Here is a 115,343-nt window from a genome sequence, read left to right on the forward strand (position 1 = left end):
CCACCTCGACCCTTCAGCAGGAGGCGTCACGCAAACTGCATTGGAATGCCTCATCAACGATGCGCACAGCCCAATCGTTGTACGAATCGGGCTATATCACCTATATGCGTACTGACTCCACGGCCCTGTCATCCCAGGCAGTTGCTGCAGCACGCCAACAGGCCAGCGAACTCTACGGCGCGCAGGCAGTGGCGGAGCAGCCTCGCGTCTACGGGAAGGTTGCCAAAGGTGCGCAGGAAGCTCACGAGGCGATCCGCCCTGCTGGGGATCATTTCCGCACTCCATCTCAGGTGGCGGGGCAGCTTTCAGCTCAGCAACTTGCGTTGTATGACTTGATTTGGAAGCGAACTATTGCTTCACAAATGGCTGACGCTGTGGGTTTCACCGCCACAATCCGCGTGCTGACTGGCGTATCAGATGAGCAGGGGCGCCACGATGTCCTCAGTTCGGCATCGGGTACTGTCATCACTGAACCAGGGTTCCGCTTGGCATACCAGGAAGGCCGCGACAAAGGCCGCTACGACTCAGAAAAAAGCGAGTCAGAGAAGGTACTGCCGAATGTGGCCAAAGGGGAACGTGCCGATATTGTCGAGGCCACTGCGGGCGGACACCGTACCCAGCCCCCTGGGCGATACACGGAAGCGACGCTGGTGAAAATGATGGAGGAACTCGGTATCGGGCGGCCCTCCACCTACGCGGCAACGATTCAAACCATTGGGGAGCGCGGCTATGTTGTGCACCGCGGTCAATACCTCGTGCCCACATGGCTGGCTTTTTCAGTGACCCGATTGCTGGAAGAAAACCTTGCCAGCCTGGTCGACTACGACTTCACGGCGTCAATGGAAACAGATTTGGACCGTATTGCCGCAGGCCAGGAGGATGGTCGCGCCTTCCTCACCCAGTTTTACTTAGGCGCAGACGGCAAGGGTGATGCGGACGGATTACGATTCCAAGTTGCCTCATTGGGTGATGACGTTGATGCGCGCGCAGTGAACTCCATTGATGTGGCTAACGGCGTCACTCTACGTGTGGGGCGCTACGGCCCTTACCTTGAGAAAGAGGATGGGAGCCGCGCCAACGTCCCGGAAAGCTTAGCGCCTGATGAAATTAACGACGACAAGATCGCGGAACTTTTCGCGTTGGCTGCAGATGACGGACGAGAACTGGGGGTAGACCCGGTGAGTGGACATACAGTGGTGGCCAAGAATGGTCGTTTCGGCCCGTATGTCACCGAGGTCCTGCCCGAATCTGATACCGACCAAACCAAAGGCCGAGGAAAAGCTAAACCTCGTACCGCATCCCTGTTCCAGACAATGAGTCTGTCCGATGTCACTTTGGAACAGGCACTTCAACTGTTGTCACTGCCACGTGAACTGGGCGCCGACCCTGCCACAGGAGAGGTGATTACGGCGCAAAATGGTCGTTATGGCCCCTATTTGAAGAAGGGGAGTGACTCGCGGACGCTGCCTAGCGAAGAACAGCTGCTCACCATCACACTGGATGAGGCCTTAGCGATCTACGCCCAGCCTAAGACCCGTGGCCGAGGTGTCGCGAAACCGCCACTTCGAGAATTTGGTGACGACCCGGTGTCAGGCAAAAAAGTGACTGTGAAAGATGGGCGTTTTGGCCCCTACGTCACTGATGGGGTGACGAATGTAACGGTGCCACGCGCTGAAACGGTGGAAGATTTGACCGAGGCGCGCGCATTTGAGCTGCTGGCTGATAAGCGTGCCAAGGGACCTGCTCCCAAGCGTAGTGCGAAACGCTCGGGTGCCTCGTCAAAGACTGCGGCGACGAAGGCCACCTCTCGACGGGCGACGCGGACAAAGAAAGCGTGATGGTGCTGCGCTGGACGCAGATGTGACAACCTCGTGGGAGGATAGGCGTATGCAGCCTGATGACACCGTGATGCCGGGGATCTTTGTCACCTTCGAAGGGGGTGACGGGGCGGGTAAATCCACCCAAATTCAACAGGTGAAAACCTGGTTTGAAGACAGGGGATTTACTGTGCTAGTTACTCGCGAGCCTGGGGGTACAGACCTGGGATTGCAGCTGCGTCACCTCGTTCAAAATGGTCCTGATGACGTGGATCCTCGGACAGAAGCATTGCTGTACGCAGCTGACCGTGCCTACCATGTTGCCACTGTGATACGTCCTGCTTTAGAAGCAGGCTACGTTGTCCTTGGTGACCGGTACGTGGATTCCTCCGTTGCCTACCAGGGGGCGGCACGCAACCTCGGTGTTGAGGAAATTCGGACCTTGTCGACATGGGCGACGCGCGCCTTGATGCCAACGTTGACCTTCCTCCTTGATTTGCCGCCCGAGGTGGGGGCCAGACGCCGCAATGGTGTCCCCGACCGTCTTGAGCGGGAATCTACGGATTTTCATGAACGAGTACGGCATGAGTATCTTCGACTTGCCGACGAACAAGCCGACCGTATAGTGGTGATTGACGCTGTTGGGACGCCAGCGGAAGTCTATAGTGAAATCCGCGGTGTCTTAGAGGAACGTTTCGCTAACCTCAGCCGTCCCGAACCTGTCACAGCAAAAGTGTGTGAGGAAGAAGCGACCCTCTTTTCTAGCCTTGGGGGAGTTATCTTGTGACCGTCTGGGCAGAGCTTGTCGGGCAGGAAGCGGTGGTCGCCCAGTTACGTGAGGCCGCCTCAGCTGCACGTTTGCTCCTCGCTGTGGACGCTGTACCCACTGCAGGGGAGCTTAGGGCAGGCTCAGGTATGGGAGGCTTTGGGGCTGAACCGGTGACCTCCGGCACCCACGTCGATGCTGCTGTGCCTGGCTTCGGCATGGCCTCGGCACGCTCTATGACGCACTCATGGCTCCTCACCGGTCCACCTGGATCAGGACGCTCCATCGCCGCATTAGCTTTCGCCGCGGCGCTACAGTGCACCGGCGACGTTATTGGATGCGGCCAATGTGCAGGATGCCGCACGGCAATGCTGCGCTCTCACGCAGATATTCGCCTTGTCTCAACCGAGGCCACCCAAATACGTGTCGCTGAGGTGCGTGACCTCATTGGGCGAGCGCAACTGGCGCCCACGCAGGGCAGATGGCGTGTCATCATCATTGAAGACGCCGACCGTATGAGTGAACACACCGCCAATGTGCTCCTTAAAGCCATTGAAGAACCCCCCGAACGGACTGTATGGATCTTGTGTGCGCCCAGCAGCGAAGACATGCTGCCCACCATCCGGTCGCGCTGCCGCCACGTCGCGCTGAGAATACCTGCCGCGCAGGCGGTGGCGGACCTTCTTGTGGCGCGGGACGGTGTTGACCCCGAGGTGGCACTGGCCTCGGCACGTGCAGCGCAGTCACATATTGGCTTGGCCCGCGCTTTGGCGCGTGATCCGAAAGCGCGGCAGCGTCGTCGTGACATTATTACCGCCCCGGTGCGAGTGCGTTCCGTGGGGGAAGCCGTTTTCGCGGCCGAAAAACTTCTGGAGGTTGCACAGGAGGAAACCGCGGCGCGTCTGGAAGCACGTCACGCTGAAGAAAAAGCAACCTTGCTGCGTCAGCTGGGTATGGACGAGGCCGATACCAGGAACCGGCAAGGGCGCGCTCGTCTGAAGGAACTCGAAGATGAACAGAAACGGCGAGCTAAGCGTGCGATTCACGACACCTTGGACCGTGCCCTGGTTGATCTCCTTGCCATATACCGTGACGTGCTGATGATCCAATTGAACACAGGTGCGGCACTTGTCAACGTCGATTTGGCGGACGTGGTCGCTGAAATTGCTGAAGACTCATCTCCGCAGCAAACATTGGCACGTACGCGTGCCATTGAGGTTGCACGGCAGCGACTCGTCAGCAATGTCGCCCCACAGTTGGCGCTCGAAGCGATGGCTGTGTCGTTGCGTCCGCAAATGTGAGCGTTGTGTCGTAGGGTGGTGATATGCAGTCACCTCCTATTTGGCCTCGTGTCGTTACCGTTATCGCTATTTCTTGGGGTATTTTCCAATTTGCAGTTCTGTCGTTCGTCCTCCTGACATGGGTGGGTGTATTCGCTTTTGCTTTACCCACGATTGTTTCGGCGAATAGGCAATTAGATACGGAAACGACGGTTGAAACGCCTGCGCCGCCAACAGGTGGCACCGTGGAAAGTTATTACCAGCAAGATCTGGTGTGGTCGCAGTGCAGCACCGAACAGGTATCAACTGACAGCAGCGGTGCGCCCAGCGATATTGAGAACTACCAGTGCACAACTTTCTACGTGCCACTGGATTGGAATGCTCCCGACGGGGAGACGATCACGCTGACCATGGCCAAGCACGTTGGTGACCAGTCTGGCGGAAACGCGCTGTTTTTTAACCTTGGTGGTCCGGGTGCTTCCTCGGTTGATTCCCTTACGTGGATGGTAAATGATCAATTCGGTGCCGACGTGGTTGATGCCTACGACATCGTCGCATTGGATCCTCGTGGCGTGGGGGCATCAACACCACTGAAATGTATGACCGACGCTGAGCGCGACGAGTGGAACAACGACGTGACCACTGCCGAAGAAGCTGCGATGTCCTATGAAGAGAAGGCAGAAAAGGCGCGTCAAGAAGCGGTTGATTATGCTGCGGGCTGTCAGACACACAGTGGTGACCTCTACAAATACGTTGACACTGTGTCGGTTGCGCGCGACTTTGATGTTGCGCGTGCACTCATGGGTCAAAATACGCTGAACTACGTGGGGTACTCTTACGGCACTTTCCTAGGTGCTACCTACGCTGAGCAATTCCCTGACATGGTTGGCCGCTTCATTTTGGACAGTGCGGTGGACCCTGCGGTGGATATCAATACTTTGTCGGAGCTGCAGATGCGTGGCTTTGAAGCGTCGTTGCGCCACTGGGTGGAAGTATGTCAGCAGACATCGACCTGCCCATTTGATGGCACTGTTGACGAAGCGATGCAACAGATCGCTGATTTCTTTAGCCGCATCGAAAAGCAGCCACTGCCCACCAGTGATCCTGATCGTCCGTTAACGATCGGATTGGCAAGCACGGCGGTCATTGGCACGTTGTACTCCACCGATACCTACGAAATGTTGCAACAAGGCTTGTCGCAAGCATTCCTTGACGGAGACGGGTCCACCCTGTTGTTTATTGCAGACATCCTTAACGAGCGTAACGTTGACGGTACATACGATGGTTCCGGTTCAGATGCGCTGGTGGCTGTGAATAGCTTGGATATGGAACCTGTTGGCACCGTAGAAGAATGGGTGGCGCAGGTGAAGAAAGTTGAAGAAGAACTGACCGTGATGGGGCGTTTCATGGGGTGGTCATCTGCTTCCCTAGAAGGCTGGCCGACACAACACGCATCACGTGGGCCTATCACGGCGGCGGGTGCGGCGCCGATTGTAGTGATTGGGGTGACCAATGACCCGGCGACACCATATGTGATGGCTCAGTCGCTTGCCGAGCAGCTGGAATCAGGTGTGTTAGTGACATGGGAAGGATGGTCCCACGGCGCCTATTCCAAGGACGGTTCGTCGTGCGTATCCGACGCTGTTGAAGGATACCTTCTTGATGGCACTGTCCCCAACGACGGGTTGGTGTGCACTGACTGAGTGCACCACTTGTGATGGGGCGCAGTATCCAAAGGGTGCTGCGCCCCATATGTCGTTGCCGAGGCGAAGCGGGGGTATTGAGATCAGCATGGGGAGTTGCGGGAAATGGTGAGACCTCGCGGTTATCGAAGGAGAGCGCAAAATAATCAGGGGTCACGTGGAAAGCCAGAGAGCTTCACGGCGACCATAAGTTCGCACAACCACCGTAGGTATGATGTGAGGCGGTGCATGGTGTTTTTTTGGTTCAGAGTTTGCTTGAAAGGCCCCGATGGAACTAGAGTAGGCCCGTTGCCTGTAAGCCTACGTTTCGTGGGAACTGCAAGCGCCGCCGCCTTAGCTCAGTCGGCAGAGCGAATCACTCGTAATGATTAGGTCGTGGGTTCGATTCCCACAGGCGGCTCAAAGAAAATTGGCTCGGCACCTGCAAAAACGCAGCGCCGAGCCAGTTTGTTTTCTTCCGTGTCACAGAATACGTATTTGACGCAGAATGCGAGAGTGGGCTGTGTTAAACGCAGGGCTATACGCCGTGAGGTGTTGGTGTCTCGGGAGATTGTTCTGGTGGTCTTGGGGCTCATTGTTGAGCTTGTTGGCCGTATGGTGTCGCATTCAGCGTGAACACGTAGCTTCGCGTACGGACCTTTCTAGGTAGTTGTTTAGGGGTGTTTATCGCCTACGTGTCTGCTGGTCAATCGCGTCCGATTTTGACTGGCGACATCAAGCAGCTGTGTCTTTAGCCCGGCCATGTGTCCACCTCGCTGTGTCGACGAAAGACCTTAATCGTGGCGGAGCTTTCGACTTTTCCTTCGCACACAAAAGACCGTGTTCGGGCCAGTAACAGCCGTAATAGGCGCTTCATGAACCAATGGGATGAGGGGCCTGCGCAGAGATAGAGGATGACAGGCATAGGGGGTGCCGTTGAGAGCCTTGCAAATTACAGAGAATCCCCTGTAATCTACTGAAAGAACTTACATTGTGTTTCATTCTTCTTTTTGCTGGAACAAAGAAACACTGTGGTCAAGCTCGATTCGATGGTGAATTGGAGGAATGAAAACGATGAAAACACAATTGAGTGCCCGACGCCTGTGGGCCATACTGCTATGCACTTTCCTTGTGCTGACGGGGATAACAACACTCCACACTCACAGCGCGCAGGCTGCAGGTGAAAAAGACGTCAGCGTTGTCTTTACTCCACTGCCAGGCACCCCTCAATCCGAATATGCCAGCTACTCCATCTGGCACTGGCAAACAGGTAGCGCAGGACAAAGCCTTGCGCTGACCGACGCAGGCAATGGCACACTCACTGCTACGCTCAGCCTTCCTTCGACTGCCACTGAGGTGAACCTCCTCGTGCGCAAAGCGCAGCACGACAACCCGTGGGCAGCACAATCCCAAGACGTCGCCGTTCCCCTTGACCAGGGCAGCCGCCTCGTCACTATTACCCAGACCGCAGAAAACAAAAACTGGACGGTCAGCGTCAGTGACGCACCTGCTGCCCTGACACAGGCCAATATCACCGTCCACTACGTGCGCCGCGACGGCAACTACGACGGGTGGAATATCTGGACATGGCTGCCCGGAAAAGAAGGGCAGCGTATTGATTTTGATCCCACAACACACACCGCGCGGTGGACAATGAATGACCCGGCGGGTATCTCCTCGGTCGGATTTATCGTCAGGAAATCGACTGCTGACAACGAATGGGCACAAAAGAACACTAACGACGACCTATTTCTCACTAGTTTCCCGGGAGGCGCCACCGAAGTGTGGATCGTCCAAGGCGATGCCACTATTTACACTGATCCTGCGCATATACCGCCAGCCCCAGACCTCAGCTGCCATACGCTCCACACCCAAGAGTTCAACACCACCTACTACTACGACGGGCAGCTTGGCGCTATCTATACACCAGCGTCAACGACGTTCCGACTCTGGGCGCCTACCGCACAATCAGTGAATTTCCTCGACTACACCACGTCGCAGACACCCACACGCACCCCGATGACAGCTGGGGAGAAGGGAACGTGGGAACACGTGATCACTGGCGATGCCCTTGGTACCGTCTACACCTACGAACTCACCTTCCCGGATGGAACCGTCACTGAGAGCGTTGATCCCTACGCGCGTGCTACCCGCGCTAACTCTGATAAGACCGTAGTTGTGAATCCTGAAGCGATTGTGCCGCAAGGGTGGAGTGGCGCACGCATGCCCGCATTCGCCTCTATCCAGGACGCCACGATCTACGAGGCTCATATTCGTGACCTCACCATTAGTGCGGACAATGGAATCGCCAACAAAGGCAAATTCCTTGGGCTGACCGAGGCGGGGACTACTACTACCAGCGGTAACCCTTCGGGTTTGGACTACATTGATTCCCTCGGCGTTACGCACGTGCAGTTGCTGCCTGTCTACGACTTTGGGTCCGTCAACGAAACGGGTGATCTGAGCTACGGCGCCCAGTATAACTGGGGCTACGACCCAATGAACTACAACGTTCCCGAAGGGTCATATTCGACAAATCCGAACGATCCGCAGGCCCGCATTAGTGAAATGAAGGCAATGGTGCAAGCCATCCATGATCGAGGTATGCGCGTCATTATGGATGTTGTCTACAACCACGTATATGACCCTGCAACATCACCACTACAAAAAACCGTGCCGAATTACTACTTCCGTATGGATGAGAACTGCCATTTTCACAATGGCACCGGCGTTGGGAACGAAACAGCCTCCGAGCAGCTGATGATGCGCAAATACATGGTGGATTCGGTGACCTACTGGGCGAAGGTATATAACCTCGACGGTTTCCGTTTCGACCTGATGGGTATCCACGACGTGGAGACTATGAATCAGATTCGCGCCGCCCTCGATGCAATCGACCCTTCGATTGTGGTCTTAGGCGAGGGGTGGACCATGGGGAATCATCCCAGTGGCGTAGCTGGCGCGAACCAGGCGAATGCCGCACAAATGCCGGGTATTTCCTTCTTTAATGACTCCTTCCGAGATGTCATGAAGGGCGACAATTTTGAGCTTGCTAATAGAGGCTTTGTGTCGGGGGGTTCGAGCTCGCCGTGGGATGTGTGGAATAACATTATTGGTGCGCAATATGTCCGCAAGTACCTCACACCGTCTCAATCGGTGGCCTACAACGAGGCTCATGACAATTACACGATGTACGACAAACTGAAAGGGTCACTCCCCGCAGCACCTGAATCGGAAATTGTGCGTCGGCATGCGCTGGCAACGTCCATACAATTCCTTGCCAATGGCACGAATTTCGTTCACGCAGGCCAGGAGTTCCTTCGCACGAAAAACGGTGAGCATAATTCCTATAATCTGCCGGATACGATTAATGCCTTTGACTACGATCGCGCTGCAGACACCGCTTACTCGCCTGCGGTCACCTATTTCAAGGGTTTGGCCGACTTCCGGCAGGCGCATGAGTGGCTGCGCCTGAAGAGCTACGAGGATATTAACCGGGCTTATACCGAGCCATTCGCTGATGGGCGCCACGTCTCTTACCGGGTCGCCAAGCAGCCTCTGGGTCTTGCCGAAGAAGATCACCTTGTCTTTATTAATGCTGATACGGCAGCGTGGAATGCGCGTCTGCCGCAGGGTACCTACGATGTGTGGATCAAAGATATGCAGGTGTACCAAGAGCCGCAGCGTATCCACACGACTGGCACCATCGAGGTGCCTCCCTTGTCGGTGCTGGTCGTTCAGCATGTCAACACCAAGGTGATTGTACGAGGCAGTGCCTCCTGGGTTGATGAGCTTGGAAACCCGCTTGCACCGAGCCTGACCCCAGAAATGGTGCGCCTCGACATCACCAATGATGCCGGCGAGCCCTTATTAGTCCAGACCCTCCAAAAAGCAGGCCGGTGGAGCGCTCCATCAAGCCCCACAGTGGGCATTAACCCCGCGAACGGGCAGCCCATTACCTTCACATTTATTCCCGAGGCGGTGCCTGGTTTTGTGCACGAAGGAGACCAGACGCATACGGCAGTGGATGGCCAGGTGCACGGTCGGGTGACGTACACGAAGGTGGACTCTGCTGTAACTGCGACGCTCGTACTTGAGGCACTTGATGAGAGCGGCGCACCCATGCCGCTTACGCAACTGCCCGCAGGCGTGGGGGCCGAGGTCATTGCTACCAATGGGACTGTGGTGGATACCCTCAGCGTTGCTCAGCTCACGTCAAAGAAGCTCCGTCGTTACGCGGACGATGGCCACGAGCTGGTCTATCAAATATCGCCAAGTGCACTACCGGGCTTTGATATACGTCCATCGGCAGTTGAGCGAGACGCTCGTGGCAATCTATTGATGCGTGTGACCTATGTGAAACAGGCGCAGGATGTGCCACCGGTAAATCCGAGCGACCCTGCTGGGCCGAGCGATCCTGCTGGGCCGACTGACCCTGCAATGCCCAATAACCCGGACACACCAACTATTCCCGGTACTCCCAATGCGCCGTCGTCTCCACAGGGCGCGACCCCGGCAGCGACCTCACCTCAAGCAAGCGCAGGGCAGGTGGCGAGCGGAACGAAGCACGTGATTACCCAGGTGACTTTGGCTCAAACCGGCGCGAGCCTCGTACCACTTGTAGGCGCGGCAGCTCTTGCTGCACTTGGTGCACTGCCGCTTGTTGCCCTGCGCCGCCGTATGCGGCGGTGATGGCGGGCGCATGTGCCGGAGCGTTTCGTGTGTCGAGGCTGCCAACGGGTGCCAGTCTCCGGCACCGAGGCAGCCTAGCGCAACGGCGGTCCGGTTCGGAGGCGGCCCGGCGCAAAGAGTGCTCGGCCCTGAGGCTGCACATTGCCTGTCAAAGTGAGGGCATGTGCCTGCTAAGACGTGTTTGAAAGGTCACCTTTTACTGCACTACCTGTGAAGTAATGCGGCGATACAGGTGTTGTCGAGTACAGTCGTATTATGACAGACCGTGACACAGTGTCAGATAAAGCTGCTAGACCCGTCGTTCTCCTCGTCAACCTTGGCACACCCGAAGCACCAACTGCGCCAGCAGTTCGTCGGTTTTTGCGTGAGTTTCTTGGTGACCAGCGGGTCGTTGAAATGCATCCGACGCTGTGGAAAATCATCCTAGAGACGTTCGTGCTGCCGTTACGCCCACGTATGGTCGCGCCCCAGTACGCCAAGATATGGACCGAACATGGCTCTCCGCTGGCGCATTGGACACATATGCAGGGGCAGATACTGCGCGAACGGCTGAAGGACTGTGCCGACGTGCGCGTGGCGATGCGCTACGGTGAACCCTCTATTGGCACAGTACTTGACGAGCTTCATTGCGCTGGACATCGGCGTATCCTCGTTCTCCCCGCCTATCCTCAGTACAGCGCTTCGACTGTCGGTACGGTAATGGACGAGGTGGCGCGTCATCTTCTGCGCACGCGGGACCAGTTGGAAATCCGCACAATCCGTAGTTTCGAGGTGGCAAAGGAGTATATCGAGGCGCTTGCCCACGCGCTCGAAACGCACTGGCAGACTGTTGGACATCCGCAATTCGACAAAAGAGACCGCGTATTGTTGTCCTTCCACTCCATACCTGTGGCGATGCGCGAGGCGGGTGACCCCTACCAACAGCATTGCGAGGCTACTGTGAAGCATGTGGCGAGGCGGCTCAACCTTCCCGATGATGCACTCATGGTGACCTACCAGTCAGTTTTCGGACGTGCAGAGTGGATCGGTCCGGCGACAATCGACACTGTTGGGCATCTTGGGCGTAGTGGAACACGCCGTGTCGATATCATCTGTCCGGGATTCATGGCGGACTGCCTTGAAACCTTGGAAGAGATCAATCAGCTCAATAGGGAAACCTTCATTGAAGCAGGGGGTGAAAGCTTCCACTACATTCCCTGGGGCAACGACAGCAAGGGTGCGATGAGCACCCTTGAAGCGCAGGCACGCCGACACCTCGGTGGATGGATCTAACGCGCGGGCGAAAGTGGCTGTCCACCTGATGTGGTGGTACGAGGTTGTCTGCTGTGGCAGTGGAGGGACTCGGTGTTCTGCAGCAGGCGCCCTTTTAGGCAGGTATGCGCGATTCGTAGGCAGTGCACGACACCAACGGTCCGTCGGAGGAATACAGTACTTTGCAGGCAGCACACACAACGCAGGCGGGTGAGTCGCCTCCGTGTGGCACCTTTCGCGTGTTAGCGGACTGTGTCGCTCAAACGCGTGGCCACGCGTGTGTAGAAGGACTGCAACGCCTCTGCTTCGTTGGGCGTCATTCCATCAATTGCCAAACGTCGCACGAGATCACGGTGAACCTCAGCGGCGGCGTCAAATAACGTTGCGCCAGCCTCGGTAAGAACGATCAATCCGCCTCGTGCATCATTGGGGCAAGGCAACCGTTCGATAAGACCTCGATCTGACAGGCGTTTGAGGGTGTGGGTGAGACGAGATGGGCTAAATACCACTTCATGTGCGAGTGAGCCCAAGCGAATGCCGCCCGAACCTGCGCGTTGTGCCTGCAGTAGGACATTGTATTCAGGTAGTGACAGTTGAAATTTTGCCTTCAACGACGCTTCAATAGTCGCCGTCAATCGTGTTGTAGTCGTGAGATACGCTTCCCATGCTTTCCCACGAGCATCGCGTTTCATTGAGAACCTCCCATGAGCGTTTCAAAGTCGGTGAAACCGGGCCAGGTTTCCGAAACAGACTCCGCTCCACTGTCTAGTGTGGCAGACAAGGGGGCGGAAAAACCAGATGTAACGCCAAGAATGTTACCTTGGTTACTTAACAAATGCGAATTGGCGCGCATCAGCAATTGACGTGCTGCCCGCCGCACGCGACGAATCAGTGCTTCGCCTCCGTCACCTGCAGAATCAGTGGCGTGCGCACCCCAGTCTTCAGTTGCTGCGTAGATCGCGGTCGGTACGGTGTCGGCATGGAGGTAGGAAAATAGCGGGCGGAGTGCAGATTCAGTGACCTGCGCATGGCGAGGAGTCCCACCTGTGGCCCCGATGAGTACGGGCTTATTTTCGAGGCTGTTTTCAGGTAGCACGTCAAAGAAAGATTTGAACAGTCCTGAGTAGGATGCCTGATATGTGGGCGACAATGCTACGATGGCGTCCGCTTTAGCGACCGACTCTTGTGCGACTGCCAGATCCGCTGGAGGGAAGCCGGTGAGTATGTGGTCAGTGATTTGATGCGCCAAAGGGCGCATTGCGATCCATTCGATACTCAGAGGCGTCGCAGATACTTCGGATGCGATTGTGACGAGTTCGTCAGCGATAAGTGTTCCGAGTTGTACTGTGGAAGCGTGTTCAGACATTCCCGCGTGAATGACAACAATATTCATTGCAGCCCACCTTGTGACGGATTCTCTGTTGCGGCAAGCAAGCGGTCAGCGTGAGCCAGCGCCGCCTCGTCACTTTCTTGCAGCGGGTAGAACGAAGCGCCAGTAACTGAGTCCTGGCCGCTTGCAATTCGGGTACCGAAGGCGTCAGTAGAACCGAAGACTTCAGTCTGCGGCGCCGCATTGGTGGATATATTTTCGGATTGCGATGCGGTAGCTGAGGGTGCGTGAGCTGCGTCTGCCTGAGCAACCTTCGCTTGTACAGTGTTTGCCTGAGTAGTGCCTGTTTGCATGGGCGCGCTATCGGCGCGTCCAAGATGCACATTCACACGAGTAGCACGCGCTTCTTCCATTGCTATAGTAAATTCATCTCGCGCCTCTTTTCCTGCGCGGGCCGCCAGCATTGACTGATGGGTAGGCGGGTCTGATGGGACACCTTCAGTGCGCATAGCTTCAAACGCTGGGCGGAGCTGTGCCACCACCTCGCCAAGTAAATCGAGTTGCTCAAGGACAGTTTTGAGTGGAAGGCCCGCATGGTCCACCAGGAAGAGCTGGCGCTGGTAGTCGCCGACCATATCGCGGAACGTCAGGGTGCGGTCGACCACCTGAGCGGGCGAGCCGACGGTGAGCGGTGTTGCCGACATAAACTCTTCCAACGAGGGGCCGTGCCCATAGACCGGAGCGTTGTCGAAATAGGGGCGGAACTCGGAGATGGCGTCCTGGGAGTTTTTGCGCATAAATACCTGACCGCCTAGGCCAACGATGGCTCGATCTGCACTGCCGTGTCCATAGTGTTCAAAGCGTTCGCGATACAGGGCAACCATACGTGCCGTATGTTCTGCTGGCCAAAAAATATTGTTGTGGAAGAATCCGTCGCCATAGTATGCGGCTTGTTCAGCAATTTCTGGGCTGCGGATCGATCCGTGCCACACGAAGGGGGCGATGCCGTCAAGCGGTCTTGGGGTGGAGGTGAATCGGCGGAGGGGTGTGCGGAATTTTCCTTCCCAGGTGACGTTTTCTTCGCTCCATAGGCGACGTAGAAGCGCGTAATTTTCGATGGCGAGGGGTATGCCATTGCGAATGTCTTGACCGAACCATGGGTAGACCGGGCCGGTATTGCCGCGCCCCATCATCAGGTCGACGCGCCCACCGCTGAGGTGTTGGAGCATGGCGTAGTCTTCTGCGATTTTAACCGGGTCGTTGGTGGTGATCAGTGTGGTTGCTGTGGATAGGCGCAACGTAGTGGTTTGTGCAGCGATGGACGCCAGTGTGGTGGTGGGTGAGGAGGAGAAGAAGGGCGGGTTGTGATGTTCTCCGAGTGCGAAGACGTCTAGGCCGACCTCTTCGGCGTGCTTGGCAATGGTGATTGTCGAGGCGATGCGTTCGGCTTCGCTGGGTGTCTTTCCTGTTGTGGGGTCTGTCGTGAGGTCAGAAACAGTGAATATTCCAAATTGCATGATGTATTTCCTGAGTGAATCGTGAACTAAGCTGGCACTTAATTTAGTACAACATTCAACTAAGAGGAAGTGGGTAACCGGTGATCCTGCTCTCATACACGTGTGTTCATTTGCCTTGAGGCACGTGACAAGTGGCATACGACAATGGAACAATAGTGCCCATGGCTTACACACTTGTGCTGCTCCGCCATGGCGAGAGCGAATGGAATGCAAAAAACCTCTTCACTGGCTGGGTTGACGTGCCGCTGTCTGACAAAGGCCGCGCCGAAGCTGCGCATGGCGGCGAATTGCTGAAGGAAGCGGGTGTTCTGCCCGACATTCTCTTCACGTCAATGCTGCGTCGCGCAATTATGACCGCCAACCTCGCTTTGGATGCCGCAGATCGCCACTGGATTCCAGTTGAGCGCCACTGGCGTCTCAATGAACGTCACTACGGCGCGCTTCAAGGGAAGAATAAGAAAGAAATCCGCGACGAATACGGCGACGACCAGTTCATGCTATGGCGCCGTTCCTACGATGTGCCACCACCAGCAATCGAGCTTGGTTCTGAATTCTCTCAGGACACGGATCCACGCTACGCGGGCGAACCCATCCCCGCCACCGAATGCCTCAAAGATGTATTGGAACGCCTGCTGCCCTACTGGGATGAAACGATCGTTCCAGTCATCCGCTCAGGTAAGACCGTGATGATTGCCGCACACGGTAACTCGCTGCGCGCCATCGTCAAGCACCTCGATCAGATCTCTGACGACGATATCGCTGGCGTTAACATTCCCACCGGAATCCCACTGGTTTACGAACTCGACGAGGAAACCCTTCAACCGCTGAAGAAGGGTGGCCGCTACCTCGATCCCGAAGCAGAGGCAAAGATCGCCGCTGTGGCAAACCAAGGGAAATGACCCCCGTAAAGAGGCTTGCCATGTGCGTTGTTTGAGGTAGATGGCTACTTCAACCTTAAGGGTGGGGCAAGATCGCTTGCTGCGATCTTGCCCCACCCTTTGTTGCAATATTTTCGTTGACTCGTCGCTGTGAGATAGGAGGTTAAAGGGAAAAACGTGTTGGTTTTGTCCTTTAACCAGAGATAGGAACATGGTTGCGGCTAAAGAGTTGGATATTGCTGTTGGCAATGCGCCGCTTGGCTGAACGTGGTGGAGGAAATACGGGTACTTTGCTGGAATATGCGATGTGGAACAACGATGTGACTGGTGGGTGGCTCACGCTGGTGGTGAACCGATCCGTCAGAGCGTCCCGACGTTCTAGCCCGGAGCGCCCCAACACCTCGCCTTTAGTGATCTGAGGTTGTGAAGTCTGCGCGCGCACCATTGACGATATAGGACACGCGACGTCCTACAGAAACCGCATGATCACCAAAACGCTCAAGGAAGCGTGCTGCTAACGTCAAATCAATGACCTGCTGGTGGGTCAGGTCGCTGTTTTCGTCGGCGCAGAAACGCCGAATTTCTGTTTGAAGGTCATCAAGCACATCGTCGGCATCGTGCAGTTGCGCCACCAGAGTAAGATCCTGTTCGGCAACCAACTGTTGCTGTATGCGCCCCATCGTCGCCGCCGCCTCGCACATCCGGTTAATCAAGGATGTGGCCGGTTCAGCGATGCTGCGTGTGGGGTAGGTTTTGCGGGCAATAGCGGCAATATGGCGTGCCAAATCACCTTGGCGTTCCATCGTTTGGGAAAGACGAAGCCCACCAAGGATAAGACGCAAATCTGAGGCAACGGGGCCTTGAAGTGCCAGAAGATGAACGCACATCTCGTCAATCTCTCTGGCAGCATCGTCCAGACGCTCATCGGCGTCAATCGTCTGCTCAGCTAATGCCAAATCCCCGTCACGTAAGGCTGTAGTGGCCCGCTCAATGGCACGAGCAACTCCACGGCTCATACGCTCAATTTCAGATCCAAGTTGAGCGAGCTCTTGACGGTACAGTTCGCGCACGACGAACGCCTTTCTGCAGACAATATCTTCTGTTGGACGTGATCATCCAACAATCCCACTAGTTCACCACAGTAGAGCCACCATCGCGTGCCTACAAGGTGAACGTCTGGTGAACATTGGGCATCACTTTGGTGGCAAAGCTGCCAGAACGACCAATTTGAGCGCTATGGGCACGATGAGACCGATAGGCTGGCATCGTGCCGGAGATCCTCACACTCGTTATTGTCGCACTGCTGTCCTTGGCAGTGGGCGCAGGAGGCGTTGCCGCATTCTTAATGTCAGAACGCCAACAAGAACGTGAAGATACTGTCGAAGTCGACCCAGACGCTCTGAACGCCGACGCTCTCGCAATCCTGACATCACTGCCGGGGATTTCCATTGTTGTCGACAAAAATAACCGCGTCATGCAAGCGTGTGCCGCCGCCTACGCGAAAGGCTTGGTCAGAGGTAGTGACCTTACGCATCCACGCATCGTTAACCTTGTTGAAACAGTGCGAAAAAACGGTCGAGGTGTCACCGAAAACCTGGAACTTCCACGTTCATCCATCACTAGTTCTGCGACGCTGACCTTCCGTACGCGAGTGAGTCCACTTCCTGGGCACCGGGTAATTATCCTTGCCGAGGACCTCACGCAGGAGCGACGTAACGAGGCAACTCGCCGTGATTTCACCGCCAATGTGTCCCATGAATTAAAAACGCCGGTAGGGGCCATCCGACTGTTAGCGGAAACGATTTCGAAAGACCCGGCAGATGCCGCAGCGGTGCAGCATTTCGCTCCGCGACTGATGAAAGAATCCGAACGTCTGTCGAATCTGGTGCAAGACATCATTGATCTGTCTCGCTTAGAGGCCCCCGATTCTTTGTCGGAACCAGAACTTGTTGATATTGACGAGGTCGTCACCGCAGCAGCGGATGCGCTATCTGTTACCGCGCAAAGTGCGGGTATCACCGTGGTGACACCGACTGACGCTAGCGGCGCGAAAGTCTGGGGTAATGCCAATAAACTCGCTACCGCTGTGCGTAACCTTTTGGACAACGCGGTGCGTTACTCCGATTCGGGGTCGCGGGTCAGTATTGGGGTCAGTATTGACGAGGCGTTGGTACGTATTGCAGTCGTCGACGCTGGCATTGGTATCGGAGAAGAAGAACAGCAACGCATATTTGAACGCTTCTACCGTGTGGACCCTGCACGCTCCCGTGCCACCGGAGGTACCGGCCTTGGCCTGTCGATTGTCAAACATGTGGCCTCCGACCACGGTGGAACCGTGACGCTATGGTCGAAGCCTGGGAGAGGCTCGACATTTACGCTTGTGCTGCCGCAAGCAGATGAAGGTGGCCCGGATACGTGGGAAGATGAAGAGGTATGAGCATATGGCGCGCATATTGATTATTGAAGACGAAGATACCTACCGTGAATCTCTTGCCTTCAACCTTCGGCGAGATGGTTTTGAAGTGGGTGAAGCTGCGGACGGCGAAAATGGGTTGATCAGTGCCAGAGACGGACACTGGGATCTTGTCCTTCTGGACCTCATGCTTCCAGGGATGTCCGGTGAAGAGGTATGCCGGAAACTTCGTCAACACCGTGCAGTCCCAGTCATTATGGTGTCAGCAAAAGACGAGGTCGTTGATCGTATTGTTGGTCTTGAAATCGGTGCAGACGACTATGTCACCAAACCGTATTCTTACCGTGAACTACTCGCGCGCATTCGCGCCGTATTGCGACGGGGAGAAGCCCGTGACGACACCGCTGAGGACGAAACAGAAGAAATACTTGAAGTGGGTGCGCTCGCACTGTGGGTTGACCGCCACGAGGTTCGCCTCGATGGGGAAGTTATTCCGATGCCACTGCGCGAATTTGAACTCTTAGAGTATCTTGCCCGTAACCCCGATAGGGTTCTCACGCGTATGCAACTGATGGACCGAGTGTGGGGTGCCGGTTATATTGGCGACACCAAAACCCTTGACGTCCATGTCAAACGCCTGCGAACAAAGATTGAGGTCAATCCTGCCGCTCCCACGCGCTTAGTGACCGTGCGCGGCCTGGGATATAAACTGCTTTCGGACCCCTCCCATGCCTAGTGTGACCACTCTCGTTCTCATGGGAAAGGGGCGGAGATGATAGTATTGGAGTGCTGTTGTCCACGTGCAGGGAGCTCTCATGTCGTTCGAAATCGGTCAGACCGTCGTGTATCCGCACCACGGTGCGGCCACGATTGAAGAGATCTCAATTCGAAAAATCCGTGGTGAAGAACGCACCTACCTCACCCTTCGAGTCAGTCAAGGGGACTTAACCATTCAGGTGCCCGCTGAAAATGTGGACCTCGTGGGTGTGCGCGATGTCGTTGATGAAGATGGACTGGAAAAAGTGCTGTCTGTCTTGCGTGCCCCCTATATTGAGGAGCCTACGAACTGGTCACGCCGTTACAAAGCAAACCAGGAAAAGATCGCTACGGGCGACATTGTGAAAGTCTCTGAGGTTGTCAGGGACCTTACGCGCCGCGATGACCAGAAGAAGCTGTCGACAGGCGAAAAGCGGATGCTGACCAAGGCTAAGCAAATCCTCGCCTCAGAACTTGCGTTGGCTCGCAACATTGATAAAGCAAGTGCCGCAGTGCGGTTAGAAGAAATCCTTGCCGAAGGCCGTATTGACGAGCCTGAAAGCGATACGACTGACGAGGCCTGATGAGTCGCGCTTACGCGGTCCTTACGGCCGCCGGAGCTGGCACCCGCCTCGGTTCGCACGGACCTAAGGCGCTTGTGCCCCTCGTAGGTGAACCCCTAGTTCTTCGCGCCGCGCGGGGGCTTGCTGAGGCAGGGGTGGATGTCCTTGTGATCACCGTACCCGAGACGCATATGGCAGAATTCGTCAGCCTATTTCCGCTAGAAAAAGTCCCCGGTTTTCACACCGTGTTGCGTGTCGTCGCAGGGTCGAATGTCTCCCGGCAAGCGTCGGTGGCCAAGGGTCTTGCTGCCCTTGAGACTTTCGCCCGCGATATTGGCTTGCCGCTACATGATGATTCCGTGGTCCTTGTCCATGATGCTGCGCGTTGTCTGACTCCGCCAGAACTCATTACACGCGTGATTGACGCCGTTAATGATGGCTACCCAGCGGTAATCCCTGGTTTGCCGCTAGCAGATACAGTGAAAACGATTGCGCGCGGCGGAGGCGACGCGGCGCCTCGGCCCGTTACCGGCACACCGAATCGGGCTGACATGGTGGCAGTCCAAACCCCTCAAGGTTTTACCTGGGAGGTACTGCGTACCGCCCACGAGGCTGGTGCTGACCTTGCTGACAGTGAGCGGCGCTCCGCCACCGACGACGCAGGTCTGGTGGAAGCTAACGGCGGAACTGTCCACGTAGTGGCAGGTGACTCGTTGGCCCTAAAAATCACCACTCCGCTGGACGTAGCACTAGCGAAAATCTTGCTGTGTCGCTGAGAGGGTGCTACACGTGCTAAGTTCAGCGCGGACACATTGCGTGTAACAACGGAGTAAATATCCGAGGAGGACATATGTCCAGCATCGACGCGGGCCGCACCCGCCTCCTATCCCGTCCCGTCGTTGAATGGGCGCTGTGGGACTGGGGGTCGGCAGCCTTCAACGCGGTAGCCACCACCTTCGTATTCAGCACCTACCTCACCGCCGACAAAAACTTCACCGACTCAGGTACCGCCTCACAATACCTGTCAATCGGCCTGATGATTGCAGGTATTATCATCGCCCTCCTTGCCCCTATCACAGGGCAGCGCGCGGATCGACGAGGAAAAGGCGCGCTATGGCTTGGGTGGTTCACAGCGTTGGTGTGTCTGACGTTGCTGGCGATGTTCTTCGTCTACCCCGAAAGTCCACTCGGCGCCATGAATGCCCTATGGCTAGGGATTGCACTGCTAGGTCTGGGCAATATTTTCTTCGAATTTGCCTCTGTGAACTACAACGCGATGCTGAACCACATTGCCCATAAGGACGACATGGGTAGAGTCTCAGGATTCGGTTGGGGCGCAGGCTACGTCGGCGGCATCGTGTTGTTGCTCATCGTCTACGTGGGCCTCATTGAACCAGAAGTAGGTTGGTTCGGGGTCACCAGCAACAATGGAATGAATGTGCGTGTCACGATGATTGTCGCCGCCGCATGGTTCTTCATTTTTGCATTGCCAGTGATTTTGCGGCCACCTCTGCCCCAACATCTGCGCGATCAATCCGTCACAGGTAGCCGCGATCTTGACGACACAGCGCCGCGAGAAAGCATCGGGCAGTCCTATCGTTTACTGTGGGCTACCGTCAAGAGCCTGAAAAAGGCGGCTCCACATACGCTGTTCTTCCTCATTGCTTCAGCTATCTTCCGTGACGGTATGGCAGGTGTATTCACCTATGGTGCAATCGTCGCGAAAACCACCTTCCATTTTGAAGCTGGCGACATCATGCTCTTTGGTATTGCTGCCAACGTGGTGGCTGGCCTGGCGACCATGCTTTTCGGTGTACTTGATGACAAAATCGGCCCCAAAGCGGTCATCATTATTTCCCTGGTGTCAATGGTGATTTCTGGTTTGGGCATTTTCTTCTTCTACCAAAAAGGTGCGATGGTGTTCTGGGTGCTGGGCTTGATCCTGTCCCTCTTTGTGGGACCGGTCCAGTCGGCATCACGGTCCCTTCTTGCTCGCATGATTCCAGAAGGACGCGAAGGCGAAATCTTTGGCCTATATGCCACCACCGGCCGCGCAGTGTCATTCTTGGCACCTGCCATGTATTACCTTGCGTTGAAATTGGGTGAGGCTGTTAATCCAGGTACCGCGTCGGCGTACACGCACTGGGGCATTCTCGGGATCGTTGCCGTTCTTGCGGTCGGCTTGTTACTGACAATCCCGGTCAGGGTCGAAGAAGCCCACCTCGACGTTACTCACACCAAGTAGGCGCGCTTGGTTCGGCTGAATGTGTGGCCGACGCGCTCGTTGGGCCACCTCAAGCTGCATATCGTACCTGCGCTTGGGTGCCGCGAGCTGCATGGGTGAAACCAGCTACCCGCAGCGTTGGGCGCAGGCGGCGATACCTTAATAAGCGCGTTATCTACTGATGGGCACCATTAGGACCGAAGCAAGCGCCGCTAGGCCTTCGCCTCGTCCCGTAAACCCCAGGCCATCGGTCGTTGTCGCACTCACCGACACTGGTCCCTGCGCTAGGAGCGTCATGCGTTCGCAGGCCTGAGGGAGGCGGGCAGCCATACGCGGTTTATTCCCAATCACCTGCACGGTGGCATTGCCGAGCCTCCACCCGGCTGCGGCGGCCATATTCACCACCTCGACCAGGAATGCTTCGCCGCTTGCCCCTTGCCACTGTGGGCGATCGGTACCGAAAACGGTACCCATGTCACCTAAAGCGCAAGCTCCAAGGATGGCATCGCATAGTGCATGAGCCGCCACATCCCCATCAGAATGACCCTCCAGAGGCGTTTCGTCGGGCCACGGTAAGCAGGCAACCATCAAGGTTTTTCCACGAGCCTGCTCCGGGGTGGCAAAAGCATGGACATCAATGGCTTGTCCGACGCGAAAGGTAGCGGAGGCTGGCAATGCCGCGGAAGGAGCGGCAGCAAGGGGAGTTGCGGTGGGTGAAGGCTCAGTCATACCCCAAGCCTACGTGTCACAGTGGGACGCGATGAAACGGAACGCGGCGCCGCGTTAGGATCAAGCTATGCGGTACCTGTCAACGCGAGCAGCCGCGGATACGCTGCCATCGACCTTCAGCGACATTTTGCTCGGTGGTTTGGCCCCAGATGGTGGCCTCTACCTTCCCCAGACATACCCGCAGATTAACGCCGATACACTCGCTCAGTGGCGTCAACTTCTTGACGACGAAGGCTATCCGGCTTTAGCAGCGCGTGTTCTGTCGCTCTTCATTGACGATATTCCCGCTGGCGACCTTGCCGAGATATGTGAGCGTGCCTACCGAACACCTGCATTTGCTACCCCTGAAATCGTCCCTGTGACTGACCTAGGCAACGGATTGTGGCTTTCGCACCTGTCTGAGGGGCCAACGGCTGCCTTTAAAGATATGGCGATGCAGCTCCTGGGTGAACTTTTCGAATATGAGCTTCGCCGCAGGGATGACTGGTTGACCATCGTTGGGGCAACCTCAGGCGATACAGGATCGGCTGCCGAATACGCATTGCGTGGCCGACCAGGTGTGTCGGTTGTGATGCTGACACCGCGTGGTCGCATGACTCCGTTCCAGCGTGCGCAAATGTTCTCGCTCCTAGACGACAATATCGTCAATGTTGCTGTTGACGGCGTCTTTGACGACTGTCAGGACCTTGTTAAAGCACTCAACATGGATGCCGACTTTAAGGCAGCATGGCATATCGGTGCGGTGAACTCCATTAACTGGGCGCGTCTCCTTGCCCAAGTGGTGTACTACGTCGCCACATGGATACGTGTCTCAGCGCAATATGCGCGCACCTATGGCGGTAATGCTGCGGAGCAGCGCGTCAGTGTCTGCGTCCCGTCAGGGAACTTCGGAAATGTATGCGCGGCCCATATCGCTCGAAGTATGGGCGTGCCGCTCGATACGCTCATCGTGGCGACAAACGAAAATGACGTGTTGGACGAATTTTTTACCACTGGCGTCTACCGTGTGCGTAGTGCGGAAAACACCCTTGCGACATCGTCACCATCGATGGATATTTCTAAAGCATCTAATTTTGAGCGTTTTATTCATGACGTACTTGGTGGCGACAAGGCACGTGTTGCTGAGCTTTTCGGTGAACGCTTGGATGAGTATGGCACATTCGACCTTTCTGCCAGTCCGTTCTTTGCTCAGATGCGTACGCGCTGGGGAATGGTTTCAGGGCGCTCAACTCACGCCAACCGGCTTGCCGAGATACGACGCACCGCTACTGAAAACGGGTACGTTCTTGACCCTCATACTGCTGACGGTATGCACGTGGCACGACAGTGGCTCGATCACCTGGACGGGCCAATCGTTGTGATGGAAACGGCACTACCAGTGAAATTTGCCCAGACGGTGGTGGAAGCAACTGGACAGTTGCCACCCACCCCAGAGCGTTTTCAAGGTATTGAGGCCCTGCCGCAAAAAGTCGTTGACCTACCTAATGACCTTGCCGCCCTTCAAGCACTGATTCAGGACACGATTCGCCGCCCCTAGATTTCACGCATCCTTTACGTGCCGAGGTGAGCGTCCTTTACGTGCTGAGGCGACGGGGAAGTGGCCAGATAACGGGCGGAAGTGCTGCCTGGTCCAGGGTCATGCAGATCGCGCTGCAGCGCGCGGTTACGGAGATGGTATCGAGCCCTGGCCCAGAGGTGTACGGTTCGATCATACGGCTCCATGGTGCCACTAAGATGTTGTGCATGGCACTGCACCTTTACGATTCAAAATCCGCGCACCTTCAACGCTTTACTCCCGTGGTAGACGGGCATGTCGGACTGTATCTGTGTGGCGCCACAGTCCAAGGCTCCCCGCATGTGGGGCACCTCCGTAGTGCATTAGCATTTGACACGCTTATCCGTTGGCTGATGCGTAGTGGATACACGGTGACCTACGTTCGTAATGTCACCGATATTGATGACAAGATCCTCGCCAAGTCCGCCCAGGCTGGCCAGCAGTGGTGGGCATGGGCATACCGCTATGAGCAGGAATTTGCGGCAGCCTACCGCACCCTCGGGTTGCTTCAGCCCACCTACGAGCCGCGGGCGACCGGACATATTCCTGAACAGATTGCCTTGGCTCAGCGACTGATCGACCGCGGCCACGCCTACAGTGACGGCAACGGCAACGTATATTTCGACGTCCGTTCCCTCCCAGATTACGGCTCGCTTACCCGTCAGCGCCTCGACGATATGCGATGCACTGAAGACGACGCGCAAATTGAGGCTCACGTTGAAGCAGGTAAACGTGACCCGCGCGATTTCGCACTGTGGAAGGCCGCGAAAGACACAGAACCAGAAACCGCGTCGTGGGATTCACCATGGGGCAAAGGCCGACCTGGCTGGCATCTTGAGTGCTCGGCAATGTCACACCGTTACCTGGGTGAAACCTTCGATATTCATGGCGGAGGTATCGATCTGCGTTTTCCCCACCATGAGAACGAACAGGCTCAATCCCATGGAGCAGGCTGGGATTTCGCGCGCCTATGGGTACATAATGCGTGGGTGACGACCAAGGGCGAAAAAATGAGTAAATCCTTGGGGAATGTCCTATCTCTTGAGGCGCTCACCGCCGACTATGCGCCACCAGTAGTGCGCTGGGCACTGTCAACGGTCCATCACCGCAGCGCAATCGAATGGGGGCCAGATACGTTGCCGGAGGCAGCAAAAGCGTGGGAGAAATTTGCGGGCTTCGTTGATCGGTCTATTGAGGCGAGTGGTGAGGTGCCGCGTGAGGAAGTGGAGGCACTGAGGGCGGATCAGCTTCCTGGCGCATTTCGGCAGGCATTGGACGATGACCTCAATGTGGCTGGTGGCCTTGCAGTTATTCACGATTACCTCAAACAAGGTAATGCGGCGTTGGCTGCAGGTGATGGCCAAGCGGTCCGTACCACACAGCTCCTTGTTCGCGCCATGCTGGATGTCATGGGCCTGGACCCGGCCTCCCCACAATGGCGAGGTAATTCCGGTGTGACCACTGGCCTGGGCAAGCAGGATGCTGCTTTGGCTGCACTTGTTGAGGCTGCCATTGCTGACCGCGCCGCTGCACGAGGCGCTAAGGATTGGGCGAGGGCCGATGAATTGCGTGACCGCCTGGCCGCTGCAGGTGTAGTGGTCGAAGATGGTCGGGATGGGGCTCGTTGGCACCTGGCTTAAGAGCAGTGACCGATTACCTTGTGTGTCTCGCTGACGCATCTGACCATCGTTGGCGTCAAACAGGTAGGCTACATGCAGGATATTGAGCGCCACACGCATGCGTTGCGTGCGCTGTCGCGCCACCATGACTTGAGTGCCGGGAGGCAGATATGGCAGGAAACGACGGGCGTCGAGGAGCGGTGCGTAAGCCCGGTTCGAAAAAAGGCGCCAAGGTAGGTACCGGCGGACATTCGAGGCGCCGCCTCGAAGGCAAAGGACCAACCCCCAAGGCCGAAGACCGCACGTATCATCCGGCACATAAGCGTAAGCTTGCACGCGAAAAGCGTGAAGCGCAGGAAGCAGCCATTGCACGGGCACGGGCAAAATCGTCTATTAGAGTGCCTGAAGGGCATGAACTGATCGCTGGTCGCAATCCTGTTGCCGAGGCGGTGCGCGCCAAGGTGCCTATTGAACGTGTCTTCGTGGCGGGTAACATCAAAGATGACCGGGTTGAGGAGGTCGTTCGTCTTGCCTCGGCCATGGGTGCGCCTGTTTTTGAGGTGACGCGACGTGACTTGGATGTGGCAACCGATGGTGCGGTTCACCAAGGCGTGGCCGTGGAGGTACCCGCCTACGAATATGCCGATGTCGCCGATCTTATCGCTGATTCTCAACAGCAAATTGACTTGCCGTTACTGCTGGCTCTTGATCAGGTCACTGACCCGCATAACCTGGGCGCTGTCTTGCGCAGTGCAGGGGCTTTCGGTGGCGACGGCGTTATTATTCCCGAGCGTCGAAGCGCAGGGGTAACGACGACAGCCTGGAAGGTATCAGCAGGTGCAGCCGCACGTGTGCCTGTGGCGCGCGTGACGAATCTTGTGCGGGCCTTAGAAGACTGCAAACGTGCGGGGTTCTTTGTTGTGGGCCTCGATGGTGGCGGTGACGCACAATTGCGCGACATGGAGTTGGCGCACTCTCCTTTAGTGGTCGTCACCGGCGCTGAAGGCAGTGGCCTGTCGCGCCTCGTCAGGGAAACGTGTGACCATATCGTGTCTATCCCTATCGCTTCGGCAGTAGAGTCACTCAATGCGGCGGTCGCGACCGGTATTGCCTTGTATGAGGTTGATTCGCTGCGTCGCGCGGTACGTGAAGGCTGAGCGGGTTCGGCCCGTCTGTGTGTTGCGCACAACCGAAGTGGCGGCTCAATTTGCTGCGTGATGCCCCTGGTGAAGGGCCAAGGCGAGGTGGAGCCGTGGGCAACATATACATTGACGTCACCTTTCGCCTAGAATCCTCTAGGTAGAACCACCGTTCTGCTCGCATCCGGACAGCAACTGCCGGTGCGGAAACGGCAACACAGGAGAGCCATCATGCCAGCGGTGATCGTACTCGGAACTCAATGGGGTGACGAGGGTAAAGGCAAGGCAACAGATCAACTGGGCCAACGTACCGACGTCGTTGTGAAATTCAATGGCGGTAATAATGCCGGGCATACGGTGGTTGTTAACGGCGAAAAATACGCATTGCACTTGCTGCCTGCGGGTATCCTCTCTGAAGGTGTCACCCCGGTTATTGGCAATGGTGTTGTTGTTGACCTTGAGGTGCTCTTTGAAGAGTTGGCTGAGATGGAGCGTCGTGGGGTTGACGTGTCTCGTTTGCTTATTTCAGCAAATGCCCACATTATTCCCTCGTATAACCGTGTGATGGACCGTGCCACCGAAAAATCCTTGGGTGAACGCCAAATTGGCACCACGGGGCGTGGTATTGGACCAACCTACGCTGACAAGATGAACCGTATTGGTCTGCGTATTCAAGACCTTTTCGATGAGTCGATTCTGCGGCAAAAAGTCCGCAGCGCCCTTGTGGGGAAGAATACGACGCTTGAAGCACTCGGTGGCACTGCTATTGACCCTGAGACAGTGATCGCTGAATTGCTGTCATATGTTGAGCGGGTGCGACCAATGGTGGTGGATGCGTCGCTGGTGGTCAACGACGCGTTGGATAACGGCAAAATGGTCCTCTTTGAAGGTGGCCAGGCCACCATGCTTGATATTGATCATGGCACGTACCCATTCGTTACCTCGTCAAACCCGACCGCTGGTGGCGCCCTTACCGGCACAGGAGTTGGGCCGACGCGGATTGATGCTGTGGTGGGTGTGGCGAAGGCGTATACGACGCGCGTTGGGGAGGGGCCTTTCCCCACGGAACTTACTGACGAGGTGGGTCAGGCTTTGCGTGAAAAAGGTGGCGAATTTGGTGTCACCACGGGTCGCCCACGGCGCTGTGGCTGGTTTGATTCGGTCGTGGTTCGGTATTCCACCAGGATTAATGGCTTGACGGATATCTGCCTGACGAAGCTCGACGTCCTTACCGGGTATGAAACTATCCCTGTGTGTGTCGCCTACGAGGTTGACGGTGTACGCATGGATGAAATGCCGATGGATCAAAGTTCTTTCCACCATGCAGCGCCAATTTACGAGGAGCTGCCGGGTTGGATTGAAGATATTTCCGATGTGCGTCGCTTTGAGGACCTGCCGACGAACGCGCAAGCCTATGTGTTGCGCCTTGAGGAGTTGTGTCGCTGCCGCATTTCCTCTATTGGTGTGGGTCCGGGTAGGGAAGCAACAATCGTGCGTATGCCTATCGCCGACTGAGCAGGTAGTGCACCACACCCGGTGGGAGCACTACAGGTGTGCGGCTGTACTGCCAGCAAGGGCAGGGTCGTGACACAGCTAAGGCGAAGTATGTGACACCGAGCCGGAAGCGCCTGTCGGCGCGAAGGCCGCTCGTAGCGGCAGAGTTTGGAGCCCGGGGCTTACCGACTCGGTGGTCTACCCATCATACGGCCATTGTGTAAATACCGCTCAATTGCACAGTGTGGGAGGATTAAGCCTGTGGAACAGGAATTGCACTCTGCCCCGCGGCCCGCAACTGGCATTCCGTCGCGGCGCCGCACCAACCAGCCTCCGCCTCGTAAAGCGCTGTCTCCCGGGTTGCAGCGCGTCCTTCCGATGCTTGCTGCGTCACTCGGTCTGACGGCGCTGACGATGCTTGCGGGTGGACTCCCCTGGGGCGTATGGGTGCTTTTTGTCGCGCTCGTGGGCGCTGCCGTGTGCCTCGCGATTTTCTGGCCGCGGCTCACCGGAGTTCCTGTGACATTGGTCGGGCAGTGTGGCATCGCCCTGGGTAGCGCTGGTCCTGCGTTGGCAGTCGTCTTCACCAAAGACCTGTATTGGGCGACCCTTGTGACGGCGACTGCTGTGGCGCTGCTGATATCCGCTGAGGTGCTGACCGCCCCTAAACCTGTTGATCACTCGCCGATGGACAGCGATAGTGATGAAGAGGTGCCACCCGAAGCGTTGCTGGTTGCCTCGCAACTGTGGGGGTCGCGCTCGACTACGTCAGTGATTGCAGCGTCAGTAACAGGCATGTTGTTTACTGCCTGTGGCGCCGCATGGATTGGGCTCCTGGCGAATGTACAGTGGGCTTTCGCGGTGCCGCTGCTCGCCGTTTCCTATGCGGTTGCGACGACAAGTGCGTCATTACATCTAAGTCGCTCGCTGCGTTACGCGACGATTTACGTGCTGACGGTTGTGGCAGGGATTAGCGGCATGTATCTAGAAACGCTCGTTGGTAGTTATGGGAGTGCCGCAGGTCTTACGCTTCCAATCCTTGGGACCACCGCATCGGTCACCACGGCGACACTCTTGGTAGGTTCGGTCGTTGGTGCTGTTGTGGCGACCGTCATCGTGACCGTCGATGTCATTTTTGGTGACGTGCTTGACCGCCCTGGGTGGGAACGTGCAGCGATCGCTGCCTTGCAGTTCCTTCTTGTGGCCTTCCCGGTGTATGCCCTGATTCGTTTGGGCTAGTTCTTAGAGTCGGCCGGAAATAGGTACCCTTGACTTATGTTGGTCATTCCGGAAGATTTACCCGCTGAAATTGCGCCCCTCGCATGGCTGTTGGGTTCGTGGAAAGGCTGGGGGATGCTCTCTGCCGCGCCACAAGCTCAGGTAGCCCAAGACGATCCTGGGAGCCCCGATAATCCCGTCATTGAAGAAGTGACGGCGGCACTTGTGGGTACGCAGCTGCGGGTAACTACTGCCATTTACGAGGCGCAGCTGGGTAACACTCAGGGCCCTGACCCGCTGTGGGATGCCAATACGGGCTTGTCAGCGATGACTCAAAGTAGCCTGGTATGGGAAGAAACCATGTATATGCGCCTTCTTCCGGGGACGGGGCAATTGCCTCCTCCTGGCGAGTATCTTCCCCGGGAAATCCTTGCCACTGGCTCGACCACCAATGGGCTTGGTGTGCTGTGGGCAGGCGTGTCCCTCGGCCCCCGCATACAGATGGTCTCCGATGCAATTGCGCGCGACGCGCAGGCACTTGAGGTCGAACACCTAGGACGGATGTACGGTCTTGTCGCAGGGGAAATGATGTGGACACAGGAACGTACGGTTGCGGGTCTTGACGTTGCCGTGGAACTGTCGGGTCGACTTGCGCGCGTGGCCAATGACTGAGTACCCCATTGACAACGAGATGCCCCGTTATCGCAGCGTATTTACGGCCTCCCCTAGGGTAGTTATCGATGAAGGTGACTACCGTATGCCGGGTGTGCCCTTGCATTTTGGTGACCCTTCAGGGGAGCAGTGGGCGTTAGAGGCTGGATCCGGCCTCGTTGATCGGGGCGACTTGGGTATCGTCACCGTCACGGGTGCGGATCGCCAAAAATGGTTGACCTCCCTGTCCAGCCAAATCGTGACAGGTATGAGTGTGGGGGACAGTAAAGAACTCCTCATCTTGGACCCGCAAGGGCATATTGAGCACGCTTGTGCCGTCCTTGACGACGGCGACACAACGTGGCTTGTTACCGCATTATCGCGGACGCAGGCACTTGAGCACTGGCTGAACTCCATGAAATTCATGCTACGTGTTGACGTGAGGAGACCCGATAACCGTCGGATTTTTGCAACGGTTGGCGAGGCCTCGACGCGTGGGGTGAGCCACCTACCAGGCTATTGTGCTACCTGGACTGATCCTTGGCCGGGTGTGAGTGACGGGGGAGCGGAGTATTTCCAAGGCGCGCACCCGGCAGAAAATATCCGCATGTTTCTTCACCTTGTTGATGCCGATGCAGCTTCTGATTTTGCTCACGCATGGATGCTTGCTGATGCAAAGCGACGGCCTACAGGTTGGTTAGCGTGGAATGCGATGCGTATCGCGGCGTGGAAACCCGATATCGCTTTTGACGTTGATGAGCGCACGATTCCAGCTGAACTTGACTGGCTACGCACAGCGGTACACACCAATAAGGGGTGTTATCGAGGCCAAGAATCGGTGGCTCGCGTCATCAACCTGGGGCGTCCGCCGCGTCGCCTAGTGATGCTTCAATTGGACGGTTCCCGAGGTGATCTGCCGGCAGTGGGTTCAGCCATCATGTGGGGTCCTCGCCGCGTAGGGACGGTGACGTCGGTTGCGCGTCACGCTGACTGGGGGCCAATTGCGTTAGCGCTGGTGATGCGCAACGTGCCAGCTGACGTGGTATTTGACTTGGATGGCATCGCAGCAGCCCAAGAGGTTATCGTTCCCGTTGACGGAAAATCTTCTATTTCTCCAGCTCAACGTCCAGGTGTCGGCATGGTGAATCCGGCGCTACGACGTCCAGATGTGCCCGCCTTTGGTGGCGGTTCAGCTATTGGGGGGCGCTCATGAGGGCAGTGTTACAGCGAGTGCATCGCGCAAGTGTCACAGTTGATGGCGAAGTAGTGGGGGCGATTGAAGGTCTGGGTATCCTTGCGTTGATTGGTGTTGCGCGCGGTGATGGAATGGCTCAGGTTGACACCATCGTTCGCAAAATTGCGGAACTGCGTATGTTCGACAATGAGGCGTCGGTCAGTGATGTGGGTGGATCTGTACTTGTCGTCAGCCAATTCACCCTTTATGGTGACACGCGCAAAGGGCGACGCCCCTCGTGGTCCCATGCTGCGCCCGGCTCTGAAGCTGAGCCTCTTGTCGAGGCGGTGGTTGCAGGTTTGCGTCAACGTGGCCTTCACGTAGAAACCGGACGCTTTGGAGCGATGATGGACGTTGCTTTAGTCAACAGTGGGCCATTTACGTTGCTGGTTGAAGCTTGAGCAGGCGTTGCGTGGTCGGTGGCCCCCAAATTGGGAGTGGAATTGAACGGCGTATCCGTTCCCAATTTTCACCCCTTAGTGAACACGGAGGCGTAACGTCGCCATAGCCCTTAGTCTGGCATCAGTAGAAATATCGCCAGCACCGACACGGAGCGGCCAGCACGGTACAGCCATGCGTGGGGCGATCAACGTCAGAAGGGCACAGCATGTTCGAAAGGTTTACCGACCGAGCCAGGCGCGTCGTCGTCCTCGCACAAGACGAGGCACGCAGCCTCAACCATAACTACATTGGCACTGAGCATCTCCTGCTTGGCCTTATCACCGAAGGTGAGGGCGTCGCAGCCAAAGCCCTCGATATGGTTGAGATTAAACGTGAAGACGTGCGCGCGATGGTGGTGGAGATCATCGGTGAAGGGCAGCGTCCTGTTGAAGGTCACATTCCTTTTACGCCGCGTGCTAAGCGCGTCTTTGAACTGTCGTTGCGTGAAGCGCTCCAACTGGGACATAACTACATTGGCACCGAGCATCTTCTGTTGGGGTTACTGAAAGAAGGAGAAGGAACGGCTGCACAGGTCCTGACTAAACTTGGTGCAGATCTGGGTAAAGTTCGCCAAACCGTTATCCAACTCTTGTCGGGCTATCAGCGTGGCGGTGAAGAAGGTCGAGAGGCCGTGGGAGTAGGCGCCTCGTCGACGGGTCCAGAGCGCGCCAATTCGGCGATCCTTGAACAATTTGGACGGAATCTCACACAGGCAGCGCGTGAGAACAAGCTGGATCCGGTGATTGGGCGACGCACCGAAATGGAGCGGGTCATGCAAGTCCTGTCCCGGCGCACTAAGAACAACCCGGTGCTGATCGGCGAGCCGGGTGTGGGCAAGACGGCTGTTGTTGAGGGGCTTGCGCAGGCGATCGTGCATGGTGATGTGCCTGAGACTATTAAGGACAAGCAGATTTACTCCCTTGATATGGGTTCTCTTGTAGCTGGCTCGCGTTACCGCGGTGACTTTGAGGAACGTTTGAAGAAGGTTCTTAAAGAGATCCGTACTCGCGGGGACATCATCCTCTTTATTGATGAAATCCACACCCTTGTGGGTGCGGGTGCTGCTGAAGGTTCCATTGACGCCGCCCAGATGCTCAAACCCATGCTGGCTCGCGGTGAACTCCAGACTATTGGTGCTACCACGAACGACGAGTACCGCAAATACATTGAAAAAGATGCGGCGTTGGAACGTCGTTTCCAGCCGGTGAAGGTGGACGAGCCATCTGTGGAGGAGACCGTCGGCATCCTCAAGGGATTGCGTGACCGTTACGAGGCGCACCACCGCATTATCATTACCGACAGTGCCATCGAAGCAGCTGCAGAGCTTGCGGACCGTTATATTTCCGACCGTTATTTGCCGGACAAGGCGATCGATCTGATGGACGAGGCGGGGGCGCGTTTGCGTATTGCCCGAATGACGGCGCCGCCGGAGTTGCGTGAACTTGACGAGCGCATTGCTGAGGTGCGTCGCGATAAAGAAGCTGCCATTGATGACCAAGACTTCGAAAAGGCAGCGTCTTTGCGTGACACTGAGTCAAAGCTGGCTGAGGAACGTAAAGCAAAAGAGGAAGCCTGGAAGGGGGGTGCCAGTGAGGACCTTGCCGAGGTTACCGAGGAAGAAATTGCTCAGGTCCTTGCGATGGTCACAGGTATCCCTGTCTTTAAGCTCACGCAGACTGAAACCACGAAGTTGCTGCGCATGGAAGACGAACTGCATAAGCGCGTCATTGGACAAAACGAGGCAGTGAAGGCGTTGTCGCAGTCGATTCGCCGTACTCGTTCTGGCTTGAAAGATCCGAACCGTCCAGGTGGGTCCTTCATTTTTGCTGGCCCCACAGGTGTTGGTAAGACTGAGCTTGCTAAGGCTCTGGCAGAGTTCCTCTTCGGTGACGAAGATGCGTTGATCCAACTCGACATGAGTGAGTTCTCTGAGAAACACACGTCATCGCGTCTCTTTGGTGCTCCTCCTGGCTATGTCGGGTACGACGAGGGTGGGCAGCTCACTGAAAAGGTGCGTCGTCGTCCCTTCTCCGTGGTGCTTTTCGATGAAGTAGAAAAGGCCCACCCGGATATTTTCAACTCTTTGTTGCAGATCCTTGAAGAGGGTCGTCTCACCGACTCACAGGGACGCAAGGTGGACTTCAAGAACACAGTCATCATTATGACGACGAACCTGGGGACGCGGGATATCAACAAGGGTGTCCTCACCGGCTTCCAGTCCTCCGATAACCTCACTCATGACTATTCGCGGATGAAGGCGAAGGTTGCAGAAGAACTGAAGCAGCATTTCCGCCCCGAGTTCCTCAACCGTGTTGATGACACGATCGTTTTCCCGCCGCTGACTAAGGATCAGATCAAACTTATTGTTGATCTGATGATTGCCAAACTTGCCAAGCGCATGGAAGCTCAGGATATGCGTCTGCAGCTCACTGACGAGGCGCGTGACTTGCTTGCGGATCGCGGTTTCGATCCGGTTCTGGGGGCGCGTCCGCTGCGTCGCGCGATTCAGCGTGATATTGAGGACGCGTTGTCGGAGCGGATTCTCTTCGGTGAGATCGTGCCTGGGCAGATTGTCACGGTGGGTGTATCTGGTGAAGGAAACGAACGAGAGTTCACCTTCAACGGGCAATAAGGCACGCATCTTGAGTGATGCGTTGCAGTGGTGGGAATTACCTCGACGTGGTAATTCCCACCACGCTATTATTGCGCTGCCTGCTTCGCGTAAGTCTGCTTAGTGAAGCAGCTAGGGATGAAATAGTTCCCCGAGCACTAATCCGAGGGCCTTGCACCGATTGCGGTGCAGGGTCCTACGTATATCGTCAGGAGTATCACGGGCTAGCGCATCGCAACTCGTGTTGCGTTCACGTGGCAGGACGAAACATCATGCGTGTTGCCCAAGCATCCATGCGTGCTGCTTTGACACTAGATACACCAGTAACCTTCCATCGCCACGCCACTGAGCGAGATAACTGAAAAATGCCACATTATGGCTTGTGGAATCTCGTCAGCATGCCACTAGGCAGTAGGGTTTTCTCTATGACAGGTGAGAACCACAGTTCCGATGCCGCTTCGTTGCGCGTGGCTCCGCTGCGCCTGCGTTCTGCTGTCGCGGTGTTTGCGGGTCAGATGACGGCCACAGCCTCGCGCCTCCTTGGCAAAGGCTCAGGCGGCATGATTGGTGGCACCATCGCCATGAAACTGGCCCCCGGCGTATTGGCTGATCTTGGCCGAGGGGTGGCTAGTGTCATCGTTACCGGTACTAACGGTAAGTCCACAACGACACGCATGGTGCGCACCGCATTAGAACATCTTGGCCCGGTGGCCTCGAATATCAATGGTGATAACCTGCCCTCGGGTATCACCACGGCGTTGATGAATAACCGTAAAGCGCATCATGCGGCTCTGGAAGTGGACGAACTTCACGTCGCTCATGTTGCTGGGAAGGTCAAACCTTCTGCAATCGTCTTGCTTAACCTGTCACGTGATCAGCTCGACCGTGTGGGCGAAATTGGTTACGTGGAAAAACGTCTTCGTGATGCTGTTGACGATAACCCTCAAGCCGTCATTGTTGCGAACTGTGATGACCCGCTTGTTGTTTCTGCTGCCGCAGACGCACAGAAGGTGATTTGGGTGGCGGCAGGTGCGGGATGGGGAGCTGATTCGGTGGCCTACCCTCGCGGTGGCCGTGTCATACGTGACGAGGCTGGCTGGAGTCTTGTTCCCACTAGTGACGGTGAGCCCCTTCCTTCCCTCGTGTCGCGTCCACAACCCCACTGGCGCCTCGACGCCATTAATCTGTCGGCGCCTGACGGTGGCACCAGCGCTACGCTTCATGGGCCCGATGGCACCACTTACGAGCTGCATCTCAAATTGCCAGGGAGGGCAAACCTCGGCAATGCGGCGCAGGCCGTGGCGGCTGCGGTTGCTCTGGGGGTGGCGCCTGCCGAGGCTGCTGCAGCCGTCGGTAAGGTCAGTGAAGTTGCGGGTCGCTATTCGGTTCATGACATTAATGGCAGGCAGGCCCGCATTGTGCTGGCAAAGAACCCAGCAGGCTGGCAAGAAACAATGACGATGGTGGACCCTGAAGTCAAACAGATCATTATTGGCGTCAATGGACAGATTCCAGATGGGCAAGATCTCTCGTGGCTGTGGGATGTTGACTTTAGTCGGTTGAAAGAAACGGATCGACGTGTTGTTGCCTGCGGCGAACGTGGAGCTGACCTTGCGGTGCGGCTTGAGTATGCAGGCATACCCTGCGATTTGGTGTCTACGCCGATGGAGGCCGTTGCCCTGATGGATGTCGGCCGGGTCGATATGCTTCTCAACTACACTGCGTTACGCGATTTCAAACGTCTCCTTGACCAGCGTGGAGGTGCGGCATGAGTGAGTCGACGCTGAGTATCGGTGTGCTTTTGCCAGAAATTTTGGGCACATACGGTGATACGGGGAATGCGCACGTCCTTGCCGAACGTGCTATTCGCAGAGGTATCGATGCTCGAGTGTACTCGGTGGGATTAGGGGATGATATCCCTGCCGAATTGGATATCTACACCCTGGGTGGCGGTGAAGATACCGCTCAAATGCTGGCGGCAGAAAAACTGCGTACAGACCCCGGTCTTGTGCGCGCCCTTGACGCAGGACGACCCCTGCTGGCTATCTGCGCATCCATGCAGGTTTTAGGTCATTGGTACTGTGATGCGCGCGGACAACAGGTGGCAGGTCTTGGTGCGCTAGACGTCACCACCACTGCAGGTTCGAGTCGTGCAATCGGTGAACTCGTGACGCACCCATTGGTTGATGGGTTAACTGAGAAACTGACTGGCTTTGAAAACCACGGTGGGCGAACAATACTTGGCGTCGCCGCACAGCCGCTGGGCAGGGTACTTGCGGGTATCGGCAACTGCGAAGCCGCAGTTGATGACCAGGACGGACGCTGCGGTGTTGACGGCGCTGTTCAGGGTTCCATTATTGCGACCTATCTGCATGGCCCTGTGCTGGCGCGAAATCCGGAGCTTGCTGACCTTATTCTCAGTCGAGCAACCGGTGCCACGATGGACCCGCTTGAGGTGCCAGCTGTGTCCCAGCTCAGGCGTGAACGGTTAGCGGCAGCGGGGTGTTGACCACGTGAAAGACATTTGCTACCGAACAGGCAATATGGGTGCATGCTCGTTACGCTTAGTATCACCACAACCACCAAATGGGGAGTGTCACCATGTCACCTTCAAATAACGACGAACCGCGTTACGGACGTCGTTCGCAAGACTGGACACCGCAGCACAACAGTGAGGGAAGTTCTGGTGAGCGGACGACCCCGTGGCCACAGTATGGCCAAGTGAACCCTGATCTTGCCTCTGGTGCCCCGTCGCATGTGGGGGCTGTGCCTCCTGTTGGTGGTACTACGCCTCAGGCGACAGGCGGCGGCATCTACGCTGGCCCAACACCAAAACTTCCCTCACGTCGCGGAGCCACGTTGACACTTGTCTTCGGCTTGATCCTCAGTTTCGTGGTTGCCCCCATGGTTTTTGTGGGCGGCCTCATCATGAACGGTAGCCTGATGGATAAGGTGGCGTCAGCGCGAGTCCTTGAGAGCGGCGATAGCGTCACTATTGACTCTTCGGGCTCCTACTACGTGGTCCCGTCGTCAACCGATGTGTATGCCTGCACCCTCACCGGTGCAGATGGGGTGGGCCACCCGATGGAAGCCGCACCGCTGGCCACCGGTTTCCAAATCTACGACCTCACCCCGGGTACCTATACCCTCACCTGCGAGGGCGAAGGTGTTTTTACCCTTGAAGGTATGAGTTTTTACTCCCAGTCAGATGTATTGGCGGTGGGCCTGTCAGCATTTGGGTGGGCGTCGCTGGTTGGTGTCATCGGTATTGTTGTGGCCATCGTTGGTATTATTCGACTCGTTGGCGTTAACCGTCGTCGGCGTGAGGTACTGAGGGCAAGCGGTCGTTGGTAACGACACGTTACACCTATAGTGGTTCAAATAGTGGGCACTATGCTTGCGCTCACATAGTACGTGCGTCAAAGATTGAATTATGAATCCATCAGCGCATCTACAGTCATCCTCAACCTCTTTCGCGCCCGGCCTGCGCTACCCAGCGCCAGATGTGGCACGCGGCCTGATGCTGCTCCTTATTGCAATGGCCAATGTGCCTGTATGGCTGTTGATCTTCCCGGGTGATCCGCAGATGAGTGTCGCAGATCAGTGGTGGGTGCTCATCCGAGGACTCCTCATTGATCACCGCATCTACCCGCTCTTCGCCATGCTTTTTGGTTTCGGTTTAGCGACTATGGTCGCGCGCCGCCAACAGGCGCATGTCGCGAAGCGGACCGCTGAGCTGGATGAACGAATGCCAGGTATGCCTGACCAGTTGCGCGCGGAATGGCTGGCAACATTCGAAGACGAGGCGCGCCTCGATTCGCGTCGCCTTCTACGGCGGCGAGGCTGGTGGATGCTCCTATTCGGCATGGTCCACTCCTTTATTTTCTTCGGCGACATCATTGGTGCCTATGCGTTAATAGCTGTGTTATTTGCCGGTGTCATCGCCTCTGGTCGTAAAGTTCCGATGATCGTGTGGAGCTGTGTTTTCCTGCTCATTGTGCTGCTTTTGGGTTTGTCGCAAGGGTGGGCAATGCAGCAAGGGTTCGCGGGTACAAATATCGACACCATGAATTACGAGTATTTCTTGGGATGGTGGTACCCCATTTCGGGATTGATAACGTGGGCGATCGGCTCGGTCATGACACTCGTTGGCGCCATGGTGGTACCCAGCATGTTCTTCGGCGTGTGGCTGGCGCAAACTGATTACCTCACCAGGCCGGACCTGCATCGTGCATTCCTTGCTGTCGTGTCCATCCTTGGTCTGTGCGGCGGGGCTTTGACGGCCCTTCTCCACAGTTTGAAGCGTGCGGCTTTTGCTGAAGCAGAGCCATTCTATGCCTATGTCCTGCAGGAGATCGGTGGTTTCCTTGGTGCCGTCGGCTGGCTTGCATTGCTGGCTTTGATGGCGGGACCGGCCCGCGAACAGCTGTCGACGTGGCAGAAGGTATTGTCTGCGGTGGGGCGGCGTTCAATGACGGCCTATATCTCCCAATCGGTCCTCTTTGCCACGATTTTCCTTGTCCTTGGGTTTGTGGGAGCGCAACAGCCATCGCAGGTGATGGCAGCAGGGATCGCAGTCCTCGTGTGGCTTATTACAGTCGTGATGTGTGTGGCGATGGATCATGCAGGTAAGACGCGTGGTCCGCTGGAAGTGTTACTTCGACGTGCGGTGGCTCGTTCAGCAAAGCCTCGGAAACTCCAAGAAATACCGTTTGCTCCTGCAGTGTAGGTTGCCCCAGGTGTGGGTGCGCGGCACGACGATGCGGACTTGCAGTCCTGTGCCCGCAGTGTAGGGCGCCCGAAGTGTGGGGAGTTGGGGAGCGGTCCAGTGCTGTCGATCCTCACGTGCGAGGCTGCCCAGCGTTGTTGGTGGCCGTGGCAATAGAGGACGGTATTCGCGGCCTCAAATGTCCACGGTGAACCTGTGCCGTGGGTTCATGAGGGAAGTAGATTCTCGTTTGTCGAAAATCTGCTTCCCTCGTGTCATTTTCGACATGCAACATAAAGTTGAGCGTACTAGACTCAACTTTATGAATGGGGTTGGGCGCAGCGCCTTAAGAATGCAACCCCAAGACCGCAATGTCCCCACTGGAGGAAGACACAAATGACCGAAAAATTCACCACAAAAGCGCAAGAGGCCATCTCCTCGGCGCTTCACAGTGCCCAAGCGGCGGCTAACCCCGAAGTTGACACCCTGCACGTTCTGGCAGCACTCCTTGAACAAAGTGATGGCATTGCCGTGGCACTCCTCAACGCCACAGGCGCAAATGTCCAACACATCGGAGCGCGCACCCGCAAGGCTCTAGTTTCGCTACCAACCTTGCAAGGCGCAGCCACTCAACCGCGTGCCAGCGCTCACCTATCACAATGCCTGACAACAGCAGCCAAAGTTGCACAACAAGGTGGCGACCAGTACATTTCCACCGAACACCTGCTTATCGCTATCGCCACAGGCGATGACGAGGCTGCACGCATCCTCACTAGCGAAGGAGCAGCCCTAGAAGGCCTCAACAGTGCACTGAAAGAACTGCGCCCAGAACCGCTGACCACCCCAGATCCCGAAGGGACATTTGAAGCACTCGAAAAATACGGTCGAGATCTGACTGAAGTAGCACGCCAAGGCAAACTTGACCCTGTCATTGGTCGCGACACGGAAATTCGCCGCGTCATCCAAGTGCTGTCCCGCCGCACCAAAAACAACCCGGTGCTTATAGGTGAACCAGGCGTTGGTAAAACCGCAGTAGTAGAAGGCCTCGCTCAACGTATCGTTGCTGGCGATGTCCCTGATTCGCTGCGCGACAAACGCCTGATTGCCCTTGACCTCACCGGCATGGTGGCGGGCGCAAAATACCGGGGTGAATTCGAAGAACGTCTCAAGGCAGTCCTGACCGAAATCGAACGGTCTGACGGCCAAATCATCACCTTTATCGACGAACTTCACACGGTCGTTGGTGCTGGCGGCAGCTCCGAAGGCGCAATGGATGCGGGCAATATGCTTAAACCCATGCTGGCCCGCGGTGAACTCCGCATGGTGGGCGCCACCACCTTGGATGAATACCGCGAAAACATTGAAAAAGACCCTGCCCTCGAACGTCGCTTCCAGCAAGTCTTCGTCGGTGAACCCAGCGTGGAAGACACGGTGGCAATCTTGCGCGGTATTGCTCCCAAATACGAGGCGCACCATAAGGTCACCATTTCTGATGGCGCCCTCGTTGCGGCGGCCCAGCTTTCTGACCGTTACATCACTGGCCGTCAACTACCCGACAAAGCCATCGACCTGATTGACGAGGCCGCATCACGCCTGCGCATGGAGCTGGATTCCAGCCCCGTTGAGATTGACCAACTGCGTCGTAGCGTCGATCGCCTCCGCATGGAGGAGTCCTACCTCACCGAATCCGACCCGGACGGAAAAGATCCTGCGGCGGTGGAACGCCTCGACAAATTACGCGCTGACCTTGCTGACCAGCAGGAGGAACTGGCCGCACTCACTGCCCGCTGGGAAGCTGAAAAAGCCGGGCACAACCGCGTAGGTGACCTGCGCGTCCAACTGGACGAATTGCGGACCGCACTAGAGCTTGCCATACGCGAAAACCGTTGGGAGGAAGCTGGTCGCCTGCAAAACGGCGAAATACCAGCAGTCGAACGCGCCATTGCCGAGGCGGAGGCGCGTGAACAAGCAGGTGCCTCCGCCGCTGACGCGCCCGAACCAATGATTGCCGAGAAGGTAGGTCCGGCAGAGATTGCTGAGGTCGTCGAAGCATGGACAGGCATACCTACGGGAAAACTGCTCCAAACAGAAACAGAGAAACTCCTCCACATGGAGGATGTCATTGCGCAACGATTGATAGGTCAAAAGACCGCAGTGGCGGCAGTAGCGAACGCTGTGCGGCGCTCGCGGGCGGGAATTGCCGACCCGGACCGTCCAACCGGGTCCTTCCTATTCCTGGGACCAACAGGTGTCGGCAAGACTGAACTGGCCAAATCGTTGGCGGAGTTCCTATTCGACGACGAACGTGCCATGGTGCGTATCGACATGAGTGAATACTCTGAAAAGCATTCAGTGGCACGTTTGGTGGGTGCGCCTCCTGGATATGTTGGTTACGAACAGGGTGGTCAGCTCACCGAAGCGGTGAGGCGCCGACCCTACTGTGTTGTCCTCCTTGATGAGGTAGAAAAGGCTGATCCTGAGGTATTTGATGTGCTTCTTCAAGTCCTTGATGACGGTCGACTCACAGATGGTCAGGGGCGGACAGTTGATTTCCGCAACGTCATCTTGGTATTGACCTCCAACCTTGGATCTCAGTACCTTGCCGACCCTCTTGCTTCCGACGAAGAGAAACGCAATCAGGTGATGGCGGTTGTTCGTGCCGCATTTAAACCGGAGTTTCTTAACCGCCTTGACGAAACGGTGTTCTTCGACCCGCTGACCGGACCTGAACTTGCGCGGATCGTGGACCTCATGGTGACGGGCATGGAAAAGCGTCTGTCGCAGCGTCGCATTGATTTGACAGTCAGTGACGAGGCACGGGCGTGGCTTGCGCGCACCGGGCATGACCCAGCCTATGGGGCGCGGCCTTTGCGGCGCCTCGTCCAGCGAGAAATTGGTGATCCTCTTGCTCGTTTGCTGCTGGCAGGCGAGGTTGACGATGGGGGAGCGGTGCGCGTTGAGTGTGACGCAGACGCACATGCTTTGACTGTTCAAGCCGCGTCACCCGCGTAGTAAGAGGCGCGGCTCCTTAGATGCCAGCCCCTGGTGAGGCGTGCACGATACGCGGTGGCGTGTGCACGTCTCACCAGGGGCTGGTCTTTATTTTTCTGAGTAATTACAGTGTGGGGAAATGTGTGCCCAGTGTCATAACAGGGGTGCGCAGGCAACGGCATCACCGACCGAGGCCCTCAACGGCTGAGAGAGACCTCAGAGAGGAACGAAGATGTTCACCTTCACTGCGAGAAGTGCGGCTGTCGCCATTGCGGCGGGACTTTTCATGGCATGTGCCTTGCCGGCCGTGGCGGTCCCTGACGATGATCAGGGCGCAGATACTGCAGCAACAGATAGCGTCGCCGTCACCGAGGTCCCTGCGGAAAGTGGGGCGGACGTTGCGGCAGGAATGGAGAGGGCGCCTGCGGCTGGGGCGGAAAGCGGGGCTGAGCCTGCGGCCATTGCAGAAGGCGGGGCGGAAGTTGCGGCCACTGCGGACGATGCGCCTGCGGCTGGGGCGGACAACTCCACCAGTGCTGCGAGTGCGCTCACCCCTATCCGTCACATTCAAGCACTGGGGCAAGGAGACGATTCTGCGCTTGTTGGCACGCAAGTGACGGTGCGGGGAATTGTCACCGGTGTGTATCCACGCAGCGAAAATGGTTTAGCCTCCACATTGGATGGTATGACCATCCAAACCCCCGGCAGTGGCGGCGTATGGGACCCCAGTCGAAGCTCCTCGGACGGGCTTTTCGTTTACCTGGGACGCGCTCAGGTCACCATGCCAACACTAGGGCAATGCGTCGAGGTGAAAGGCGTCATCGCCGAGTTCCCATCAACGACTGCCACAACACCAGCACAGACACCGAGCCTCACACAACTCACCACTAGTGCGCTCACTGTCGTTGAAGGCTGTGACCCAGTGTCACCCACACCGATCGATACCGTTCCAACGCCTGAGCAAATGGAAGCACTTGAATCCATGCTGATCGCCCCCCAAGGAACGTGGACGATCACCGACAATTACCAAGCCAATATGTATGGCACCCTGTCAGTGACGCCTGGAACCGAGGTCCTCAAACAGGCCGCCGATGTCGTCGCTCCAGGGGAGCAAGCACGCGCATACGAGGCTCAAAACGCTGCACGGCACATTAACCTCGATGACGGCACCAATACCAATCTGAGCAGAGCAGCTGCCACCAGCGTGCCATTTGCCTATCTTGCCAATGGCGCACCTGCCCGGGTGGGCTACCACCTGACCTTCACTTCTCCAGTCATCCTTGATACGCGTCACGGCGCCTTCGTTTTCCAACCCACTCGAATGGCGGCAGCTAACCCTGACCGCTCACCCGTGAGTATCACGGGAAGTCGACCCAGCGTGCCCACAGTCGAGGGGGACATCACTGTTGCAACATTTAACGTCCTCAACTACTTCACTGACCTCGGGCAAAATGAAGCGGGATGCAAAGGCTATGCGGACCGGGACGGAAACTACGTCACAGCAAAAGACTGCAAAGTGCGCGGCGCATGGTCACTCCAAGCCTTCAACAATCAACAAACAAAAATAGTTCAAGCAATTACGGCCATTAATGCCGACGTTGTTGCGCTCGAAGAAATCGAAAACCCTGTCGGTGCTGGTGTAGGGACCGACCGTGATGGCCCACTTCGCGCATTAGTTCACGCACTTAACGACCATGCAGGTGCCGACGTGTGGGCTGCCGTGCCAAGTCCAACGAAAATACCTGCCAATGAAGATGCCATTCGTGTGGCGTTCATCTATCAGCCATCCAGTGTCACCACCGTCGGTGAATCGACGATACTTGACGACCCAGCCTTCACCGGTTTGGCACGTCAACCATTGGCTCAGGAATTCGCCCCAGTTGTCACTGACAGTCAAGAAGGACGCAATTTTGTGGTGATCGCCAACCACTTTAAGTCAAAGGGTTCCGTGCCGGTAGGTATGGAAGCAGGCAATACTGACACTGGTGACGGACAGGGGAATTCAAATGCGATACGTGTGGCCCAAGCACAAGCATTGGCAACCTTTGCTGCGCAATACGCTGATAAGCCCACACTCCTCGTTGGTGATTTTAACGCCTACTCCAAAGAAGATCCGTTGAAGGTACTCACCGACGCCGGATGGGAACACACATCTGCTGGTGCCCACGCCTCGTATGTCTACAGTGGCCGCTCCGGCTCCCTTGATCACGTATTCGCAAATGCGGTGGCGTCGAGCTTGGTGACAAACGTCGCCTCGTGGGCACTGAATGCGCAAGAGTCCATTGCCTTCGAATACTCACGTGCTAATTACAACACTCACCTGTTATTCGAAGCCGATAATCCGTACCGATCCTCTGACCACAACCCTGAAATCGTCGGTCTTGACGTTATTACCAATAAAGTTGTCCCTACTCCAAGCCCAGATCCAGGCACGACCGAACCAACCCCTGTACCGCCAAACAAGGCAGATAGCACGGGTGCTACGACAAAGGCCAGTGCATCGACCATGCGTCCAACTAAGAAACCCACTATCGCAAAGACTGGTGTCGATCATGGCATTACATACCTCGCAGTGGTCTGTCTGATGTCAGGACTAGTTGTAGTTGCAATGCGACGCCGTCACGCATAGGGTCCGCCACACATCCATCACACATCAATTCCCACCCCACAACACGACGACGTGTGCCCCACACGAAAGGAAGGATATGCACACCATGAAACGACGAATGCTCGCAACAGGATGCGCAGCACTGCTCCTCATCGTGACACCGTTGGGCGCAATGGCTGCGCCCAAGGACCCCGATACCGTCACCGATTCGGGTGTGGCTGGCACTAGTGCGGGCGTGGCCACCAGCGTCTCAGGTGCGGCTGGCACCGGTTCGGGCGCGGCCACCGGAAAATCGGATGCCCCCGTCACCGACCCCGCAGCCGATCTTGTCACACCGACTGCTGGCACCAACACCACCAGCGAGGATGCACCTACGGCACCCCAAACCGATACCCCCACTGAGGCGACAGTGTTGAGGGCACCGTCAACTGTGGTCACCCTTGACCTGTATAACCTCACCGATATCCACGGACATATTGAGCAGGTGAAAGACCGCAGCGGCAAAGTGACCGAAGCAGGGCTTCCCGCAATGGGTTGCTACCTCGAACAAGCAAAAACGGCCAATCCGAACTCCACGCTCACCCTGCTGGGCGACAATATTGGAGCCACCCCATTTACCTCCGGAGCACTCAAAGATAATCCGACCATCGCAGCGCTGAATACCATCAACCCACTGGCCTCGACCATTGGCAACCATGAACTCGACATGGGACAAGCAGTATTCAAGCAGCGTGTTGATGGTTCCAATCCCGCTGAATACGTGCAAGTGGGTTTCCCCTATCTTGGCGCCAATATTGAAGGTATGGGCACGTGGGGCGCAGGTCAACCCTACTTGGGGAACTACGTGGTGTGGACCTCCCCCTCAGGGGTCAAAGTGGCATTCATTGGAGCCATTGCCCAAGATGTCCCCTATAAACTCAGCCCAGGTACCACTGAAGGACTGACATTCCACGACCCCATTGCCAAAATTGACGCATTGGCACAACAGATCAAAGACAACGGTGAAGCCAACCTTGTAGTTGCCATGCTGGACGACGACGTGAAAAACAACTTCCCGAAGGTAGGAGCGAATGTCGACGCCATTATGGGTGGTGACACACATGTCCCCTACGAATTCGATGCCGTTGATTCGACAGAAACACTCACGTCGGCAAATCCCAAATTAGCAGGCACCGCCTCGGGCGCATATACCGACAACCTCGGGTTAATCCGCATCACCTACGACACAGCATCCAATACGGTGGTCTCAGCTGATGCCAAACTCATCCCAGCTGCAGATATCGCCACCTGCGGTACCCTTGCCACCACACAAGCAGTTGTCGATCAGGCTGTTGCCGATTCATTGGAGGCCGGAAAACGTGTTGTGGCGACAGGCTACACGCAGACCTTTAAACGCGGTGTTTTCACCAATGCTGCTGGTGAAACAACAGCAGGTTCAAACCGAGGCGTGGAGTCAAGCCTGGGTGACTTGGTCGCGGACGCCATGCGTGACACGATCTTTACAGCCGACGGAAAACCCGTTGACATTGGCATTATCAACGCAGGTGGCCTACGGGCAGACCTCACGCCCAACGCGGATGGGACAATCACCTATGCCCAAACCTACGCGGTGATGCCATTTTCCAACGAATTAGGCTACGTCACCCTTACGGGAGCTGACTTTAAAGCGGCGCTGGAACAACAGTGGAAAACAAACCTCAACTCCCAAAATTCCCGCCCAATGCTCAAACTTGGCATATCAGACAACGTGCGATACACCTACGATCCGACGCGTCCACTGGGAGATCGCATTACGTCGGTGACGGTCAACGGCCAAGCGCTTGACCCGACGAAAACCTATACCGTCGGCTCGGTCACCTTCCTGCTGACAGGTGGTGACAGCTTCGATGCCCTCACACGAGGCGGCGCCCCTACCATTAATGGAAAACTTGACCGGGATGAGTTCAACACCTACCTTGCTGCGCACGCCGGTGTGGCGCCTCGCGCATTGAAATCCTCCATCGGCCTTACCTTGCCGACAACGCCCGTGAAGGATGGAGAAACGGTGAATATTGACCTTCGTGGCCTTTCGTTCACTGAAGGACCATCGATCACGACGAAGGTCGCGATGAGTATTGGTGGCGCGCAAGCAGAAGGTGCCGTTGATAATTCACTGCTTGAACCTAATTCCTCTACCGAAGCCTCCATCATTACTACCGATGGTGCTGGTCGTGCGACGCTGCCTGTTACAGTGTCGGCACGCACACAATGCGTAGGAAAACAAGCGGGCGACATCGTGAAGGTGCCCGTTACTGTGAACGCAGATTTTGGTCGCCTTGTCGAGGCCACGGCGGGGCTTACCGTGGACGTGATCTGTCCTGCCTCTACCTCCTCAACCGATGACGATGACGCGACTCAAGCAGGTGCAACTGCATCAACCAAGACGATCACCAAAGGTACGAAGATTGCTCGCACCGGTAGTGATGCGGCATCTATGCTTCCCCTGGTTGTGCTGCTTCTGGTCGTCGGCGCGGGTGCTGGCCTTGGGAGCACAGCGTTTCGTCGGCGCCTCAACTAGACATGGGTGAACACCGTTAGTTGACGGCTTGCACGTGGGGGTGTGACGCAGCCATGCGTCACACCCCCACGGCATCGTTAAAGACAGAGCGCCTTTTGACTGTTCGGCGGCATTAATAGCTTAAGCGTTCTCTTTGACTAGCCGCAGAATCAGCCTTGACGTCCAAAATCCATGAGCGTGCGAATGAGCCAAGGAATTGCGCTAGATGGATTTGGGCCGATTTGGGAAGGTATGATCACCGCTTGAGTTTTTTCGGCTCGCTCTACTGCCTCCATAATGCGGCCGATGGGGAAATCGCCCGCTAGTGTCTTATTTCCCTTGCCACAGGTGAGTTTGCGTTTGCATACTCTGTCCATTAGGTCTGCAGATGAAATATAGGCATGTTGATCTTCGACATGCCACAGTAACCACAGTTCAAATTGAGGATTAGTGACAAGGACGTGTATTGGTGGGATATTTTTCTGGCATTCAATGATTGTTCGTTGCAAAGCTGGGTGCGAATCTGCGTCAACCACCAGACAAATCAGATCAAAGGAATGGTCCCTACCCAATTCTGTTTTACAACGCCGCAAGACCTTTGCGGGTTCTCCTTCACCTGGGATAACCTTGATCGTCCATCCGACCTCTATTCCTCGCAATTCCTGATTGAGGCGTTGAAAATAGGTGACCTCGGATTTACCGGGACTGCCTTCAACGACCAGCAGCACACGCTTCTTAGACGTGCGTGGGATGCTTTTTCTCTTCGTCGGAGCGCGTCGTCCCATCATCGCCTCACTCCACTATGTTGTCGTCAATGCCTTGGTGAACCAGCGCAGTGAGGGCAGACATCGCGAGGCGAGGAATACCCCCGTAGCGTCCTTCCAGAAATTGCTTGGCGATATTGCTGCGCGCTTTAATATCAGAAAAATCTGCGAGTGAATAGAGTTCACTGGTCCCATCAAGTCGCTTTTCTGTGAGCCAAATCTGCTGTCGCTCGAGTTGAAGAGTCGCCTGCGGGCCGAGCAGAGAGGCATCATGCGTAGTAAAGATGAGTTGTGCGCCGCGCAGATTAGAGTTTGGATCCTGGAATAGATGGACGATCGCTGCAGCTAGATACGGATGCAGGCTTGTATCAAGTTCATCGACGCACAGCAGGGAACCTCTTTGTAGCGCACGAAGCACTGGAATAGCTAGCGCGAGCCACGTAATTGTGCCATCCGATTCATCCCCAAGCGTAAAAGCGCGATCTTTGTCCTTGTTGCCTCCTCCATGGTGAAAACGAAGTGAGTGACCTAGCAGCGTATGATGCTGTGATGGGTCATGATTCTCGCGTGATGAATGAGTTTCAGTGTCAGTGGCGTTGTTGGAGTCCTTTTCTTGTGCAGACTGTAGATAGTTGAGGAATTGGATCAGTTCGGGTGGCAGTTCTTCTTCGTCCACAAATGCGCCGGTAATACCAATGTCTGCCGCCTGAGCAAGGCGCACTAGGGTCTCAGGAGAAACCTTTCCTTCGACAATCTCGCGTGTGAGTCGTGCGATGCGGCTCCGACGTTCACCATCGCCAACATCAAAGCTGTCGCAACCGGCGAGAATGGCGTTGGTCAGCGGTGCAAGGTAAGGATGGTGGATGACGCGTGCCCGGGAAAGAGCAAGTTCACGAACGGACACGTCGAACGAGCCGCCATGTTGTTTGGAGAGCTTCACGCGGGTGGTGTCAGCGGTGCGCTCGAAGATTGTACTGGGTCGCGTGGACAGGTAAGTCTGGAGGAGTTCGTGCTCAATCCCGCTGGGTGACACGGTGAATTCGTAGTGAAAACGGCGTTCTCCTGCAAAATCAGCATTTCGAACTTCGCGGCCAGACAGGAGGAAATCAATGGAATACAGGCTTGGACCATTGATACTTGAGTCGAGTTTAAACGGGTCACGTGGCATTTCAGAATGCTTGAGCCAAGAGGCTGAGGATCCATACAGTGCGCTGGTAATGTATTGGATCGCGCTGAGCACATTACTTTTTCCAGAGGCATTTGCTCCAAATGTTGCCGCCACTGGGTAGATGCAGTCAGACCAACTTTTCCCCGAAGACGGAAGATTGGTGCGGAAAGTTGGACGAGTAAGGTCAAGAAATAGCTCGTCGCGGAAACTGCGATGGTTACGCGCCACGAGTTGAAGGAGTCTCATGCTTCAAGGGTACTTCAAGCACCTCCATTTGTAAATATTTTTCGAATATGCGTATTTAAGTGGAGTAATTAATTCCGAATATTCTCAGTGCCTCGTTGAACTGCGACCAGTGTTCCTTGTGCCAGGGCCCAAAAGGCTCTGAACCCAGGAACACAGCTGCAAGATGCGCTTCAGGATCAACCCACAGGAACGATCCGGACACACCAAAGTGGCCAAATGTTGAGGCAGATGCTGATGGTGCCGTCCAATGAGGGGCCTTAGTGCCACGTATTTCCACGCCAAGACCCCATGGGCACGGATTATGGCGGCCATAGCCAGGGACGACACCAGCCAAATGAGGATACTGTGGGCGGAACGCCTCGTCACTCACATCGGGACTGACTAAACGAGGCGACAGTAATTCTTGCACGAAACGAACTAAATCATCGACCGACGATCGTCCAGAATGCGCCGGGGAAGCGTCAACGGATGAAGTGCTCATACCAAGTGGGGTAAGCACAGTCTGGTCGATCCACGACGATGTATCGACCCGGGTACACGCTTCAATGTGAGCACAAGCCACCTCAATACCCGCATTGGAATAGATACGGCGCTGTTCGGGCGGCAATTGCGGCACTGAAGAGTCCAAAGGTAGTCCCGAGGCGTGGGAAAGCAGGTGACGCAGCGTCGCTCCGGTGGGGCCCGCTTGGTCCTCTAAGGATGCGAAGCCTCGTGAAACAGCGATAAGTGATGCCCAGGTGGCAAGCAGTTTCGTGACTGAGGCCAGCGGGTACATGACCCGAGTGTTACCTGAAGAAGCGATGACTGTCTGGTCGCGCAGCAATGCCCATGCATGATCGAAAGGGACAGCAGGAAGTGACGGCATTGTCGTGGACTCGCAGGGTGAGGGGGCGGGTGCAGCTGATGTGGAGAAAGAGGGTATTCCAGGGGTCGAGGAAGCGACGGTGAATGCCGAAGAGGTGCTGGGTGATGAGGAGGCGACAGTTGGCGCAGGCAACGCCTCGTATGGTTGCGCCGTCATCCGCGAAGTTCGCGGTAGCGTCGAACAGCCCGGGTATAGACCTCTTCGCATTCGGGGGGCACCAATGCGCCCAAGTCGAGAATTAATTCCGCATTGAGACGAAGGTTGTGGGCCACCACTGCGATAAGCTCAGCGACCATGGCCATAGGATGTGCGCCACCAGCGACGTAGCGACGATGAATACCCAAACCAACCCAGGTGCGAACAATGGATTGGGCCAGAGCAGCAGCATTGAACTCAATGCCAAGGTTCATCTCTTCATTAATTGATTCGATGCGTTCGGTCAGAAATTCGAGGAGCGCATGGCTGCGTTCGACGGCATACCGGTGTGCGGGGTGCTCGGGAGCAGCCGCCTCGACAATAAATACGCATTCAAGGTCACAGAGCAACGCAGCGTGTGGGTGGGCACTCAGGCGCATCAGTTGAACAAGGGTCCCAAAGAGCGTGTCGACCTTGAGTCCATCGAATTTCAGTTGACCGGTGTGGTCATCAATTTTGGTTGCGAATATCCCGAGCGCGTCCTCGTAATACGCCATGACTGCAGTAATTAACGCATCCTTAGAAGGGTAGTGGTAGATCACTGCAGGGTGGGAAATACCTACTTCTTTGGCGAGGTCCCGGAGGGAAAATCCCCGATAGCCGTACGTGGAGATCAGACGAATTGCAGCCATCATGATCGCGTCACGGGTGGCTAATCCAGGTGCATAAGTTCCACGCGTGCGCTTATCGTTCACTTGGCACCTCACAGACAAAGGGATTCAACGTAACCAATGATAACCCCCTTCAACTCATAATTGCCTAGAATCGCAGGTCAATGATGACGGGAACATGGTCAGATGCGCCCTTGCCTTTGCGTTCGTCGCGGTCAATTTCAGCTGTGCGCACGTGTCGACTCAATGCTGGGGAGGCTTGGATGAAGTCGATTCGCATCCCTTCATTCTTGGGGAAACGAAGCTTCTGGTAGTCCCAATAGGTGTAATTATCGGCGCGGCCACGGGTCACTTCCGTCCAACCGTCCTCAGCAAATGCGGCGAAAGCCTGCCGTTCTGGTGCGGATACGTGGGTTGCTCCTTCAAAGGCTGCTATATCCCATACGTCCTCATCGGTGGGAGCAACATTCCAGTCACCGACCATGGCAATAAGCGCCTCTGGATCTGCGTCAAGCCAGGCGCGTGCCTGCCGTTTAAGTTCAGCGAGCCAGGCGAGTTTATAGGCGTAATGCGGGTGATCAATTTCTCTGCCGTTGGGCACGTATAGGCTCCACACGGTCATTGTCGAGGCCGACGCAGTTGCGCTTGGCAGCGCGCTAACGGGAAGGCCGGGTGCGGCAGTCGGGACCGTGGTTGCGTCGGTGGGGAAACCAGGTGCGGCAGAATTTGAGAGGGCTGGCTGCTCAGGTGAGGAGGGTAGGCGGATGGTGGCGCCGAGGGCGCGGGCCTCGACGACGGCTGGGTCACCAAAGGCTGGCTGATTGGGGAAGCTTGTGGTGACGTGGTCAATGGGTAGGCGCGAGGCAACTGCTACACCGTTCCATTGGTTGAGGCCGTGGGCGACCACAGAGTACCCGGCTGCTTCAAAAGCTGCGGTAGGGAATTGCTCTGGTTTGCACTTGATTTCCTGCATCGCCAAGACATCCACATTCGAACGTTCGAGGAAGGCAATGACCCGGTCAATGCGTGTGCGGATGGAGTTGACGTTCCAGGTGGCAATTCTCATGCGCCTAGCCTAGCGGTGTCACTGCGTATGTGGCGCAGCGGGCGGCGCGGGCTGGGGTGTGGGTTGCGGACTGGCGGGCGGCGCGGGCTGGGGTGTGTGGTAGGCGCCGAAGACGGCATCAGGAGCAGGCCACACCATCTGTGGGGCATGGGGTTGCTGTGCGGTATCTTGGGCTTTTTGCTTAGCTTCGCGCTGTAAATCCTGCTGTTCTAACGCACTGAGCCTGCCGTAAATCACAGACAGGCCGTAGCACATGGCGCCGGCAAGCAGCAGGGACGCAATATAGGAGCCAGTTCCGTAACCTCCTAGGTCGATGAAGGCCAACTTCAGCACGATCAACATGACCAAGATCAATCCATACAGTCGGATATTTCGTAGTCGGTGCCAGAAACCGATCACGATCGCACTTGCGCCAAGAGCGAGCAGAATCACTGTGACAAGGAGCGACCACGGCCACACATCAAATAGCCATACGGTGGCGTAAAAGGTAGCGATAGTGACAATGAAGCACAGGAGGAAGGCATAGGTGCGTAGATGAATGAGTGGGCGAGCAAGCCATAGAGCTGTGGCCACAATGGGCACTAACACAACTGTGGCGAGGATGCCGACCGGTTGACTATTCCACAGGTTGGCACTGCCGTCACTCCACGGCACTGCGTAGAAACCGGAAAAAACCGAGAATATCCGGGTAAAGATGAGGAGTAATACGATTCCCGTCAGCAGAATCACCGTATGCTGAGACGTTGCTTTGTTAACGAACTGCCCTCTGACGAGGACAGGAACGACCTGTGCGCGCTTCAGGCAGTGGGCGCCTGCGAAAAGCTGCGACGGTGTGGCGGGTCCGCTTCCAAAGCCCAAGAATGTCACTGTCGTCAACGAAAGTGTTGACAGTGTGAAGGCTGCGAGAACGGCCCATACAGGCCAGGCAGGCGACGCAACAGCCTGCGTCAAAATCACGTAGACAACCAGGGGCACTTTGACCATCAACAGGAGTACCAGTATCCACGTACTCCAATTGAGTGCACGCTCATATGACGACACAACTGATGCAGTCAGTGACACCGCAAAAGCGATCAGCAGTGCCGCGACTGCAATCACATATGACGCTGCCGAGTGACTTGGCGTGGGCAAAAGTAGGACAACGAGGGGTGTGATTAGTGCTGGCGCACAGGATTTTGCTCGAATTGCTGGCACTACGGCAGCAACGAGTGCGATCAGGAATAGACCGGTAATACCCGTATGGACGTTACTAATGGTTGCCGAAAGTGACCACAGGAAAATCAGGATCGCGGAAGCGGTTAATGCATAGGTCGCCCAGCGGCACGACGAGGCTGTTGCGATGCGCGGAGACAATACTGCCCCAGAGCTCAGCACGATCAGCCCACATAACAATGCGCAAGTGACCAAGGCGTAGGTGTTGAAGCTGTCTTTGCTGCTGGACACAACAAATAACACGGCGCCCATACCGAAGGGGTGGAGGAACCACGCAAGCTCTAATTTGCCTTCCGCGATCCCCGTGTTCGTTGAAGGATGAACCAGTACAAGGAGATTGGCGACGAACACAACAAACAGGGCACAGTGGGCAAGGATGCCGAGCAGGGTTTGCCACTGGTCAAAGGGGGCAAATAAAAGCGCATAGGCCGATACTGCGGTACTCGACGCAAAGTACAAAGGTCGCCATGTGCGTTTGGGCATCCACAGGGTACTCACCGCAGTCAAAGCAAGCAGTAGCGTCACATAAGCCAAGATCAACAGCGTTCCATTCAAAGGGATAGAACGCGTATTCCACGTCATCTGCGACACCAATGTCACCGTGACAATGCCACCAAGGGCGGTCAACGGACCAAGGATCGCCAATCGGGTCCACAGGGAAATCGCAATCGCAATGCAGGTCCACACAGTCAACAAGGCGAAGGAACCCACCAAGGTCAGTACGTTAAGGAGTGCTGCGCCAACGAAGGTGACAAAGCCCAGTCCGACGCCAATGCCTGTGAGGGTAGCCGCAGCGGGGCGGTAGCGTGTGGTTTTCACCGACCACAGGCTGCCGCTTCCGGTGACAATTACCGAGGCGACGGTCAGCATGATGATCCGCATCGCGTCCGACAAGGAAGTCCACAGGAGCGCAACCAGACTCGCGCCTGCAAGGAGGATTAAGACAGCCGCCGCGATGGATAGAAGGTGGGCACCTAGTTCATATTCACGGCGGGGTGAGCTGGGTTGATGTGGATTGGCCAGCGGAGCACTGACGGGCGCACTGGGCGATGCTGTTTCCATTGCCGAGGCGGTAGGTGCTGTTGAAGGAGTGACAGGAACTGTGGCTGGGGTATTCGGCCCTGTCGGCAGCGTATAAAAAGGAGGGTGCGGTGCGGGAGCGTGCGGTGGCCTTGCTATCTGCGGGCCGTGGTACACCGGGGGCCTCTGGTACTGGACCGCCACCTGACGCTCTAGTGCGTCGATTCGCGCTGACAGGCCGTTGAGTTGTGCGCTGAGTGCCCCAAGGGTATCGCGGATCGCTCGCGTGTCTTGCGAGGAATTGTCAGGTGTTTGTCCACTGTGCGGGTTTTCCATCGCTATGTCCCTTCGTGTCAGCAACGCTGCCGTTACTCACCCTACCGCAGTAAGGAGAAACATAAGTGTGCGCGGGCGTACCTGTGGAAATAAGCTAATGCTATGGGAACTGCACTGATCACAGGCGCAAGCTCGGGCTTGGGTGAAGAATACGCATGGCAGCTTGCTTCAGCTGGCCACAGCCTCGTTCTTGTTGCCAGGCGCAAGGACCGTTTGGATACTTTGGCTGCGTCATTACGTGGTGCTACCGGTGTTGAGGTTGAAGTCCTCGTTGCTGATTTGACACAAGCGAAAGGTGTGGCGGAAGTTGCGCGGCGCCTTGATGTTGGCAGTGATCCTTCTACTGCCACTGAGTGTGCGCCTGTTGGTCTGTTGATCAACAATGCGGGACATGGTTTTCAGCACTCATTTGTTGACAACGATCTTGAGCAGGAAGAGCGTGGCCTCGATCTGATGGTGCGCGCAGTCATGGTGCTGAGCCACCATGCGGCCCGCTCGATGCGAGCACGTGGACGAGGTGCCATCCTCAACGTGTCCTCCATTGCCTCCGAAACAGGTGCTGGCACGTACAGTGCTCACAAAGCCTGGGTGAAAGCCTTTACTGAAGGATTAGCGTTGGAATTGGCCGGTTCAGGCGTGAGCGCCACCTGTGTGATGCCAGGGCCGACGCGTACCGAATTCTTCGAAAATTCTGGTGTTCAATTCCATAGCTTGCCAGCATGGGCGTGGTCCAACTCAGAACAGGTCGTTGAAGAGTCTTTGCAGGCGGTGCGTCGAGGACAGGTTCTTGTCACACCGCATCCGGCCAGTAAAGCCGCGTTGGCATTGATGCGCCTCGCGCCTCGGTGGGTGACGCGGGCGGTGGTCCGACATGTTCCCCACACGTAAGGTCTGTGCAGCCTTGCGATAGTCGCGCTCGTGGCGGGGCATATTTTCTCCACACGTACGGATTGTGCAGCCTCACTTCGCACACACGTCAACCGCGCATCAACCGAAACTGTCTTGAGGTCGAAATTGCCCTTAGGTCAGGTTCAAATCATCCAACCCTAGAGCGTAAAAATACGGGTAACCTTCAGCTTCAATACGCTCTTTTGCGCCTGTTGCGCGGTCAACGACAACGGCTACAGCCACCACCTCGGCACCTGCCTGGGCAAGTGCGCGGGCTGCCTCCAGCGGAGAGCCCCCAGTGGTGGAGGTATCTTCAAGAACGACAACCCGCTTGCCCGCGACATCGGGACCTTCAATTTGGCGTTTCATGCCGTGATCTTTTGCTGCTTTACGCACAACAAAGGCATCGAGGCTAAGGCCACGCGCTGCAGCTGCGTGGAGCATTGCGGTGGCCACAGGATCAGCACCCATGGTGAGGCCGCCGACAGCGACATAGTCCTCACCCGGCGCAAAACCTGATTCCTCCAGAAGGTCAAGCATGACGTGTCCAATGAGCGGTGCGGACTCGTGGTGCAGTGTCGCGCGACGCATATCGACGTAGAAGTCAGACTCGCGGCCCGAGGCCAATGTGACCTTCTGGTGAATTACTGCAAGTTCTTTGACTAATTCGGACAGGCGGGCCTTATGCGAGTCATGTGTCATGACACGTAGTCTACCGGGTGGCTTCAACGAGTTCGATGAGTTCACCAATGCCTTCATGGATACCAAAGGGGCGGAAGGGGAAAGTTTCGACTTGTTCAAGAGAGGTCGAGCCAGAAAGAACAAGATGGGTGCGCAACCCTGCTTCAACACCGGCTTGTACGTCGGTGTCCATCCGGTCCCCTACCATGGCAGCATTTTCCGAGTGTGCGCCGATCTTATTGAGGCCAGCGCGGATCATCACGGGATTTGGCTTGCCCACAAAATACGGTGTGCGACCTGTCGCAGCTTGGATCATCGAGGCGATCGACCCTGTGGCAGGTAAGGTTCCTTCATCTGACGGGCCGGTAACGTCGGGGTTGGTGGCGATAAATTTCGCGCCGTTTTCGATGAGGCGGATAGCACGAGTCAGCGCGTTAAAGTCGTAGTTTCGTGTCTCGCCGAGGACCACGTACTCAGGGTCTTGGTCAGTCATCACATAACCAGCACCGTGCAACGCGGTGGTAAGCCCCGCCTCGCCAATGACGAATGCGGTGGACTGTGGTGACTGTTGCGAGAGGAATGCCGCCGTGGCGTTGGCGGAGGTCCAAATACGTTCTTCAGGCACGTTGAGGCCCGAGCGTTCCAGGCGGGCTGCTAGGTCACGATTTGTGAAGATTGAATTATTTGTGAGGACAAGGAATGGCAAACCCTTGCGTTCGAGAGCATCAAGGAATTGTTGGGCACCTGGGAGCGCACGATTCTCTTTCACCAACACCCCGTCCATGTCGGACAGCCATGCAGTCACCGGGGGCAGGTCATGAAGCGACGTTGGAATATCAGCCATTGTTGTCATGACTCCAATGTAGTCATCACAGTGGCCAAAGACCAGATTTTGTGACATCTAGTCGGTCGGGTCGGCGTCGATTGCCCCTTGAACGTCGTTGAATAACAGATTCGACAATTCGATCTGTACCAGCGCAACTTTCGGCACGTCATGCAGGAGCAGTGGATCGTCAGAGCTTGTCTGCAGGGTAAGAGAACCGCAGCCAAATAGGCGGTCAATAAGGTCGCGCTCTTGAGATACGTCGGAGATACGTGACAGTGGTAGGTCGTGGCCGCGCCGTGTGATGATGCCATGGCGTGTGATCACACGTTTCGATGTCACGGTGTAGGTGGTGGTCAGCCACCGAAGCCATGGAATAAGGATCAGGGGAATGCTGATCGCCGCAAGTGCGGACCAAATAGCAACATGTGAATAGGGTGCCCATTGGGTAGGTAGGAGCACACTTGCAGTTGCGCCAATTGCGATCAGGGCAAGCCAAGCGACAATATTCCACAGAATCATTTTGAGATGCGAACGCATATGTCGAATGACGACTTCATCTTTGCTGAGTAGCTTCGGTGAAAGGACCATGCCTTAATCCTGCCATTACTTTGCTTCTCGCGGGGCGCTACAGTTGCCGGGTGGACGAAGTTATTGACGAGGCCAAGGCAGGTATGCCGACGCACGGCGTTGGGCCGTGGGAGGGGCCGTGGCCCAGTGGCGATCAATGGGACGTTGAGCTGCTCAAAGCAGGTGACCGTCGCAACGTTGAAGACCAGTACCGATACTGGACTATGGATGCTATTCGGGCAGATATTGCGGCACGTACCCTGCCTTTTGAAGTCGCCATCGAAAACCTTGAACACGATTTCAATATCGGGTCAATTGTGCGTACCGCGAATGCGCTAGGAGCCTCAAGGATCCATATCGTTGGTAGGCGCAGATGGAATCGTCGAGGCGCCATGGTGACAGACCGCTATATGGACGTTGTTCATCACGATGACGCGCACCTGTTTGGGCAGGATTGTCGTGCGCGTGGTGTCGAAATTGTGGGTGTCGATATTATTCCTGGCGCCACCCCTATTGATGCGGCGCCAGCGCCTGTGCCTGCCTGTTTGGTTTTTGGCGGAGAGTCGGATGGATTGAGTGAGCAAATGCTGGCCCAATGCGCGCAGGTTGTGTATATCCCACAGCGTGGGTCTACGCGATCAATGAATGTGGGGCATGCGGCGGCCATCACCATGTGGACGTGGGTGCAGGCTTACCTTTCTGAAGGACGAACCTCCCATAGTTGAGTGAATGTGCAAATTTAACGCGCTATTTTGCAGTAAAGAGCGTTCTCTCCGCATAAAATAGTGCTGACGTGTGAGCAATCAAAGTCGATTATTTGCACGCAATGCACTCAATGTGGAGGTGAATACTTTGAGAAAAACACTCAAAACCCTTGTCGCTTCCGTGGCCCTTGGTGTGGTGGTAACCCTTGGCTTTGCGCCAGTAACCCCAGGACTGTTCACTACGCCAGCGGTAGCGACACCTACCCTGCCGGTCACAATCCCTGCACTGACGGGATGGACGCACACAGGGCAGACATGGACATTGGGCGCTGACACCGTCGTGGTGCGCGCCGATACCTTTGACACGCGCGCACAACTTCTTGTCGACGAACTCAGTGCCTACCTGGGTACGCCAGTACAAGAGAGCACATCGACACAGACCAGCCCGCATATCGTTCTCACAGTTGATGAGGCTCGTGCCACAGAACTCAAAGAGGAAGGCTATCAACTTTCCATCGCGCCCAGCGGCGTGACCATCACCGCCGCTACCGACGATGGACTCTTTTGGGGTACGCGCACACTGTCCCAAATGCTGCGCCAAACGCTTACGCTACCCACAGGCTCCGTCATCGACACCCCCAAATACGCTGAACGTGCGGTGACACTGTGTGCCTGCCAAATCAATATCGCCCCTGAATGGATTGACCGCTTCCTCAACGAAATGGCTGACCTTAAACTCAACCAAATCCTGCTTGAACTCAAAGTCAAGTCAGATCGTTACCCAGAAGCCAATACCTGGTCGTACTACACGCGCGAGGACATTAAAGCCCTTGTTGCAAAGGCTGATAGCTACGGTATCGACGTCATCCCCGAGATTAACTCGCCAGGACATATGAATATTTGGCTAGAAAACAAGCCTGAACTGCAACTGGTCAACAACGACGGTGTGCGTCAACCTGACAGACTCGACCTGTCTAAACCAGAGGCCGTGCAATTCTACAAGGACCTCATTGATGAATACGATGGCGTTTTTACCACCAAATGGTGGCATATGGGTGCCGACGAGTACATGATTAACTCAGGATTTCACAACTTCACGGCCCTAACCACGTGGGCACAACGCACCTACGGTGAAGGCGCCACCATTGGCGACGCCTTCATTGCCTTTATCAACGACGTCAACGCCCACGTAAAATCCAAGGGAATGAAACTCAGGATATGGAACGACGGCATCATCAACACCCAAGTGGTCTCCCTTGACCGCGATATCGTCGTCGAATACTGGCTGGGGAGCGGCCGACGGGCCAGCATAGTTGCCGCCGAAGGCTACAAACTGATGAATGCCCACAGCCACCTGTACTATTCACGAGGCGCTCCCACTGTTTACACGATCCAAGCACGCGGACCAGCTGCCCTATATGGGCGCTGGAATATCGGCAACTTCCCTGGCAACCAAAACCTCGGTGTCGACCACGAAGCGATCACTGGCGCGAAACTCTCCATCTGGCCTGACAATGGCATCCGCCAAACCGAAAATGAAGTCGAGGAAGAAATCAAAGACGGTCTACGTTTCGCCTCGCAACTTTTCTGGAGAGGAGCAATGCCGAGCGAAAACGTCACTTGGGATTCCTTTAAGAGTCAGCGAATCGACGTTATCGAACGCTCACCCCTATGGGAAAACCGTGATACCACCCCCATCGCTGAAGGATCGTCCTACCTCATTACCGATGCGCGTGGTGAGGGATTGTCCATTCGCAATAACCCAAGCACCCAAGGCGCCTCTGATACGTGGGCATTGCGTAAGACCCCAGATGGGTATTACCAACTTAAGTCTGTTGACGCCAACCGGTGTCTCGGCGTGTACACCGGCGACACCCACCTTTCCACCGTCACACAGGTGGGCGCCGCCGTCGACGCGCGTCCATGCGCGGCCGATATCGACTACCGCTGGCAAGTAGCTAATCAAGGGAATTATCAACTGCGTAACCCACAAAAGTGGGAACTGATCCCTGTCGACAAAGCGGCAGGGAGCTATCAGCTGCGCAACGCTGTGACTCTTCAACACCTTGTTGTCGCAACAGGACAAGAAGCCCAACATGTTGATTTTTGGGCGGATAATTCCAGGCGTCCTGCTGTAGGTAGCCTCGTGCAACTTCCTCATGACATGATCGTTGGCAACTCGTCAGTCTTCACCTTCTCGCACGACTCCCGTTCATTTACTGCGGTGGCAAGTACATCTCAAGGCACGGCGTTTCCAGCGGCCTCAGTGGTGGAAGGTATCAGTGACCAAGGCGAAGCCACAATTAGTGTGATGGTGACAAACACTGGTGACAGTGAATTAAGCAATGTGGAAGTCTCACCTCTACGTGCGTCAGGCTGGGCAGTATCTGGCGGGACGCAAAGTATCGCGACCATCGCGCCGGGCGAGGACGGGACAGTCACTTTCACCGCGCGACCGACGTGGCGCCTCGGTGAGTATTCCCTTCCTTTCCTTGTACGTGCTGCAGGGGCTGAACGCATCACCCGAGTCTCCGTGGTTGGCACCTGCGGGCCAGCATTCCAGCCCACCGCCTCGGCTACTGACTCACAAGAAACCAGGGGAGAAGGACCCGTCAATGGGCATCTAGCGGCGGCAAGCGACGGAAATCCAGCGACTTTCTGGCATACACAATGGCAGGGGAGTACACCTGGATTCCCTCACTGGATCGAAGTCGACCTTGGCCAAGCGCGTCAAGTGTGTGGTTATGCGTACTTGCCTCGCCAGGGTTCGACACCAAACGGGCGCGTGAAAGACTACCGTCTTAGCGCATACAACGATCCTGCTCAGGCCCAGATAGGCGACGTAGTCGCCGCTGGCAGCCTACCCAATTCCACTGAGCGCACCTACATTGCGCTTCCCGGAGTCAACGCACGCTACCTCCGTTTCACTGGCCTCAATGCTCAACCAGACGTTGGCGACTCCGCTGTCATGTCAGCTGCTGAAATCTCAGTAGTGCTTGGGACATTGCCGCCTCAGCCAACTCTGGTGACACCACAAGCAGTGACATTCAATGCCGACACCTACCGCATACCTGACGTTGAGGGCGTCGAATACTTCGCAGGCGATACGCGTGTGGAGGCAGGTGAATACGATGCCACACCCGGGGCGAAAGTGACGATCAGTGCGCGACCGGTTGCTGGATACGACTTTACTGACGAGGCAGACACGCAGTGGAGCCACCACTTTGTCCGCGTTATCACGCCAGTAGAAGTCACCTTCGATGACATGAATTTGACCTACACCATTCCTGAGGTCGACGGTGTTGAATACCGCTACGGGTCGACAGTGACATCGGCAGGTACCCATAAAGCAACATATGGAGAGCTTATTGCGATCGCCGCAACACTCACTGACGCCGAAAACATCCGTTTCCTTGAAGGTGCAGTCACGGAATGGTCACATACATTCCCGCAAGAGCCAAGTACGCCTCGTCCAAACGATCCTTCACAAGAACAGCCAGTTGATGCGATTCGTATTGAGCCTGGCGGTGCCCGTATCGTTCCAGGGGCCACGCTCACCATCACCGGCACCGGTTTTGCGCCAGGCGCACAGGTCAGTGGCGTAATCCATTCCGACCCCATCAATTTGGGTACTGTCGCGGCCGATACTGTCGGCACGGCGGTCTTCAAGGTGATGCTTCCGTCAACCATTACTCTGGGTGAGCACACAGTGACACTCAGTGATGCTGTCACAGGACGCGTGGTGAAGAAAACCTTCCAGGTCGTCGCCACATCGACTGGCGGAAACGATGATGGATCCAGCAGCACGTTGTCAGGCGTGAACAAGTCTGTGCAGCAAGGCACAAGTTCTTTGGGCACAGCTGCCGCGAATACGAAGGTCAAATCTGGACTTGCAAAGACGGGCACGAATACGCAGTACGTGATCCTGCTTGCAGGTGCGCTTGTGGTTGCGGGCGCGCTGGCCTTCAAAGTGATGACGCGACGCCGATAGCTCAGCACCATTGACACCCCTCGGGGCCCTGCTACGGCAGGGCCCCGAAATCGCGCATGCGCCCCATGGCGGCGAGGTCTTGGCTCCAGACCCGGTGCGCGCCCACCTCGGCAATGTCAGACGGGGGACGGGATTTGCTCGCCTGTGAACTGGCCCGATGTCCATTTTGTGAACACCTATGTGCAAAGGGACTTCGTACCTCACTAGGGAGGACGCAAATGTGAAACAATACTCCTGCAATCGTTGTGTCTATTAGGAGGCTATTGTGCCCATCGCAACCCCTGAGACTTATGCAGAAATGCTCGACCGCGCCAAGGCAGGCAAATTCGCTTACCCGGCTATTAACATCACCTCTTCCCAGACGGTGACCGCCGCTATCCAAGGCTTCGCTGAAGCAGGCTCGGACGGCATCATTCAGGTCTCCGTGGGTGGTGCGGAATACGCATCCGGATCCACCATCAAGAACCGCGTTACAGGCTCGCTGGCACTTGCTGCTTACGCACGCGAAGTTGCCAAGAACTACGACGTGACCATCGCTCTGCACACCGACCACTGCGCAAAGCAGAACATTGACTCATGGCTGCGTCCGCTGCTTGAACTCTCCGCTGAAGAAGTCAAGGCTGGCCGCCTGCCCTTCTTCCAGTCCCACATGTGGGACGGTTCAGCTGTGCCGCTCGAAGAGAACCTCGAAATCGCAAAGGAAATGCTGGCTCTTTCGCGCGCTGCTCGCACCATCCTCGAAGTAGAAATTGGTGTCGTTGGTGGCGAAGAAGACGGCGTCGTTGGCGAAATCAACGAAAAGCTCTACACCACCACCGAAGATGCCCTCAAGACCGTTGAGGCTCTTGGCTTGGGTGAAAACGGCCGCTACCTGACTGCTCTGACCTTCGGCAACGTGCACGGTGTGTACAAGCCGGGCCACGTCAAGCTCCGCCCCGAAATCCTGGGCACCATCCAGGAAGAGGTCGCCGCTGCTGTGGGTCACCCCAACAACCGCCCCTTCGACCTCGTGATGCACGGCGGCTCCGGCTCCACCGCAGAAGAAATCGCACTGGCTGTTGCTAATGGCGTTATCAAGATGAACGTCGACACTGACACCCAGTACGCCTTCACCCGCCCCGTCGTGGAGCACATGTTCCGCAACTACGACGGCGTCCTCAAGATTGACGGCGAAGTCGGCAACAAGAAGATGTACGACCCCCGTTCGTGGGGCAAGTCCGCTGAAGCGGGTATGGCGGCACGCGTTGTCGAGGCATGCGAACGCCTGGGCTCGGTCGGCACCAAGATGGCCTGACATTTCTTTGGCTTCGCCTATTGGCGAGGCAGTGGCGAGGCCCGTTCCCCACACTGGGGTGGCGGGCCTCGCCTCTTTGTGTATCCCTCAACGACTACTCGTAGTCAACAGGTGTCGGCCCGACACTCTGCTTATTCACAGGTAGGGTCCGTCAGATTATCGCCGCCTGCGCCCGTATGCACATATGACGTATGAGGTGGAATAAGACAAGGATCCACAATCATTTCTGCTGTCGTTGCGTCGGTGATAACCACATTGGCGTAGCCCGCCGATAAACTCACGCGCAACGGCAACGCTTTTGCGGCTCCTGAACCAACAGCGACAGAATGCTTGGCTTCCCGAACAGCGTGCAAAGGCACCGCAATGGTCCGCATTTCGAGTTCTTTAGATACGATCTTTCCCTGCGCATCAACGAAATGCGAGAACAAATCGGTCACAGCACCCATTGCTTTGAGGCGAGCCATCCCGCGTTCAGTAAGGAAACCTGAGCGAACCAGCACCGAATCAGGTTCGAGAATACCTGGCGAAAACATCAACACATCAGCCTGAGGTGCTTGGACAAGGGTTCGAGCAACCGAAGGTTCGCGTCGCAGCCACTGACCCAGTTTCACTTCTGTCACGATGGCTGGAGCGGGAATCATATGGCCTACCCCCTTGCCCCGACGAGCCATCAGACCAATAGAATCAGCAACCTCGTCATCATTCGAACGGACCAGACCACCGTAGGTCTGGAATACCTCCAAATTGACCGTCCACCCCTCCGGCATCGCGCGGGCCACAGACGTCATCGTACGTCCCCAAGCAATACCCAAAGATTGTACTTTCGGACGGATTCCCATAAGGTATTCAGCTGCCGCAGCGGAGACGAGCGCAGCGGTTGCGCTCGCCCCGCTTTGCTGTGGCATGACCACAGCCTCGCGAAGAGAAAAGGCAGCACATAGTGCCTCTTCCAGATCACGCATCCGAGCGTGGGGATGGTTAATGGTGATGGTCACCATCCCCGACGCTCGGGCTTCCTCTAAGAGGCGACCAACAGTCCATCGCGTGCATTTAAGGCGATCAGCGATCGCTGCTTGTGTCATATTCTCGTAGTAATACAACTGCGCAGCGCGCAGCATCGCCTGTTCGCGAGAGCCGTCCATCATACCTCCAAACTACCTCTTAAAAGCACTGACAGCCGATTAGTTGGTATCGCCCTGCCTTGCTTCACGTACACGCGCACGTATCTTTTTCAACTCGTGCATCGTCTGGTCCGCTCGACCAAAAAGGTGATACAGATGACGGTAGTGAGTGAAAAGCTCGTCGTAGCGCTTAGAAGCGTCCTCGCGCGGCACGTAGGATTCTTCAGTGACTCTGGCCATTACTTGACATGCTGTGGGCACATCAGGGTGGATACCTGCAGCCACAGCGGCGAAAATCGCTGAACCGTGGGCTCCAGCCTGCTCGATGGTGGCGCAACGCAGCGGTCGTCGCGTCACATCGGCATACATTTGCATGAGGAAACGGTTCTTTAGCAGACCACCCGCCACACGTATCTCATCCACAGGAACACCGTGTGCCTCGTAATTATCAATAATGATGCGTGCCCCAAAGGCAGTGGACTCCATTAAAGCGCGGTACTGATCCTCGGGGGTCGTGGTCAGTGTTTGACCGATTATCAGCCCTGACAAATTCGCATCAACCAGAATGGACCGATTGCCATTCCACCAATCAAGTGCGACAAGACCGTGTTCGCCAATGTCTTGTGCTGCAGCCTTTTCGGCGAGCAACGCGTGGACCGATATCCCACGCTGGCGTGCCTGCTCATGATATTCCGGCGGCACACAGGTGTTGACGAACCACGCGAAGATATCGCCAACGGCCGACTGTCCACTCTCGTAGCCCCACGACCCTTCGACAACACCACCGTCAACCACACCAAAACAGCCTGGCACCTCGTGAAATTCGGCACTGGGAAGGATCCAACAACTAGAGGTTCCAAGGATTCCAGTGAGCTGTCCAGGACGGACAGCGTCAACCGAAGCGGCATGCACATGGGCATCAATATTGCCTGCTGCCACTACAATGCCTGCATCCACGCCAAATAACTGAGCCCACTCTTCGCTCACACCCCCCACCTTGTGTCCAAGCGGCACAATCGGATGGGACATCTTGTCGTCAAAAACACCACCAAAATCAGGATGGAGAGCCTCAAGAAAATCGCGGCTGGGGTACGTGCCGTCTTGGTACATCCGTTTATACCCAGAGTCACCTGCGGCGTACGCACAAACGCCAGTCAGCCTCCACGTCATCCAGTCCACCAGATCGACGATCTCAGCGGTGGCATGGTACAGCTGCGGCGCATTTTCAAGAACCTCAAGGGACTTTGGCAGAAGCATCTCTGACGAGAGGGTGCCACCATAGCGAGGAAGCCACTCTTCGCCTCGTTGCTGTGCCAAGGCAATAATGCGTTCCACTTGGCTTTGAGCGCCGTGATGTTTCCACAGCTTCAAATAGGCCTGCGGTTCATTGGCGAACTCCGGATATTCGCACATAGGTTTTCCAGCAGCATCGGTCAAGATTACTGTTGACGAGGTGCCATCAAGCCCGACCGCACGTATCGCCTTCGGATCCACCCCTGAAGCGGCAATCGCCGCAGGAACAACCTCTTTGAGTGAGGCGAGGTAGTCACCAGGCACCTGAAGCGCAAAATCTGGCGGTAATTCGCGGCCATCACCTGCAGTGAATACGCGATCCATAATTGGTGTCTCGTATTCACTGACCGCGTCCCCAAGTACTTCACCGTCACTGGCACGCACAATCGCCGCGCGCACCGACAGGGTGCCGAAATCTAGTCCGAGAAGATAAATGTCATTGAGATTATTCGTGTTCATCATTGACCTCGAAAATAACGACAGGCCGACGCCTGTGAAAATCTAAAGAGAAAAGTGTGGCTAGGGCACGTCTATGCCCTAGCCACCAGTTATCAGACTTGAGGAGTCGCGTTGCGTCCCCAATATCCGTCAGGCGAGAAGAGATGCTCAACGATGTCACCGAATAATCCGATGTCAGTGAGCATGTCGAGGATCGTGTACCGCGGGCGAATCATCTGCGCTTTGATATGTGTCGCCCGGAACCGTTCCTGATCGATACCAATCATCTGAGGGTGGTAGGGAGCACCAACCGCCTTGAGCATGGCAACGGCCTCGTCAGGGCTGATCAGCTGCGGTGCGGCGCGTTCAACGATACGAGGCCAAGTCTGCCGTATCGCTTCGATTCGTTCACGTAGCGCCTCGCCTTGAAGGTTTTTTCCGACCGCGTGGACAGATGCTTCGTCGGCAATGCGGGGAATTAACAGTGCACGCACACGTCTGTCGATCTCCTCGTCACTGACGGCAGCTGCGACGATGGCGTCAACATCTAATGCGTCCATATCGATAGCGAGCGCTTCTTCCCACAGTGCCAACGAGGCGACGGTCCCCACCCCCACCTTCATTCCATGCGACAGCGGAGGTTCCCAATCAAGGCCATGCCCTTCCATCTCCCACACGTGCGAGAATTGATGCCCTGCTCCTGACGCAGGCCGTGAGGACTTCGCTGCCTGCATTGCCAGTCCGGACATGATATTTCCTTCAGCCAAACCGGTGATGGCATCAGGATCTCCCGCAGCGATCTTCTCGGGGTCTTTCAAGGCATCCCGTAAAGGCTTTTGGACGAGGTCCCACACATAGGGGTCGATCGCTTCAATGCCGAGCTCATCCGCGAGAATCCAGTCGGCGCCAGCAGGGATTTTCTCGATGAGATCACCATAGCCGGTTGCTGTGAGTCGTTGCGGTGCCTCGGCAATGACTGAAAGATCCGCCACTAGTGCCGCAGGTGCTGGGCAGTTGCGCGTAATTTTAAAACCATCCTTCGAGATTGAAGCACCAAAGGATGCGTAGCCATCGACGGAGGCGGCAGTGCAGACATTCATATAAGGACGCCCAAGTTCACCTGAGGCGAGTTTCGCAATGTCATTGAGTGTGCCCGCGGCAATCGAACACACGATGACACCGTCAAGAGCACGTAGGTGCTCGCGCAGAATCTCGACATTGTCGTAACCGGCGTACAAGGTTGGAGTCCCAGGGAAAATATAGGGCTCAACCATTTCTACGCCTGCTGCCTCCAACGCGGCTGTCACACCCTGGCCTGCCGCAGCGAAGGTGTTGTCGTCAGCAACAATGATTGCTTTTTTCCCTGGAAAAACTCGCGAAAATAGCTCTCCTGTTTGGTCCAGGACCTGCTTGCCAAACACAATGTCTTGTGTTTCATCGGCGGTTTTCAGCGCTTGTTTGATGCGTTCATCAGACATGAGGTGGTACTTTCTCCCGATATGGCCTTATGCCAGGTGGTCAACCATGTCGTGTGAAAGGTCTTGCACACGCGGGTAGGTTTCCATGTACTTTTCCAGGTAGAACTGGTATTCGCCGTGGACGTCGGCGCGCGGTTCAATACGTTCGGTCTCCCGCACCATATGCGCCGCCGCTTCTTGAATACTGGCGTAGTGTCCGGCACCAACGGCGGCGAGCATACACGACCCCAGGACCACGGCGTCGCCCACCTCTGTGAGGGTCACGGGCACACCCGTGACATCTGCATGCATCTGCATCCAGTCACGTGACTTGGTGGCACCTCCACATGCCACCATTTCGGTGGTGGTGAAGCCCGCGTCGGAGAAGGCTTTGAGGACGTGGGCGGTGCCGTAGCACACTGATTCCATAATGGCGTGGTAGAAGTGCTCGGGGGTGGTGCCAAGGGTAAGACCCGTCATGACACCGCGTGCCTTCGAATCGGTGTATGGAGTGCGGTTTCCTTGGAAGTATTCGTTGATGATCAGGCCGTCGGAACCAACAGGGATTTGTGCAGCCCGTTCGTCCAGGATCTTGTACGGGTTGAGGCCAAGGCGTTCGGCAGCAGCGGTCAGGTCGCGGCAGAAATGATCTTTGAACCATTTCAGGACCGACCCGGAGGAGACAAGCCCACCTTCGCAGGTGTATTGGCCTGGGATCACGCCGTCGGTGTATCCGCCAAAGAAGCCGCGTCCGTGGAGAGGCGTCGCCGATTGTCCGGTGATGACATGAGACGAACCAGTAATAATGGCGGTCTTGCCTGGGTCAACAACGCCGAGGCCGATTTGGCCAGCCCACGCGTCAGGGCAGCCCTGCGCTACGGGTGTTCCTGGGAGTAGGCCGAGGTCTTGTGCGGGTCCGGCAGCTAATCCTCCAACTGGCGTTCCCAGGTCAAGGATGCGTTCAGGGATCTTTTCGAATACGTCACCGCACCCAATATGTTCGTAGAACTCAACAGGCCATCCACCTTTGTCGCGGTTGTAGTACATGCGGAGGGCAGCGGAATTGATATTGAGTGTCCACTCGCCGGTGAGTTTGTAGGTGAGCCACTCGGGTGCGTCGACAAGACGGTATGCCTGACGATAAATATCCGGTTCGTTCTCTTTTAGCCAGGCAGCTTTAAACGGGTACCATTCGGCGGTGGCTGGCATCGTTCCCCCACCGTTGTAGAGGCGAGCCCAGTGGTCAATGGTTTCCGCACGTGCAGATTGTTCTGTTGCCCGCACATCCATCCACATAATTGCGGGACGTAATTCATGACCGTTCTGGTCCATAGCGACGACTGTCATCGTGGTGGCATCGTATGAAATGCCACTGATTTCGCGTGCGGGAATACCTGTGTCGGTCATGACCCTGCGGGTCGAGGCGATGAGGGCTTCCCACCAATCTTGGGGGCTTTGTTCAGCCCGACCTGGGCGCGGGTGCGAGGTGACGTATGGTGTTGCGGCAAAGGCGATGGGGTGCCCAGCTAGGTCGAAGATTGCGGCGCGGCACGATTCGGTGCCGAAGTCGATGCCGAGCAGGAAAGGACCGTCATATGTGGGAGGTACCATTGTTTTCTCCATTCTGAAATATCACAGCATTGTGGTGGGTCGTATTAGGAAATGGGGTCATTCTCGTCGGTCCATCCCAACTCGTTCCACAGTGTTTGCGGAATAAGTCGATCGACGCGATCGAGGACAAATGTGGGTCGTTGCCGCTCAGGCAACGCGTTGACGTCGGCGAGCGTGTTTTCACCGGTCAGCGGTAGTGCCGACAACATATTGGTGCGGATCGCCATTTGAATATCCGTACTCAAACGGTCGCCCACCATCATGCATCGCTCAACTTGGACACTCAGGTCACCGATGGCTGCTTCAAGCATGACGGGATTCGGTTTGCCGACGATTACCTCGCAGCGTGCCCCCGTGCATGCTTCAATCGCGGCAATGATTGAAGCACAATCCGGTTCTCCTCTTCCTCCTGGGAAAGGACAGAATCGGTCGGGGTTGGTTGCCACTAGTGTTGCGCGTTTGTGGAACCAAATGGCGTCAAAGGCGATTTGGAGTTTGCGGTAGTCAAATGTGCGGTCGTAAGAGGCGACAACTATGTCAATTTCTTCAGGTTTGTCGCTCATGGCGATACCTGCCCGCGCGAAGGCCCGGATCAGTGGCTCCTCGGCAATCGGAAAGACGACGGCACCGGGGCGGTGCGTTGTCAGCCATGTGGTCATGGTGACGACCGTATTTGCGATTTCGTCCACTGGGGTAGGAAGACCAAGACGTTCGAGTTTTTTGGCGTACTGAACCGGGTCCTTCGTGGGGTTATTCGAAAGGAAACGGACTGGGATGCGACGACGTCGCAGCTCTTCTATGAGGCGTTTAGCACCCGGTAGAAAATGATCGCCTAGGTAAATCGTGCCATCCATATCAAATACGTAGGCGTCACACAACGTGGTTGGCCACGATGTCAGCATTGACGGGTATCCCATGGCTTGTCCTCTCGAAACTCAAATGTCGCTGATCAGAAGGCAGAAGCGGTGACTAACACAGCGGTGGTCATGAACCAAATCACGCCTGCTGGAGGATCAATGTGCGTGTCTCCATGATTGTTGAACAGTCGAGCAAAGTATTCGCAGGCAAAACCAGAGATAATGCCGAACAACGTTCCAATAAGGACTGCAAGCAAACCATTTTCAGTAATCAGGAAGAACTTCACTGACGCCAGTGCAGCAATGATGGTCATATGGTGCGTGACCGGGAACTTCAGGCCGCCAGCGACGAAGAAGATGCACAGTGCTGAGATTGCGAAGGGAAGTGTTTGGGCGATACCGATAACGATGTCAGGTTGAGCGCTCGCGGGAGCAACGTACCCGACGAGGATTGCAGAAATACCTGCAGCGAAGAACGAGGCGGAGGCTGATACGACGAGCAACTGTCCAGGGGTTTCCTGCCAGCGCAGCCAGCATGCCTGGTCATTAGGTTTGGTGAGTTTATGGGCCACTCCTGTTTTACCGAAAAGTAGTCGAGCGAGGATCGCGGATGTCACTACGGTGAATGCGACGCTATCGGTATTAGCTCCAAACCATGGAATGAGTGTGACGAGTTTTTGGAATATGTACCCAAATGCACCAAATAGTGCGCCAACCAGCAGGACAGCTGGCTGTCCGAGGCCAGCTAAGGGTGTGCTGACATCGCGCCCCGTGGGGAAGGGTCCTTTTTTTGCTGCATAGGCTGCTGCGGCAACGCCGCCTGCGAAGGCAATATGTGGGCCAAAGGCAGGACCGAAAGCCACGTAGTCGAGGACCATTGTGGAGCCGGTACCTGCAGCAACACCGAGGCCAGTAAGGATCATGACGCCGGTGAAGCTGAAGGCGTAGTTAGCGCCGATCATGGCCCCAAAGGCGCCGCCAGCAAAGGCGGCAAGTAGCCAGAATAAGTCCATCGACAGGAATGTGATCATCGAGTCGGGTGTCATTGCTTCCTCCTTGAAGTAGGTGACAGTTGAAGGTGAGAACCCTTGTGAGCAGTGCAGCGCTGAGGGGTCGTGACGGCGATCAGTGCTGTACTGAGTCCTAGTGGGATACGGAGCCGTCATGTCTATCGCGGCGTGTGTTGTTCAGGTAAAGCAGGTGTTAATGGACAAGAGGCGGTGCCGTGAATACAACCGTTGAGGCTTATTAGCGTGAGAAATTAACTGAGCGACTTGTCGTATGAATCGAGGGCAGCAACCTTTGGTGCCGATGGGGAGTGCGGATCAAATTGGTAGCCCAGCCATTCAGTTGTCAGGCGTTTGGCTAGTTCAAGACCGATGACACGTTGTCCGAAGCACAGAACCTGCGCATTATTTGACATGACCAGACGTTCAACCGAAAAGGAATCGTGTGCTGTCGAGGCGCGAATCCCCGGCACCTTATTTGCGCTCATCGCCATCCCCATGCCGGTGCCACACACGAAAAGCCCGCGATCGGCTTGACCTTGAGCAATTAAACGGGCGGCCTGAACGCCGACATGCGGGTAGTCAACGTCTTCCCCTGGAGCCAAACCTGCGTCGATAACGGCATCAACACGAGGGTCGTTCTCCAGAAGGTCTTTCAACACTTCCTTATATTCCACGCCTGCGCTGTCAGCTGCGACAACGATCGTGTATCCCATGATGGCCTCCTTGCTCATAGGCCCGCCAATTCGTTGAGCGGGTCAGCTAATTGAGATTCTTATGCCTCAAGGAGTGGGATTTCTTCGTCTGCACCCACGCGCAGAAGTGGAGTGTATGCACTTTCGTGTCAATCGAAAAAGATGCGTGACAAATACTTGTTCCCACCCTAAGATTCGCACTGGCAGACGTGTTAATTTGCCGCTTGAACAGTGCATTGATGCGAAGTGCTTCCCGATAGTTGCCCGAAGATGTGTATCTTCGGGCAAAAAGTAGGGCAGGCATTGAATGACACCATGTCAGTGAATTTCATGGGTCCACGAGCGTGCGTAATTGCTAACAAGCGAGGACAATAGAGGCAGCGTCCAATGACGGGATTACGACAAAGCGCGGAAGGACTCTCATGACGAACAGCGACTGGACTCGCATCGAGGGCATGATTATCGGCACAGAGCTTGATCCTCACGATGTCGCCGAATACCTGCGAGGCAAAGAGATTCTCGCGCAACTTGAATGGTTTGCTTCATCGCCGCAACTCCTTGGACTGTGTGTGGCGGTTACTAGCGAAGAAGACATCGCCAGCCTCCCGCCACGCCACAAGATTCCTAAAGCTGGCCCGAAGGTAGCGGACCTTGTTGCTGAACTTGCCGCTCACTACCAGGCTGAAGTGCGCCTCGGCACGCATCTGGCGGACCACCTGCCCGAAGGCGTCACCCCCGCACTGTTGGGCGACCACGATGCGGATGCTGAAGAGGCTGTGTCGCGTATCGTTGAAATTGGTCGCACGCCATCGTCGTCGGTGCCGCTGTTGGCTGCGCTGGAAGGCATTGACCTGGCCAGTTTGGAACTGGCCGATGGGCATCGGGCGTTGCTGGCAGAATTGCCTCCGAATAAGGCCGGCTGGAACTTCGGTGAACTACCGTTGGTAACCCTGGCGGTCACCAACGGTCAACTCCAAGGTTTCCTGGTTACAGACGACCACCTTGAGCATGTGGTGAGCTACAACTGGGGTCTTGACAAGATCGTGGTGACAGGGGCCGTCAAAGCGGAAGATAGCCTTGATCCGGAGGTTGTTGACCTTGTTGGCGACGGAAAAGATCTTGATGCCATCGCTGCGGCTGTGCCTGGCGCCAAAGCTGATGCGCTCCGAGGCGCCGCAACTGCCAGCGGGAAAATGGCAGTTCGGCGTGCAGTAGCCGCGCTGGGATTGCCCAAACAGGTGGCAGACTTCCTTCTGGGGCAGGCAGAGCTTGACGAGGTTGAGGGTGCGTCAGTGCATCTAGCGCGGGGAATCTCCACCGCCATAGGTCGCAGCGTGGACATCATGTTGGGAGCGAGCGAAAAAGCGGTACACCCGAGTTTGAAAGCCTACCGTGCTTTGGCACTTGATCGTCCGTGGATTGTTCGCACCGGTGCTTCCATTGAAGCGGCTCTTGGCGCAGGCCTCGTCGTGTTGGCGGCACGCAGTAAGGCACCACGTTCCCCGTGGGCCATTGCGGGTGGGATCCTCGGTGGACTCATGGTTGTTGACTCGATCGCCGAGCTATTCTTGGCCAAATACGTCGCCTCCAGAACCCAACAGGATTGAGCGCACATCAAGGTGTGGACACCTCCAGAGCTGCGCGGCTCCAGAACCCCCCATAGGGGCCGCCGGAGCCGCGTTTTATGAGGACATGTGTCAACCCTGGTCGTGTGGTTCCCGGAACGCAGGGCTCGGGTACGTGCCAAGTACGTTAAGCGTCGCGAGCACACTCAGCCATTCGGGAACGCGGTCCCAGGGCCATAGCAACTCGAGAACGCTCGCATGGGAACGCGCCAACCCCGGGGAGCGATGGCCCGGGCAGGTGCGCGAGAAGCTGTTAACGCGCCAGCGCGTGCGCGGGAAAGTCTTGTGGGCGGTCAGTAAAAATACCGTCCACACCCCACGAAGCAAGGCGGCGCGCCGTTTCCACATCATTGACCGTCCACACGTTGACAGCGAAACCAGCGTCCTTCATCTGAGCCACCTCTGCTTCGGTCAACCCGTCCAGTGGTGGGTGGATAGCCGCACATTGGAGACTAGGTGCACCTTCTTGCCATATTGGACCTGGCTGGCCTTCACGCACAAACAGCCACCCCAGTGATACATCGGGGCGTGCTTGATGGAAGCGGGCGAGCATGTCATGGTCAAAAGAGGACACAAGAAAATCCGAGGTATCGACATTACGCACAGCAACCACAAGGTTCTCCAGCAATGTGTCGCGCAGCTGTGGCCCTCCCATACAGGGTTTGATCTCCAGGTTCATACGCATGGCGTTACGCTGCGCGAACGTGATGACGTCGGCAAGCTCCGGTACCCGTTCAAAGCGGTAGACGCTGGAAAACCACTTGCCGGCATCAAGTCGACGCAGGTCCGCATAAGACTTCGAGTAGTAGTCACCCGACCCATCCGTTGTACGGTCAAGGGTATCGTCATGGATTACAAGCAGCGTGCCGTCCCCCATGACGTCAACGTCGAATTCAAAACGGGTGGCCCCCACCTCTAATGCTTTCGCGAATGCGGCGATCGTATTTTCTGGCGCTAGCGACGAGGCACCACGGTGGGCGTAAATCTTTGGGAACTCTGACATATCTTTACTTTCTCTTCAAGGGCACAGTGATGCGTAGGCGGTGCTTTTAGTCATAGACCGGTATCAATCCAAGGCCCGGCACGAAACGCATTGTTGGCGCAGGTGCATCCTCGGCCCATGAACCGGCATCCGGGTCTGCATCGGGGTCGGCATGGCCGAGCATCCCGTCGATCGGTTCTGATTCAATGCTGTTAACGGCCATCATTTCTGCTGTATCTGCCATACCCGGGTCTAGGAGTAACGCCTCGTCACGTTTAGTGGGGAGTACCGATTCAACATACGAGGCGATGACCTCGTCCTGCGGAAGATCATGCCCTGCGTTTTGGGCGCAGAACCATCGGTGTTCCAAAAATTCGTGGAAGATTTGACCAGGATCCAATTTGGTGGCCAACTCCGGAGGAATTGCCGATATTACGGGTTCGTAGACTTCATGTACCCATTCGTGTGCGACAAGCTCAACTGGACGGTTGGATTTACCGGTGACTGCGCGGTAAGTTTCCAGGTCATTGAGCATACGCTGAGCCTGTTTTTCTTCAACATCTAAGCCGGTGAGGCGCATCAGCCGCCGGTGGTGGTGTCCAGCATCCACCACTTTAGGTTGGATCACTAAGTGGGAACCGGCGCGGTCTGAACTCATCTGCAATTCGCCAACGTCAAAGCCAAGATCGTTGAGACGTTCGATCCGTTCCTGCACTTTCCATCGCTGGTCTAAGGCAATGGATTCTTTTGCGGTGAGTTCGTACCACAGTTCGTTGTAACGAGTACGGATACGGTCACCGACCTCAATAGGGTCTTCCTCGCCCGGAAAGTAGGAACCTGCCTGCAAATCCATGAGTTCGCCAATAATATTTGTTCGTGCCAGGTCCACATCGTAGGCGCGTTGTCCGTCGGTGAGACCTTCGGGGTGAAGTTCGCCGGTTTCAGCGTCGACAAGGTAGGCAGAAAATGAACCAGCGTCGCGCCTAAATAACGTATTGGACAGGGACACGTCGCCCCAGTAAAAACCCAGCAGGTGGAGGCGGACAAGGAGTACAGCAAGCGCGTCAATAAGGCGCGTAGCGGTCTCGGGGGTCATGTGTTTGGAAAAGAGCGCCCGGTATGGCAAAGAAAACTGCAAGTGTTCGGTGATGAGAACGGCAGCGAGTTCGTGGCCGCGCGGCGTGCTGCGTCCCGTGATGACAGCGGTGGGCAGCACAGAGGGCGCTTCGAGGCGGGAAAGGTCCCGTAGTAGCTCGTACTCTTTGTGGGCAACAGTTTCACCGATTTCTTTTACTGCAATCACACGTTCAGACAGGTGCACGAAACGCACCACATGGCGGGATAAGCCACGCGGTAGTGCAGCAAGGATATCGGCGGGCCAGTCTTCCAGGGGGATCTCCCATGGAAGGTCAAGGATGGCCGGATCAACTGTTGCTGCAGTGATCTCGAGTGCGTGCGACATACGGCCATTCTTTCACTAGTTATGAGGATACGAAAAAGAAAGCGTCATCGTGCATCACCGGTGGGTGCGGGTCCTGTCTGGATTCGCGTGGAGAAGCACATAACCCATGATGGTGAGCTAGGGCAGGCAAAAGGTCTGGGTCCGAGAAAAAACTCTCGAACCCAGACCTTCACCTAGTGACTGCTGCTCATTCTGGCAGGCGGTTGCCCGTGGCGGCACTGAAGTTGTGCTGCTGGCCCTCGCGGATACGAGCGTGGATTACGCCGCCTCGCGCAGGAGCCGTACGCGGAGGAACGCGGACAATCAACTGCTTGGCGGTGCCTTCCGCACCCGAGCCAAGGCCCTGCGTGGCGCCTGCGAGGTGTCCATAGACGTAGGCATCGGAACCGAGTTCTTCAACGAAGTCCACTTCGATCGGAATGGTGTTCTCGGTACCCTCAGGGACGACTTCAAGGCCTTCAGGGCGGAAGCCAATGGTGATCTTGCCGCCATCTTCTGGGGTGATGGCAGCAAGGGTGGCCTCGGACAGCGGAATACGCGCCGGACCAAGCTTGGCCACGTTGCCTTCGACCTCGAATTTGCCGAGGTTCATTGCAGGAGAACCAATGAAGCCTGCAACGAATTCGTTGGCGGGACGCTCGTACATTTCCTGCGGTGTGCCCACCTGCTGGAGCAAGCCACCGGCAAGCACCGCAATGCGGTCGCCCATGGTAAGGGCTTCAGTCTGGTCGTGGGTGACGTACACGGTGGTGACACCCAGTTCGCGCTGCAAGGAGGCGATCTGTGTACGGGTTTGTACGCGGAGCTTCGCGTCAAGGTTGGACAGTGGTTCGTCCATGAGGAAGACCTGCGGCTTACGCACGATAGCGCGGCCCATAGCCACACGCTGACGCTGGCCACCAGACAGCGCCTTTGGCTTGCGTTCGAGGTAGGGCTCAAGGTCAAGGATCTTCGCTGCTTCGTCGACGCGGCGCTTGATTTCGTCCTTGGGTACGCCAGCAATCTTCAAAGCAAAGCCCATGTTTTCACGCACCGTCATATGCGGGTAGAGCGCGTAGTTCTGGAAGACCATTGCGATATCGCGGTTCTTCGGCTGGACGTCGGTCACGTCCTTGTCACCAATGAGGATGCGGCCAGAGTTCACATCTTCTAGGCCGGCGAGCATACGCAAGGAGGTGGATTTGCCGCAGCCTGAGGGGCCGACAAGGACAAGGAACTCGCCGTCAGCGATTTCAAGGTCAAGTGCGTCAACTGCGGGCTTGTCAGAACCCGGATAAATGCGGGTTGCCTTATCAAAGGTCACTGTTGCCATGTTTATGTACTCCTCCACCGGCAGGTACGTGCCGGACGATCCGTTGTGGGGACACATCAGCGACTTCACTGATGTGGGTGCGTACAAGGATGAGTCGTCCTTGACTGCACTGCCACTGAACCTATCACCTATGTGATAAATGTGCCTAGCGGTAACCACCTGTCGGATGCGCAGATCATGGGCACATTTCATGTGTCAAACATTTGAGCAACGGACCTTGGTCCTAAATGGGAGTGTTGTGTGTGGTCAGCGCCAAGAAATGCTGATGCCCTGTCTGCTGTAGCACCGCCTCGTCACTAACTCCGATACCCTGGGGAGGTGACGACTACGGACTACATTGGCGGTTACCGGCTGCTGCATCGACTCGGTGCAGGTGGTGCAGGTACCGTCTGGCTCGCTGAAGATGCAGCGGGAGCACGCGTCGCCCTGAAACTGATCCATCCTGCTTTGGCGGCATCTGACGAACAACGCGAGCGTCTGCTCAGAGAGACACGCATAGTGAACTCGGTGCCTAGCAACGGCGTTGCCCACGTACTCGACATTGAAATCGATGACATACACCCCTTTGTTGTTACCGAATACATTGATGGCCCATCCCTGGCGCAACTCCTTGCGGGTGGACCGTTAACTCCCCGCGATGTCGCCGCCCTGGCGCGCAGCCTCTACGAGACCTTAAGCGCTGTCCATGCCGCCAAAGTCGTCCACCGAGATGTCAAACCCTCCAATATTGTGTGCGCGCGCTACGGGCCTGTCCTCATTGACTTCGGCATTGCTATTGCCCAGGGAGAACAACGTCTGACCACCACTGGTCTGCTCTCAGGAACTGCAGGGTTCACCTCCCCTGAATTACTGCGTGGGGACGAGGCCGCGCCCGCCTCAGACTGGTGGGCATTAGCGGCGACCCTGCTCAATGCAGCCACAGGCCGTCCGCCTTTTGGGCGCGGTGCTGCGGCACATGTCCTTGACCGCGTGATGCGCGGTGACGCTGACTTTGATGGGCTTCCATCGGCACTCGTTCACCCACTTGCGGCAGCTCTAGATCCGCAGATTGATCGGCGCATGGCACCCGAGGCGATGGTGGCGGAGTTAGAGGCGGCAGCGGGGCGGCAGGAAGGTACGGTGGTATGGACTGGTATTCCCCAGCCGCAGGCACCAATTGTCGAGGCCACCGACCTCCATGCCGTGTCAACCCCCTTTGGGGAAACGGAGCCCGAAGCTGTGCAATCCCAGGGCGCGTCGGTCACCGAATTGCTGAGCAGCTCATCTGACTCAGCGATTGACCAAACTGAAGCACTCGGAGCCACCCCGCGCTCGCCCCAGCACGTGGATGACGGTACCCCTGTGGATGACGGCACCGCGGTCTTGCCGACAATTGGCCCCATACAAGGGGCAGCTGATGCTCATACTCCCCTTGGGGCCACATCCGTGTTGCCTGCAGTGACATCACCGCCATTGCCGCACACTCCACCGCCGAGCGGCACGCAAATGCCCCCGAGTGGCACGCAAACGGCGGTTTTCCCGCAGTTGCACCATGCGCCTGCACCCTCTCCGGCCAGCCGGTATGTGCACCCGGTGCCTGCTAGCGTGCCGTCACCGTCACCGTCACCGTCACCGTCACCGCTGGCAGCACCATATGCGAGCAACGGCCCATTGCAATACGGACAGATCAACACGGCACCTCATATGGCCTCGTCAATGCCGCCGCCTGCTACACCGCAAGGGCCGTATATTCCCAGAAATCCCGCGGGATCAGGGATCGTCAGTGCCGCCTTGCTCGCGGCGGCCGCCACCGTACCGGTGATATCCGGCCTACAAGGCACCCTTATTATCGGCGCTACACTCGTGCTCATCGCCCTTGTAGGTGCGCTTCACTACGGGCGCGAAATGCGTCGCTTTTCGTATGGCTCAGTGCGCTCAAGTGACTGGCTTGCCATGTTTGCCGCACTGCCGTTGCGTCTTATCCAGGCCCTTGCCGCCACAGTATTTAGTGCCATCTTTGCCTGTCTGGCCGCTGCGGCCGTATGGTGGGCCATTCATTTCTCCATAGAGTCTGGCGTGACCACACAAGGTGTGCTGACATTAGGACCGTGGAGTGTGAGCGTGGTACCCCCACTGCAATGGCCGTTAGAACTGGTAGGTACACATCTGGTGGCGCTTGGGATTGACCTGTGGATCACCTCGCCTGTGTGGTTCCTAGCGGTCTGGTTCACCATGTGGGTGTTACTGCTGGTTATGTGGCTTTTCCCTTCTTCCACCTATCTGCGCAGAGGTGCCAATGTTGCCTTTGAATACCTACTGCCCACCGTGTGGCTCCGCTTCATCGCCGGTGTGCTTGCCGTTGTCGTGGTCCTTGCCACATGGTTGATTGTCACACAAAGCTAACTTCATGCAGCACAGTTCAGTAGGGCTGAGTAGGGTAGTGCTGTTACGTGAAAAGGAAAGGACGTTTTGATGGCGAAGTCATCTCAGCAAGACGCGGTACGCCTCAAGGCTCAGCAACTGCGCCAAGAGCAAGCGCGTAAAGACCGCACAGCCACGATCATCGTCATCTCAGTGGTGTCTGTACTGGTACTTGCTATCGTTGCGGCAGTCGGTGTTGTAGTCGCGCGCCAAATTGCGGCTGACCGCGCTGCGCGTAACGTCGACCCCACCACCGTATTTGGCCAATACGCTGACGCCCAACCGATCACCTACTCGCATCTGGGCGTGGGGAAAGTCGACCCGGCCTTGCCAACCCTTGTGGAGTACTTCGACTACTCCTGCTACGGGTGCGTCAACCTTGACTCTGCCATCGGAACCGCACTGTCTGACGGGGCGAAAGCCGGCGAATACAATATCGAGTTCCGCTCCGTGCGTACCCACAACGCTGCCTACCAGGAAGCTGCTACCGCAGCCTCCCTTACTGTGGCTAACGCTGCCCCCGACCAGTGGGTCGCCTTCCATCATGCACTGATGTCGTACTACCTCACTCAGCAGCAGGCCGGTAATGGAACGATCGTCAATGACGCATCCAAGTCAGCAGCCCAAGTGAAGGTGATTGCCGCCGAGGTGGGGGTCCCACAAGAGGTTATCGACACCTTCCCCGTGGGTGCGGTGGCTGCAACCTACCTTGATAAAGCCTCTGCAGCTTGGACTGCGCTTGAGGTTGAAGGACGCGAACAAACCGCGACACCAGAGTTCGTCCATGACGGCAAAGTGATTGCCTACTCGGGGACCACTGGTGTTGAGGTCGTTAATTCGATCCGCAGTGCAATGGGACTTGATCCGTTGTCTTGATCACTCTTAGGCTAAACAGCCTGAGACGATTGTGCCTTTTAGTCGTGTTCATGGCACACTAATTGGCGCGCCACCTTAGCTCAGTTGGTAGAGCACCCGCCTTGTAAGCGGACGGTCGTCGGTTCGAGTCCGACAGGTGGCTCCACAATCACCGGCCCGGGGCCGGTGATTTTCCTTAGGTGTCAAATGTCCTCTAGTGTTTTCGGATCTGATCGAAGCGATGCTACCAACCGCGATGGCTGACGTTTTTCAATCAATCGTTGATCCGACGGTACCACTTGGAAGTACCTCAATCTTTGGGCGATAGCCTGATTCTTTGTGGTGCTGGAGATCAGCACATCAAGTAATAGACGGGTGGCTGGCAACGGTGAAGCCTAGGGCAAGCTCCAGTTAATGGGCGTGGCACCCTGGGTGGCCAAAAGCTCGTTAGTGCGGCTAAAAGGTCGGGAACCGAAAAAGCCTCGATAGGCTGACAAAGGCGATGGATGCACCGACTCAATCGTTGGCACGGTACCCAACATCGGTTTCAAGGCCTGCGCATCCTTACCCCACAGGATTGCCACCAATGGGAGTGGGTGACCGCTCTGGTCAGTGCGCGCCACAAGAGCATGGATCGCCTGTGCTGTCACTTCTTCCCAGCCACGTCCCCGATGTGACCCAGGCTTTCCTGGCTGAACAGTCAACACGCGATTCAATAGGCACACTCCTTGGCTGCACCAAGGGGACAGATCGCCACTCGTGGGCGCAGAGACACCTAGATCGTTGCATAGCTCGGTAAAAATATTGATCAGTGACTTCGGTAAAGGCGTGCCGGGGGTCACTGAAAAACTTAACCCCATCGCATGCCCAGGTGTGGGATAAGGATCCTGTCCAACGATCAGCACCTTCACCTCGTCAAATGGGTAAGTAAAAGCCCGCAACACGTCACTGCCTGCTGGAAGGTAGCCATTACCGTTGGATAATTCAGTGCGGAGCATATCGCCTAAACGGTGCACGGTTTCTTCAACCGGAGCGAGGGCCCGTGCCCACGACGGATCAATGAGTTCGGATAGGGGGCGAGGTGATGCAGTCATAGAACCAGTGTGCCCCGCGTCGCCTCAAGTGCCAAAGTGCTGACACGGCAAGGTCGCAATTGCGTGGGAAGACGGCGCGCCATAGATAACAGAAGCGCACAGGCGCCTATGGGCGTTACCCTGGATACGTGACTTCAGAGTATCCCAAGGACGAATTCGACCACGTTGGTGAAGACATGCCGGTCGGCATGCATCGCCCACGCCCTTCGAAATGGAAGGCGGTGCTGCCTTTCCTCATCATCCTCATCGTTGTCCCGCTCATCGGGTGGGGGGTGAGCTACCTGCTGACTTCACGCGGCATTGTCGATAGCTCAACACTTGAATCTGTACAGTCTTCCACGACTCAAAGCACAGAAACAACAACTGAAACCACCACCGATACTCAAACCAGCGAGCAAACCACCGAAACGACAACAACTGAGGAAACGCCTGCTGAAACCACGACAGAAACACCAGTCGTGGAACAGCCACCCGCACCGGTGATTACCTATGGAGCAAATGTGGCGGTACTCAACGGCACGGGTATTACTGGTCTCGCAGCAGAAAAAGTTGCCACTCTGACAAGTGGAGGCTTCACGAATGCCACAGCTGACAATGCCACCGGTTGGAACACCACCGTGTCCACCGTTTACTACCGTGACGCCTCCCTGGCAGATACCGCAGCAGAGATCGCACGTATTCTTGGTATTGGAACGACTACTGAAAGTACCGACGTGGGAAGCTCCGACGTCGTTGTCGTCTTGAAGTAGGCACACTCTTGGAGGCTGCCCGGCTGAGTCCGGGCAGTTTCTTTTTGCCTACGGTTTTTGCTATCCAATCCGTTTTCGTCTTGCACTCGTCGGGGGAGAGTGCCAAACTTGACGTTGGCACTCGCTACGGCAGAGTGACAAGACACTAGGGTCCGGTGAGGTCCTCATAAGGTCGTAAAGGGCGACTTTATGCCGATCGTCCGTCGCGGGCACCGACCTCGATCCGCATCGCGGAAGGATAAGAACACACATGGCCAAGATCATTCGTTTTGACGAGGATGCGCGCCGCGGCATGGAGCGCGGCCTCAACCTTCTGGCTGACACCGTCAAGGTGACCCTCGGTCCTAAGGGCCGTAACGTAGTCCTCGACAAGAAGTGGGGCGCCCCCACTATCACCAAGGACGGCGTGTCCGTTGCCAAGGAAATTGACCTGGAAGATCCCTTCGAGCGTATTGGCGCCGAACTGGTCAAGGAGGTCGCAAAGAAGACCGACGACGTCGCAGGTGACGGCACTACTACTGCAACAGTTCTCGCTCAGGCACTCGTTCACGAAGGTCTGCGTAACGTTGCTGCAGGGTCCAACCCGATTGCCCTCAAGCGCGGCATTGACGCAGCGGTAGAAGCAATCGTTGCACAGCTGCACAAGGACTCCAAGGCCGTTGAAACCCCTGAGCAGATCGCTGCAACCGCCTCGATCTCTGCTAACGATCCAGCAATTGGTCAACTGATTGCTGACGCATTCAAGATCGTTGGCGCCGAGGGTGTTATCACCGTTGAAGAAACCAACTCCTTCGAAACCACGCTTGAAACCACCGAAGGTATGCGTTTCGACAAGGGCTACATCTCTGCCTACTTCGTTACCGACCCGGAGCGTCAAGAAGCAGTTCTGGAAGATCCGTACATCCTTCTGGTGGACACCAAGGTTTCCACCCTCAAGGACCTGCTGCCCATCCTCGAAAAGGTCATGCAAACCGGCAAGCCGCTGCTCGTCATCGCCGAAAACGTGGAAGGCGATGCACTGACCGCACTGGTCCTCAACAAGATGCGTGGCACCTTCAAGTCCGTGGCCGTCAAGGCTCCCGGCTTCGGTGACCGCCGCAAGGCCATGCTGCAAGACATGGCTATCCTTACCGGTGGCCAGGTCATCTCGGAAACTGTGGGCCTCACCCTGGAAAACGCCGACCTTGAACTCCTGGGCCGCGCACGTTCCGTCGTTGTCTCCAAGGATGAAACCACCATCGTTGAAGGCGCCGGTGACCGCGAGGATATTGACGCACGCGTGCGTCAGATCCGCCAGGAAATCGAAACCACCGACTCCGACTACGACCGCGAGAAGCTGCAAGAACGCCTTGCCAAGCTTTCCGGTGGCGTTGCCGTTATCAAGTCCGGTGCTGCTACCGAAGTTGAACTCAAAGAACGCAAGCACCGCATTGAAGACGCTGTGCGTAACGCCCGCGCTGCAACCGAAGAAGGCCTCGTCGCTGGTGGCGGCGTTGCTCTTATCCAGGCAGCCAACGCAGTACTTGGTGGCATCGAACTCAGCGGCGACGAAGCAACCGGCGTGAATATCGTTCGTGTGGCAGTGTCAGCTCCACTCAAGCAGATCGCTGAAAACGCAGGCCTGGAAGGCGGCGTTGTCGCTGACCGCGTGGCCGGTATGGAAGCTGGCTTCGGCCTCAACGCTGCAACCGGTGAATACGGCGACCTCATGGCGCAGGGCATCTCCGACCCCGTCAAGGTCACCCGTTCCGCACTGCAGAACGCAGCATCCATCGCAGGTATGTTCCTCACCACCGAAGCTGTCGTGGCTGACAAGCCTGAACCGCCAGCTGCTGGTGGCGGAGAAGGCGCCGACATGGGCGGCATGTACTGATTCTGACCGTGCGATGCTGAGCGTGCCTCGTTGAGTACGCTCTCACTACGGTCGCTACAGCCTCCGGAGCACAGTGAGACATCCAATGTCACCTGGGCGCCGGAGGCTGTAGCTATGAGCCCCACACCCCAATTAGCGTCGCTGCCTCCAGCGACAACCCATGACCTGCACAGTCTGCATTGCCATTGGTCTACAATCTGCGCAGCCCATCGTCACTATCGAACTCTTACGCGAAGAGCGAAGCCGTATGCGCCTCGGCTTCACTATAGGTTTGTGCAGCGCTGTGGAGCTGCACACTAATCGTGTCAAGCGCCTGTTCAACATAAACTTGCGTCGCCTGCCACTGCTCAACCGCTGAGGCACATGACGCCTGCGCGACGCCCTGCCAACTTGCTTGTAAGTCCAGTAGGTCTGCCATCATCGTGGCAACCTCTTGCCGGATACGTTCTGCCGTTGTGCTCACGTGGGCAGCTGATGCAGCTACACGCTGCGAATCTACTGAAAAAACGGCCATGACAGTCTCTCCTTTTCACCCAGCGCCATCCGTCGACGCTGCTAAGACGACGCTACGCCTCGGCAAAATGCAGTGCCGACAAAGGAAGGGAGCTGTGGAAAAGGAGGAATGTGCGTGGCGACATGTGGAAAGAACAGCGCCCACTGAGGGCAGACAGGGGCAGGAGACACGTGCCGCAGCAACGGACAGCCTCGGAATAATGACCGCAGCCACCGACCGCACCCCATCAACTGCGACACGAGTGCCGAGATTGCTGCCTCGCAGGTACTTAGGAGCCTGACGTATGGGGAAGATCCATCGCATCAATGGCGGTTTCCAACGACGAGGCCGAATCGTCGTCATCCTGCAATCCGCGTAGCTCACCGTCGGCGGGACGTATCGTCGGTAAAACGCCGGTACTGGTCGGTTCCTCAGGCTGTGCACACACGTTCTTTTTCAGAGGGCGACGACGAATAATGAGGGTGCTACCTGCGCCAGCGTCTGTATGCTCCGACGCATCCTCGTGATCGACTGCCTCTGGTCCCTCGCCGCACAGCGTCGGGTCCACACCCCTGATCTCTGACTCCAGTTTTGCAAGTTCCGCCTCAAGGTTGGAACGCGCCGTCTCTTCCCACTGCTGAGCTAAAGGCGAGTAGTACAGCGAATCGAGAGCAAGGAGGCGTCGCACAGCTTTTCGGCGCGCACGCCAATACGTGAGGTCATCAAGAGCTGCAAATTCCTCACGCAATGCCAAGCGGTGCTTCTTATAAGCCTGGGGGCTTGCCGCAAAAAGAGCACGGTCAGCATCAACAAGGACCTGTGCATCCGAATCTGAACGCGAAGCTCGACGCGCCACCAGCGCCTGCATGAGTTCCTCAACACGTGCGACAACGTCATCACTCACGCCCAGAGCAAGTAGACGATCATGGGCATGCGCCACACAGGGGGAACAAGGTTGCGCAACCACATCCTCGTCCAGGCACAGTTTGAAACTGCGATCGTAGAAGGCGCCGTGATACCACAACGCAACCCGCAAGACGTCAGGATCATGGGCAACGGCAGCGAGTTCGTCAATACTGGCCAGTACGTTAATGAGGTACTGGGCATTGTGGAGATAGCGACCAGGCTCGTTCCAACGGGACACTAAGTCACGTGCTTCGGCGCTGAGCGTAGCGGTGGAGGCTGTGGCGCCGATTTGTGTCATGGCCTCCACGAATGCGCTGAACAGCCACTGAGGTGCTTGGGCGCCCATGCGACTCCTCCTGTGGGTGGATTATTCCGTGCTCAAGAATGGTACCGGCCCACTCTATGCCTTTCCATCGGTGGTTTCATCTCCGGTGGCACGCCTCACGTATTGGGCGGTTCTGTCACGGGCACTTCAATGCGAACGGTGAGACCTCCACCAGGTGTCTTCGACAACTGTGCGCTACCGTGATGGGCCGACAGGATTCCCGACACAATAGCCAAGCCCAACCCTGATCCCCCTAATGAACGTGCACGCGAGGACTCTGCGCGATAGAAACGCTCAAAAACCTTCTCTCGATCAGATAGGGCGATGCCGGGCCCGTGGTCGCGGAATTCAACGACTGCACGATCTGCCGCCACGCCGAGGGCCAGTTCAACCGGTGAGCCGTCCGGTGTGTATCGCACAATATTGCCAACGAGGTTCGTGAAGACCTGCTGGAGACGGTCACGGTCAGCTTGGACCACCAATGACATTGGTGCTTTGCGGCTATTGAGACCAATGACGGCAACGCTTCGCGCGGGGTCCAACGCCTGAATATCGAATGCCGCGTTGTCGGCCATTTTCACCAGGTCAACGTCACTGAACTCCAAAGGGCGACCTTCGTCAAGGCGCGCCAAGGTCAACAAATCTTCGACAAGGGCACCCATGCGGGTTGATTCGGATTGGATACGGCCAATCACCTCACCGGTACGCTCCGCTGGAACGCCACCCATCCCGTACAGCTCACAGTACCCAGAGATTGCTGCCAGCGGTGTGCGCAATTCATGCGAGGCATCGGAAACAAAGCGTCGAATCTTTTGTTCAGACTGCTGACGTGCTTCAAAGGACTGTTCCACCTGCGACAACATCGTGTTCAACGACAGCGCTAAAGACCCTACTTCAGTTGTCGGAGGCTGCGGGGCAATGCGTTGCGTCAAGTCACCTGCCGCGATCTTTCCTGCTGTTGATTCAATATCGACAAGGGGATGTAGCGCGCCACGCACAAGGTAATGGCCAACGCTGCCACCAATGACGAGTATCACCAGCGCCGTACTGACGGCATATAGCGCAGTATTACGTAGCGTGTGTTGCACATCTGCTAAAGGTAAAGCAATGGTCATGACGCCCACAGGGGTGGAGCTGCCTGAAACGACCAGGGGAACCGCGATTGCCCTCCACGGTGAGCCTTCGATCGTGGAATTGACCGTAACAGGGTTCGTCCACCCGCTGGTCGTCTGTGCGCGTTCACCGACCTCTAGTAAATCTGGAATAAGAGGGGTTCCAGCTTGGGCCAGTGTGAGGGTAGAGAAATGTTCCTCATCAGCAAGTCCTGCCATTGACCGCCGAATATAAAACAGTGACGGCAGGGAACTACTTGATGAGCCACTTGAAATCGCTGACGTGCTTTCCGCAAGTGCGCCTGCGGAGGTGATGAGCTGGTCGTCAACCTGACTAATGAGGTGGCGTTGAAGCAGACCAATCATCACGGTTGCGGTGAGTATTAATCCGGTTGCCAGCAACGCCACGATAAAAACGACGAGGCGTATGGACAAGGGACGTGCCTCCCATGCGCGCCGTAACCCCTTGGGGACCATCATTTAACTCTCATCGCGCAGAATGTACCCCACGCCGCGTTTGGTGTGGATGAGTTCTCCTTTTGCTCCTTCAACTGCAAGTTTGCGGCGCAGATAGGAAATATACGATTCAACGATGGCCACTTCACCGTCCCAGTCGTATTCCCACACGTGATCAAGGATCTGCATTTTTGACACGACGCGCCCCTGATTGATGACGAGGTACCGCAGGAGCTTGAACTCGGTGGGGGAGAGGTCAACGAGCTGACCTGCGCGGGTTACTTCGTGTGCGTCTTCGTCAATGACGAGGTCGCCGACCCTTAGTTTGCCGTCGTCTTCCGCGCCGCCCTTTGTGCGGCGAAGGATTGCACGGATGCGTGCAACGACTTCTTCAAGGCCGAAAGGCTTTGTTACATAGTCGTCACCACCAACGGTGAGTCCTTGGATTTTGTCACGCATATCGTCACGGGCGGTAAGGAAAAGAACAGGGACGTTGACACCCGCATCGCGTAGTCGCCTGGTGACGGTAAAACCGTCCATATCGGGCAGCATGACGTCTAAAACAATGAGATCAGGGTGTTCTTCCGAGGCGAGGCGGTAGGCGGTATTCCCGTCTTCTGCGGCAAGCACGTCGAAACCTGCGAAGCGCAACGATGAGGCTAGCAGGTCGCGGATATTCGGCTCGTCGTCTACGACGAGCAGTTTGGCTTCGCCTGAAGCGTCGGAATCAAAAATGGTCATACGTATATTTTCACTAAGAACCCTGAATGTTGCCTGGGAGAACTGTGGGGGGAGTCTTAGTGTGATGCCCTACGAGGCGAGGTCAGTCAGATGCTCATGAGCTGGTCCGGTGTGCGAGAAAGCTAGGCAGATATGGGAAAATGTCAGTGATCCTGACCTGTGAGAGGACCATGTATGAGCAGCCCATTCGCTCCACACGGCGTAACATTTACCCCTGTTTCGACCGCCTTAATTAAAACCCGGCTGATCAGCACGGTGATTTGGTTGGTGATTCCCGGCGTTGTCTTTGCTGTATTGGGCTATATGCTCTCACCGTGGTTCTATATTGGCACCGCCATCACAGTGCCTCTTGCCCTGTGGCTCATATTTCTCATTGGCCGCCAAGTGCGGGCAATGGGATGGGCCGAAGGTGATAGCGAATTCATGATTCGCAAAGGGGTCCTTTTTAAAGAACTCACCGTGATTCCCTACGGTCGTATCCAGTACGTAGATATCAACGAAGGCCCAGTCGCACGACACTACGGGATTTCCACCATCACCCTACATACCGCCTCGCCTCACACAGCGGGAAGCCTCGAAGGTGTTCCCTCGGCTGAGGCGGCTCGACTGCGTGACCTTCTTGCTGAGCGTGGCAGTGCAGAAATGGCGGGTCTATGAGCAGCATCGACCCAGAGACGACGAATCTGCGCGCAGCACCTGCGTCCCACACTAAAACCAAGGTTCGTGCTGTTGATGCGGGCGTACCCGACACCCTTTGGCGTAGAGTCCATCCGCTGTCTCCCGTACTCAATACCTGGCAGGTACTGGCGGCCATTATTGCGTTCCTCACCTATCAAAATGCTGATGTCGTCATTGACATTGCCAATAGTGACTGGGGACGCGCCCAAGATATCATTACTGTCGTTGGCTATATTGGCGGCGGCATCACACTTGTCGTCATTCTTGCTGCCGTCTACTCCTGGCTGGCGTGGCGCGCAACAAAATGGGCTGTGACTGACACAGCAGTTTGGTTCCGTGAAGGGATACTCTTCCGCTCTCAAAAACACGCGCGTTTAGAGCGAATCCAGGCAGTGGACATCGTCCACCCGTTGCTGGGACGCATGGTCGGCCTCGGAAAACTCAATGTGGAGGTCGCTGGAGGAGGTGAATCCAATTTCACCTTCGGCTTCCTTCGCACACGCGAATTGAACGAGGCTCGAGCTGAGATTCTCGCATTAGCGGCCGGCATCCGGCTCGCAGAACGTGCAGCACAGACGGATCATGCCTCGCCATCCCCTCCAGTGTCGGCACCAACGTCACCAATGTCGGCATCGACACCAGAGTCAGCTGCGCTGCCTGTCACGGTGGCGGGGAACCCACACACACCCGTATCCATAACGCAGGTGGCGCGTTTGCGGCACGAAGATGGAGCGATACCTGTCGCACCTGAACGGCTTCTTTATACAGTGTCACCATCTCGACTAATTGGCTCGCTCATCCGTGACATGGTGATAGTCATCATGGCATTGGTCGCTATTGTCATGATGGTTGGTGCAGTGATCCTGACCATCAAATGGGGTTTTGGGGGACTGAATGCCTTGTGGGGTCTTGTCGGTGGTGTACTTGCGATGGTGTCGTATATGTGGGGCCGTTTCGCTGGCGAATTCAACTTCCGTGCCGCAGTGTCAACCGACGGTATCCGCATACATCGTGGCCTGACAGAAACACGTGCGCAGACTATTCCACCCCGTCGCATCCATGCTGTGCGTATCCATCAACCGCTGCTGTGGCGAGGCAAAGGATGGTACCGCGTCACTATTAATCAGGCTGGTTATGGGCTGGGTGGCGACGACTCCGCCCAAAGCCAAGCATCCAGTGTGCTCCTGCCCGTAGGTACACGTGCCGAGGCTGAACTTGCTTTGTGGCTGGTTGTACGTGATCTGGGTGTGAATAATCCGCGTGCGCTCCTCGATGCTGCTTTCCATGGTAAGGGTGATGGCGAGGGGTTTATTTCTGTGCCACGAAGTGCTCGGCGCATCGACCCTCTCGCGTGGAAACGTCGTGCAGTGGCTGTCACCGACACGGTGGTCGTGATCCGTGACGGCTGGATGGTGCGAAACGTCATTGTGGTTCCGGTGGAACGTATCCAGTCGATGAGTATTTCTCAAGGTCCGTTGCAACGGATGCTGGGCCTTGTGACAGTGGGGGTGCACGCAGTGGCAGGCACAATCATGCCGGTCATTCACCACGTTAGCGAACAACACGCAGCCCACCTGACTGAACGGCTCCTCGGTTTGTCACGTATCCGTCGCGCAAGTGAACCACCGGAAAAGTGGATGCAGCGCGTTCACGCGCGGGTGAATGCTGGTGCTGCTGATCTGCCTGCGCCCGTTGAGGATGACGCTTCGTGAATGCAAATACGCGTGCTGGCCGCCTTGGCGTAGGGGTCATTGGGATGGGTCATGTCGGCCCCGTCATCGCCTCCGCATTGCGTCAAGCTGGTCACCGTATCGTCGGAGTATCAGCTCATTCGCCGCGTTCCATAGAACGTGCCGAAGATATGCTGCCAGGTATTGGCATCCTTGATGTTGAAACCCTTGCTAGGAGCAGTGACGTCGTGGTTTTGGCTGTGCCTGACGACACTATTGAACCCTTGACGAAGGGGTTGGCGGAACTCGACGTATGGCATCCCGGGCAGCTCGTGATCCATCTCAGCGGTGCTCATGGCATTACTGCGTTGCAAGCAGCTTCGGCATGTGGCGCGATCGCGCTGGCGATTCACCCGGTGATGACTTTCACCGGTACCTCGGTTGATGTGGCGCGTTTGGTGGGGACTCCTTTCGCGGTGACAGCTCCCGCTTTCGCCTTGCCCATAGCCCATGCCCTGGTCGTCGAAATGGGTGGCGAGCCTTTTGATATCGACGAGGCGGACCGCACGTTGTACCACTGCGCGCTGGCCCATGGTGCGAACTTCCTTGCAGCGATCGTCAACCAATCTTTGACGCTTCTTACTGCAGCGGGGGTCGATCGTGCCTCGGCAGTGGCGACTCCACTGCTTGCTGCTGCCCTTGACCGTGCGCTCAGGCAAGGTATTGCGGGGATATCTGGTCCGATTCCACGAGGCGATAGCGGCACTATTGCCACGCATATTGCCGCGTTATCTGCGACAACACATGCCGCCGGTGAGGAGGTGCACATAGACGAGGCCGATCCCGCCACCTCTGGGCAGCGCCTTGAGCCGCAGCAAGGAGGCAACATCCTTGATACCTATACCTTTATGACACGGCAAACTGTCCAGATGCTGCGTGATGCAGGTCGTCTTTCGGAAAATAGCGCCCAAGAAATCCTCTCGGTCCTTGCCACCGGGTAAGTTCCACGTCCACCACCGGCCATGCTGACAAAAGTCGAGCTGCCCACGCAAAGGTCGTGTCCATTGCCATGTCAAAACTCCGGGTCGTCCCCATCCCGCTTGTTACTGTGCACCGCACACGTTCTGTCGCCGCTGCGTTGTACGTGCTTTACGCCAAAGATGTCGGGATGATGTCGACCTCGATTCGCGTCACACCTTTAAGGCGAGGACAATACACACTATGACAAGCCTTCCCACCTTGGTTCGCAGCCGCAGCGAATTACGTGCAGCACTTGACGCTCTGCGTGGTACCACCGCGTTAGTGATGACAATGGGGGCATTGCACGACGGGCACCTTGAATTGGTACGGCAGGCGCGTCAACATGCTGACAATGTGGTTGTCACGATCTTCGTTAACCCCACACAATTTGCTCCCGGCGAAGATTTCGAAGCCTACCCGCGCACCCTTGAGGCCGATATGGGCGCTCTGGCAACCGTTGGTGCCGACCTTGTGTGGGCGCCGCCGATAAGTGAGGTTTATCCGCACCCATCCACTGTCATTATCGACCCAGGTCCGGTGGCACACCATTTGGAGGGTGCCACCCGGCCCACGCATTTCGCTGGCGTTGCCCTGGTAGTTACGAAGGTCATACTCCTAGTCGCACCAGATGTTGCCCTTTTTGGTGAAAAAGATGCCCAGCAACTCGCTGTGATCCGTCGCGTCGTTGCTGATCTCGATATTCCAGTGCGCATCGTCGGTGTGCCCATCGTGCGCGATACTGATGGTGTTGCCCTGTCCAGTCGCAACCAATACCTGTCGCCACAAGAGCGGGAACGCGCTCGTGCACTGAGCCGTGCGCTGACCGAGGCCACGCAGGCTGTTTGCCAGGGCGCCACCGTTGCGCAGGCCCTTGCCGTCGCACATCGGGTCATTGCAGCACAGGGCGCTATTGACATCGATTACATCGCCATTGTGGATGATGCGACTTTCGAAGTGTTGGGCCAGTGTGGTGCCGCAGGTGTTACTGGTGATCTGTCGAGGGTCGTCGTTAATGACCTGAGCGTGCCGACACGTATACTGGTGGCCGCCAAGGTGGGGACAACCCGACTTATCGACAATATGGCGATTAATGCCGTGACACAGGGAGGGCGGCGATGAATGAAGTAATGCGCCCAATGGTCCAAGGAAAAATACACCGGGCAACGGTCACCGGTGCGGACCTCCACTACGTCGGGTCGGTAACGATTGACGAAAACCTTCTGGACGCTGCCGATATCGTGCCTGGTCAACAGGTAGATATCGTTGATATCACCAATGGTAACCGGCTGACGACCTACACCATTGCAGGTGAGCGCGGCAGTGGTGTCCTTCAAGTCAACGGTGCCGCCGCGCACCTGGTGACCACGGGCGACCTCGTCATTGTGATCGCCTACTGCCACGTTCCCGAAAGTCGCGCGCGCCAATGGAAACCTGCAGTGGCATTTGTGGATGCGGATAACCGCCTCGTTGATGTGGGCGATAATCCAGGCACTGTGCCCGAGGACTCTGCGCGCGCAACTGAACTGGGCTTGCGGTCCGCGGGCCGCTAAACTCGGCCAACGCCTCGCGGGCCGCTAGAATCATCCTGTGACTGAAGCAAAGCCAAACCAGCAGCAAGTACCCCCAGCCGTCGACGATACGCCAGAACAGGTGAAAGTCCGCGCTGAAAAGCGTGCCCGACTGATCGCCGAGGGCACCGAAGCCTACCCGGTGGTCCTCCCAATCACAACAACCATAGCCGAGGTCCGCGAGAAATACGGCCACCTAAATGCCGAAGAAGAAACACAGGACATGGTCGGGATCGCGGGTCGTGTGATGCTGGCGCGCAACGGCGGAAAGCTATGCTTTGCGACACTCATGGATGGTGCAGGTGCACGTATCCAAGTCATGCTTTCAGCAGCAGAAATAGGTCTTGAATCGCTGGCCAAGTACAAGACAGACGTCGACCTGGGGGACCATTTGTTCGTCCACGGTCGCGTCATCTCGTCTCGTCGAGGCGAATTATCTGTCCTGGCATGTCCTGGAGCAGCCCCCGCTGACCTTTTCACCCCCGGTATCACTCAGGGCGAAGCTGTGCCTGCCTGGAAAGTCGCCGCAAAGGCACTGCGTCCACTGCCAAAGGCCTATACCGCCCAAGACGGCACCGAAATCTCCCTGTCTGAAGATATGCGGGTGCGTCGCCGCTACCTTGACATGATTATCCGTCCAGCTGCGCGCGACATGGTGCGAATGCGTGCGGCGGTAGTGAAGTCACTGCGCAACTATTTTGATGCAGAAGGTTTCATTGAGATTGAAACACCGATGCTGCAAAACCTGCATGGAGGTGCGGCAGCCAGGCCATTTACTACCCACATGAATGCTTACGACACGGAACTGTATCTGCGTATTGCCCCAGAACTGTTCCTTAAGCGTGCTGTTGTGGGCGGTGTCGACAAGGTTTTCGAAATTAACCGCAATTTCCGTAACGAAGGTGCCGATTCTTCACATTCGCCAGAGTTCACCATGCTCGAAGCTTACGAGGCTTATGGGTCTTATGACACGATGGCCAAACGTACCCGTGAATTCATTCAGAAGGCGGCACGTGACGCGCTGGGGACCGAAATTGTTACTCTTCCTGACGGGTCAACCTATGATCTTTCAGGCTCGTGGAAAGAAATCAGTCTCTATGAAGCCACGTCGCAGGCCATCGGTCAACACATCGATGCGATGACACCACGCGAAACGCTGGTGAAGATTGCTGAAGAGCTTGGCGAAGAGGTCCCAGACCACTGGGTGAGTGGCAAAGTCGCGGAGGTTATTTTCGAGGCTACCGTCGGCGATTCGCTGTACGAGCCGACATTTGTGCGTGATTTCCCCGAAGACTCCAGTCCGCTCACACGGGGGCACCGCACGCAACGCGGTGTAGTGGAAAAGTGGGACCTGTATGTGCGCGGTTTTGAGCTTGCCACCGCCTATTCGGAACTGGTTGACCCGGTGATTCAACGTGAGCGCTTCGAAGCTCAAGCCCTTGCTGCCGCCAACGGCGATCCTGAAGCTATGGTATTGGACGAAGATTTCCTTGAAGCCATGGAATATGGGATGCCGCCCGCCGGCGGTATGGGTATGGGCCTAGACCGTCTCCTGATGGCTTTGACGGGACAAGGTATTCGCGAAACCATCACCTTCCCACTGGTCAAGCGCCTGTAGGTTTGTTACAACGACGAACGATTTTGGCCCGCCGCTATTGTGGCAGGCCAAAATATTTGGATTATCGGCCAATATTTTCACCTGTGGTCGCCAAGGTCACCATTTTTGTGCTGTTAATGCGCCTCAAGGGAGGCCGAAGGTCAGTAAGGTGGAAGAGCTACAGAACACTCTGAGCATTCAAGGAGAATATATGTTTGGTCTCGGCGCCACTAAAGTCGAATTCGTTGCCCCATTTGCTGGCCAGGTGATCCCGGTGGAAGACACCAACGATGGGGTTTTCTCCCAGCTCTTGCTCGGTGAAGGTATTTCCGTAGTCCCAGCTGACGATGCTGGTGTTGTCGAGGTGTGCGCACCTGTGGCAGGTACCATCGCGAATATTTTCAATACCCGCCACGCATTCACCATGGTGAGCACCGACGGTCTTGAAGTGCTGGTGCATATTGGTATCGGTACCGTGGGTCTTGACGGTGAAGGTTTCGAGGCTTTGGTTGCTGACGGCGATGCCGTTGAGGCCGGCACACCTATTGTGCGCGTTGATTTCGCTGCTGTGCGTGCAGCGGGCAAGGACTGTGCAACGCCTGTGGTGGTGTCCAAGCGTAAGCAGGTCAAACGTGCGTCTTTCACCTATGGCGCTGCAGAGGCTGCCCAACCGATTGGTGATGTGACCCTGGCCTGATCGCCGAATATGGGGTCTGTCGTGAATGATATACGTTCACGGCAGACCCCATTAGCGTCTTTGTGATTTTTTTATGCGAACCCTTTCCCATATGCGCACTTTTGCGCTACAGTAGCGAGTAATCAACTGACTCTAGGTGTTACTGTTTGGCAGGCATCACTGGGGCGGTACCAGCACATTGCGATATTCGCTGGTCAGCATGCTCGAAGAGGAGCCCCCAGATGGCTGAACGCAACGACGACTCCGTCACCGTCTACACGGTGACGCGCGCGCTTAACAACAACGCAGTGTCGGCATTGGCGCACGGCACGGACGTTCCCGTCATCCTCATGGGTCGCGGCATAGGTTTTGGCCGCAAATCGGGCGACCAAATCTACTCCGACCAGGTTCAAGAACACTATGTTGCCCTAGGTGCCGATCGAATCCAGTATCTCAACCTTTTGTCAGCGATTCACACAGACGTCCTCACTGCCATCGGTGAAGCCCTCGAATTAGCTGAAGGACACTTAGGTAATCTGCACCCATCTGTGTACCTTATGCTCACCGATCACTTGGCGTTTGCAGTCGAACGTTTGCGGTCAGGTGCCGTTATTGAGAACCCACTTGTCAACGAGATCAGCGCACATTTTCCTCAAGAATTTGTCGCCGCAGAAATGGTGCTGCGATACGTCAACGCTCAGCTACGCCTTGAACTACCCATCGATGAGGCAGCGTATATCGCGCTACATTTACGGGCCGCGCGCACCGGCGCCACCGTGAAACACCCACTGAGCCAAGCAAATGCGCTGGCTGGTCTGACCGAAACCGTCCTTGGTCGCCTCGTCACGCGAAACGAGGCGACCGTCAGCCTCGCTGCGCGCAAAGAAGTTACCGACCACCTTGCCCGCCTTGTAACCCGAGTTGAGCAAGGACAGCTGCGTTCCAATACTGCTGCGCAGTCGATCCGCCGTGACCTCTCCATTGAATACGAGATCGCCGAATGGATCATCACTCACATTGCCCCCTCGACGGATATCCCAAAAGAGGGGCGCGCAGGAGAGACAGCTAACCTCGCTGTTTTCCTCCACGGCTGGCTGCAGGATGCAACCAGCTAAGACATTTCAGTCACGCATCTACATGAGACTAAAGGAGCTCTCTTCATGGACGCGATTATGACCAGTTTGCAAAAACTCGGCCGTGCCCTCATGGGCGCAGTAGCTGTCCTACCAGTTGCCGCGATCCTCATGGGGATCGGCTACTGGATCGACCCAAGCGGATGGGGTAGCGAAAACATCCTAGCCGCCATCCTTATCAAAGCTGGCGCCGCCATCCTTGACTACTTGGGCTGGATCTTTGCCGTCGCCATCGCATTTGGTTTGGCTCGCGACAATAATGGCGCCGCCGCTATTTCCGGCTTTATTGGCTACAGCACAGTGAAGATCCTGCTCAATGAGAAGTCAGTGGCAGGATACCGAGGCATAGATCTGGATGCCCTCGAAGGTGCAGATAAACTGGCTTGGGTCGCGCAAGGGTGGTCCAAAATCAACGACGGCAACGTCCTGATCGGCATCCTGGTGGGTATTCTCGCAGCGTGGACCTATAACCACTTCTATGCCACGAAACTTCCCGATTTCCTAGCTTTCTTCTCAGGTCGTCGGCTTGTGCCGATTTTGACTTCCTTCTTCTCGATGCTGCTGGCAGGCATCTTTTATTTCGTGTGGCCAGTCCTTTATTCGGGCCTGTTTTCCTTCGGTCAGTGGATTCAAGGTATGGGTCCACTGGGGGCAGGCATCTACGCCTTCTTCAACCGCTTGCTCATACCCACTGGCCTGCACCACGCACTCAACTCAATCTTCTGGTTCGACACCATTGGCATCAATGACATCGGTAATTTCCTTGGCGGTTCCAAAACTATCGAGGCAGCGACTGCGTCCACCGATGCTGCATCATGCCCAGGTATGTGGACAGGAAGCACCTGCGAAGTTATCGGCCACGTCGGCATGTATCAAGCGGGCTTCTTCCCAGTAATGATGTTTGGTCTGCCTGCTGCCGCACTCGCAATGTATCTCCGTGCCGAAAGCAAACGCAAGAAAGTCGTTGGTTCGCTCATGCTGGCAGGCGCACTTGCCTCCTTCTTTACCGGTGTGACAGAGCCGCTGGAGTTTGCCTTCATGTTCGTTGCGCCCATGCTGTACCTGATTCACGCGGTTCTCACGGGCGTGTCGGTGGCGGTCGCTGCGTTCTTCCACTGGACCGCAGGTTTTGGTTTTTCTGCAGGCTTTGTTGATATGTTCTTGTCGGCGCAGAACCCGATTGCAAATAAGTGGTACATGCTGTTACTTCAAGGCGTGGTGTGGGCACTGATCTATTTCGCGGTCTTCTACTTCCTCATTCCCGCATTCAACCTCAAAACCCCGGGTCGCGGCGATGACACCGCGAAAGATGGTGCGATGGACGAGGACGCAGACGTTGTGGATTCCGCGCGCCAGATCATCGCTGGCCTTGGCGGGGGAAGCAATATCAAATCTGTGGATTACTGCGTGACACGTCTGCGTGTGGTTGTCAATGATCATATGGCCGTCAAAGAGGGGGATATTCAGGCTGCGGGTGTCGCAGGCGTTATCCGTCCCTCACAAACCTCCGTTCAAGTGGTCATTGGCCCGCAGGTGCAATTTGTCTACGACGAGGTGGCCAGGCTGCTCGCTAAAGGTTCTGTTGAACTCAAAGGCGAACAAGAGATCTGAAGTGAGGGGTTGAGGTGCTGCGTTTCGGAAAACGTCAGGTCAGACTCCTCCCGCCTTTCGCAGGTGAGGTTGTTAGCATGGACGCCGTACCTGACCAAGTGTTTTCACAGAAAATGCTGGGTGATGGGTACGCCGTGCTGCCCCCTAAGGACGTCATTACATTGGACGTATGCGCCCCGGTTTCTGGGCGGGTTGTGAAGGTTTTTCATACCTTGCACGCGGTGGGCATACTCAGTGACGAGGGTCTTGAAATCCTCATTCATATTGGCTTGGACACGGTTGATATGAAAGGTGAAGGTTTCGTTGCACTCGTCGCTGATGGTGAGCAGGTCAATGCTGGACAAGGTCTTATCCGTGTGGACGTGGCAGCGGTGCGTGCCAGCGGACGAGACCCGATTACGCCCGTGGTCTTGAGCAAGAAAAATCAGGTGAAAACCCTCAAGCTTCGCCAAGGACTCGCCGATGAAGGGGATACGGTCTGTACCGTGACGATGGTCTGACATCCTTCGCTTCAAGGGCGCAGCCGTATCAAGAGGCACCTTTTACGCTTGAGCCCACAAAATGGCGGATTTTCATGGATGAGTATCCTGAAAATCCGCCATTTTGTGCATCAAGCAGGCGCGTGTGCATCAAGCAGGCGGGCGCAGATATTCATGGCCGATCGCTCGTATTCTTTCGGATTACTTGTGGGGCTGGGCATCGGCCCCGTCGCGCAACACAAGGAGACGTCGGCCCGCCTCGCCAAGCGAAGGCACAGGTCGGCAGCCGTGCGCGACCCACGTGCGTACTTTCGCCGGTTCCTGCCACGCTAAACGCATGCCGCGCAGGAGAAGTACGTGCGGTTTTTTGCGGCCTTCCCCCATATCCCGCAGGAAACGAAACCACATATTGCGTAGCGGTGATCGCGCAATACACAAGGCGTCCGCCAGCACCCCTGCCGCTCGTAGATCCTCCACTAGCGACGAGGCGAAAATCCCTTCTGCGATAAACAGCGTCTCACCCTGGTCTAAGTGCAGTGTGCGCGTGGCGGTCCGCCTATTCGTGGGGATGTCGTAGATTGGTATGCGCGCTGACCCTGTTGTGCACAGTGTGATCAACGCATCCAATGCTTCGCGGCGTTTCCACGAGGCAATATCGTCCCAGTCGATCAAGCCTGAGGTAAGGCGTGGCATATCCTCGTCAGTGTCATCTTTGTAGAAATGATCCAACGACAATGCGCGAATGCCGGTGCGGCTAGCCAGCGACGTCTTCCCTGAGCCGGAGGGGCCCGTTAAAACGATGACGCGCGCGTAAAGGGGCGAAGGAGACATCTCTTGCGACGACACCACTACAGGATAGAGCCTCGCACGCTCATAATGACGAAAACGGGACACCCTGGTATCGGGGAAACACCACGCTGGGACGTTGCGCTGCCTTGGTGACACCGTATCGATGACGTGGTGTCACCAAGGCAGCGCAACACGGGAGGTATGCATCCAGCGGTATCTCACGATTACCGGCAGATTATTCAGACCTCACGACTACCTGCCCTTGTAGTGACCGCGCTTAGCGATCCGACACGAGCACCACTCGCAAGGTACGCGGTCCGTGCACGCCGTTGACACGCACCAATTCAATATCAGAGGTGGCTGAGCCTCCCGCTATCCAGGTTGTTGGCCGCTCGGGATGCTGCGCTAACACTGCGACTGCTTGAGGCATAGTGGGATACACAGCAGAACTATTCACCACACAAATATGCAGGTCAGGTAGCAGCGTGATCACGCGACGCCCTTGATCGGACTGGCCGTCAAGTGCAATAGCCCCCGAAAGTGACACTGCTACACGACTGGCCGTCACCACCGCATCAACGTCGGCTAATAGTGCCTTGTCACACGGCGAATCCACCGAATCAACGTGCAGCACACGTGGACTGCGCCCCGCAGCCTCAGCCCACGCCTCGTCAAGCCCTGCTGGTATGACCACAGAAGTGACCCCGCCAGCCGACAAGAAGTCCGCAACTGCATCAGCGACACCTTCGGACGGGACCTCCTTCACCTCGACACCGTAGTCTTCTAAAGCCCCGATAAACTCAGCGACAACCTGCGCGGAGCCAGGTGCTTCCTCGCCTTCACAACGGTAGGTGCGTACCACGGTATCTGTCGGCGCATTGGATGAGGCCGCCAAGGCTGCGCGCACAGCGGCCAGAAAAACCTGCTTGTCACTCATCGCTGATCCTCATTTGCCTTGTGTTTAGCCATCCACGTGCGGAAATTTTCCTTCGGAGGTGCAGGCACATCGCGCGCACTGGACCACAGCGTTGCCGGCCATGGAAGGTTGACGAAACGTTGTCCAGGTCCGGCAAGGACACGGGCAACAGGCAGCGTTGCACCGGCCGCCCCCATGAGTTTCCCACTGGACATCGGAACACTCGCTGCTTTCATTGCCACATCCCAGGGGCCAGGCAAACCGCCCCGGTTTTCTTCCACCGCCCGATGCCGCAATTCCACAAGGACATCTGGGATCCGAATCCGCATGGGACACGCATCGAAACAGGCCCCACATAGAGACGAGGCATACGGCAAGGTAGCCGCTGGATCATGGTGATCAAATGCGCCACGAAGCTGAGGGGTAAGTATTGCGCCAATCGGCCCCGGGTAGACACTCTGGTAGGCATGCCCACCCACATGCTCATACACCGGGCAGACATTCATACAGGACCCGCACCGGATGCAGTGCAGCGCTTGACGGCCCACAGGATCAGCAAGGACACGTGATCGGCCATTGTCCAAAAGGATCAGGTGGAACTCCTGGGGTCCGTCACCGGGCGTTACTCCGGTCCATAAACTCGTATAGGGATTCATACGTTCCCCGGTCGCTGAGCGGGGGAGAAGTTGTCCAATCACTTCAAAATCGCGGTACGTCGGCACAATTTTTTCAATCCCGACAATCGAAATAAGTGTCTGGGGCAGCGTCAGGCACATCCGGCCATTACCTTCAGACTCGACAACCACCAGCGTGCCACTTTCAGCGATCATCATATTGGCACCCGATATTGCCACTTTTGCGTCAAGGAATTTCTTACGCAGATGAGTGCGAGCGAGGGCAGTGAGTTCGGCAGGTTCGTCAGAAAGAGTCTCGGGGGCACTGTCGATCCGCGCCTTAAAGATGGCTCGGACTTCTGAGCGGTTGCGGTGAATTGCAGGAACCACAATATGGCTGGGCATATCGTCGGAGAGCTGAACGATCATCTCTGCCAGGTCTGTTTCCCAGGCATTGATGCCGCGTTCAGCAAAAAACTCGTTGAGGCCAATTTCTTGGCTCACCATCGACTTCACTTTGACGACTTCGTCCACGCCTTTCGAAGCCGCAATCTCGTAAGCGATCCGACATGCCTCCTGAGCATCGGTTGCCCAATGCACGATGCCGCCGCGCGCAGTGACATTGGCTTCCATTTGCTCAAGGAGTTCCGGCAGGTGCGACATGGCGTAATTTTTAATGGATTCGCCCGCCTGGCGTAGAGCCTCCCAATCGGGCATTTCAGCCACTCGCAGTGCGCGTTTGCCACGAATGGTGCGCGTCGCGTGACCAAGGTTGTGCCGCATCTGCGTATTGCGCAGCGTTTGAGCAGCTGCGCGAGGAAAGGGCTGGCCCCATTTGAGTGGATTATCGGGTGTGGGGACGGACTCTGCCCATGCTCCACGTGGGGTGGCCGACGATGGCTGAGTGTGTGAATCCATGGTTAAACCCCCAACTTCGTTGTCGTGGCTGGTGCCTCCCACGGCTGGTCGCGGGTGGGGGCAAGGATTTCTGCTAGGTGCATGGCGCGGATACCTGCCCTTGTCCTCGATAGTCCGCCGCCGATATGCATCAGACAGGAGTAATCCCCGGCGGTGACGATTTCTGCTCGTGTGGACATGATGTTACTCATCTTGTCGGCAAGCATTGCCACAGAAGTCTGAGCATTCTTCACTGAGAATGTGCCACCGAAACCGCAGCAGCTTTCCGCTTCGGGCAGTTCCACTAAGTCGAGTGCTTCAACGTGGCGCAGTAGTTGCAATGGACGGTCTCCGACACGTGCGATACGTAGCGAATGGCACGTGGGATGGTAGGTGACGCGGTGCGGGAAATAGGCGCCAACATCAGTGAGGCCAAGGATATCGACAATGAACTCTGAAAGGTCGTAGGTGTACTGTGCGATCCGAGCTGCTTGACGTGCCATACCTGGCATACCTTCAGCTTGTGCCACCATTTCTTGTTGGTGGCGCAGTGAACCTGTGCACGAGCCAGACGGGACAACGATCGCATCCCATTCACCGTCAAGTACCGGTTCAAAGGTTTTCACGTGATTCTTAATAATCGGTACGGCTTCGGGAAAATATCCGGTGTTGATATGCATCTGTCCGCAGCAGGCCTGTGATTGTGGGAATACCACGTCGTGGCCCAGGCGTTCAAGAAGATGAGTCGTCGCCTGGGGTGCTTGGGGAAACATTGTGTCCCCAATACAGGTCGCGAATAATGCGATGCGCATGGCGTGTCCTTCCTCCCTCCATTGGTTGTGTGACAACCTGTGTTGTCACAATAGACCCGTTTGCGTATTGCGCCAGTTGGAGTGCAAATTGGGGCGATTATGGGAGGGAAGACAGCGCCTGAAAAGATTGAAATGCTGCGGATATGTGCAGATCTCACAGGTGGTGCAGTGTGAAGCTGTTATCTGTTAGCTGCAGCAGGAATTAAGTCACGCAACATACGAGTATTACCCAAGGTATTAGGTTTATAGGCCGCAAGGTCGAGGAATTCTTTCACCCCATCATCGTGGCTGAGCAGCATCTCAGCATAGACATCGTGGCCCACCGGTGTGCCCTCGATCGTGTGGAAACCGTGACGAGTAAAAAAATCCACTTCGAAGGTGAGACAAAAGACGCGTTGAAGACCAAGGTCTTCTGCTCGAGCGATAAGTGCAGTGAGTAGACGCGACCCCATGCCCGTGCGCAGGTAGCGTGGATCGACCGCTAAGGTACGGATTTCGGCAATATCGTCCCAAAATACGTGGAGTGCGCCGCAGCCGACGATTTCGCCCGTATCAGAACGCTCGGCCACGATGAACTCTTGAATATCTTCGAAATAGGCGATGAGTTCTTTTGACACCAGGATGCGTCGCAGCGCGTAGGGGCGCACTAATTCTGCGATGGCCCGGGCGTCCCGAGGTATTGCCTGCCGTAATTCAATGCTCATCGGCGACCGCCTCGTAACGAGGCGCGCGTGGCCTTGCGGCGGATCAGGTCCATGAGCTCGCGGGCAGCACCGTCATCAAGGACGAGGTCAGTGATGACTCCCGCTCGTAGGGCAGCCAGAAGCGGTAGTGCTTTAGAGGTGCCTGCAACGACGCAGAGGCGTCGGGGGATGCGTTTGAGGGTCTCTGGACTGGGGCCCGAGGCGCGTTTGTTGAGTTCGTGGTCAGCGGAACCGTCTTCGCGCAGCAGTACGGTGCATACGTCGCCGACAACGCCATCGGCTTGCACCGCTGCGATTTCTTCAGGGTCAAGGAATCCGCCTGCGTAGACGTGGGAGGGGAGGCGAGCCGACATGGAGCCCACACCAAATAGGGCGACGTCGCATTCGTCAATCGTTTTCAGTACCGAGGTGATGGCTCGTTCTCGCCACATTGCTTCTTTGGTGCTGGCGTAGTCAAAGAAGGCGGGAACTGGAAAATGTACCATCCGGCCACCAAGGGCTGCTGCGGCGCGCGAAATGATGGCATCTGCGTAAGGCAATCCTGATTCGGTGGCTGTTGCTGCGCCATTGAGTTGGACGACGGTGCAGCCGGGGAATTGTACTTGGGGTAGGCAGCGGGTGATTTCTGAGGTCGTATTTCCCCAGGCAATGCCCAGCGTTGCGCCGGGAGTCATCATGTCAATGAGGCGTTCAGCGGCCACGAGGGCGACATTATGAAGGCGGTTGATTTCGGTGTGAACATCGTGTACAGGGACCACCGACGTGGTGATACCGAAAAGGCTGCTGATCTGTCCGGCGATGGTGCCGCGTATGCCGGGGGCTGGGGGGACAGAGATTCTCACCAGTCCTGTTTCGCGCGCATGGGATAGCAGGCGTGAGACCGATGAGCGTGAAACGCCGAGGTGGCGCGCGATAGTTTCCATGGTCTGACCTTGGAGGTAGTACATGGAGGCAGCTTCATGTGCCTGTTCGTCACGTGTGCTCACGTAATGATTGTGTCACGCACGGGCGTTCTTTGTGAGATGGGCATATGTTCACACATGGTTTTTCAGCAATGCAGATCACAGTTGGCCAGCTTTTTTCGCGCATTGTGCACAAACGTGCAAATAGCCGCGTGACTGCGTTCAGGGCTGTAATACTTAACATTGATCACGCTGATTGCTCTCATATGCCAGTTGAGCAGTGCCATCGCTTAGCCGGTGGGGCCTTCAGAACGTGAGTGGTTCATGGGAAGAAGGGGCTTCTTTCCATTGATCGGTGCAGTGTCGCATCGAAGAAAGGTAGGACACAGTGCTTCAAATCTTCATGTCGGAGTTCCTTGGAACTGCGGTACTCCTGCTCCTAGGTGGTGGCGTCGTCGCAAACCACTTGCTACCCAAGAGTAAAGGCAAGGGTGGCGGCTGGCTCCTCATTAACTTCGGCTGGGGTTTTGCCGTCTTCCTCGGTGTTTATGTCGCATACTCCACAGGTGGCCACCTCAACCCGGCAGTAACCATCGCCAAGGTTGTTGCCAATATGTTCGACCCCAATGTCACCCTCGCGGGCGATATCCCCGTCAACGCAGGTAACGTTGCGGTCTACATCCTTGCTCAATTCCTCGGTGCATTCGTTGGCGCGGTCCTGTGCTACCTCACCTACAAGAAGCACTTCGATGAAGACTGCGACCCGGCCCTCAAGCTCGGTGTATTTTCCACCGGACCTGAGATCCGCTCCTATGGGTGGAACCTCTTCACTGAAGCTATCGCCACTGCAGTCCTCATCATCTGGATCTTCGTCTCGGGTGCAACCGAGAATGCCAATGGCCTGGGTGCTCTGGGTGTCGCGATTGTCATCGTCTCCATCGGTGCCTCCCTTGGCGGCCCCACCGGTTACGCCATTAACCCAGCCCGTGACCTCGGCCCACGTATTGCACACGCAATCTTGCCCATCAAAGGCAAGGGTGGTTCCGACTGGGGCTACTCATGGGTTCCTGTCGTTGGCCCGATCATTGGCGCAGTAATCGCGGTCGTCCTGGTGTACGGCACCGATATTGCCGTCTGATTCACCCCTTCGCGAAGGCGGGGTAGCACCTGCTCCCCCGCCTTCGTCTACCGATCACATTGCAGTGAAGCGAAAGGTTATCCATGTCTGAAAAGAAATACGTGCTCGCCATCGATCAAGGCACTACCTCAAGCCGTGCGATCATATTTGACCACTCCGGTCGCATTGTTTCAGTTGGCCAGATGGAACACGAGCAAATCTTCCCCCGTGCTGGTTGGGTCGAGCACAACCCAGCAGAAGTCTGGGACAACGTGCGTGAGGTTGTCGCTCAAGCGCTTGCCAAAGCAGAAGCCAACAAAGACGATATCGCCGCTGTCGGCATCACCAACCAACGTGAAACGACAGTGGTGTGGGACAAGAACACTGGCGAACCTGTCTACAACGCCATTGTGTGGCAGGACACCCGCACCCAAGCAATTGTTGAAGAACTCGGCGGTGAGGAAGGTGACGACAAGTACAAGGCAATCGTTGGTCTGCCTCTTGCCACCTACTTCTCTGGTCCAAAGGTGAAGTGGATCCTCGACAATGTTGAAGGTGCACGCGAGCGTGCCGAGGCGGGCGACCTCCTCATGGGCAATATGGACACCTGGGTGGTGTGGAATCTCACCGGCGGCGTGAACGGTGGTGTCCACGTCACCGACGTCACCAACGCCTCGCGCACCATGCTGATGGACCTCAAGACACTGTCATGGGATGCCTCCATCGCAGCAGATATGACTATCCCCATGTCGATGCTTCCCGAGATCAAGTCCTCAGCAGAGGTCTACGGCGTTGGCCGTTCTCAGGGCTTGCTTGCAGGCGTACCCATCGCCGGCATCCTTGGTGACCAGCAAGCCGCAACCTTCGGCCAGGCCTGTTTCGAAGTGGGTATGGCGAAGAATACCTACGGCACCGGCTGCTTCATGATTATGAACACCGGAAAGGAAATCGTTCCCTCCAAGAACGGTTTGCTCACCACCGTGTGCTACAAGATCGGCGACCAGGACCCCATCTACGCACTCGAAGGCTCAATCGCAGTGACCGGTTCGCTGGTCCAGTGGCTGCGTGATAACCTGCGCATGTTCGATTCGGCACCCGAAATTGAGCAGCTGGCCAATAGCGTCGAGGACAATGGTGGTGCCTACGTGGTGCCCGCGTTCTCCGGGTTGTTCGCGCCCTACTGGCGGGCTGACGCACGCGGTGCCATCGTGGGTCTGACCCGCTACGTGAACCGCGGCCATATTGCACGCGCAGTTTTGGAAGCCACCGCCTACCAGACACGCGAAGTACTTGACGCAATGGAAGCTGACTCCGGTGTGAAACTCGCAGAGCTCAAAGTTGACGGTGGTATGACTGCCAATGAAACCCTCATGCAGTTCCAGGCTGACCAGCTGGGTGTGGACGTTGTCCGCCCCGTCGTTGCTGAAACCACTGCATTGGGCGCCGCCTACGCCGCAGGTATCGCCGTGGGCTTCTGGAGCGGCGAGCAAGATGTTATCGACAACTGGGCTGAAGACAAGCGTTGGAGCCCGAAGATGGAAGAAGGCGAACGTGCTCGCCTGTACCGTCTATGGAAGAAGGCCGTCACACGCACCTTCGACTGGGTCGACGACGACGTGAAGTAACAGTGCGCCGCAATATGCATGGCTCGCCGTACTAAAGAGTACGTGTACTAGCGTGGCGACACACATGCTCTACGGCATGCGTCTGACGCGGGCCTCGGATCTATCCCGAGGCCCGCGTTGCCTTTCCCGATGCAGTTATTACTGAGGTAGCTGTCAATAGGGACCACAGGGCGCATTATGTGGCCACTATCGGCAGTATTTCGGGCACAAGGTGGAATGAACCAGTAAACTCAAAGTGTTGTTAACGCTCTACCACCAAGGAGAACCAGTGGCAGAAAAGCAAACCATCTTCGGTCGAATCGCACAGTTGGCTAAGGCCAATATCAATGCGCTGATTGATCGCGCGGAAGATCCGCAGAAGATGCTTGACCAGCTCATCCGTGACTACCGCAATTCCATTATCGAAGCTGAAACTGCGGTTGCTCAAACAGTTGGCAACCTGCGTTTGGCAGAGAAAGACCACGCTGAAGATGTCGCTGCTGCCCAAGACTGGGGCCGCAAAGCGGCAGCAGCATCCGCCAAGGCTGATGCTGCACGCGCTGGGGGCGATATTGCTGAGGCCGACAAATGGGACGGCCTTGCCCGCGTCGCTCTGGGCAAGCAGATCCAGTACGAAAATGAAGCCCGTGACGCAGAACCACTGATTGCATCCCAGACCGAAATCGTTGAAAAACTCAAAGTCGGACTGGCTCAGATGAAGAGCAAGCTCGAAGAACTCAACGCCAAGCGTGACCAACTTGTTGCACGTCAAAAGAGCGCCGAAGCACAAGTAAAGGTCAGCGAAGCTGTTGCCTCGATCAACGTCCTCGATCCTACTTCCGAACTTGCACGCTTCGAAGATCGCGTGCGACGCACAGAGGCTATGGCTCAAGGCCGTGCAGAGGTTGCCGCTTCGTCACTTGATGCGCAATTTGCCGAGCTTGAAACGGATTCCTCGCAATTTGAAATCGAGGCGCGCCTGGCTGCTCTTAAGCAACAGGGCTGAATGGAAATGCCCACGGCATGATGCTATGGGCAGTAAACAGCCCATAGGGTCGTCTCACAGGCCTAAAAATGGCGGATTTTCAGGACGTAGTTCCATGAAAATCCGCCATTTGTTTTAGTACGATGCGCGGAAAAGGATCTCGGTGGGAAAGGACCCTCGGATACGGCCACCAAAGCCGGTACCACCGCCTTCTACAGGAAATCGAAGGGGTTGAAGTCGTCAACGTCGATGATGCACAGGCGCGGCAACTTCACTTGGAAGGCCTCCACGTCGTACTCAAGGTCAATAATTTCCAACCCGAACTCTTGCAAGTCCTGCAACTGACTGGAAATAAACTCTCGGAAACCCATCACCGCGACTTTGCGTCCTGAACGAAGGAGAGCCTCGACCTGAGGGACAAAATCCCCGTCGTGGCTGGCCAAAATCACTGAACCTGATTCCAATTGAGAGATTGCTTCAAGCGTGCGCTGCACACCAACATCCACAACCTTGATATCTTCAGGGCCCGACAGTGGGATCACCCGGTAATCCATGGCGGTAAGAGCCTGAACAAAGCCCATTGGCAGGAAACCTGAGGAACCGTTGAGGAAGAAAAGACCTGAAGTACGCTGCTCCCAGTATTCGGAGGCCGCCTGCATGACGCGATCCCAGCGTGGCCGTTCCTCAGGGTTAGGTCGACGATCGAGGACCGATAAACCCAAGGTGGCGTCGATGTTTTCGCCGTCGATTACCAAATAGGTGATTTCTTGTTTTGAATCCATATTTACGTCCATAGCCACAGGGTAATGCGCCGACGGACAAAAGGAGGACAAAACCGAAAAAATGCTCAGTCAAAGTCGAAGCCGTCGAGGAAACCGCCACCAATATGGTCAAGGTCGAAGTCAAAATCTGCTTTGCCTAACGCCCCTGAGAGTACAGCGCCAAGCACGGCGCCTCCCACCATTGCGCCAACATTACTCTTAGCGAAATCACCCAAACCACTCTCAGAGTGAAGCGGCGTGGACATGACCTGGTCGGCATAGGACAATGCGCGTTCCGAGTCGCGGATAGACGCAGAAGGATTCGAATCAACCATCGCGCGAGCAGAGTTGAGGTAGACCTCAGCGTTACTCAATGCTGAACGACCGTTAAGAGATACCAGGCCACGCCGCGAATTCACGAAGGCACGTGCACGATCAACGGCTGCTGTCGCCTCGTCAAGACGCCTGCGCGCCATCGACGCGCTTTTTTCCTCACTTTGGCTACGTGAACGCAAAGGCTCAAGCGCCGCATCAATAGCTTCTTCCGCATTGGACAAGGCCTCAAGTGCTGCCAACGGATCCCCCTGACCTTGGCGTGCCATACGCCCACGTTCAATGGCTGCCTGCGCATCAGCTACCAGGGGAGCAAAGGCAGTCTGATCGGCACCCAAGGTGGTGACATCAGACAGGTCGGAGGTGAGCGAGGCAATGGCTTCGGTCAGACGATCGTGTGCACGTGACAAGTCGTCGGATGCGCGAAGTACGGCATCGATCTGCTGCGTTGCCATAGCCACTGCGCGCCGCGCCGTTTCCAAAGACCGTAACGCTAAGGCCCGGTCAGAGTCGATGAGACTTTCAGCGCGATCGCAGGCGGTTCGCGCAGAATCCAGTAATGCGCGTGCCTGACCGGGATTGTCCTCAAGGGAGGCAATGGCCTCACGCGAGTGGGTCACCGCCAATGCGTCCAATTCAACGTCAACAGCAGGTAACCGCGTGGCAGTTTCAGTAACCAGGGTGCGTACCTCGCGTAGTTGGTCACCAACACTGGCTTCCTTATTCCGCAGGTTGACAAATTGTTTGTGTTCGCGCATCAGCGGCGGCATAGCGCGGTCAAGTAAGCCAATTATTTCGTTGGCACTGGAGGCGCGTTCATGGGGGAGTGTCTGAGATTGCAGTCTCGTATGAACTGAAAAGGCCTGCATGACTGCGGTGCGAGCGTTTTCAAGAGCAAGCGCATAGTTTTGTGTTTGTGTCACGCCGAATTGGGCGCGCGCAAAATCAAGTTCGTCACTGGCTGAACGTACCGTCTCATCAGCAGTGAGAAGCCGTTGGCTGGCCACATCAACCTGCGCCTCGTAGGCACTGTGGTCCTGCTGCTGGGCTTGGATGCTTGCCTGCGTCGTCTTGCGCGACGCAATACCAATTGCAATACCCGCAACGATCAGGACAACGAGCCCAATCACAGCGATAGCGATAATTACGCTTGTCACAAAGCCTCCCAGCGACACAATATCTGCCAATAGGATAAGCCTACGTGCCACGAGCAAATGCTGCGACGAGGACGACATACTATTCACAGCCAAAGGCGTAGACTGCGCGTGAAAGTGCGTGCTGAAGCAGCATAGTTTGACTGTGGCCCGTACAATAGGCACCAGGCCCCATTTCCGGGGCCGTTCCCACACATGGAGGTCTCAGACGTGCCCACCGGCAAGGTCAAATTCTTCGACGCTGAACGCGGCTTCGGTTTTATCGGCGGCGACGACGGTGTCGAGGTTTTCCTGCACGCCTCGGCGCTACCAGAGAATCTGCCCAACCCACGCAAAGGACTGCGCGTGGAATACGGGGTTGCCGACGGACGTAAAGGTCCGCAGGCATTATCTGTGCGCCCACTGGCAGAACAACCGTCAGTGGCGCGCAATCAGCGCCGCAAGCCTGAAGCAATGGTGCCGGTGGTTGAAGACCTCATTAAGCTTCTTGACGCTTCCTCCACGCCGCTGCGTCACGGCAAATACCCTGATAACGCCGCCAAAATCGCGAAGGTGTTGCGCGCAGTAGCCGAGGATTTTGATGCCTAAGGCGCCCGCGGCACGTAAACAGCGTGAAGATTCGGTGTTGGCCTCGGCAATTGACGAGGCCAGGCAGGCTGCGCTCACCGTGGCACGGAGTGAATACATCGGTGAGCATGTGGGCTTCCGCATGGACGGTGAGCGCCTCGGCACACATCTTTTCGCCTCCACGGATCCAGGGTATGTCGGTTGGTGCTGGGCGGTGACAGTGGCTCGCGTTCCGCGCGCTCGAGCAGTCACCGTATGTGAAGTGGACCTGATGCCAGGCGAGGGTGCGCTGCTCGCTCCTGAATGGGTGCCGTGGGAACAGCGTTTACGGCCAGGTGACTATGGTCGCGATGACACGGTCCCGTACCGAGGTGACGACGAACGCCTCGAACAGGCATATCAGCATGTGTCAGATGATGCCGATATCGTGCAGATCCCCGAAGTGGGTCTTGGACGTATCCGCGTTTTGTCTGCCGAAGGTATTTCTCAGGCGGCCACGCGGTGGTACGCCTCTGAACAGGGCCCTAGGCGTGGGCGTCGACCGAAAGATACCTGTTCTGGTTGCGGTTTCCTGGTTGCGATGAGTGGCTCGATGCGCAACCTTTTCGGTGTGTGCGCCAATGAATGGGCCCAGGATGACGGCAGAGTCGTGAGCCTGGACCATAGTTGTGGTGCACATTCCGAAACAGATGCGCCGAAGGCACCATCGGAATGGACAGTGCGACCCTCCCGGGTCAACGATTTCACGGTTGAGTCTGAAAGCCTGGCGAAAAAGTGAGATTGGGCACCCTTGCCCTTCTTTTCTCACCATCTGGTGGCGCTCCTTGCGTGAGGTAAGGAAAAACAGGCACGATATTGTGACGTGAGCACTAAGCAAAAGACCGCTCGATCCCAGAGCGCAGCGCCCGTCAATCCCATCGACAAGTTCTTCCGCATTTCCGAACGCGGATCCACCATCGGTCAGGAAGTTCGTGGCGGTTTCGTCACCTTCTTCGCCATGGCCTACATCCTGGTGGTCAACCCGATCATCCTGTCCAATGCCCTTGGTGAAAACTCCACCTTTGGCTTCCAAGATATTGCTGCCGGCACCGCATTGGTGGCCGGCATTGTCACGATCCTCATGGGTTTGGTGGCAAATTTCCCACTGGCACTGGCTGCCGGTATGGGCCTGAACGCTATGGTGGCTTTCACCCTGGTTCTCGGTTCAGGTCTGACCTACCAAGAAGCCATGGGTCTGATCGTGTGGGAAGGTATCCTCATCACCCTCCTGGTCCTCACAGGATTCCGTGAAGCGGTCTTCCGTGCAGTGCCGCTGCAACTTAAAACCGCTATTTCTGTGGGTATCGGCCTGTTCATTGCCTTCGTCGGTCTGGTCAACGCCGGTATCATCCGCCCCGGTGGCACACCCGTCCAACTCGGCATTAACGGCTCGCTTGCTGGTTGGCCTGCCGTTGTTTTCGTGGTCGGCCTGCTGCTGACCATCGTGTTATACGTCCGCAAGGTCAAGGGCGCGATCCTCATTGGCCTGCTCGGCTCGACCGCTCTGGCGATTATTCTCCAAGCGGTCCTTCACATTCCGCCGATGTACGTTGATGGTAAGGTTGCCAATCCGACCGGTTGGGGGCAAACGGTCCCAGAGATCTCTAGCTCGCTGCTGCAGCTACCATCCTTTGGCACACTCCTCCAAGTCGACATGTTTGGTGCGTTCACCAAACTGGGTCCTGTTGCCGTTGTCCTGATGATCTTCTCGCTGATGCTCGCAGACTTCTTCGACACCATGGGCACAATGGTGGCCATCGGTGGCGAAGCCAAGCTGCTGGACAAAGAAGGCAATCCTCCACGTTCGAAGCAAATCCTCTTCGTTGACTCGCTTGCCGCAATCTTCGGTGGTGCAGGTGGCGTTTCCTCTAATACCTCCTATATCGAATCCTCCGCCGGCGTGGGTGAAGGTGCACGCACCGGCTTGGCTTCGGTGGTCACCGGCGTACTCTTCCTGCTGTCGACCTTCTTGGCGCCTCTCGTTGCTTTGGTTCCCACGGAAGCCGCGTCAACAGCGTTGGTATTCGTCGGTTTCCTCATGATGATGCAGGTCCTGGAGATCGACTGGCTCAAGCCAGATATCGCAATCCCCGCCTTCCTCACCATTGCCTTCATGCCTTTCTCTTACTCCATCACCGTAGGCATCGGCATTGGCTTTATCACCTACACGGTTATCAAGATCGCCCAAGGGCGAGGCGGCAAGGTTCATCCACTGATGTGGCTTGCCTCCTTCCTATTCGTTCTCTATTTCGTGATGGGTCCCATCCAGCAGGCCCTTGGACTGTGACGCAATAGCGTGAATATGGACTCAGTGCCCCTCAAGACTGTAAGTCTTGAGGGGCACAAACCTTGATACAGGTATAGATTCAATAAGGTGACGCAGCATGCAGCGTGCTTGTCTCAGCACGACAAGGGGCCGACATACAAGTAGCGGCTGTGAGACCAGCGTGTCGGCCGCAATGCGCACCGGTGGTGAACTAAGGAACATGGTGCTGGCAGTGGGTAGGGGTGAAGAATGATGGCATCGCTTGTGACATCGCTACGTCACTACAACTTTCGACTATGGATCGGTGCGACCCTATTCGCTGGCACCGCAGTGTGGATGCAGCGTGTCGCCCAAGACTGGCTGGTCCTGACTGAACTTTCCGACCACTCAGGCGTACAAGTCGGTATTGTCACCGGCCTGCAGTTCCTCCCCATCTTGATCCTGTCGCCATGGGCTGGTCTCGTTGCCGACCGCGTCGATCGGCGACGCCTCGTGCAAATCACCCAAATCATTAACGCTTCAACAGCCCTTGCCCTAGGCCTACTGGTCCTTGGCGGCTGGGTACACCTATGGCACGTCTACCTCTTTGCCATCATCACAGGTATCACCTCCGCCTTCGAAATGCCCTCACGTCAAGCGTTAGTGCGATCCATGGTGCCATCTGGCATACTGACCAACGCGGTTGGCCTCAATGCTGCCGCCTTTAACGTGGCACGTATGCTGGGGCCAGCAATGGCGGGCATCATCATTGACTGGGTAGGTACCGGCTGGGTCTTCGTCATTAATGCCACGCTGTGCGCTGTTCCCATAGTGATGCTGCACCTAATCCGCACCACCGAGTTAGCGCCTACGCCGCCCTTGCCTCGTGCAGGCGGACAAATACGACAAGGTATTGCCTATGTGCGCAGCCGACACGACATCCTCGTTGTCATGCTTGTCGTGGCCGTTGTCGCTGGATTTGGTTTTAACTTCCAGCTGACCAGTGCACTGATGGCTACCGAAGTCTTCCATCGCGCAGCTGGCGACTACGGGCTATTGGGAACAGCTACCGCTATTGGCTCTCTGCTAGGATCCCTGGTCGCCGCTGGCCGCACAGGGGTACGCCTCCGCCTCGTCCTTGGGGCGGCCTTACTTTTCGGGGCCATTCAAATGGGTATGGCGTTGGCCCCAGGCTATCTCAGCTTCGCTATTTTGACGGTGCCATTAGGCATCATGGCAACGACGATGATCACTGCCGCGAATGCACTGGTCCAATTGGCCACACCCCCCGAATTCCAGGGGCGTGTGATGGCACTGTACAACCTCGTATTCCTTGGCACGACCCCACTATGTTCGCCCATCGTCGGATGGGTTGGTGAAACCTTCGGCGCACGATGGTCGCTGCTAGTAGGCGCCTTCCCGTCGATGACGGTGGTTGTCATTGTCGCAGTGTGGATGTGGCAATACCGACGCCACACAGACGCAAACCATTAACTCAAAGCAGTGATTAACTCATCTAAACAAGTGATAAGTGCGTGCACATCATCGACCTTGGTTGCTGGGAATGTGGCGATACGCAACTGATTCCTCCCCAAACTCCGGTAAGGCTCCACGTCCACCACACCGTTGGCACGAAGCACGCTAGCCAAGGTGGACGCATTGATGCTCTGGTCGAAATCAAGGGTGACAACGACGGGGGAGCGCCACTGTTCTTGCTCAACAAAGGGTGTGACCAATCCGCCAGAAGCGGCCGCCCATTCATAAAGGATTGACGAGGCCGCGCGGCTGCGTGTCTCCATAGCAGCTAAGCCACCTGAATCAATCATCCACTGGATTTGTTCCTCCATCATCACCAGCGTGGCAAGGGCAGGCGTATTGAGAGTTTGGTCTTTCAGGGAATTGTCAACGGCTAGTGACAAATCAAGAAATTGTGGCATCCAGCGGTCACTGGCTGTGTGAAGTTCGCGTGCCCGCTCGATTGCGGCTGGACTGACAAGGGCGACCCATAAACCACCGTCAGATCCGAAGCATTTTTGTGGGGCGAAATAGTAGGCGTCGCAGTGTGACACGTCGACGTCAATGCCGCCCGCAATGGAGGTGGCATCCACCAAGAGGAGCTGTCCTTCTTCGGTTGCCTCTGTGATAGGGGAAAGTGCGCCCGTTGAGGTTTCGTGGTGCGGATGGGCCAACACATCCGGAGCCGGGCCGCTGGAAGTATCCAGGTAGTCAAGGAGGGCGACAGACCCCGCGGGCGCCTCGGAAATAATTGGCGTATGAAGATGAGGGGCGCGCGCAGCCTCTTGAGCAAATTTCGCGCCGAATTCACCAAAGACAGCATGAGCGCTGCGATGGCGTATCAAGGACGCGACGGCAACGGCCCAAAAGGCTGTGGCGCCACCATTGCCCAGGACTACTTCGAATCCGTCAGGCAGGCGGTATAGCTGCGCCAACCCAGAACGAATTGATGCCAC

At 56.4% G+C, this 115,343-nt stretch carries 92 protein-coding genes, 2 tRNA genes and 1 pseudogene (2 of these 95 only partly in view); 56 read left to right on the plus strand and 39 right to left on the minus strand.

Annotated elements, in window-relative coordinates; all coding sequences use genetic code 11:
* From topA to hemH, 7 genes are all read left to right on the plus strand, one after another.
* Positions 1 to 1,838 carry the 3' portion of a type I DNA topoisomerase gene (topA, locus tag G438_RS0101580; RefSeq protein WP_026459868.1) on the plus strand. It extends 868 nt beyond the left edge of the window, so 1,838 of the gene's 2,706 nt are visible here — the last part of the coding sequence; its start codon lies off the left edge, out of view; it ends in the stop codon at positions 1,836 to 1,838.
* Between the two features lie 49 nt (positions 1,839 to 1,887).
* Positions 1,888 to 2,604: a dTMP kinase gene (tmk, locus tag G438_RS0101585; RefSeq protein WP_240470948.1), complete on the plus strand. Its 717-nt coding sequence runs from the start codon at positions 1,888 to 1,890 to the stop codon at positions 2,602 to 2,604.
* Entirely contained in the window at positions 2,601 to 3,884 is a 1,284-nt protein-coding gene (locus G438_RS0101590) for a DNA polymerase III subunit delta' (RefSeq protein WP_026459870.1), read from the plus strand. The genes tmk and G438_RS0101590 overlap by 4 nt, the downstream gene beginning before the upstream one ends.
* Positions 3,885 to 3,907: 23 nt before the next feature.
* Entirely contained in the window at positions 3,908 to 5,566 is a 1,659-nt protein-coding gene (locus G438_RS0101595; protein ID WP_051259190.1) for an alpha/beta hydrolase, read from the plus strand.
* A gap of 327 nt (positions 5,567 to 5,893) precedes the next feature.
* A tRNA-Thr gene (locus G438_RS0101600) sits at positions 5,894 to 5,966 on the plus strand.
* Positions 5,967 to 6,619: 653 nt separating this feature from the next.
* Positions 6,620 to 10,237, plus strand: a complete 3,618-nt coding sequence (pulA, locus tag G438_RS12155; protein ID WP_165569216.1) for a type I pullulanase — start codon at positions 6,620 to 6,622, stop codon at positions 10,235 to 10,237.
* Between the two features lie 255 nt (positions 10,238 to 10,492).
* A complete protein-coding gene (gene hemH / locus G438_RS0101610; protein ID WP_026459872.1) occupies positions 10,493 to 11,509 on the plus strand; it encodes a ferrochelatase in 1,017 nt (338 codons plus the stop codon).
* 221 nt (positions 11,510 to 11,730) lie between these two features.
* Here hemH and G438_RS0101615 read toward each other — a convergent pair whose 3' ends face one another.
* The 3 genes from G438_RS0101615 to G438_RS10260 are packed head-to-tail and all read right to left on the minus strand — an operon-like array spanning position 11,731 to position 14,335.
* Positions 11,731 to 12,180: a MarR family winged helix-turn-helix transcriptional regulator gene (locus G438_RS0101615; RefSeq protein ID WP_026459873.1), complete on the minus strand. Its 450-nt coding sequence runs from the start codon at positions 12,178 to 12,180 to the stop codon at positions 11,731 to 11,733.
* Positions 12,177 to 12,881 (minus strand): CE1759 family FMN reductase, encoded by a 705-nt coding sequence (locus G438_RS10255; RefSeq protein WP_051259191.1) that lies wholly within the window; start codon positions 12,879 to 12,881, stop codon positions 12,177 to 12,179. Before G438_RS10255 ends, G438_RS0101615 begins: the two co-directional genes overlap by 4 nt.
* Complete coding sequence (locus G438_RS10260; protein ID WP_205618395.1) at positions 12,878 to 14,335, minus strand: LLM class flavin-dependent oxidoreductase; 1,458 nt, start codon at positions 14,333 to 14,335, stop codon at positions 12,878 to 12,880. Before G438_RS10260 ends, G438_RS10255 begins: the two co-directional genes overlap by 4 nt.
* A gap of 161 nt (positions 14,336 to 14,496) precedes the next feature.
* Here G438_RS10260 and G438_RS0101630 point away from each other — a divergent pair, with 161 nt between their 5' ends.
* Positions 14,497 to 15,234 carry a phosphoglyceromutase gene (locus G438_RS0101630; RefSeq protein ID WP_026459874.1) on the plus strand — a complete coding sequence of 246 codons (738 nt, stop codon included), beginning with the start codon at positions 14,497 to 14,499 and terminating at the stop codon, positions 15,232 to 15,234.
* Positions 15,235 to 15,620: 386 nt separating this feature from the next.
* Here the strand turns inward: G438_RS0101630 and phoU are convergent, their stop codons facing one another.
* On the minus strand, positions 15,621 to 16,283 hold the full coding sequence (gene phoU / locus G438_RS0101635) for a phosphate signaling complex protein PhoU (protein WP_026459875.1): 663 nt from the start codon (positions 16,281 to 16,283) through the stop codon (positions 15,621 to 15,623).
* 63 nt (positions 16,284 to 16,346) lie between these two features.
* A pseudogene (locus tag G438_RS12745) lies at positions 16,347 to 16,406 on the minus strand (SWIM zinc finger family protein); the annotation flags it as partial.
* Positions 16,407 to 16,480: 74 nt separating this feature from the next.
* Between G438_RS12745 and G438_RS10265 the strand changes: the two are divergent.
* The 5 genes from G438_RS10265 (at position 16,481) to G438_RS0101660 (ending at position 21,190) form a co-directional block, all read left to right on the plus strand.
* Positions 16,481 to 17,650 (plus strand): sensor histidine kinase, encoded by a 1,170-nt coding sequence (locus G438_RS10265; RefSeq protein ID WP_240470949.1) that lies wholly within the window; start codon positions 16,481 to 16,483, stop codon positions 17,648 to 17,650.
* 4 nt (positions 17,651 to 17,654) lie between these two features.
* Positions 17,655 to 18,362, plus strand: coding sequence for a response regulator transcription factor (locus G438_RS0101645; protein WP_026459876.1), 708 nt, complete (start codon positions 17,655 to 17,657; stop codon positions 18,360 to 18,362).
* 79 nt (positions 18,363 to 18,441) lie between these two features.
* The gene (locus G438_RS0101650) at positions 18,442 to 18,966 is read left to right on the plus strand and encodes a CarD family transcriptional regulator (protein ID WP_026459877.1); all 525 of its coding nucleotides are present in this window, start codon (positions 18,442 to 18,444) and stop codon (positions 18,964 to 18,966) included.
* A complete protein-coding gene (locus G438_RS0101655; RefSeq protein ID WP_026459878.1) occupies positions 18,966 to 19,721 on the plus strand; it encodes an IspD/TarI family cytidylyltransferase in 756 nt (251 codons plus the stop codon). The genes G438_RS0101650 and G438_RS0101655 overlap by 1 nt, the downstream gene beginning before the upstream one ends.
* Positions 19,722 to 19,795: 74 nt before the next feature.
* Positions 19,796 to 21,190 (plus strand): MFS transporter, encoded by a 1,395-nt coding sequence (locus tag G438_RS0101660; RefSeq protein WP_026459879.1) that lies wholly within the window; start codon positions 19,796 to 19,798, stop codon positions 21,188 to 21,190.
* Between the two features lie 150 nt (positions 21,191 to 21,340).
* Here G438_RS0101660 and ispF read toward each other — a convergent pair whose 3' ends face one another.
* On the minus strand, positions 21,341 to 21,898 hold the full coding sequence (ispF, locus tag G438_RS0101665; protein WP_084402932.1) for a 2-C-methyl-D-erythritol 2,4-cyclodiphosphate synthase: 558 nt from the start codon (positions 21,896 to 21,898) through the stop codon (positions 21,341 to 21,343).
* 67 nt (positions 21,899 to 21,965) lie between these two features.
* Between ispF and thrC the strand changes: the two genes are divergently transcribed.
* The 16 genes from thrC to G438_RS0101745 all read left to right on the plus strand — a co-directional run bounded on the left by thrC (position 21,966) and on the right by G438_RS0101745 (position 46,724).
* Positions 21,966 to 23,435: a threonine synthase gene (gene thrC / locus G438_RS0101670; RefSeq protein ID WP_026459881.1), complete on the plus strand. Its 1,470-nt coding sequence runs from the start codon at positions 21,966 to 21,968 to the stop codon at positions 23,433 to 23,435.
* Between the two features lie 206 nt (positions 23,436 to 23,641).
* Positions 23,642 to 25,093, plus strand: coding sequence for a cysteine--tRNA ligase (gene cysS / locus G438_RS0101675; protein ID WP_026459882.1), 1,452 nt, complete (start codon positions 23,642 to 23,644; stop codon positions 25,091 to 25,093).
* Between the two features lie 149 nt (positions 25,094 to 25,242).
* Complete coding sequence (gene rlmB, locus G438_RS0101680) at positions 25,243 to 26,229, plus strand: 23S rRNA (guanosine(2251)-2'-O)-methyltransferase RlmB (RefSeq protein ID WP_026459883.1); 987 nt, start codon at positions 25,243 to 25,245, stop codon at positions 26,227 to 26,229.
* Between the two features lie 213 nt (positions 26,230 to 26,442).
* Positions 26,443 to 27,726 carry an adenylosuccinate synthase gene (locus G438_RS0101685; RefSeq protein WP_026459884.1) on the plus strand — a complete coding sequence of 428 codons (1,284 nt, stop codon included), beginning with the start codon at positions 26,443 to 26,445 and terminating at the stop codon, positions 27,724 to 27,726.
* A 240-nt stretch (positions 27,727 to 27,966) separates the two neighbouring features.
* Positions 27,967 to 28,944, plus strand: coding sequence for a hypothetical protein (locus G438_RS0101690; protein WP_026459885.1), 978 nt, complete (start codon positions 27,967 to 27,969; stop codon positions 28,942 to 28,944).
* 36 nt (positions 28,945 to 28,980) lie between these two features.
* Positions 28,981 to 29,595 carry a heme-binding beta-barrel domain-containing protein gene (locus G438_RS0101695; protein ID WP_026459886.1) on the plus strand — a complete coding sequence of 205 codons (615 nt, stop codon included), beginning with the start codon at positions 28,981 to 28,983 and terminating at the stop codon, positions 29,593 to 29,595.
* Positions 29,588 to 30,787, plus strand: coding sequence for a CAF17-like 4Fe-4S cluster assembly/insertion protein YgfZ (ygfZ, locus tag G438_RS0101700; RefSeq protein ID WP_240470950.1), 1,200 nt, complete (start codon positions 29,588 to 29,590; stop codon positions 30,785 to 30,787). The genes G438_RS0101695 and ygfZ overlap by 8 nt, the downstream gene beginning before the upstream one ends.
* Positions 30,784 to 31,209: a D-aminoacyl-tRNA deacylase gene (dtd, locus tag G438_RS0101705; protein ID WP_026459888.1), complete on the plus strand. Its 426-nt coding sequence runs from the start codon at positions 30,784 to 30,786 to the stop codon at positions 31,207 to 31,209. The genes ygfZ and dtd overlap by 4 nt, the downstream gene beginning before the upstream one ends.
* A 206-nt stretch (positions 31,210 to 31,415) precedes the next feature.
* Positions 31,416 to 33,881 carry an ATP-dependent Clp protease ATP-binding subunit gene (locus G438_RS0101710; RefSeq protein WP_026459889.1) on the plus strand — a complete coding sequence of 822 codons (2,466 nt, stop codon included), beginning with the start codon at positions 31,416 to 31,418 and terminating at the stop codon, positions 33,879 to 33,881.
* Positions 33,882 to 34,285: 404 nt separating this feature from the next.
* Positions 34,286 to 35,632, plus strand: coding sequence for a Mur ligase family protein (locus G438_RS0101715; RefSeq protein WP_205618396.1), 1,347 nt, complete (start codon positions 34,286 to 34,288; stop codon positions 35,630 to 35,632).
* Entirely contained in the window at positions 35,629 to 36,369 is a 741-nt protein-coding gene (locus G438_RS0101720) for a type 1 glutamine amidotransferase (RefSeq protein WP_026459891.1), read from the plus strand. Before G438_RS0101715 ends, G438_RS0101720 begins: the two co-directional genes overlap by 4 nt.
* A gap of 92 nt (positions 36,370 to 36,461) precedes the next feature.
* Complete coding sequence (locus G438_RS0101725) at positions 36,462 to 37,214, plus strand: hypothetical protein (protein WP_026459892.1); 753 nt, start codon at positions 36,462 to 36,464, stop codon at positions 37,212 to 37,214.
* A 79-nt stretch (positions 37,215 to 37,293) separates the two neighbouring features.
* Positions 37,294 to 38,589, plus strand: a complete 1,296-nt coding sequence (locus G438_RS0101730) for a DUF418 domain-containing protein (protein ID WP_034284610.1) — start codon at positions 37,294 to 37,296, stop codon at positions 38,587 to 38,589.
* 375 nt (positions 38,590 to 38,964) lie between these two features.
* Positions 38,965 to 41,580: an ATP-dependent chaperone ClpB gene (clpB, locus tag G438_RS0101735; RefSeq protein WP_026459894.1), complete on the plus strand. Its 2,616-nt coding sequence runs from the start codon at positions 38,965 to 38,967 to the stop codon at positions 41,578 to 41,580.
* 211 nt (positions 41,581 to 41,791) lie between these two features.
* Positions 41,792 to 44,188, plus strand: a complete 2,397-nt coding sequence (locus G438_RS10270) for an ExeM/NucH family extracellular endonuclease (RefSeq protein ID WP_240470951.1) — start codon at positions 41,792 to 41,794, stop codon at positions 44,186 to 44,188.
* Between the two features lie 76 nt (positions 44,189 to 44,264).
* Positions 44,265 to 46,724 carry a bifunctional metallophosphatase/5'-nucleotidase gene (locus G438_RS0101745; protein WP_026459895.1) on the plus strand — a complete coding sequence of 820 codons (2,460 nt, stop codon included), beginning with the start codon at positions 44,265 to 44,267 and terminating at the stop codon, positions 46,722 to 46,724.
* Positions 46,725 to 46,873: 149 nt separating this feature from the next.
* Here G438_RS0101745 and G438_RS0101750 read toward each other — a convergent pair whose 3' ends face one another.
* From G438_RS0101750 to G438_RS0101775, 6 genes are all read right to left on the minus strand, one after another.
* On the minus strand, positions 46,874 to 47,491 hold the full coding sequence (locus G438_RS0101750) for an RloB family protein (RefSeq protein WP_026459896.1): 618 nt from the start codon (positions 47,489 to 47,491) through the stop codon (positions 46,874 to 46,876).
* A gap of 4 nt (positions 47,492 to 47,495) precedes the next feature.
* Positions 47,496 to 48,881 (minus strand): AAA family ATPase, encoded by a 1,386-nt coding sequence (locus G438_RS0101755; RefSeq protein WP_026459897.1) that lies wholly within the window; start codon positions 48,879 to 48,881, stop codon positions 47,496 to 47,498.
* Positions 48,882 to 48,936: 55 nt separating this feature from the next.
* Positions 48,937 to 49,746, minus strand: coding sequence for a serine hydrolase domain-containing protein (locus G438_RS0101760; protein ID WP_026459898.1), 810 nt, complete (start codon positions 49,744 to 49,746; stop codon positions 48,937 to 48,939).
* A gap of 152 nt (positions 49,747 to 49,898) precedes the next feature.
* Positions 49,899 to 50,636, minus strand: coding sequence for a TetR/AcrR family transcriptional regulator (locus tag G438_RS11825; RefSeq protein ID WP_051259194.1), 738 nt, complete (start codon positions 50,634 to 50,636; stop codon positions 49,899 to 49,901).
* A gap of 64 nt (positions 50,637 to 50,700) precedes the next feature.
* Positions 50,701 to 51,618: an exodeoxyribonuclease III gene (locus G438_RS0101770; protein ID WP_026459899.1), complete on the minus strand. Its 918-nt coding sequence runs from the start codon at positions 51,616 to 51,618 to the stop codon at positions 50,701 to 50,703.
* 18 nt (positions 51,619 to 51,636) lie between these two features.
* Positions 51,637 to 54,186, minus strand: coding sequence for a DUF2339 domain-containing protein (locus G438_RS0101775; protein WP_026459900.1), 2,550 nt, complete (start codon positions 54,184 to 54,186; stop codon positions 51,637 to 51,639).
* 102 nt (positions 54,187 to 54,288) lie between these two features.
* On the opposite strand from G438_RS0101775, the gene G438_RS0101780 reads away from it, so the two are divergent.
* Positions 54,289 to 55,074, plus strand: a complete 786-nt coding sequence (locus G438_RS0101780; RefSeq protein ID WP_026459901.1) for an SDR family NAD(P)-dependent oxidoreductase — start codon at positions 54,289 to 54,291, stop codon at positions 55,072 to 55,074.
* A 132-nt stretch (positions 55,075 to 55,206) separates the two neighbouring features.
* On the opposite strand, the gene pyrE is transcribed toward G438_RS0101780, so the two are convergent.
* From pyrE to G438_RS0101795, 3 genes are read right to left on the minus strand one after another with little or no spacing between them, the layout of a single operon-like run.
* The gene (gene pyrE, locus G438_RS0101785) at positions 55,207 to 55,776 is read right to left on the minus strand and encodes an orotate phosphoribosyltransferase (protein ID WP_026459902.1); all 570 of its coding nucleotides are present in this window, start codon (positions 55,774 to 55,776) and stop codon (positions 55,207 to 55,209) included.
* A gap of 10 nt (positions 55,777 to 55,786) precedes the next feature.
* A complete protein-coding gene (locus G438_RS0101790; RefSeq protein WP_420804712.1) occupies positions 55,787 to 56,599 on the minus strand; it encodes an HAD-IIA family hydrolase in 813 nt (270 codons plus the stop codon).
* A 57-nt stretch (positions 56,600 to 56,656) separates the two neighbouring features.
* Positions 56,657 to 57,169 (minus strand): PH domain-containing protein, encoded by a 513-nt coding sequence (locus G438_RS0101795; RefSeq protein WP_026459904.1) that lies wholly within the window; start codon positions 57,167 to 57,169, stop codon positions 56,657 to 56,659.
* Between the two features lie 83 nt (positions 57,170 to 57,252).
* Here G438_RS0101795 and G438_RS10280 point away from each other — a divergent pair, with 83 nt between their 5' ends.
* From G438_RS10280 to fbaA, 3 genes are all read left to right on the plus strand, one after another.
* Complete coding sequence (locus tag G438_RS10280; protein ID WP_051259217.1) at positions 57,253 to 57,873, plus strand: TrmH family RNA methyltransferase; 621 nt, start codon at positions 57,253 to 57,255, stop codon at positions 57,871 to 57,873.
* A gap of 127 nt (positions 57,874 to 58,000) precedes the next feature.
* Positions 58,001 to 61,843, plus strand: a complete 3,843-nt coding sequence (locus G438_RS10285) for a family 20 glycosylhydrolase (RefSeq protein WP_165569217.1) — start codon at positions 58,001 to 58,003, stop codon at positions 61,841 to 61,843.
* Between the two features lie 265 nt (positions 61,844 to 62,108).
* Positions 62,109 to 63,137, plus strand: coding sequence for a class II fructose-bisphosphate aldolase (fbaA, locus tag G438_RS0101810; protein WP_026459905.1), 1,029 nt, complete (start codon positions 62,109 to 62,111; stop codon positions 63,135 to 63,137).
* 131 nt (positions 63,138 to 63,268) lie between these two features.
* Here the strand turns inward: fbaA and G438_RS10290 are convergent, their stop codons facing one another.
* The 7 genes from G438_RS10290 to G438_RS0101845 all read right to left on the minus strand — a co-directional run bounded on the left by G438_RS10290 (position 63,269) and on the right by G438_RS0101845 (position 71,637).
* Complete coding sequence (locus G438_RS10290; protein ID WP_084402933.1) at positions 63,269 to 64,279, minus strand: sugar-binding transcriptional regulator; 1,011 nt, start codon at positions 64,277 to 64,279, stop codon at positions 63,269 to 63,271.
* A gap of 39 nt (positions 64,280 to 64,318) precedes the next feature.
* Positions 64,319 to 66,010 (minus strand): ribulokinase, encoded by a 1,692-nt coding sequence (locus G438_RS0101820; protein ID WP_026459906.1) that lies wholly within the window; start codon positions 66,008 to 66,010, stop codon positions 64,319 to 64,321.
* A 92-nt stretch (positions 66,011 to 66,102) separates the two neighbouring features.
* Positions 66,103 to 67,467 carry a sn-glycerol-1-phosphate dehydrogenase gene (locus G438_RS0101825; RefSeq protein ID WP_026459907.1) on the minus strand — a complete coding sequence of 455 codons (1,365 nt, stop codon included), beginning with the start codon at positions 67,465 to 67,467 and terminating at the stop codon, positions 66,103 to 66,105.
* Between the two features lie 27 nt (positions 67,468 to 67,494).
* Positions 67,495 to 69,057, minus strand: a complete 1,563-nt coding sequence (locus G438_RS0101830) for an FGGY-family carbohydrate kinase (RefSeq protein WP_026459908.1) — start codon at positions 69,055 to 69,057, stop codon at positions 67,495 to 67,497.
* 44 nt (positions 69,058 to 69,101) lie between these two features.
* Positions 69,102 to 69,974 (minus strand): HAD-IIA family hydrolase, encoded by an 873-nt coding sequence (locus G438_RS0101835; RefSeq protein ID WP_034284617.1) that lies wholly within the window; start codon positions 69,972 to 69,974, stop codon positions 69,102 to 69,104.
* Between the two features lie 32 nt (positions 69,975 to 70,006).
* Entirely contained in the window at positions 70,007 to 70,960 is a 954-nt protein-coding gene (locus G438_RS0101840; RefSeq protein WP_026459910.1) for a DUF7973 family transport facilitator, read from the minus strand.
* Between the two features lie 215 nt (positions 70,961 to 71,175).
* A complete protein-coding gene (locus tag G438_RS0101845) occupies positions 71,176 to 71,637 on the minus strand; it encodes an RpiB/LacA/LacB family sugar-phosphate isomerase (RefSeq protein WP_026459911.1) in 462 nt (153 codons plus the stop codon).
* Positions 71,638 to 72,038: 401 nt separating this feature from the next.
* Here G438_RS0101845 and G438_RS0101850 point away from each other — a divergent pair, with 401 nt between their 5' ends.
* On the plus strand, positions 72,039 to 73,223 hold the full coding sequence (locus G438_RS0101850; RefSeq protein ID WP_026459912.1) for a hypothetical protein: 1,185 nt from the start codon (positions 72,039 to 72,041) through the stop codon (positions 73,221 to 73,223).
* Positions 73,224 to 73,494: 271 nt separating this feature from the next.
* On the opposite strand, the gene G438_RS0101855 is transcribed toward G438_RS0101850, so the two are convergent.
* The 3 genes from G438_RS0101855 to G438_RS0101865 form a co-directional block, all read right to left on the minus strand.
* Complete coding sequence (locus tag G438_RS0101855) at positions 73,495 to 74,244, minus strand: glycerophosphoryl diester phosphodiesterase (protein ID WP_026459913.1); 750 nt, start codon at positions 74,242 to 74,244, stop codon at positions 73,495 to 73,497.
* A 46-nt stretch (positions 74,245 to 74,290) separates the two neighbouring features.
* Positions 74,291 to 75,685, minus strand: coding sequence for a DUF4032 domain-containing protein (locus G438_RS0101860; protein WP_026459914.1), 1,395 nt, complete (start codon positions 75,683 to 75,685; stop codon positions 74,291 to 74,293).
* A 187-nt stretch (positions 75,686 to 75,872) separates the two neighbouring features.
* Positions 75,873 to 76,997, minus strand: a complete 1,125-nt coding sequence (locus tag G438_RS0101865; protein WP_026459915.1) for an ABC transporter ATP-binding protein — start codon at positions 76,995 to 76,997, stop codon at positions 75,873 to 75,875.
* Positions 76,998 to 77,315: 318 nt separating this feature from the next.
* On the opposite strand from G438_RS0101865, the gene G438_RS11830 reads away from it, so the two are divergent.
* From G438_RS11830 to G438_RS0101880, 3 genes are all read left to right on the plus strand, one after another.
* A complete protein-coding gene (locus G438_RS11830; protein WP_026459916.1) occupies positions 77,316 to 79,379 on the plus strand; it encodes a serine/threonine-protein kinase in 2,064 nt (687 codons plus the stop codon).
* A gap of 69 nt (positions 79,380 to 79,448) precedes the next feature.
* Entirely contained in the window at positions 79,449 to 80,273 is an 825-nt protein-coding gene (locus G438_RS0101875) for a DsbA family protein (protein ID WP_026459917.1), read from the plus strand.
* Between the two features lie 69 nt (positions 80,274 to 80,342).
* A tRNA-Thr gene (locus G438_RS0101880) sits at positions 80,343 to 80,418 on the plus strand.
* Between the two features lie 229 nt (positions 80,419 to 80,647).
* Here G438_RS0101880 and G438_RS0101885 read toward each other — a convergent pair.
* Complete coding sequence (locus tag G438_RS0101885) at positions 80,648 to 81,346, minus strand: uracil-DNA glycosylase (protein WP_026459918.1); 699 nt, start codon at positions 81,344 to 81,346, stop codon at positions 80,648 to 80,650.
* A 128-nt stretch (positions 81,347 to 81,474) separates the two neighbouring features.
* Here G438_RS0101885 and G438_RS0101890 point away from each other — a divergent pair, with 128 nt between their 5' ends.
* Positions 81,475 to 82,095: a LytR C-terminal domain-containing protein gene (locus G438_RS0101890; RefSeq protein WP_026459919.1), complete on the plus strand. Its 621-nt coding sequence runs from the start codon at positions 81,475 to 81,477 to the stop codon at positions 82,093 to 82,095.
* A gap of 250 nt (positions 82,096 to 82,345) precedes the next feature.
* Positions 82,346 to 83,968 (plus strand): chaperonin GroEL, encoded by a 1,623-nt coding sequence (gene groL / locus G438_RS0101895; protein WP_026459920.1) that lies wholly within the window; start codon positions 82,346 to 82,348, stop codon positions 83,966 to 83,968.
* A 226-nt stretch (positions 83,969 to 84,194) separates the two neighbouring features.
* On the opposite strand, the gene G438_RS0101900 is transcribed toward groL, so the two are convergent.
* The 4 genes from G438_RS0101900 to G438_RS0101915 form a co-directional block, all read right to left on the minus strand.
* Positions 84,195 to 84,482: a WXG100 family type VII secretion target gene (locus G438_RS0101900; protein WP_026459921.1), complete on the minus strand. Its 288-nt coding sequence runs from the start codon at positions 84,480 to 84,482 to the stop codon at positions 84,195 to 84,197.
* A gap of 268 nt (positions 84,483 to 84,750) precedes the next feature.
* Entirely contained in the window at positions 84,751 to 85,713 is a 963-nt protein-coding gene (locus G438_RS0101905; protein ID WP_026459922.1) for an HD domain-containing protein, read from the minus strand.
* Between the two features lie 95 nt (positions 85,714 to 85,808).
* Entirely contained in the window at positions 85,809 to 87,281 is a 1,473-nt protein-coding gene (locus G438_RS0101910; protein ID WP_026459923.1) for a sensor histidine kinase, read from the minus strand.
* A 3-nt stretch (positions 87,282 to 87,284) separates the two neighbouring features.
* Complete coding sequence (locus G438_RS0101915) at positions 87,285 to 88,001, minus strand: response regulator transcription factor (protein WP_026459924.1); 717 nt, start codon at positions 87,999 to 88,001, stop codon at positions 87,285 to 87,287.
* Between the two features lie 174 nt (positions 88,002 to 88,175).
* Between G438_RS0101915 and G438_RS0101920 the strand changes: the two genes are divergently transcribed.
* The 10 genes from G438_RS0101920 (at position 88,176) to G438_RS0101965 (ending at position 98,454) form a co-directional block, all read left to right on the plus strand.
* The gene (locus G438_RS0101920) at positions 88,176 to 88,658 is read left to right on the plus strand and encodes a PH domain-containing protein (RefSeq protein ID WP_026459925.1); all 483 of its coding nucleotides are present in this window, start codon (positions 88,176 to 88,178) and stop codon (positions 88,656 to 88,658) included.
* Positions 88,655 to 90,391 carry a PH domain-containing protein gene (locus G438_RS10300; protein WP_084402950.1) on the plus strand — a complete coding sequence of 579 codons (1,737 nt, stop codon included), beginning with the start codon at positions 88,655 to 88,657 and terminating at the stop codon, positions 90,389 to 90,391. Before G438_RS0101920 ends, G438_RS10300 begins: the two co-directional genes overlap by 4 nt.
* Positions 90,388 to 91,350 carry a Rossmann-like and DUF2520 domain-containing protein gene (locus tag G438_RS0101930; RefSeq protein ID WP_026459926.1) on the plus strand — a complete coding sequence of 321 codons (963 nt, stop codon included), beginning with the start codon at positions 90,388 to 90,390 and terminating at the stop codon, positions 91,348 to 91,350. The genes G438_RS10300 and G438_RS0101930 overlap by 4 nt, the downstream gene beginning before the upstream one ends.
* A 220-nt stretch (positions 91,351 to 91,570) precedes the next feature.
* Entirely contained in the window at positions 91,571 to 92,488 is a 918-nt protein-coding gene (gene panC / locus G438_RS0101935; protein WP_026459927.1) for a pantoate--beta-alanine ligase, read from the plus strand.
* On the plus strand, positions 92,485 to 92,919 hold the full coding sequence (gene panD / locus G438_RS0101940) for an aspartate 1-decarboxylase (RefSeq protein WP_026459928.1): 435 nt from the start codon (positions 92,485 to 92,487) through the stop codon (positions 92,917 to 92,919). The genes panC and panD overlap by 4 nt, the downstream gene beginning before the upstream one ends.
* Positions 92,920 to 92,956: 37 nt before the next feature.
* The gene (locus G438_RS0101945) at positions 92,957 to 94,555 is read left to right on the plus strand and encodes a lysine--tRNA ligase (RefSeq protein WP_026459929.1); all 1,599 of its coding nucleotides are present in this window, start codon (positions 92,957 to 92,959) and stop codon (positions 94,553 to 94,555) included.
* Between the two features lie 190 nt (positions 94,556 to 94,745).
* Entirely contained in the window at positions 94,746 to 95,231 is a 486-nt protein-coding gene (locus G438_RS10305; protein WP_051259196.1) for a PTS sugar transporter subunit IIA, read from the plus strand.
* A 221-nt stretch (positions 95,232 to 95,452) separates the two neighbouring features.
* Positions 95,453 to 96,325 carry a PRD domain-containing protein gene (locus G438_RS0101955; RefSeq protein ID WP_051259197.1) on the plus strand — a complete coding sequence of 291 codons (873 nt, stop codon included), beginning with the start codon at positions 95,453 to 95,455 and terminating at the stop codon, positions 96,323 to 96,325.
* 45 nt (positions 96,326 to 96,370) lie between these two features.
* Entirely contained in the window at positions 96,371 to 97,954 is a 1,584-nt protein-coding gene (gene nagE, locus G438_RS0101960) for an N-acetylglucosamine-specific PTS transporter subunit IIBC (protein WP_026459931.1), read from the plus strand.
* 14 nt (positions 97,955 to 97,968) lie between these two features.
* Positions 97,969 to 98,454 (plus strand): PTS sugar transporter subunit IIA, encoded by a 486-nt coding sequence (locus tag G438_RS0101965; RefSeq protein WP_026459932.1) that lies wholly within the window; start codon positions 97,969 to 97,971, stop codon positions 98,452 to 98,454.
* 180 nt (positions 98,455 to 98,634) lie between these two features.
* Here G438_RS0101965 and G438_RS10310 read toward each other — a convergent pair whose 3' ends face one another.
* The 6 genes from G438_RS10310 to G438_RS0101995 form a co-directional block, all read right to left on the minus strand.
* Positions 98,635 to 99,264, minus strand: a complete 630-nt coding sequence (locus G438_RS10310; protein WP_051259220.1) for a hypothetical protein — start codon at positions 99,262 to 99,264, stop codon at positions 98,635 to 98,637.
* Between the two features lie 235 nt (positions 99,265 to 99,499).
* Positions 99,500 to 100,159, minus strand: a complete 660-nt coding sequence (locus G438_RS0101975) for a LutC/YkgG family protein (RefSeq protein ID WP_026459933.1) — start codon at positions 100,157 to 100,159, stop codon at positions 99,500 to 99,502.
* A complete protein-coding gene (locus tag G438_RS10315; RefSeq protein ID WP_084402952.1) occupies positions 100,156 to 101,670 on the minus strand; it encodes a LutB/LldF family L-lactate oxidation iron-sulfur protein in 1,515 nt (504 codons plus the stop codon). Before G438_RS10315 ends, G438_RS0101975 begins: the two co-directional genes overlap by 4 nt.
* Positions 101,671 to 101,672: 2 nt before the next feature.
* On the minus strand, positions 101,673 to 102,461 hold the full coding sequence (locus G438_RS0101985) for a (Fe-S)-binding protein (protein ID WP_026459934.1): 789 nt from the start codon (positions 102,459 to 102,461) through the stop codon (positions 101,673 to 101,675).
* A gap of 179 nt (positions 102,462 to 102,640) precedes the next feature.
* Positions 102,641 to 103,165 carry an amino-acid N-acetyltransferase gene (locus tag G438_RS0101990; protein WP_026459935.1) on the minus strand — a complete coding sequence of 175 codons (525 nt, stop codon included), beginning with the start codon at positions 103,163 to 103,165 and terminating at the stop codon, positions 102,641 to 102,643.
* A complete protein-coding gene (locus G438_RS0101995; protein WP_026459936.1) occupies positions 103,162 to 104,112 on the minus strand; it encodes a sugar-binding transcriptional regulator in 951 nt (316 codons plus the stop codon). The genes G438_RS0101990 and G438_RS0101995 overlap by 4 nt, the downstream gene beginning before the upstream one ends.
* 358 nt (positions 104,113 to 104,470) lie before the next feature.
* Here G438_RS0101995 and G438_RS0102000 point away from each other — a divergent pair, with 358 nt between their 5' ends.
* From G438_RS0102000 to G438_RS0102010, 3 genes are all read left to right on the plus strand, one after another.
* Positions 104,471 to 105,205, plus strand: a complete 735-nt coding sequence (locus tag G438_RS0102000; RefSeq protein ID WP_026459937.1) for an MIP/aquaporin family protein — start codon at positions 104,471 to 104,473, stop codon at positions 105,203 to 105,205.
* Between the two features lie 83 nt (positions 105,206 to 105,288).
* The gene (gene glpK, locus G438_RS0102005) at positions 105,289 to 106,809 is read left to right on the plus strand and encodes a glycerol kinase GlpK (RefSeq protein WP_026459938.1); all 1,521 of its coding nucleotides are present in this window, start codon (positions 105,289 to 105,291) and stop codon (positions 106,807 to 106,809) included.
* Between the two features lie 268 nt (positions 106,810 to 107,077).
* A complete protein-coding gene (locus G438_RS0102010) occupies positions 107,078 to 107,794 on the plus strand; it encodes a PspA/IM30 family protein (protein WP_026459939.1) in 717 nt (238 codons plus the stop codon).
* 191 nt (positions 107,795 to 107,985) lie between these two features.
* On the opposite strand, the gene G438_RS0102015 is transcribed toward G438_RS0102010, so the two are convergent.
* Together G438_RS0102015 and G438_RS10320 are read right to left on the minus strand one after the other, a co-directional pair.
* Entirely contained in the window at positions 107,986 to 108,555 is a 570-nt protein-coding gene (locus G438_RS0102015; RefSeq protein ID WP_026459940.1) for an NYN domain-containing protein, read from the minus strand.
* 65 nt (positions 108,556 to 108,620) lie between these two features.
* The gene (locus tag G438_RS10320) at positions 108,621 to 110,075 is read right to left on the minus strand and encodes a coiled-coil domain-containing protein (protein WP_131245709.1); all 1,455 of its coding nucleotides are present in this window, start codon (positions 110,073 to 110,075) and stop codon (positions 108,621 to 108,623) included.
* 156 nt (positions 110,076 to 110,231) lie between these two features.
* Here G438_RS10320 and G438_RS0102025 point away from each other — a divergent pair, with 156 nt between their 5' ends.
* The 4 genes from G438_RS0102025 to G438_RS10325 all read left to right on the plus strand — a co-directional run bounded on the left by G438_RS0102025 (position 110,232) and on the right by G438_RS10325 (position 114,366).
* Positions 110,232 to 110,609, plus strand: coding sequence for a cold-shock protein (locus G438_RS0102025; RefSeq protein WP_026459941.1), 378 nt, complete (start codon positions 110,232 to 110,234; stop codon positions 110,607 to 110,609).
* Positions 110,602 to 111,366, plus strand: a complete 765-nt coding sequence (locus tag G438_RS0102030; protein WP_026459942.1) for a DUF3027 domain-containing protein — start codon at positions 110,602 to 110,604, stop codon at positions 111,364 to 111,366. Before G438_RS0102025 ends, G438_RS0102030 begins: the two co-directional genes overlap by 8 nt.
* Positions 111,367 to 111,450: 84 nt before the next feature.
* Positions 111,451 to 112,914: an NCS2 family permease gene (locus G438_RS0102035; protein ID WP_026459943.1), complete on the plus strand. Its 1,464-nt coding sequence runs from the start codon at positions 111,451 to 111,453 to the stop codon at positions 112,912 to 112,914.
* A 228-nt stretch (positions 112,915 to 113,142) separates the two neighbouring features.
* Positions 113,143 to 114,366: an MFS transporter gene (locus G438_RS10325; protein WP_051259200.1), complete on the plus strand. Its 1,224-nt coding sequence runs from the start codon at positions 113,143 to 113,145 to the stop codon at positions 114,364 to 114,366.
* Here G438_RS10325 and serC read toward each other — a convergent pair.
* A protein-coding gene (gene serC, locus G438_RS0102045; RefSeq protein WP_026459944.1) for a phosphoserine transaminase crosses the window boundary here: on the minus strand, positions 114,363 to 115,343 show its 3' portion. Its footprint extends 147 nt past the window's final position; only the last 981 of its 1,128 coding nucleotides appear in the window; the start codon falls outside the window, past its right edge; its stop codon occupies positions 114,363 to 114,365. The two genes, G438_RS10325 and serC, sit on opposite strands and share 4 nt — an antisense overlap.

The organism is Schaalia suimastitidis DSM 15538 (assembly GCF_000429105.1).
GTDB lineage: Bacteria > Actinomycetota > Actinomycetes > Actinomycetales > Actinomycetaceae > Pauljensenia > Pauljensenia suimastitidis.

Excerpts from the sequence above, each read along its gene's own strand:
- G438_RS10270 (WP_240470951.1), top strand. The coding sequence starts at position 41,792 with ATGTTCACCTTCACTGCGAGAAGTGCGGCTGTCGCCATTGCGGCGGGA.
- G438_RS0101885 (WP_026459918.1), bottom strand. The coding sequence starts at position 81,346 with ATGACTGCATCACCTCGCCCCCTATCCGAACTCATTGATCCGTCGTGG.
- G438_RS0101975 (WP_026459933.1), bottom strand. The coding sequence starts at position 100,159 with ATGAGTGACAAGCAGGTTTTTCTGGCCGCTGTGCGCGCAGCCTTGGCG.
- nagE (WP_026459931.1), top strand. The coding sequence starts at position 96,371 with ATGGACGCGATTATGACCAGTTTGCAAAAACTCGGCCGTGCCCTCATG.
- panD (WP_026459928.1), top strand. The coding sequence starts at position 92,485 with ATGAATGAAGTAATGCGCCCAATGGTCCAAGGAAAAATACACCGGGCA.
- G438_RS0101900 (WP_026459921.1), bottom strand. The coding sequence starts at position 84,482 with ATGGCCGTTTTTTCAGTAGATTCGCAGCGTGTAGCTGCATCAGCTGCC.
- G438_RS0101715 (WP_205618396.1), top strand. The coding sequence starts at position 34,286 with ATGACAGGTGAGAACCACAGTTCCGATGCCGCTTCGTTGCGCGTGGCT.
- groL (WP_026459920.1), top strand. The coding sequence starts at position 82,346 with ATGGCCAAGATCATTCGTTTTGACGAGGATGCGCGCCGCGGCATGGAG.
- G438_RS10325 (WP_051259200.1), top strand. The coding sequence starts at position 113,143 with ATGATGGCATCGCTTGTGACATCGCTACGTCACTACAACTTTCGACTA.
- G438_RS0101875 (WP_026459917.1), top strand. The coding sequence starts at position 79,449 with ATGGCGAAGTCATCTCAGCAAGACGCGGTACGCCTCAAGGCTCAGCAA.
- panC (WP_026459927.1), top strand. The coding sequence starts at position 91,571 with ATGACAAGCCTTCCCACCTTGGTTCGCAGCCGCAGCGAATTACGTGCA.
- G438_RS0101695 (WP_026459886.1), top strand. The coding sequence starts at position 28,981 with ATGTTGGTCATTCCGGAAGATTTACCCGCTGAAATTGCGCCCCTCGCA.
- G438_RS0101985 (WP_026459934.1), bottom strand. The coding sequence starts at position 102,461 with ATGCGCATCGCATTATTCGCGACCTGTATTGGGGACACAATGTTTCCC.
- rlmB (WP_026459883.1), top strand. The coding sequence starts at position 25,243 with ATGGCAGGAAACGACGGGCGTCGAGGAGCGGTGCGTAAGCCCGGTTCG.
- G438_RS0101745 (WP_026459895.1), top strand. The coding sequence starts at position 44,265 with ATGCACACCATGAAACGACGAATGCTCGCAACAGGATGCGCAGCACTG.
- hemH (WP_026459872.1), top strand. The coding sequence starts at position 10,493 with ATGACAGACCGTGACACAGTGTCAGATAAAGCTGCTAGACCCGTCGTT.
- G438_RS0101645 (WP_026459876.1), top strand. The coding sequence starts at position 17,655 with ATGGCGCGCATATTGATTATTGAAGACGAAGATACCTACCGTGAATCT.
- G438_RS0101750 (WP_026459896.1), bottom strand. The coding sequence starts at position 47,491 with ATGATGGGACGACGCGCTCCGACGAAGAGAAAAAGCATCCCACGCACG.
- G438_RS0101755 (WP_026459897.1), bottom strand. The coding sequence starts at position 48,881 with ATGAGACTCCTTCAACTCGTGGCGCGTAACCATCGCAGTTTCCGCGAC.
- G438_RS0101760 (WP_026459898.1), bottom strand. The coding sequence starts at position 49,746 with ATGCCGTCACTTCCTGCTGTCCCTTTCGATCATGCATGGGCATTGCTG.
- G438_RS0101770 (WP_026459899.1), bottom strand. The coding sequence starts at position 51,618 with ATGAGAATTGCCACCTGGAACGTCAACTCCATCCGCACACGCATTGAC.
- G438_RS0101650 (WP_026459877.1), top strand. The coding sequence starts at position 18,442 with ATGTCGTTCGAAATCGGTCAGACCGTCGTGTATCCGCACCACGGTGCG.
- G438_RS0101780 (WP_026459901.1), top strand. The coding sequence starts at position 54,289 with ATGGGAACTGCACTGATCACAGGCGCAAGCTCGGGCTTGGGTGAAGAA.
- G438_RS0101865 (WP_026459915.1), bottom strand. The coding sequence starts at position 76,997 with ATGGCAACAGTGACCTTTGATAAGGCAACCCGCATTTATCCGGGTTCT.
- thrC (WP_026459881.1), top strand. The coding sequence starts at position 21,966 with ATGCGGTACCTGTCAACGCGAGCAGCCGCGGATACGCTGCCATCGACC.
- G438_RS0101905 (WP_026459922.1), bottom strand. The coding sequence starts at position 85,713 with ATGGGCGCCCAAGCACCTCAGTGGCTGTTCAGCGCATTCGTGGAGGCC.
- G438_RS0101995 (WP_026459936.1), bottom strand. The coding sequence starts at position 104,112 with ATGTACTACCTCCAAGGTCAGACCATGGAAACTATCGCGCGCCACCTC.
- G438_RS0101910 (WP_026459923.1), bottom strand. The coding sequence starts at position 87,281 with ATGGTCCCCAAGGGGTTACGGCGCGCATGGGAGGCACGTCCCTTGTCC.
- ispF (WP_084402932.1), bottom strand. The coding sequence starts at position 21,898 with ATGACTGAGCCTTCACCCACCGCAACTCCCCTTGCTGCCGCTCCTTCC.
- G438_RS10260 (WP_205618395.1), bottom strand. The coding sequence starts at position 14,335 with ATGCAATTTGGAATATTCACTGTTTCTGACCTCACGACAGACCCCACA.
- ygfZ (WP_240470950.1), top strand. The coding sequence starts at position 29,588 with ATGACTGAGTACCCCATTGACAACGAGATGCCCCGTTATCGCAGCGTA.
- G438_RS0101820 (WP_026459906.1), bottom strand. The coding sequence starts at position 66,010 with ATGAACACGAATAATCTCAATGACATTTATCTTCTCGGACTAGATTTC.
- G438_RS0101830 (WP_026459908.1), bottom strand. The coding sequence starts at position 69,057 with ATGGTACCTCCCACATATGACGGTCCTTTCCTGCTCGGCATCGACTTC.
- G438_RS0101955 (WP_051259197.1), top strand. The coding sequence starts at position 95,453 with ATGGCTGAACGCAACGACGACTCCGTCACCGTCTACACGGTGACGCGC.
- G438_RS0101720 (WP_026459891.1), top strand. The coding sequence starts at position 35,629 with ATGAGTGAGTCGACGCTGAGTATCGGTGTGCTTTTGCCAGAAATTTTG.
- G438_RS0101790 (WP_420804712.1), bottom strand. The coding sequence starts at position 56,599 with ATGGCTGATATTCCAACGTCGCTTCATGACCTGCCCCCGGTGACTGCA.
- G438_RS0101990 (WP_026459935.1), bottom strand. The coding sequence starts at position 103,165 with ATGAGCATTGAATTACGGCAGGCAATACCTCGGGACGCCCGGGCCATC.
- G438_RS0101915 (WP_026459924.1), bottom strand. The coding sequence starts at position 88,001 with ATGACCATTTTTGATTCCGACGCTTCAGGCGAAGCCAAACTGCTCGTC.
- G438_RS0101825 (WP_026459907.1), bottom strand. The coding sequence starts at position 67,467 with ATGTCTGATGAACGCATCAAACAAGCGCTGAAAACCGCCGATGAAACA.
- G438_RS10315 (WP_084402952.1), bottom strand. The coding sequence starts at position 101,670 with ATGGATTCACACACTCAGCCATCGTCGGCCACCCCACGTGGAGCATGG.
- G438_RS0101710 (WP_026459889.1), top strand. The coding sequence starts at position 31,416 with ATGTTCGAAAGGTTTACCGACCGAGCCAGGCGCGTCGTCGTCCTCGCA.
- G438_RS0101685 (WP_026459884.1), top strand. The coding sequence starts at position 26,443 with ATGCCAGCGGTGATCGTACTCGGAACTCAATGGGGTGACGAGGGTAAA.
- G438_RS0101850 (WP_026459912.1), top strand. The coding sequence starts at position 72,039 with ATGACGAACAGCGACTGGACTCGCATCGAGGGCATGATTATCGGCACA.
- G438_RS0101795 (WP_026459904.1), bottom strand. The coding sequence starts at position 57,169 with ATGGTCCTTTCACCGAAGCTACTCAGCAAAGATGAAGTCGTCATTCGA.
- pyrE (WP_026459902.1), bottom strand. The coding sequence starts at position 55,776 with ATGACACATGACTCGCATAAGGCCCGCCTGTCCGAATTAGTCAAAGAA.
- G438_RS10310 (WP_051259220.1), bottom strand. The coding sequence starts at position 99,264 with ATGTCTCCTTCGCCCCTTTACGCGCGCGTCATCGTTTTAACGGGCCCC.
- G438_RS0101655 (WP_026459878.1), top strand. The coding sequence starts at position 18,966 with ATGAGTCGCGCTTACGCGGTCCTTACGGCCGCCGGAGCTGGCACCCGC.
- G438_RS10290 (WP_084402933.1), bottom strand. The coding sequence starts at position 64,279 with ATGGACGGCTCTCGCGAACAGGCGATGCTGCGCGCTGCGCAGTTGTAT.
- G438_RS0101845 (WP_026459911.1), bottom strand. The coding sequence starts at position 71,637 with ATGGGATACACGATCGTTGTCGCAGCTGACAGCGCAGGCGTGGAATAT.
- G438_RS10255 (WP_051259191.1), bottom strand. The coding sequence starts at position 12,881 with ATGAATATTGTTGTCATTCACGCGGGAATGTCTGAACACGCTTCCACA.
- G438_RS0101860 (WP_026459914.1), bottom strand. The coding sequence starts at position 75,685 with ATGTCGCACGCACTCGAGATCACTGCAGCAACAGTTGATCCGGCCATC.
- tmk (WP_240470948.1), top strand. The coding sequence starts at position 1,888 with ATGCAGCCTGATGACACCGTGATGCCGGGGATCTTTGTCACCTTCGAA.
- G438_RS0101775 (WP_026459900.1), bottom strand. The coding sequence starts at position 54,186 with ATGGAAAACCCGCACAGTGGACAAACACCTGACAATTCCTCGCAAGAC.
- G438_RS10305 (WP_051259196.1), top strand. The coding sequence starts at position 94,746 with ATGTTTGGTCTCGGCGCCACTAAAGTCGAATTCGTTGCCCCATTTGCT.
- G438_RS0102030 (WP_026459942.1), top strand. The coding sequence starts at position 110,602 with ATGCCTAAGGCGCCCGCGGCACGTAAACAGCGTGAAGATTCGGTGTTG.
- G438_RS0101840 (WP_026459910.1), bottom strand. The coding sequence starts at position 70,960 with ATGACACCCGACTCGATGATCACATTCCTGTCGATGGACTTATTCTGG.
- G438_RS0101835 (WP_034284617.1), bottom strand. The coding sequence starts at position 69,974 with ATGGGATACCCGTCAATGCTGACATCGTGGCCAACCACGTTGTGTGAC.
- dtd (WP_026459888.1), top strand. The coding sequence starts at position 30,784 with ATGAGGGCAGTGTTACAGCGAGTGCATCGCGCAAGTGTCACAGTTGAT.
- G438_RS0101855 (WP_026459913.1), bottom strand. The coding sequence starts at position 74,244 with ATGTCAGAGTTCCCAAAGATTTACGCCCACCGTGGTGCCTCGTCGCTA.
- G438_RS0101920 (WP_026459925.1), top strand. The coding sequence starts at position 88,176 with ATGAGCAGCCCATTCGCTCCACACGGCGTAACATTTACCCCTGTTTCG.
- pulA (WP_165569216.1), top strand. The coding sequence starts at position 6,620 with ATGAAAACACAATTGAGTGCCCGACGCCTGTGGGCCATACTGCTATGC.
- G438_RS0101595 (WP_051259190.1), top strand. The coding sequence starts at position 3,908 with ATGCAGTCACCTCCTATTTGGCCTCGTGTCGTTACCGTTATCGCTATT.
- G438_RS0101630 (WP_026459874.1), top strand. The coding sequence starts at position 14,497 with ATGGCTTACACACTTGTGCTGCTCCGCCATGGCGAGAGCGAATGGAAT.
- glpK (WP_026459938.1), top strand. The coding sequence starts at position 105,289 with ATGTCTGAAAAGAAATACGTGCTCGCCATCGATCAAGGCACTACCTCA.
- G438_RS0101730 (WP_034284610.1), top strand. The coding sequence starts at position 37,294 with ATGAATCCATCAGCGCATCTACAGTCATCCTCAACCTCTTTCGCGCCC.
- G438_RS0102015 (WP_026459940.1), bottom strand. The coding sequence starts at position 108,555 with ATGGATTCAAAACAAGAAATCACCTATTTGGTAATCGACGGCGAAAAC.
- clpB (WP_026459894.1), top strand. The coding sequence starts at position 38,965 with ATGACCGAAAAATTCACCACAAAAGCGCAAGAGGCCATCTCCTCGGCG.
- G438_RS0101660 (WP_026459879.1), top strand. The coding sequence starts at position 19,796 with ATGTCCAGCATCGACGCGGGCCGCACCCGCCTCCTATCCCGTCCCGTC.
- G438_RS0101725 (WP_026459892.1), top strand. The coding sequence starts at position 36,462 with ATGTCACCTTCAAATAACGACGAACCGCGTTACGGACGTCGTTCGCAA.
- G438_RS10300 (WP_084402950.1), top strand. The coding sequence starts at position 88,655 with ATGAGCAGCATCGACCCAGAGACGACGAATCTGCGCGCAGCACCTGCG.
- G438_RS0102000 (WP_026459937.1), top strand. The coding sequence starts at position 104,471 with ATGTCGGAGTTCCTTGGAACTGCGGTACTCCTGCTCCTAGGTGGTGGC.
- G438_RS0101615 (WP_026459873.1), bottom strand. The coding sequence starts at position 12,180 with ATGAAACGCGATGCTCGTGGGAAAGCATGGGAAGCGTATCTCACGACT.
- G438_RS10280 (WP_051259217.1), top strand. The coding sequence starts at position 57,253 with ATGCCGACGCACGGCGTTGGGCCGTGGGAGGGGCCGTGGCCCAGTGGC.
- cysS (WP_026459882.1), top strand. The coding sequence starts at position 23,642 with ATGGCACTGCACCTTTACGATTCAAAATCCGCGCACCTTCAACGCTTT.